Origin of the sequence: Mesorhizobium sp. LNHC209A00 (genome assembly GCF_000502915.1) — a bacterium.
GTDB lineage: Bacteria > Pseudomonadota > Alphaproteobacteria > Rhizobiales > Rhizobiaceae > Mesorhizobium.
Genome location: NZ_AYWT01000006.1, coordinates 113,414 through 228,756, shown reverse-complemented (window position 1 = coordinate 228,756; position 115,343 = coordinate 113,414). Strand labels below are relative to the sequence as shown.

Genomic DNA, 115,343 nt, shown 5'->3' with positions numbered 1-115,343 from the left:
TCCGGAGCCGCCCTGGCGCCTGGCCGATGCGAGCGATGTAGCCCGAAAACAAAAAGGCCGGCACAGAGCCGACCTTTCCTTTCCGCCTCGACAGCTGCGCCAGTACATCCGTGGTCGCAGGCCCAAAGCGAATTGTCCCCAGTAGACAGGCTATTGGTAAACCAAACCTTAACCTGGCTGCCGTCCCCACCGCAAGGCCAGGAATAGATTGCCGTGAAGCCCACGATTGTCGCGATAGAACGGCCTATGCGACGGCCCTGAACTCGGTTTCTGGTATCGTTCCAAGCCCGGCACACTGCGCGCATATCATGGTCTTTCCCGGGCAACCGCTTTGATGTGTCCAGTGCGGGCAGCAATACCCTTTTGAAGCACGCCATCTCGAGCAATCGAAAACCTTTCCACCGCCGGTATGCGGAGCCCATGCGGAAAGGGTCCGAAACTGCAGGATTGTCTGGAGGTCAACGACAGGACCGTTGCTTGGTACGCCCAAGGGGAATCGAACCCCTGTTCCCGCCGTGAGAGGGCGACATCTGACACATGTTGAGACAACCTGAGAGTTTATTAGATACTTGATTTGCAATGCGTTTCTGGCATATAGTCTCATACCGCCTCTGGCCGTTTCGGGCACTGGCTTGCAACGAAATTGGCAACGAAATCGGAATTCGCATGGCGCGGCGCCGCAGCATACTATCTAGCCGGACGAGCCGGGCGGCCCTGCCCTACTCGGATGCTCCCGAATGGGAAATCATCAATCCCGGTCTGCGCTTAGGCTATCGACGAGGCCGTGGAAGCTATGGCCGCGGCGGCTCATGGCTGGCGGCGTCACGCTCGAGCGACGGTGCACGCGTCCAGATCAAGCTGGGGAGGGCTGACGATCTCATTACGGCCGACGGAACAAGCATCCTGTCGCACGAGCAGGCGAAAGACGCGGCTCGCGCATGGCTGAAGTCGCTGAAGGCGGGCAACGATGCTCCCGCCGCTCTATCGGTCAACGACGCTCTCGACCGGTATTTCGAAGCCCGCGCTGCAGAAGGGATGAAGTCGATCAGCGATGCTAAGACACGGGCCGCATTCCACATTAGGTCAAAGCTGGGATCTGCGAAGGTCGCCGATCTGACGATCGAAAAAGTTCGGGCTTGGCGCGACGGCATGGTGACAGCCCAAAAACGGCTGCGCACGGGCAAGTTCGCCGAGAAGGCCAACATCGTCGCGGTCGATCTAACGGACCCTGAAGTGATCCGCCGTCGTCGCGACACCGCCAACAGGACGTTGACGACATTGAAGGCCGCGCTGAATTGGGCGTTCAACAATCGGCTCGTCACCGATGACACCGCCTGGCGTCTGGTGCAGCCGTACCGCGGGACGACGGCCGCTCGGGTTCGGTTCCTCTCGCCGGCCGAACAGAAGGCGCTGATCGCGGCCAGCAACGGCGCCATTCGCGATCTTGTATCGGCCGCTTTGGTCACGGGGGCTCGCTTCGGCGAGCTCGCACGGCTTCGCGTGTCGGATTATGACGCTGCTAACAAGTCGGTTTTCGTGGCAGAGAGCAAGAGCGGCAAGCCGCGTCACATCCCGCTTCCTACTGGCGGCGCCGAGCTTTTTGAGAGAATGGCGCGCGACCGGCCCGGTAACGAAGCGCTCCTCCGGCAGGAAAATGGCGCGGCGTGGGCGCCGTCCACCTACAACAGGCCGTGGAAAGCGTTGCTCACTCAGGCGAAGCTGTCAGATGTGACGCTGCACGAGATCCGGCACACCTACGCCAGTACGATGGTCCGCAACGGCGCGCCACTGATCGTTGTTGCCGAAGCGCTGGGGCACAGTGACACTAGGATGGCCGAAAAGCATTATGCTCACCTTGCACCGTCGTACGTCGCCGACACGATCAGGCGGCTTGCACCGGACATCTGATTGCCTTCCAAAAGACAGAGGTCACGAGTTCGAATCCTGTCGGGTGTGGCAGTAAAAAGCTTTTGTCAAAAACCGAACCTGATCGAAAATCTCTTTTAGGCGCTGCAATGCGCTTGACTTTGGCTCGTTGGAATAGAGGTTCCGCCAGTTTCGATCAGCCACCCGGGATCATCCCAAAAACAGTCACATTATGCAGTCGTCTTGTAGCGGTTTCTGATTGCGAATGCAGACATGGTCGAGCTATCGGAGGGCTTGGGCTGAGGTGGATCGGTGGAAAACGGATTGGAAGTCGGAATAGCAAAGTGCCGGCGCGGCGACATTGGCGACATCGTTGAAGACAGGGTCGAATTTGTCCTGCTTGCCGAGGCGGGCATTCTCGAAGCGCAAGCCGTTTTGCTGTGCGAGAGCATACGGTGTTTCGCCGGCGCCTATTCGCGATGCCCGATAACGGTCGTGTCGCCAAGAAGCAGCCGTCGCCCATCCTTATCTACACGCCACCAACTTAAGCGACTGGACGTAGAATATCTACCGATCGAGATAGAAAGCTGCTGTCCGCAGTATGGCCCGTCCTATCGTGTTCATGCGCTCGCCCACGTCGAACGTCGGCCTGGGCCGCCAATAATTATCCAGCTCGATAGCGATACAGTATTCATCGCTGAGCCGGATTTTTCATTGGGCACAAAATCGGCCGCCGCACGCCCGGTAGATGTTAAAGGGATGTGCACGACGGGTCCTGGTGACCCATTCGATAGTTACTGGAGGAAGGCATGCGCACTTGTCGGCGTCGACTATGACCATCTCCCCATCGTGCAAACAACTGTCCATGGTCAGGCAGTGCGAGCGAGCTATAATGCTGGGCTTTTTGTAGCAAAACGGTCACACGGGCTATTTCAGCGTGCTGAAGACATTTTCGAACGATTAGTGGCTGAGGATTTGAAGCCATGGCCCGAGGGCCCAATTATCAACACAGGGACCGGGGTCCTGGACGGAGAGGCCACCGCGTTTTGGGGCACAAGCCAAGCCGCTCTTTCACTGGCTGCAGTCGCCGCAAACCACCCCGTGCGGACGTTGCCAGCCACGCACAACTTTCCTCTCAACATGTTGGCCGCTCTAGCGGCGCCTGACACAGCGCGGCTGGTCCACCTCCACTATCACGGCCTGTTCAGCGCCGGGTCGGGGGGTGCAAATCCGGTGTTGGACGGAACGCTGGAGCTTCCGGCAGGAATTTCGGAATGGCTTTCGGCACGGCTGCCGCTGCCGGAACGCCCGCAACAGACGGTCCCGACACGCGACCTCCGAAGGTCTCCCCGGAGAAAGGCAATCCTCATCCTTGGCATGCACCGCAGCGGCACCTCAGCGCTCGGCGGCGTGATTAACGCACTGGGAGCGGCCAGTCCGAAGAAACTGCTGCCCGCTGACTCCTACAACCCCACGGGTTATTGGGAGAGCTCCCGGCTGCTTCTCGCCAATGACGACTTACTCGCATCGGCAAACTCCTCTTGGCATGACTGGCGAGCGCTCGACCCGCAATGGATGCAATCGCGAGCCGCGGAGCGGCATCGACATAAGATCAGAGCAGTCCTGGACAATGAATTCGGCGACGAGCAGCTGTTTTTTGTCAAGGATCCGCGGATTTGCCGATTTGCTCTGTTTATATCGTCGATCCTGGCCGAGATGGAGGTCGATACGGTCGCATTTCTGCCGATCCGCAATCCTCTTGAGGTAGCGCTGTCTTTGAAGCGGCGAGACGGCTTTCCGGTGGCGAAGTCACTTCTGCTTTGGCTGAGGCATGTGCTTGAAGCGGAGCACCAGTCACGAGACATGCCACGTTGTTTGTGGCGTCACGAAGATTTCCGCACTGACTGGCGGCGGCTTTTTAGCGATGCGACAGACGAAATCGGGATCATCTGGCCGGCTCCTGCCAGCCAGTCGGATATTGAGATTGAGAAGTTCCTGACAGAGGAGCTGCATCACGAAAGAGTCTCGATCGAAGATCTGCGAAACCATCCGGACGTCACACCTCTGATCCGGACCGCGTATGAGATTTTGCATTCCATGGCGGTCGACGGCGAAAGCCGTGAACTGCGCGCTCAGCTGGATCTGGTGCGAACGAAATTCAACGACAGCTGTGATCTTCTGGCGATAGCGATGGAGGAGGCGGAACACCTCCATAGGGAGCTTCGAGCGCGGATTTTGGAGCGCGAGGCGGTCGTGCGCGAGCGTGACGCGGTGGTCCGCAATCGGGACGCTTTCCTCGCAGAACGCAACGCGCTTCTGGCGTCGCGTAGCTGGCGCTGGACCGCACCGTTGCGATGGGTACACGGTTGTGCCGCAAAACGCATCGGTAGACCGTAACACTGATCTCAAACTCCCGTTTAACAAAGCGCTTCGCACGAGATCCCGTCGCCGTCCCGATCGAGCTTCCGGCCCCACGAGCAGTTGGGGCCTCCTCGCACGACCCGATCTGCGTGCAGTACCGCTGCGGCTCGCATGAAAAGCTGCCGCCTCCCGCAACTAGCTTGCGGTTGACGATCCCGAGGGGCGGGCTCGACGTCGCGGCGCCGTCGGAGTGCGCCGCGCGCCAATCCCAAGGCGGCTGGAACGTTCCGCTTCCGCCTTTGCCTGCTGCGCAGCGTAGGCGCCGTGGCTGTAGCGGGGCCAGTCCAGCGCTTGCCCTTGCTCCACCATCCACGAAGCCACGCTGGCGCCGTCGGCGCGCCGGCAGTCGCCGACGAAGCGATGATAGCGATCCCAAGTCACAAAGATGCATGACAACCCCGCCAGACAATGGATCGCGGCGTGCGCGGGTCCGATTTCGACGGCAGCTTTGCGCCTCCAACCGGTCGTTGGGGAAAGGCCCGAGAGCCCCTGAAAGGAGACATTCGGAACGTTTGAATAGGTGGCACTTCACGCGATGAGGCTTGCTTGGCGGGCCGCCGATCAGCCAATTGTGCCTCTGCCTCAACTACGGCGCTCTTCGGACCACTTAATGATGGCTGCAAGCCGATCAACAACATCCGGGCCTTCAAGTTTTCGGGGTGGTATCTGGTCGGGGAAGACCAAAAGCGGTGTGATCCCGTCGAGCGTCAGGGCGGAAAGACCGGCGGACTGTAGTTCGGTGAAGAACGCATAGGCCGGGCTGTCCGGCGTGGCTCCGTGCATCTTCACGCAAAGACCAGCCAGAATATCGCAGAACTGAACCGAGGCGTTGTCCAGGGAACCCACGGCGGATGTTGACACCACACGCAGCGGAAAGCGCGCATCGGTGCCGTCGCCCATGATATGGGATGCCTCCGCGACCTCCGGGTTGGTGATGTTCTCCCACATGCGCCGGTTGCGCAGAAACACCGAGGACGCATCGTGAACGACCGCGAAGTCGTGATCGCTCCGCTGGCGCCACCGAGAGACCAGTGCGATCATGGTACCGGTGTGAAGCTCATTGCTGGACCGGAAATTATCCATGTCGTTGAAGTGATCGAAGGCCTCGGCACCGCCGGCCATCTGCTCAAGTAAGACGCGCGTCTTCTCACCCGCGCTGTTTGCCATCAGTCGCAGCCGCTTCTGCAATAGTTGCAGCGATTGCTGGTTTGGGTCGCGGCTGAATTCCATGTAGATCGCCAGAAGGCGGTCCAGCAGCTCTGGCGGCTCGAACTGTGTGAAGCCAAAATACATGTAATTGCTGTATTTCCAGCAAAAACCGTCGGCATAAAAGTCGTACCCGGCGTGGGTGATGATTGGCTCGATCAGGAAGTCGGCCATCTTGGTCAGCACAGCCATCCGTTTATGGATAATGTAGACGATGGTGCGGTCACCAAGGCCCGCAATATGCCCCGCGAACCGCACAAGGCCCTGCCGGGCATTGGTGCGCCAGATATTGGAAAGCTTGTATTCAGCGCCGCGATAGCCGGGAAAGCTATCGGCCAGGATCGCGCTCGCGGCTTCAGGGGCGATATCCGTGCTGGCGATAGCGAACACGGGCTGGACCGGGTCCAGCAGGTTGTAACCGGTGAAACCCGCCTCGTCGAAGTACAGGGTTTGCGGCTCGGCCTCCATTGGGACCTCCTATTCGAGGTTGTGGCGTTGCAGCAGAGTGGAGAAGTGCTCGCGCAGGATCGAAACCTGTTCGCGCACGCGGCGCATTGAAGCGCCGCCATCCATGTAGAGGCGCATGGTTTGCAGCAGGTGCATCTGACGAGCGACGGCACGGAGCTGCCCGGCAAAATCGGCATCGATAAAATCGAGGTTGTAGTAGCTGATCCTGAGCAGGCTTTCGCCGATGCTGCTGACTTCGGCCTGCAGGTCTTCGATGCGACCAGATTCGATCATGTCATCCGCCCGCCGCTCGAGGTCGACGAATTGACGCAGGTTCCGGGTCAGCAGCGTGATGATTTCCGTGTGGGACGCATCGGACAGCGGCACGCTGTCAACATGGTCGTGCATTACGCGCGCCGCGAGGTTGGCAGCGTCGCTGACATGCTCGGTCAAGGTGCGCCAGGACTCGCGACCCAGCACAAGGCGATGATTGGCGGCCCTGTCTAGATGGTCGGCCAGTTTAAGAATATCGGCCTCCACACCAGCGCGACGGGCTGGCTCGTCCGCGGCCAGTGCTCGCAACCGCTGCGCTGTGAACGCGAACTGTCTACGGCTCATGTCGAGCCATGGATTGACGTTCCTTTCATCAAATTCGTCGGCATGGATCAGTACTTCGATCAGTAGTGTCGCCAGATCCGAGAGGAAGGCTGACTGCCCGTCATTTGCTGCTTGCGGTCTCGATTGCAGCCAGGCTTCGATCCTCTCGATGACCTCATGTGGCTCGGCCGGTCGCGACTGGGTCAGGTGGCGAATGTAGGGCTTCTGGGAGCTGTAATAGATCGGCTGGGCGCCCCGCGGCACCTCGATAGCCATGACGACATTGCCGTCCTCAATGCCAAAACGCAGGATGGGCGTGATCGCTGGCCGGACATTGTTGGTGCAGATGCCTTCCAGACGCTTTGAAAGCGTGTCGCGTTCCGCGGAAGTGCTGGCGTCCGGCAGACCAAGAAGCGAGCCATCATCGGCCACGCCGATAAGGATGGTGCCCGCGTTCGATGAGGCAAAGGCGGCGATTTCCTTGGCGAGCTCGTGGCCGTTCTGGGGATATGACCGCATGAACTCAAGGCGCTGACTCTCGCCTTCGTCGCGTAGCAGGGGCAGTTGTGCGCTTAGCGCCGGATCCGCCCAGTCGGGGAGCTGGTCACCATTGTCCATTCATCCTCCCCGCAACCCGCTCATGGCTCGTCCATGCCTTTGATCGGTCCACACTTGAGGGTTATATTGATTTTTCGGTTTGTGGACTTATTGACAGTGACGCCAAAAACTCTATCGCAAGAAAAATTCTACAGCAAGCATGACCAGATTCGCCTTTCTGTAAAACATTCTTTTCTTGAAGTTGCGTCCTCACAGACCTGACGCTCCACTCCCAACAGACAGCTACGCGCCTCATCTCTGCCAAAGAGCCAATTTTGCGGCGGCCTGAAAGCAGACATTTCTGACCTCTACGACATAGCGCAAGGCTCCGAGGGCTCGTCCCACTGAAGGCCGAACAGTCGTTGCACGATGTGAATGCAGCCGGGGCCATCATTCTACGTCAAAGAAATCGCGCCTTGAATTGTTCAAGCCAAGCACCAGCCATTGACGAATAAGCTTCACGATCGTCTGCCGCAGCCTTTAGTTCGGCCAGCGTCCTGTCTCGCAGCAACCTCAGCTTCGACGTGACGCCTTCAGCCGGAGTCCCTGCAATGGCGGCGACAACTTGAGGCGCCTCCAAATCCTCAATCGAGGCTGCGAGTTCAAGTACGAAATCGCCAAGGAACTCAAGCCGTCTCAAAAGGCGGGTCCGATCTTGAACCAACTTCAGTCGATTAAGGCCGTAAATCTGAATCGATGTTGCTCCGCGCACTTTCTGGCCGGGATCACCTTTTGGTACGATTAGCCCTGCAGGGTGCGCCGGATCGAAGCTGTACATGAGGCTGGCCTTGGGATCGTCGCGGCAGGGGTCGATCAACAGAGCGCGCTCGCCAGTAAAGTCGGTTGCCTGGTAGACAGCGCGCACACCAGTCACTGCCAGCGGAAAACTGTCTTTCTTTCCGGCTTGGCCAGCAACCGGTTTGGCATTTGCGGCGGACGCAGCGAGACTTTCCGACACGACAAATAGCTTCTGTCCCCTTCGTCTATTGCAATCGATACAGCTTGGAAGAAGGTTCTCCCAGTCCATTGCTATCCACCAATAGCCCCCATGCGCTTCGTCTTCGGCAACGGCGCCTTTGGGTCGGTAATGCTCGACATCGACAGGCGCGGATGCAGCGTATGAAGTTTCGCAATACGCACATTTGCCGTGGAACAGCACCTCGAGCGCCGCCTGGATATCGGCTCTCTTGTAGACGCGATATTTGAAAGCCTTCTTTTTGGGATCGGGATTATTCCGATGCGCTCTGGCGGCCTCCAATTCCTCCTCTCCCGCAGCACCTGGCAGCAGCGATTTCGGGGTGTCGACCGCTGATCTGTTGACACGCCGCACGGTCAGAGTGCCTCGAGCGCCGCAAGGATTTCGGCCTTGGCTTTGTCGCGCAATCGTTTGAGCGTCACACTGCTGGCAATGCGTCGACGCTGGAGGTATTCCGCGACCGCCTCCTGCACAATCCGGTGAACTTCGCTTGAGCCAACCGGGAGCGCTTTAGCTATGTCGGTCTCGAACTGCCGAAGGATCTGTTGGTCGCTATCCGTAAGCCGTTCACCTTCTGCTTTCGCCCTGATGAGATCCCCGATTTGCGCGAGCCGACGGTCAGATGCGGCATCGTCGCTGGACAGAAGTTGGAAGAAATCGGACGTCAGCAGCTGCTCGATCCTTAGATCTGCGACGGCCGGCAGTCCCTCCACTCTTTCCACAACGATTGGCATCTGGGTTTCGCGAGTGCTGTCAGTGGCAGCCACGCGTTGCAGCACGACCACCTCTCCTTCGCCCATGCCTCGCAGGCAGAGTGGGTCGTGGGTCGTGACTATGAACGACATCCCGGGGAGTGCAGTACGCAGGCTGGTCATCACCTGAACCTTCCAACGCGGATGAAGATGTGCCTCGATTTCGTCGATCAGCACAACGCCCTGAGCTGTCTGGAAACTCTCAAAGCCCTCGTATACTTGTGGGTCAAGCAAGCCGCGCATGATGTCGCATAGCATCGCCAGCATCGACCGATAGCCTGACGAAACGGACTGCAGCGGCGCGCGGCTATAGCGAAACTGGCCGTTCGGTTCAGCGATTGAAGTGACCATGCGCAGTTGGCGCGTGCCGCGCTCGCGCTGGATGACGTCGAAATCGCCCTCGATCGACAAAAGATCGCGCAGCGTTCGAATGACCATATTGAAGCGATCTTCAGGCAGCGATTTCAGCCATGGCTCGGGGTTGGACAGCGTGCTGCCATCGAACAGATTGCGGATATGTTTGTGTGGGGCCGGACGCCTGGTGGCGGTCAGGAACCGTCGAAACGCGCCATAGGCGAACACCGGCACCTGCTGGTTGCCGAGCTCGCTCTGCACGACCGCTGCTCCCTGTTCAATGGCTAGGCTAACGGATTGCCCGGTCGCTAGCGCGACCTGGACTTTGGCGCGCCTTTGGCCGCCGCGAGTGCGCTCCTGACCAAGTTGTGAGGGATCGAGCACAAGACGAGACCATAGTACGTCGAGGGCTGTGCGAGCAGCCGGTGTGGTGACCGCAAGCGCGATCGCCTCGAGGATCGAGCTTTTGCCGGTCGCATTCTCGCCGAGGATGATAAGCGATGGGGCCCGTCGATAGGACAAACCCTCAAGTGGCTCGAACGGCTTTGCGAAGGTCAGTTCGAGCTGCTCTATCGCCTTGAAATTGGTGATCTGGACCGAAGCGATCGGCGCCCGAACCGAGTAAACTGATCCGACCACCCAGCGACCGGCACGTAGGCCATTGTCTTCCCGCGCGATCGCTTCGAGCGCGGATCCGAGACGCTGCTTGGCATCGGGCTCGCTGGCCATTCTGAGAAAGAACACGCGGATTTGCGTTCGCGAGCTGCGCACACGAACGCCGCTTGAACCTCCGATCCAGCGCGCGAGCCGGCGCAGCAAAAGGAACCAGGTGCCGCCGAATTCCATCGCTGGGAAGTCGAACAGCTGCTGCCAGTCCGGGTGCTCGCTTTGCACGCCGGGCGAAGCAATAAGCCGGGTCAACCTTTCGATCAGCATCTGATACGCGTGGTAACGCTGGTTGCGGCGATCAGAACGGTTCAGATTGAAGACAAGGACCGTGGTCTCGCCCTTTTTCGATTCCCCGATCAATTCGCCGTCGAGCTTGGGCAAAAGATGCTTTTCGAACTCGCGATCGCGACACGGATCGAGCAGCAGTATGTTTTCCCTGGGTGGAAAGGATGGCCACAATCCGTTGGCATTCTTGACATATACATCGATCTGCCGAAGCACTGGCAGGGGCGCACGCGAGGCAACAACCGGAAATTGCGGTTCCAGCGGGACGCAGCCTCGGCAGATCGGATAGAGATTCTGCCAGGCGTCGACGAGCCAGAGATAGTAGAGATGTGCGTTGCTTGACGACGGCAGCGGCAGCGCATTTCCCGCAGGGCGGAAGCGATGGACGAGTAGGTTGTCGCTTGCTTCGCAAAAGGCGCAGCGTCCACCTGTCAACACGCTCACCGCCTCGACGAGCTGTTCGTCATTCGCCTGTATGCTCGGCGCCGGCACGCTCGTCTGCGCGCGGCGCTGTCGTTCGAGGGCCCAAAACTCGCGCATCCGTCGACGCGCGTCGTCAGCTACTCGGGAGCGTAGAACCAGAGGAGCTTGTTCGGGACGGTCAATTCTTTGCATCTGCCAGCCCACCAATTGACCGGTCAGAAGAACGCATTGCGTCGAACTGTCGGAACCGATCGACCACTTGCGAGAGCGTCCAGGAATGCAGATCGCCATCAGAGACTGCGTGTTGAAAGGCGCGAGCCCGTATGTAGTCACGATAGCGCGGCTCGGGATGAAGCTCCGCGATCTCGAGAATCGCTCGGTAAGTCAGCCCGCCGGGAATTTCTGTCAGCATCGCGAATAGACGCTCGCGCGCACCTTGCGCGTCGTCACGAAGTGTCGGCGAATAGACCCCCTTGCCTGCTCGATCGATGTCATCTGCGACCGGAACGACGCGGTGCATAACCAGATAGAGGTCCTTTAGGTAGGTCGGCGCGCGAAATTTCCCGAAGATAGGGCTATTTTCGCGGTGGCCTCCGAGCAGCCCGACGATGAATTCAAGCGCGAAGTGCGTCTGGTCTACAAGAGCGCCAGATGCCAAAAGCCGGGCGAACGCAGCAATCGCCGGCGCCGGTTCGCAGTCCGCCCACACCGCGTACCAGATTGGTTGCTGATTCTCCGGAACCGTGACGTCGCCAATCTTTCGCCGAGCGAGTGCCGCCAACTCGGGGGGCGTCACCCCACCTCCGACGATGATGGTACGGCAGTAGCGAAGGCAGTCCTGGTTTGGCGGATGATGGTTCTCGAGCCAGCTATACAGCAGCGGCCCGATTTCGGTGTGGAGCCATGAGCCATAGTACACCAAGTCGCTCAGGACATAATGAAGAGGCTCGTCGGCGGGGCTGTTCGCAAGCTCCCATTCGACCTCCTTCCAAATGAGAGCGCGGCCGATCTTGGGCCACGCCCGGTAGAGTCCTTCGAACCAGCGTGGGAAACCGTTGAGCTCCCACATGGCATAGCGAAATGCACGGCTAGCGTCGCGCGGCTCAAGTCTCGGCTTCGAATCGTCGCCAAGTTCGATGTCGAGGCCAGCCATGGCAAATATGAGAGCATAGGGGATCGAATTGGTGTAGGTGCCTTCTGATCGCAGGCCGGGCTTATGTGCCCGCCACTGGGCAACAGCTGCATCGCGATAAGCCTCGGCAACCTCGGGGCCAAGTTCTGGGATCAGAGACTGCCAATCTGCTCCGCGGGCCCGGCTTCCGCGCATACCGTCGCCCTCGACCATCCGCAGCAGATTATATTGACCATTGCTCAGTTTCCCGGGCCTGACGCCGGGCGGAGCACGAATGATGTCGGGATTGGCGATAACCTCGGCCACGAAACGAGCCCTGTTCCTCGCTAGCGTCCGGTCGCGGTTCTCGCGCTCGATGCGATATTTACGCTCTTCCTTCTGGTGGCTGCGTGATCTTTCCGAAATCGGCGGGTTGAGCCTTGCCTCGAGTGCCGCCTCAAGCACTGCTTCGCCGGCCACCGCGTTTCGAAGTTGATCTAGCCAGACAGGGGGGCGACCATTCTGTTCATAGGTCCGGAATGTGCGTGACAGTGCCACAAGACGGTCATCGGCGAGATCGCGTTGCCTGATCCACGCAAGTGTTCGCGCAAAACTTGAGGCATCGAAACTCCAGAAATGTCCTACCCAGCTGATCGGCCAGTCATCGTTCAGCACCCCGCCGGTAGCCCTTTCGGCGGCGCGATACTCCGCGGCGGTCCACCAAAAGAGGCGATCATTCAGTACCGCCCATGCCGGAATGAGCTCACCAACCGAGGACTTTCGATCCTGATAGTCGTCAGCGTGCCAGAACCGTAGCGCAGGCGCCGCGGCGAGTATGGAAAGCGATGTTTGCGCTAGCGCGACCGGCGACCTTGCAACAGCGAGTCGCTCGATGCCGTGCAAGGCCGGGCTCATCAGCCACTGATATTCCTTGGACACCCGGCATTCGCCTCGTTCTATATGCGGTTCGCGCGAGAGGAACAGCTGAAGGCCGGCGACGAGTGACCCAAGTGGCCCCTCGTCCGGATCGCGAGGATCGAGAGGAAGGCGGCCAACGAAGCTATTGAGCCCGTGGGTAAGCCCGGTCACCTCGAATTCTGTCCGAGCTTCGAGCCGTTCGATTGACGCGAGCAGAAGTCGAACCGTGACGGCATCCGCCGGCGCGTGAATAGCGAATTCCGCAAGCAGCCGGCGCGGCCACGTCTGCTCATTTGCGTTGACCTCCCGCCACAACCGATGCAGTTGCTCGGGTGTGCCGACCCTTGCCACTGCGCGGATCGAAACGAGGCGGGAATAGATACCACGGGCCGGATCAGACGCGATGTTGGCCAGGGCGTCGACGCATCCAGCCATCTCTCCCTGCCATGCAAGACGGCCCAGTACGAAGAGCGCATCATCATTGGTTCTGTGTCGAGCGATCAGAGCGAGCACCTGATCTTCGAGGTCGGGTTGGGCAATTCGCGCTATTGCGCTGTTGTCCAATCCGCGCAGGCTAGATGTTGGAGCGATCACATGGTCGATCAAGGTAACAAGCAGCTTTTGGCGGACTCCAAGCGGCAGCAGGGAGGCGTCACCTCCCTCGACTGCGATTTCGGGGTTCGTCGTCAAGACGCGGTCGCGTGTCTCGTTGTCGAACAGGATGAGCCAAGGAAGCAGCGGCCGCAGTTTCGGCGCCAGGATCTCCTCGCCATATTGGCTGCGGTAAAGAAGCAAATCAAACTGCCCCCGGCCGCCCACGCGGCCAAAGAGGCCGGCAGCCCATTCTGCCGCTAACAACTCACGGACCTCACGATGCCGGAAACGGACTTCGCCGTAGATGGGGTCGCCGAATACGTCGGTCGTCAGCAGCGCTTCGATTTCAGGCTTCTCCCAGGTTGGCAGCAGGGCTTCGGCGTCGAGCGCTCCTGTTGCGCAGGACCCCGGCAGCCGAATACTGGGAACGCCGGTCAGGATCACGGTGATCGCGATAAGGCGAATGGCGTTGGAGGCTCGCTCGAAGTTGAGTGCTGACGCACCGGCTGTACTCCAGTCACGCGAGATATGCCGACGGACACCGCCTTGCAGGACGGCCAGCCGACTGGCGAGGGCGCCGGTCTCAAGCCATGTCGCGATGAGATCCTGAAGGTCGAAAGGCAAGCGGGCCAAAGGCAGCAGACCACCGCGTTCGAGCGCGTCGAGGAAGGCGTCGACATTGCTGACCTGCCGAAACGCAGCGAACTTGCGAATGTCGGCTTCGTCGAGCGCCGCGAGCATGTAGAGATGAAAGGCTGGCGGAATTTGTGCGTCGCCGGACTTGCCTTGGGTCTCGACTTCCCGGGCTTCATCGTCGGTTTGATTGTCCTCGCCGACAACCTCTTTGCGCTGCGCCTCGAACGGCAGAACTTCATCGATGATCGCGCGATCAACGACGGCTCGCCAGGCATAGGGTCGGCTTGAGATGTAAACGTGGGCTCGATGGCGCGCATTTCGGACCCGCGCCGCGAATGCACGTATGGCGACCTCGAATGCGCGTTGCTCCGAGAGTCGAATCTCGTCGACCGAATCGAGGAAAAACCAGGCCTCGCCGGATCCATCAAGCCATGCGTTGAACGCCTCCTCGGTTCCGACTTCGAAGGCTGTTCCGAAAGTGTCGTCAATATCTTCGATACGAATGAAAAACGCGGGCTTGCCGTCGGCCGCAAGGCGCTCGGCCGACGCCCTCAATTCGTGGGTTTTGCCGGCGCCGGCGTCGGCGAGGATAACAACTCGGTATTGCCCGACAAGACTATCCCAGCCGCTACGTTCACCTTGCCCAAGGCTTGGCAAGACCTCGTCAAGTGGGACGTCCTCGCGTTGATAAGGCTCAGGGATGGTCGTGAATTTGCGCGTTAATGGGACGGACCGCATTATCGGGGGATCTCCGCATCTATTTTGGGTTTCTCGTGGTCAACGTAGATGCGCGCTTTGGACAAAGCAGGAGACAACTCGAATCGCATTCAACCCACAGATCAAGCTATTTATGGCGACTTCTGGTGGCAGGTCGACAAAAACGTGATGTTTGTAACCCGGTTACAAGAGAAACTATTCAACTAAAGTCAATATTTTTGTTTTCGCAACTCAGTCTGGCTGCATCGCCCCGGATTCGCTGACGAACGGTAGACACAATCGCTTAGAGGGTGCCATTGCGCGGGACTTCGCAACATCGGTCGATCGGCGGAGAAATCACTTCTCGGTGTAGATCGGCTTTTCACACCGAGTTTCATGCTCACGGGCATGGCGGCTTTCCGCACACCCGTTTCCGAAGCTGACTGTCCGCAAATGATGCGGTGGACGGCTCTCCTCCCGCCCTGCGGTATGATCGTGGGGCCAGAAGCTGGAGGAGATCTATGATGGGCAACGTTACGACGATTGGTCTGGATATTGCGAGGTCGGTGTTTCAAATCCACGGGGTGGATGCGGCGAGTGAGGTTGTCGTTCGCAGGAAGCTGACGCGTGGGCGCGTGNGGGCCAGAAGCTGGAGGAGATCTATGATGGGCAACGTTACGACGATTGGTCTGGATATTGCGAAGTCAGTGTTTCAAATCCACGGGGTGGATGCGGCGAGTGAGGTTGTCGTTCGCAGGAAGCTGACGCGTGGGCGCGTGATGGCATTCTTCGAGAGCCTGCCACGTTGCCTGGTCGGTATCGAAGCCTGCAGCTCGTCGCATTATTGGGCTCGCGAGCTAATCGCACGTGGTCACGATGTGAGGTTACTGCCGGCACAATATGTGAAGCCTTAGCGGCAGAAGAATGATGCCGCAGATGCAGAGGCGATCTGCGAGGCGGTCACTCGGCCGACCATGCGCTTCGTGCCTGTGAAATCACCCGAGCAGCAAAGTGTGATGATGCTGCACNAAGCCTGCAGCTCGTCGCATTATTGGGCGAGAGAACTGACTGCACGTGGCCATGATGTCCGGCTGCTGCCGGCACAGTATGTGAAGCCTTATCTGAAGCGGCAGAAGAATGATGCCGCAGATGCAGAGGCGATCTGGGAGGCGGTCACTCGGCCGACCATGCGCTTCGTGCCTGTGAAATCACCCGAGCAGCAAAGTGTGATGATGCTGCACCGGGTCCGGTTGATGCTCAACCGCCAGCGCACGCAGATATCGAACGCGTTGCGGGCACACCTATCCGAGTTCGGGATCGTAGCGCCGATCGGGCGGAATGGGATTGAGCAACTGCTCGTGGTCGTCAACGACGAGAACGAGACCAGGATACCAGCTGACGCGCGGCTATGCCTTCGCATGCGTGAGGCGCAGCTCAGGGTCGTGAAGAAACAGATCCTCGAAAACGATCGTAGGGTTCGGGCGAATGCGCGTGAGACNAGTTCGGGATCGTAGCGCCGATCGGGCGGAATGGGATTGAGCAACTGCTCGTGGTCGTCAACGACGAGAACGAGATCAGGATACCAGCTGACGCGCGGCTATGCCTTCGCATGCTTGAGGCGCAGCTCAGGGTCGTGAAGAAACAGATCCTCGAAAACGATCGTAGGGTTCGGGCGAATGCGCGTGAGACCGAGCTTGGTCGCAGGTTGATGGAAATCCCAGGCGTCGGCCCGCTGCTGGCAAGTGCATTCGTGGCTACGGTCGCCGATGCGCATGCGTTCAAGTCGGGGCGCTGTCTATCGGCATGGATCGGACTCGTGCCGAAGCAGCACTCGAGCGGGGGGAAGGAGAGGCTCGGCAGTATCTCCAAGGCCGGCAATCGNCAGTTGATGGCGCGGCGAACAGCCAAGGTTGCGGCGGTTGCGTTGGCCAACAAGACCGCCCGGATGGTCTGGGCACTGATGACGAACGGTGAGCGCTACAGGGAGCCGGTCATAGCATAGAACAAGATAAGGCGAGCGATCGCTGACGAGGTTGGGGACGTTGAGTCCGCCGGGTCTGAGATTAAGCGCATTGGTATGCGACGAGTCCTGATGTACCAAGAAATAACATATTGCTCGGCCTGGCCTTTGGCGTTTCCTTGGCGCTTGTGCTTAGTCTAGCGTCCTTGAGTGCATTCCTAAAGTAAGTTCAGCATCGCTATGTCCGCAGACGAGACCAAAAAAGCCAAACTCGAACGCCTGATATCATCCGTACCGAAGCACGAATTCGAGTTTCTGATGAAGTTCGGAAAGCTCAGCAGGCAAGAAGTAGCAGGCGCTCGTCGAGAAGCACAATGGCTTTCGCGCCCGGATTTATGCTGACTTGGCGGCCAAAGGAACATTCAGATGGTAGGGACCACATTGCCTGCGAGTGACTCTACGTCGAGCACGGCGTGACCCTGGGACGGCAATCTTCCGTCATGCAGTTCCCATCCCCCATCCTCTCTACTCCAGCGGCGCTATATGGCTTATGACGACACCATCTAACGCGAAAGGGCTAGGGCCGCCGACGAGCCTTGCCGACTTCCCGCTCCGGCCGGCTCCAGCTCGGCTGCAGTGAGGGGAGGGATCGTGCTGTATCGCGTCCCGCAGTCGGCATTCCCGGCGCTCTAGCATGCCGTCCTTCAGCCTCTGCGTTCCGCTCTCAAAATAGGTCTGAACAGCAAGTCCGCAATCCTCGGTTTGCACGCGATCCCTTCCGGCCCCGGCGATGGTGGTGGTCGTCCGATAGGCTTAATTGCGGTGTCGCTAATATAAGATATACCACGCCTTGCGGGAGGCCCCCCGACCGCGATGGCCGGTGCGGCCCGCATCCCAACACCCCAGACCGCGCCGGCCATTCCAGCTCGTGTCCAATAAGGGGATGTAGCTCGCGCTGGCAAAGCTGCTTGCATGTGGATTTGACAGCGCCGCGATGAGCGAGCCGCGCACCGGAGGCATCGGCGCTGCGCCATAGGTTTGGTGCGGACACCAACATTTGCCTCAAAGGGCTACGATGAGGGCTTTGCTGGCTAGCAGCTAAAGGGAGATGGAAATCACCCAGGCGTCAGCGCCGCGGAAGCATGGGCGGTCGAACACGCAAGGTGCCGGGAGCCGGCCCGGCGGAATCCCTGGGAAGGGTCATCCGGCGCCAATGGCCGTGCAGAGCCAACCCTTTTGCCGGCCTTGCTGCGGGACGGCAATGCGCTCCTCGCTCAGGAGGCATCTGGATGCCAAGTTGCTCCTACACATGTCAACTGTCGATATAGCTGCATTCGAAACCCGCATATTCCGTCATGCCTCGTAGATCGAGCACGCGAACACGGCCTTGCCGGAATTCGAGAAATTTACGCTCGCGCAGTTCGCGCAGCATCCTGTTGACATGAATTGGAGTGAGACCGAGGGCGTCCGCGAGATCGTACTGGGTCAAAGGGCATTCATAGCTATCGCGGGTGACGGAGCCTATGTGTTCCAGGCGCGTCCTCAATTCGAGGAACAGATGTGCGGTACGCGCCAAGGCACTGCGTCGTCCAACATTGGTGAGATGTTCAGCGATGACCGCAGCCTTGTGCCCAAGAGCCTCGACGACAAGGGAGAAAAGATGGGGGGATTTCATGGCTGCGAGCGTAAATGTCTTGGTCGAGGCTACCAAGACGTTCAGTTCGGTTTGAGCAACAAACGTTTCAAGCGCGCCACCCCCGCTCGACCGAGACAGGACGAGATTCCCTTTCAAGGCAAAATCAAGGATCTGTCGTTGCCCCCCTGCAAGTTCGTGCGACAGGCAACCCCAGCCCGACTCGACTATGAATACGCGATCATTGTCCTCACCCTGGCTGAAAATGACCGTCTCGGGTGGATAACGCTTCGGTGTGAACCCCAGCGTCTTCATGAGCGCCGAATCTTCGTCGGCAAGCCTGATATACGATGAGCGCTTTTCATTCCCGCCCAAAAACTGTGAAGCGTACAACATCTATAATCCCGCCCGATGTCTTCCTTTCTATCCCCAACGGATCGAATGTACATTAAATTTGGCGTGATGGGTACCTGTGCGACGTCGCAGCTACCAGCATGCGAAAGCAAGCGTTGTGCGTCGCAACCCCGCAGCTAGCTTTTATTTCTTGTGAACGTTTCTTGCATGGAATCGACTATTTCGGCGGCGATGAAGCTGCTGCGATTGTCCACTTGGCCGGCGGCATTCCGCAAGGTCTTTGATGCGTCCTTGAGCAACCCTCTTATCTGTCTCGCCGACAACAATTCCGATGCCTCAAGTTCAAGCAGCACCGATTCACTTACGTGCAACGCGGCAAGGGCAACAGCTCGAGGCTTGGTGGCCAGCAATTTCAAGAGATCACTGCTGGGCCTAGTACGCGATTTCTTTTTTGCCATGGTATGCTTCTCAACTGTCCGGACAAGAAGGGTATTTGGACTCACATCACCTCGCCTTGAGCGATTTAATCGCGATCCACGGCGGCAACCAGATTGGAAAAGCTCAATCTGTGCGTCCGTTTAGACATATTGTAAGCATGCTATCCCGGTTTGGAGCGACGACACAGAGGCAGGCATACCGAATTAGCCGTAGCTTGCCCTTCCACCTTGGGACACCACGATACCGCCGTCGCCGCTGAGACGTCCCATCGGAGAACGGCGACAAGTTTTTTATCAGAGAAACCATGGTCACTTACCCAGCTAACGGGGTCGCCGCTTGCCGTCCGCGACGGGTCTCGCCACCTTTGATCGTACGGGCGCGTGCATCGCTGGCCTGCCACGCTGTCGAATTCTTCCGTACCCAGCCGGATGAATAGTGTTGGGCAGACCGTGAGGCCTAGCCCAGAGCCCGCGCGGCGACGCCCTTGCCCAGGCCCAAAGCCGGCATCGGGAAAGATTCGATTTGCCCTTCGGTCTTGTCCAAATACTGCATCAAGGCTGTCACCAAGTGGTAGAAAATGCTGGCGGGAACCTCCGTTGCCTGTGATCTTCCTCGCTCGTCAATTCTGTCGATCCACAAGCCAAGGGGGGCGGGATCGATATGCCATCGAAAGAGGCGGGCGACACGGGCCTCTATCTCTGGTTTCAAATCAGGCCCGCCTATGCCGTCCAAGGCTATGGCTGCCTTGATGGCCTCGCATTGCGGCCAACTGCGCGAGAGCCGGTCGATGGGTATTCCCTGCCGCGACACAGCCGCGTAAGCCAGACCCGTAGCCCGATTCAATCCGCTGGCGATCGCGGACGAATAGAGCTTCCGTGCGTAGCTGGCCAAGTCCTTTTGTCCGCTTTTTTGAGCGAAATCGATGAGAAGCGAGGCCCATTCGAAATGGTGGCCTGGTTCGGTCGACAAGCCTTTTTCTCCAGGCAAAGGTAGCCAGTCGACGTCGAAATTTTCCCCTACCGTCCAGCTCTCCTGGTCGAAGAAATGGCATCTGAAGAGATCGACCACGCGAGCCGCCCGGCGCAGATAGGTGCGGTCGCCAGTAACGCCATGCCACGCAAGGAAAGCCTCCAGCATGTGCATGTGGGGGTTCGAAAACCGCATCCCGTTGGAGCCGGAGGTTTCCAGGAAGCCGTTCAGACGGTCGTCTTCGAGATGCGCGTCGATGAAATGAAATGTCTCTTGTGCCAGTCGCAAGGCCTCGCGATGGCCGCATCGATGAGCATGGCAAAGTGCCAGGAGTACGCAGGAATGATCGTATGCGTCCTCCGCAGGGTCAGCCACGCTGCCATTGACATTAAGGGTGCGCACCCAGCCGCCACGGGTGGTACGGCCATATTTGGCAATGAAGTCGATGCCGTGGTCGATCAGCTCGTCGGCTGGTCCGGCCCAGCCGCGTTCCTTGGCCACCGCGAAGGCGTAGATCTGGCGAGCCATGGTGCGCATGCGCTTGGGCCTCCCCAGCGGCCTTGTGTCGAAACCGAGCGCCTCGTGAAAGCCGCCGTTCACATCATCGACCCCTACGGTGGACCAAAGCGGCAGGGTTTCGTTGAAGAGCCAATGTTCGACGCGCTTGCGCCAGGAACCGTTGATGATGACCCGGTCTCCGGAGGGTGTGTACTTCGTCTCAAGCCGTCCACTCTTTTCCAACTGCTCGACGACCTTCTTCACGTTCTGGCTGTGGCTGACAGGGGCGACGAACACCGCGTCCGGTGTCGCTACTACCGCCACCCCCGTCATGCCGATGACGGTCAGCAGCCTGCCTTGGCTCCTAAGGTAGGAGCTGTCGCAGTCCATGGCGACGATGTCGCCCATAACGACATTGCCATTGCGGTCTGTCGGGCTCGCTTCGAGCAGCGATTGCCACGACCCAAGGTCGTTCCAGCGGAAGGAAGCCGTAACCATGGCAATATCGCGTGCATGCTCCATGACGGCATAGTCGATCGAGGTGGAGGGTACGGCCGAGTAGAAGCCCTGGGGGAGACAGATACCCGAGAGGTCCGTGCGTGCAGTCTTGTGGGCCCGTTCTGCAGTTTCCCAGATGTCCGGCTGGAACTCGAGAAATGCCCGGCGCATGGTGTCGGCACGAAACAGGAAAATGCCTGCGTTCCAGTAGAATCGTCCTGACGATACGTAGTTGCGCGCTGTCTCTGCGTTGGGCTTTTCGACGAAGCGCGAAACTGCAGCCACGCGGTCGTCGGTTCCTGCAACTTCTATGTAGCCGTATCCAGTTTCCGCATGCGTTGGCTTGATGCCGAACACGATGATGCTTCCTGACTCGGCGGCAGGAACGCCCGACTCGACGGTCTCCCAGAATTGCGCGTCGGTCGATATTTCATGATCGGAGGGAACCACGAGCACAAGTGCATCGCTACCATGTTCCGAGATCGTCTGCAGGGTGGCTATGGCGACGGCCGCGGCGGTATTGCGACCGACAGGCTCGAAGATCGGTTTACCGCCGTTCAGGCCGAGCGAAGCAATGTCAGAGATAACGCGATCGGCATGTCGTTCGGAAGCGATCAGGTAGATTGGAGTCTGATTGTCGGGCCGCGCCTTGAGCCGCCGGACAGTCTTTGCCAGCATTGAACCGTCGCCCGAAAGGTCGTGGAATTGCTTGGGATTGTCTTCGCGCGAAAGCGGCCACAGGCGTGAACCCACGCCCCCGCTCATGACAAAACAAACCAGCTCGGATGCCATACTGGAGTCCCTTCTTAAGAAATCTCTGGTTACTCGCTCCGACCTATGGATCTTGGCGCAACTGCAGGTCGAAAGCATCGACCATGTCGCGGCGCCCTTTGGACGGAGCAGCGCACCAGAGCCGGATTATAGGCTTCTCCGACGAGGCTGTCACAGTGGCCCCGGCGAGGAGCTGGCAGCAGCGGCGTGAGGCAGGCAGACTGCGAAAAGCCATGCCGACGTCCTGGATCCCAAGGCCGCCAAGGAACAGCCGGGCTATTGGGCGCCATGTTGGCGCGATCAAATGGCTGCCCAAGTCACGTCCACTACCATCCAGCGCGGCGGCCGGCCGGACACCGCCTCGTGGTGTAATTGAGTTTGTAGAGGACACCTTCCGCTCCGAAATCGCTCCGACCCGAGGCAGGGTCTTAGCATGCTGTGGGGCGCCGGCCTCGTCAGGAATTCGGGCAGTCCAGATACCCAGATACGTTCCCCTCATCCAATAGGAGATGCCAGGCGACCGCCGAAAGGATGCCTCGTAGAGGCGAGCGCGTTTTGTATTCTGGCACATGCGTTCCATTCGGGCGCTCAGGTAAGGATTGGGCCGCAAAATGCCGTTTCCCGCATTGAGGTCTCCATCGCGCAAAGATGTCGATGAAAGGCGCCTCGGCCGGCTGGTCCGCCTGCTTCAGGCCACGCAAGTCGAAATCGAGAAGGAGGCGACGCAACTTTATCCGTCGGAAAACGCGATGACGGACTGCGCCGCGTTTTCTGTGCAGGCGCTTGAGAACGGCGAAACCCTCGAAGTTGTCTCCGTGAGGATCGATACGCTCACACAAAAGATGATGTTGAATCACACACGGCAGGGCTCGCTGCAGCGGCAGCTGTCATTTGTGCGCAGGACTCAAGCAGAATTGCAGCGCCTTCTTCCCTCCCATAGGACGTAGCCGCATACGCCAATTGGCGGCGTTTACCTTCCGCACCGCCGGGATAGTCTTTTGCGGCAATCTGGGATCGCGGGGCCTCGGCTTTCAATGAAAACAGTGGCCGAATGCCAAGGACCACCTGCATGGGGACGGCGTGCGCGCAGGTTTCCGCGCACGCCTGCCGGAGGCGTTGAATGAACCGCATGTTTCCCAATCAATGGCCCTCGACAACGGACCAGCAGGCTTCCGTCGAACAGGAGTTCATTGGCCTCTCCGACATAACCAGATTTCTGCGGTGCTATGTTGGCACCATCATCGCCTGCCTTGCCGCGGCGCTCTTGGTGGCCGGCTTCTACAATTTGACCACCGACCCAACCTTCACCGCCAGCGCGCAGATCCTGATCGAGCCGAAATTGCCGCAACACCTGCAGGAGGGTGGTGAAGTAAATCTGTCATTGGATACCGCCCAAGTGGAAAGCCAGATCGCAGTCATGCAGTCGGAAAAGATCGCTGCGATGGTCATCGACCAGCTGAAGCTCATCGATGACCCCGAGTTCAACCGTCCGCAGGCTCCGACTTTTCGGGAGAGATTCAGGAGGATAGGAGCCATCCTGCTTGACGCTTTCGGGCCCCGGAAAAGCGCCTGGTTCACCTCGCTTTGGGAGCATTTCGGCCTAGGCGTGCCTGAAACGCCTGCGACGCTGACCGATTATCAAAAGTCTCGGCGCAGCATGTTTATTTTCCGCAACGGCATCGACATCCGCAGGGTCGGCGTTTCCTATGCGATAGACATATCCTTCACCTCTTTTGATCCCGAGGGCGCAGCCAGGATTGCGAACGCCACGGCCGATGCCTTCGTGCGCGAACAGATCGAAACCAAGACCGACGCCGCGAAGGAAGGCGGCGCGTGGCTCGAGCAGCGCCTTGGCCAGTTGCGCGCCCAGATGAACGAGGCCATGGCGAAAGCGCAGGAGTTCCGGTCGCGGCACGACTATAGCGTCGGCCACGAAGCCAGCGGCGGCACGAGCGCTGTGCCGACGCTCGAAGAGCTTGAGGTGACTGCTGAAACCTACCAGAAGATGTACGAAAGCTTCCTCCAGGCCTACACCAACTCGGTAAGCCAGCAGTCGTATCCGGTCGCCGACGCAAGGGTGATCACGGCTGCGACGGCGCCGCTCTATCCGAGCGCTCCCAGGCCGAAACTGTTTCTGGCCTTGGCGGCAGTTACCGGGCTCATTCTCGGTATCGGAATTTCGTTTGCCAGGCATACGTTCGACTGGACCATAAGGTCGCCGCGGCACATCCGCGACAATCTGGGTGTCGAATGCGTCGGAGAGGTGCCGCCCACCAGCTGGAGATTGGATTCCGGCCGCCTCGACGAAGTGGTGAAATACCCGTATTCCCCCTTCAGCCACGGCCTCAGGAAGGCACGAACGGAAATCAGCCTTGCGGAAACCAGTCATCCGATAAGATTCCTTGGGTTGACCGCTGTCTCCAACGACAGTTCGAAAAGTTCCGTCGCCAGCAATCTTGCCACGCTTTACGCGATGTCCGGCCTGAAGACGCTGGTGATCGACGCCGACATCCGGGCGAGCATGACCACACGTCTGCTCGGCCCGTCACGGGCCTTCGACAGACCGTGCCAGGATCCCGTTCGCCTCAACATCGTCCGCGCCCCGGGACGGCCGTTCGACATGCTGCCAAGTTCGGTGGTGGACGAAAAGCATCTGCTGGCGCCAGACAAGATGAAGGCGCTCCTTGCGGAACTTACCGCCAGCGACCTGGCCGCATACGAGTTTGCCGCCTACGACATCGTGATCGTCAACCTGCCGACGCTCGCCTCGGGCGCCGACGAGCTGATTGTGGGATCGGTCCTGGACTGCGTCGTGATCGTCGCCGAGTGGGGCAGGACACAAGTCGAAACACTGCGGGAACTTGTCAGGACGCTGCAGGCCAGCAGGACGCCGATACTTGGCGTGCTCCTGACGAAGGCCCGCGCGATGACGTCCAAGCGCCGCAAGGCATGAGGCCGGTATCGAGAATCCTCCTTCGGAAGTCGTCAAAGCGTGTAGGGGGATCATTCCTTGGGATAAGGGGATAGCCCCGGAGCGCCGCGCTACCTCCTTTGCCTTTCTTGCTCACAAGCCTCGGCCTTGGAAGAGTGTCGAGGACAATTTCGAACCGGCAACCGTCCAATGACAACAGACGCCTTCGAGAAACAGCCGCACAAGGGAGCGACGATCTGGATTCATCCGTTTCTCCCCGAGCCTGACGACGGCCGGACGACAGTCCTGCATGTCGTTGCCTCGCCCAAGCCCAACAATGCCGGGGCAGTGCTGGCAGACCTGTCGCCCTCGCTTAGGGCAGGAACGACGAACCCTCGCCTGGGAGGCATCTCGAAGCGGTTCATGGATCTGGTCGTGGCAATCTCGGCCCTTGTCATGGCCGCGCCGGTCATGATCGTCGTTGCCCTGCTGATCAGGATAACGACGGGAGGTCCGGCGATGTTCTCACACAGCCGGGTCGGCTTCGGCGGAAAGCCGTTCAATTGCTACAAATTCCGCACCATGGTCGCGAATTCGGACGAAGTTCTCAAAGCATATCTCGAAGCCAATCCCCAGGTCACCGCGGAGTGGGAGGAGACTCACAAGATCAGGGACGATCCCCGCGTCACGTCCCTCGGGTGGATCCTGCGCAAGTCGAGCCTCGACGAACTTCCCCAGCTCTTCAACGTCATCCGTGGCGACATGAGCTGCGTGGGGCCGCGGCCCATCGTGAAGGACGAACTCAAGCGCTATGGCGACCATCTGGAGGAATACCTTCGGACGAGACCAGGCGTTACCGGCCTCTGGCAGGTAAGCGGCAGAAGCAGCATGGACTACCCCAGCCGTGTGGCGCTGGATAGCCAATATGTGCGGAACTGGTCAATCTGGCTCGATCTCGCCATCTTGTTCAGGACCGTGTTTGCGGTGATGCGCTTCGACAGGGCTTCCTAGAACGGGGGATCGTCTGTGTCGGATGGTCCATCCTATCCCGTCTCATTGTTTTTAGCCGGACCCCTGCGACGCCACGAGACTGGCTAAATGCCCCCGGGTGGGCATGGGCGTGGCAAGATCGCATTTTTTCGGGTGAACCCCATGGGACAGGCGGTCACCAAAGTATAGGGTAAAAGAAGTTAGCGTTTTGGGGCGTTAAAGATCTAGAAAGTGGAAAAATAGAAATATTTTAGAGGAGCGGGAGGCTCAATTGGTCGCTAACTTACAGGCGTTGCGAGGCATCGCCGCGATAACGATTTTGCTTTATCATCTTGGACCCATGTTAAACCGCCGTTTTGGCACCGATTTCCACAGCGATATAGGCGCGGAGGGCGTCGACATATTCTTCGTCATTTCCGGCTTCGTGATGGTTTTTGCGTACGCGCAAAAAGAACGTTCCGCCTGGGCGTTCTACGGTGAACGGGTGATCAGAATTGCCCCTCTCTACTGGATGGCAACCCTGGCGCTCATTGTCCTGTTCGGGCTCGGATTCCGGCCGAACGGGCTGCAGGACTATAGCCTGGCCGACATAGTCACGTCGTTTGTGTTTTACCCTAAAGTTCGGCTGGACGGGGAGAAGGCGCCCATTCTGTCGCTCGGGTGGACCTTGATCTACGAAATGTTCTTTTACCTGGTATTTGGCGCGTTCCTCTGGGTTCGCAGCACACGCGACAGAGTGGCGGTTGTTTCGGCGGTCCTCCTCGTTGTCGTGGCGGCTGGGTCGCTGTTCGGACCGGATAGCCCTTTCGCGCTGCGTGTCTATACGAATTCCATTGTGCTGGAGTTCGTCGCCGGATGCTGGCTCGGCTACTGGTATTTGTCCCAGCCAAGGCAGCTCGGGCTGCCCGTCGGCGTTGCGTTCGTTGCAGCAGGCCTGGCCGTGCTTTCCATCGAGTATTACTTACAGGTCTCTTCAAGCGAGTACAGAATCGTAACTTACGGGTTTCCGGCTGTCCTGGTGGTAACGGGCGCCCTGGTTGCTGAGCGCAGTGGGGCGACGACGTGCAACTCGATCGTGCTGCTGGTTGGCGCCGCCAGCTATTCGATGTATCTGTTTCACCCCATGCTGTTGCAGCCGTTCGTAAACTTGGCGGCCAAGATTATGGCCCCAGAGCCAAGAATGGCCATTGTGGTAATGCCACTCGCGGCAGTCACTGCCGTCGTCGTCACAGTAGGAATTCATTTGGGATTGGAGGTCCCTCTGACGCGCTGGCTACGCAACCTCTGGGATCGGGAACGAACGGCCAGGATCCCGGAAGGTTCCGTGATCAGTTGAATATGCGGATTGCAAATGAAATCTTTCCTTTGCAATCCCTTCATCGATCCTAATCTAAGGGAATTCGACTGGTTTCTGTCCCGCACTGAAGAAAACAGTCATAACAATTCTACGAATGTGAACTGCTCAAAAAGCCGAGGCGGCCTACGCTTGGGTCCGTTTCCTATGCACGGAAATCGACAGGCCGACGATGTAGGCGCAAGCCATTGCGAACGCCAGGATGAGGAACCTGGTGATCGTCACGTAGCCCGGCAAGCCAAGGCCATTCCAGACAAGGCTGCCGATCAAGAGCACGGCTGTCCCGGCGATCAGGGCGGGAGCCTTGAACCGCAGTCCCATCAGAACGCCTGCCGCCGATACAGCGACTACACTCATGAGCACCGACATCTCCAGCTGCGACATCACGGGACCGATCGGCTCGCTGCGGCATGGAAAGACCCGCTAGTCGCGTTGGCCACTCCTGTGCAGTTGGTGCGGAAGCCGGTCGAATGATCACTGATATGCGGCCTCAAAAAGCATAGCAAGGGCCAGGATCACTGCATGCACAGTTCACTCAGGCATGACGCGGATCGGCCTGTGCCCCGAGCCCTTCATGGCAGCATCCCTCCTGGCAGAGATAAGCGGCGGCTCGCCGTCCCGAGTGGCCAACAACCGCTTGCGATCTGGCGAGTACGTATCCTCTGACGCATGTCGCGCAACACTGTGCGGCGGTTCTGCGTTTCCATGAAACAGCGAGAGCTGCTCGCAGGCAATCGATCGACGCTCGGGCGGCAGGCTGCCGCCCGAGCCCAAGCTGTGCGGGCTTGATCAGTTGGTGTTCTGGATCGGAAGCGCTTGCCCCTGAATCTCGCCATCCGCAGGGAGGGCGGACAAGGCGGATGTCGGCGCGGGTATCTCGATCTTCACGGTATCGCCCGGCTCGATCGATGTCGTTTCCTCGGCCGCCAGTTCTTGCGAACCATTGGCCGTCATCCTGACGATCTTGAAGATCGGCTTGGCCCTTTCGGCGTGTTCCCTGAGCGCAAGCAGGGCAGGAGCCGTGACCGCGGTTTCGTGCAGCAACTGCGATGCGGTCTCGGCTTTGCTGACAACTTCATTGAGCTGCGACTGCGTCTCCCGCAAGGCCGCGGCGATCTCGTTGGCGTGTTGGTTGTTGAGATTGAGAATCTCGATGTCGGTCTTGCTTATCTCCTGCCTGACCCGCAAGAGCGAGGTTTCGGCGGCCAATCTGTCGCCCTGCATCTGGGCAACCGTCCCTTCCAGATTGAGCTCCCGCGGTGCAACCGCAAGCCCCTTCTGGACAAGGCTCGAAACGCCCGCCAATTCCTTCTGGATAAGCTCGATCTGCTTGTCGCGGAAAGTCAGCTGCTGCTGGAGCGAGTCCAGTTCCTTCTCCAGGAAATCCTTGAGTTCGCTAAGCGAACGCAGTTGCGTTGTCATCGCTTCCTTGCGGACGGCGAAGATCCTGCGTTCCTGCTCCATCGCCACCGCGACCGTTGCGTTCGAAGCCCTGTCCTTCAGCTCCGCAGGAAACGCGATGTCGTCGCTGCCGGCCTGCTCGGCTTCCAGCCGCGCTTTGCGCGCGAGCAGGGTGACGCTGCTCAGCGCCAACAGGCCCACGTCGCCCTGGCCGGCGATGACCTCACGCTCGAGCCTCGGGATGTCATCCTCGCGCGTCCGCAGGCCGCCGGCGATTCCCAGCGCCTGCAGCACCGTCAGTCCGGGTCTGTAGGGGAATTCACCGGGCTGCGTGACGTAGCCGACGATGTAGAACGGTCTGTACTGGGCGATCTCGACAGCGACATCCGGATGGCGGCCGAGGCCCATCTGCTGCATCAGGCGGTCGCCTATTGCGCGGGCGAGGTCGCCCGGCGAGGTGCCCTGCGCGCGTATCTGGCCGACAAATGGCAGGAAGAGCGTGCCGTCGGCGCCGACAACGAAATCGTCGTTGAGAGCGGTCCATTCAAAGATCACATCGCGCGACGCACGCCACTCGTAGACCTTGAGCCTGACCTTGTCCTGAGGACCGAGCAGATACTCGGCAGCCATCGCCGGCAAGGCGAAGGCGGTCGCCGCCGCCAAGGAAGCCGACACCGTTACAAGCCATTTCCGCATTGTCTTTTCCGCCTCAGATTTTCAGGATGTATTCGGGTTCGATTCGCCCCATGGCGACATGCAGGATCGCAAGCATGTTGCCCTTGAGCCTGCCCCTCCGGTCGACATACGGCTCCGGCCGCAGGCTCCTCGCCAGGTTGGCCGCGATGTTCCTGAACATCAGGGGCAGCGCGAAAGAGGCCGGAACGGAGCCTTTCCTGACCAGGTAGATCGCGTTCGCGACCTGGGAGTAGCCGAACCGCTCTCCGCTCACCCGCCCCGTCTTGATGCCGAGATGGACGCCCGAGATCGAGGTCACGCAGACCACGCGCCCCTTGGATCTCATCTGGCTGGTGAAGTCGATGTCTTCCTGCCAGCCGTAGAGGACTAGGCGCTCGTCGAAACGCAGATCTCCCACAAGCGAGGAGCGGAGCGACATGTTGCATCCGTATGCGCCGACATGGTCGACCACCAGCGGTCCCTCATGTTTCTTGCCCTCGGCTTCCCGCAAGGCGGCTTCGGCGGCTTCCCAGGTGAGGCCGGCATTGGTGGCTCCGTCCCTGACCACCATGCCCATCACCACCGCCCATCCGTCATTTTCCGCGAAAGCTTTCTCGATCTGCTCCAGATATTCGGCGGATGGAACGAAATCGTCGTCGAAGAATGTGATGATGTCGGAGCGCCCCAGGGCAGGTACGAGAGCCGTGTTGCGCTGGGCGGCCAGCCCTTTCGGCCCGAAAACGAGTGACACGGGGAAGGGACAGCTTTCCGGCAGTTCGACATGCGTGGCGTCGGGCGCCGACAACACGACCTCGTCTGGAAGTCTCGTCTGGCCGCTCAGATAGCTGAGCAGGCGCGCGACCTGTTCGTTGCGGCCGAGGGTCGGGATGATCACGATGAGTTTCATGGCCGGTCCATCTTCGGTTCCAGCTGACCCTAGACCGGTGACGGGGTCGAAACAGCCTGCATAAAAGGAGACGGAGGGAGCCTGGCTTACCCCCTGGCACCGGCTTTCGGAGTATCCCGGCGAACGGCCGCAGCCATAAGTATTAGTCGAACATGCGCCCGGAGCAGCCTGTAGCCGATCGGAGAACTTGCCGGGGTCGTTGCGAGGGATGGAGACTGCTGGCCTGCCGAGGCAAGGGGGAACCATGCTCCACGAACGCGCTTCCGATCTGGCCCTTGCGGCCAGGGTCGATATGCCCATCGAGGAGGTGCCGGCTGCGCCGAGGCTCGACGTCGACAGATATGCGAGGATAGCCGTCGTTCATGACTGGTGCCCGAATTTCCGGGGTGGTGAACGGGTGCTGGCGCAGATCTGCAAGCAGCTCCCCAATGCCGAAGTCTTCACGCTTTTCGATTTCCTGCCGGCCGACGTGAAGGAGCAATATTTCCACGACGTGGAATTCCATACGTCCGCGGCCAACCGGATCCCGATGGTGCAGAAATTCTATCGGTCGCTTTTCTTCTTTTGTCCCTTCCTGATCGAACAGTTCGACGTGACGGGCTACGACGCGGTGATCTCGTCTTCGGCGGCATTTTCGCGCGGCGTGATCACCAGGCCGGACCAGCCGCATCTTTGTTATGTGCACAGCCCGGTCCGTTACGCCTGGGACGAGCAGTTTTCCTATCTTCAGCAGGGTCGGCTTGGCTTCGGCCCCAAGGGAATGCTCTATCGCTACATGCTCCATCGCCTGAGGACGTGGGATACCAGAACCGCGCATGGCCCGGACCTCATGCTGGCCAACTCCAACTATGTCCGCTCGCGGATCCAGCACATCTACGGACGCGAGGCGCGCGTCGTTTTCCCTCCGGTCTCGCTGAAGGAACTGCCCTGCGTGGAGGACAAGGACGACTACTATGTCTCGGCGTCCTTCCTCGCCCCCTACAAGCGCACCGACCTCGTCATCCGGGCCTTCAACGAGATGCCGTCGCGGCGCCTGGTCATCGTCGGCGAAGGCCAGCAATCGGCCAGCCTGCGGGCACTTGCCGGCCCGAACGTCACTTTTTCCGGATACCTGCCCCGGCAGGATTATGTGGACACCCTGGCGCGGGCAAAGGCGATGGTCTTCGCCGGCTGCGAGGACTTCGGCATCGCCCTGGCCGAGGCACAGGCCTGCGGAACGCCGCTGATCGCTTTCGGCCGCGGCGGAGCGGTCGACATCGTGCAGCGCCTTGGGTCGTCTCCCGAGCCCACCGGCGTGCTGTTCAAGGCCCAGACGGTGGATCACCTCAAGGAGGCGGTCGAACGGTTCGAAGAGAACAGCCACGCCATGACGCCCCGCGCCTGCGCCAGGAATGCGGGACGCTTTTCCGAAGAGAACTTCGATCGCGCCATCCTGGAATCGCTCGGGGCCGTCCAGGCGCTTCACGCGATCATGTGAGTTCGCGTATTCGGACGACCTTCGTTTGCGTGTCGACGCCGTCGGCTGCAGCCATCGCCTCGAGATAGCGCAAGGCCGTCGCTTGCCAACCAAATGCTGAGGCTCTCGCTCGTCCCCGGCGTATCATCTGCGTCCGCTTGTCCTCGCAATCGCGCAGCTGCATGAAACGGTCGAACCATGCTTCCGGGTCGTCGGGCGGCGCAAAAAGCGCCGCGTCCGCGCAGACCTGGGGCAGGCTGGCGCGGTCCGACACCACCACGGGGCAGCCGACCGCCATCGCCTCGAGGGCGGGAAGGCCGAAGCCCTCGGTGAGCGAGGGGAAAGCCAGGCAGAGCGAATCCCCAAGGAGAGCCGCCAGCTCCCCGTCGGAAATACGGCCGAGCCAGTGGATGTTTTGCGCTTTGGCCTTGGCGGATCCCGACCTGAAGACGCGCGCGTCCGACATGCCGACGATTGCGATGCTGAGGCCGGCCGCGGCAAGGCGCTCGGCCATGTTCAGGATGAGTTCCACATTCTTGTGGGGGGCGGCGCTGCCGATCATGACAATGGTTTCCGGCGAGGCCGCCAGCCGGGTTGCCGGGGAATGTTCAGGCATCCATCGCAGGACATGCTCATGGCCGTTCGGGGCTACGAAGGCCCGGTGGGCGGGGACGACGCCGCGGCGGACCAACTCGCCCAGCGAATAGTCGGAAACGGTCGAAATGCCCCACGCGGTTCTGCCGAGACTGGGCAGCAAGGTTCGGTACAAGCTCCTGAAGGCAAGGGAATAGCTCTGCGGAGCATTCCAGACGTTCGCGTCATGGATGCAGACGATATGCTTGCGGGAAAGCAGCGGTCCCGTGTTGCAGAGGCTGAGCAGTCCGCCGCCGCCGAGGGATGAGGGGAGTTGCGTCTGCTCCCAGACGTGGCCGCTCGTGCGGCCGATTTCGACGCGTTCGATGAAAGCGAGCGGGATCTCCTGCGACCCGGGCGGGCAGTGCAGGCGAACGTCGAGACCGCGGGCGAGGGGCCCATGTTCTGCGAGCAAAGCGTCGAGCGAACGGACGACCTCGCCCGCATAACGCTGGACGCCTGTTGTCGGCTGGGAAAGAAAACGCCCATTGATTGTCCAACGCCGCGCCATGCCGTCCCCCTTTGAACTTCCAGTGTGGGGCCTCCAAGGCGGCGGGTCACCATGGCCATCGGGTCATCCGGGTAACCCGGAAATCATCCGGATAGGCGAGGTTTGGAAGTCTGCCTACCTCAAACGTTCGAGGACCTTCGCGCCTCGCGCGATGCTAGTCTGGTCCAGGGCGCCGAGAGGGCCCGGGGAGGCGGAGATGGGTAAAATCGAGTTCGACACGACAGAATCGCCACCGGCACGATCGGCCAGGCGCTTGAATGGACACCGCTCCAGGACACCGCTGGCGACCTCGCTTGCCGGGGACGCCGGATCGCTGATCGGGCATTCGGCATGGACGTGGTCGGACCGGGAAGCGCCGAGGCGGCGCTGGACGATAAACGGGGACTTCACGACACTTCGGCCGACCGGAGTGGCCCGCTACGCCAGCGAAGTGACCATGGCCCTCGACGCTCTCATTTCGGAAGGGCATCCGCTTGGCCGCGACCTGGAGATCGATCTCGTGGTGCCGCGTCCGCTTCCCGAAACCTTCCGCCTCGACGCCATCCCTGTCCGGGTCGTGCCTGAATTCAGCAAGCCGCGTCTCCCCCAATTCTGGGTGCAGGCGCAGTTGCCCTGGCATGTACCGGGAGGATTGCTGAGCTTCTGCAACCTCGCTCCCGTCGCATTGAGGCGCCAGATCGCGTGTATCCACGATATGCATACCAGGCTCATGCCGTCGAGCTACGGGCGGGGTTTCCGATGGGCGCACCGCCTTATCCTGCCGGCGCTCGGCAGGCGGGCCGCCCGCATCACCACCGTCTCGCAGCTCTCGCGCAGCCACCTGTTGGCGTTCGGCATCGCGCCGGACGAAAACATCGTGGTCACCTACAATGGCAGCGACCATGCGAAGAGATGGGATGCGGCGAGATCGTCCCTGACCGTCGACCGCGGCAGACCCTATGTTCTCTGTCTCGGAAGGCGGGACCAAGAGTACAAGAACATGGCGCTTCTCGCCAGGCTTGCCCCGCTCCTCGACGCCATGGGTCTCGATCTCTGGATGCCAGGCGATGTCGACGAGGAAACGATCCTGCGATACCTCCCGGAAATGCCCGGGAACATGGTCTTCCTCGGGCGGATAGGGGACGACGACTTCAAGAAGGCGCTCGAAGGCGCCCTGTGCTTTCTGTTCCCGTCGCGCATCGAGGGGTTTGGGCTGCCCGCCGTCGAGGCGATGGCCTCGGGCTGCCCGGTCGTGGCCTCGACCTCGCCCTGTCTGCCCGAAATCTGTGGGGATTCGGCTCTCTATGCCGATCCCGACGACATCCAATCCTGGGCCGAAACCGTCCGCCTGCTGATGCTCACCCCGGATTTGCGGGAGCGGCTGGTCGCCAAGGGATACGCCAGGGCAAGCAGTTACTCCTGGCGATGGATCGCATGGAAATACCTCGAGCTCATGGTTCAAGTCGACGCCGACTTCGGGGAGTTCAGCGGGTAACCGGCCCGGCAGGGACCGACCTTGCCGGGATAGTCGAAGCGGCGAGAGCGGACGGTTGGTTATGCATGCGCGGGAGCGCAACTATAGCTGGAGCGGCATAGCTCCCTGTCAGATCGCAGTGTGAAGAGGGGCACGATGAACAAACGGATCGATCCGCGCGGATTACGCGCCCCAGGCGGACTGGCGTCCGCCGGCACGCTTCTCTTCGACAGCTCGCTGTCGATCCTGAACAGGACCGGGGCCTATCACATCGCCAAGGACCTGACCCGGGAATTCGTCCCCGGCAGGGCAGGGATCCGGCACTGGCGGCTGGGTTTCTTCGCTCCCGAGGGCCTGGTACGCAAGATTGTCGCCCGGCTGATGATGCTGGAGATCAACTGGCTCCAGGACAGCGAAATCTTCCTGATCCGTGACAAGGTCGACGAACGCGGCACCCGGCTGTTCCTGGACCCGCTCTACGTCCTGAGGTCACGCCTGAGCGAGAACGACATTGTCCTTTGCCACGATGTTGGCCCGCTGACGCATCGCGAACTCTACGACGAACGGACCTGCGCCAACTATCGTCTTGCCTACGAGAAGATCCGGCGCGTTGGGCCAGGCGTCGTTTTCGTCAGCAATTTCTCGGCGCACCACTTCGAGATCCTTTTCGGGTCCGGCTTCCGGTTCCTGAAGACAATCCCGCTTTATCTGCGCACCGAACTGTTCGATGGTCCGGCGGAGGCGGTCCCCGGTGTAAACGGTCCGTTCTTTCTCACCGTCGGCGCGTTCGAAACCCGCAAGAACCAGGTCGCCGCCCTGAAGGCGTATCGAGACGGCGGCTTCCATCGCCAAGGGGTCGGATACGTGTTGTGCGGAACGCGCGGCGACGGCTATGCGGAGATAGCGGAACTCGCGGGCGCCGTCCCGGGGGTGAGGCTCATGGGATATGTTCCCGACGCGCAGTTGCGCTGGCTCTACGCAAATGCCGAGGCATTCGTGCTGCCAAGCCTTCTCGAAGGTTTCGGCATGCCGGCGCTGGAGGCCGCCTATATGGGGCTGCTGCCGATCGTGTCCGCCGGCAGTGCCCTCGTGGAGGCCGTCGGGGGCGTTTGCTCGCAGGTGCAGCCGGATAATCCCGCCGCGATCGCGGAAGTGATGGGGAGAGCGCTTTCGCGAAGCGCCGCGGAGAAAACACAAACAAGCCGCGCGCTGCGCGACACCGCGTCAGCTGCAACCAAGGATCGGTTCCTGCAGCAATGGAGGGACGTGCTGGCTGCGGGGGCAATTCCAGGAAAGGCGTGAAACGGCCTTCCGCTGCAATGGCGCCGACAATTATGTCGGAGCAACTGCATTGCGGAAAATTCGACCGGCATTGACTATTTCGTCGAACAAGGGGTGGCCGGTCACGAACACTCCGACCAGCCAGCCGGCCGCGGCAAGACACCCGGCGAATATCGCCTGTCCTAACGACAGGTCGAAGCTGAAGCCGCCGGCAACGACCATGGCCAGCGGGCCGAGTGTGGTCAACGCGGCGACGACGCCGCTCTTTCGGACGGCGACAGCTATCTCGTCCCACCGCAGCGAAAGCCTGCGACGCACGAAACTCAAGGACACAAAGGCCTGGAACGGCACAATGAACATCAGGCTCAGCGCCGCGCCCATAAGTCCGGCAAGCAGGACCGCGGTCGTCATGACGACCGCCGAGACGGGGACGACGATCAGCGACCTTACGAACATGTCCCTGATCGAGCCCATCGCCATCATCACGGGATGGTTCAGCTCGAAGCTGAAGGTGAAAAGAGACGCCAGCGCGATGACTTGCACCAGCGGTGCAACCGCCTGCCATTGGTGGCCGAGCGCGATGTCCACGACGGGATAGGACAGCGCGGCGACGGCCAGCAATGCCGGCCAGTGAAGCCCGGTGATGATTTCAATGGCATGTAGGTAGGATCGTTTAAGGTCCCCGCCCTGCCTGGCCGAGGCGGAAAAAGCCGGAAGCACAACCGCCATGGCTCCGCCAAGGATCAGTTTGTCGGGTATCTGGCACACCGTCAGCCCGCGGCTGAAGAGCGCCGCCGCATGTGGCGACAGGACACGGCCGAGCAACAGGAGGGGCAAGGCCTCATAGGCCCTGTATAGGAACACGATGGCGCCATTGTACCCGCCGAACGCGGCTATCCTGCGCCATTGCTTGAACGTCGGCTTGAACATCCAGAAATCCGGGCGCAGCGCCAGGGCCAACACGCCGGTGACCGTGCTGCTCGCCAGCCAGGCCCAGGCAAAGCTCATATAGCTGAACCCGGTCAGCGCCAGCGCGACGGTAGCAGCTCCGCCTGTCGCCGCCCCGGCAACGTTGATCATGGCGACCTTTCCGAAAGCCATTTCACGGCGCATCAGCGTGACGACCTGGATGGGCACCAATTCGACGAACAGGCACACCGACACCAGCCGAAGATAAGGCACCAGTTTTTCTTCGTGGAAGGAGGACGCGAGCGCCGGAGCGGCCACAACCAGAAAGGCTGCGATTGCCGCCGTGAGGGCGAGCATCAGGCTGAAGGTCCCGCGGATGTCCTCCCTGCTCAGGACCGGACGCTGGATCATGAAACTCGAGCTGGCGAATTCCCGCGCCGACAGCGCGATGCCGAGGATTGCCAGGCTGATCACCGAGATGCCGATCTCCTCGGGGGTCAGGACGCGGGAAACGGCGGCGACGGTGACAAAGTTCAAGCCGATCACGATGTAACGATCGCCCGTGCTCAGCAGAAGTGCGCGTTTGACGCTCATGAGGATCCTGGATGCCGGCTGCGAGTGAACAAGCCCCGGACGATGACGTCTGGTCTGCCCGCCTCCCAAGGCAGGAGAACATAGGCCGGCGGTCCGAAGTAGAAGCCAAAAGGAAGTAGGTTCGTCCCACATTCGGTTGAGATCGAAGGGCGCGCGCCTGAGGCCGCTTCTGCGGCAGCAAGGCCCTGCATCGCGAGAAGGTCCCGAAGCGGTCGCCCGTACTGGGGTGCCGCCGTCGCCCATAGCGGCCGAAAGGCTATGAGCCGCATTCTAAAGACGTAAGGCGGATGAAGCCGGTCTCCCAATAGTCAGATTGTTGCGACCCGCGACGAGGATAGTGTTGCAGCCTCGTGAGAACCGGGACACTGAATATGTTGAAATGTGCGTTGATCGGGGCGGCTTGCCTGCTCGCCATGGCCTCGTCGGCCTCCGGCGACATTCTCTGGGGGGCTAACGGCCACCCGATTACGGCCTATCCAGGCATCTCGGTCGAGCGTCAGTTCGACTACCTCGAAGACCTGGGGATGAAGTCCTACCGCGTGAACATTTCCGACCTTTCCTCGGCGGACAGGCTGGCGGAAATCGTGGCGGAGGGCAAGAAGCACGGCATCNCGTGAACATTTCCGACCTTTCCTCGGCGGACAGGCTGGCGGAAATCGTGGCGGAGGGCAAGAAGCACGGCATCGAGGTGCTGCCCGTCATCACCCCCGGCAATGTCGACCTTGATAAAGACAACACCGACGAGCTCTACGCCAAGACGCGCGCTCTGGCGGTCGCATTGGGATCCCGGTTTAAGGATGACATCCGCGCCTGGGAACTGGGCAACGAGATGGAGAACTACGCCATCATCAAAGCTTGCGAGAAGCGCGATGACGGCACCACATATCCCTGCGAATGGGGTCCGGCCGGCGGCACCGGAGTGCTGGACTATTTCGGCCCGCGCTGGGCCAAGGTCAGCGCCGTCCTGAAGGGATTGTCCGACGGCATGAGCGAAGTCGACCCGGGCATTCGCAAGGCGATGGGCACTGCGGGGTGGGGCCACACCGGGGCATTCGAACGAATGAAGCAGGACGGCATCAAATGGGACATCTCGGTCTGGCATATGTATGGCCAGGATCCCGAGCCCGCCTTCAAGGTGCTCGCCAGCTACGGGAAGCCGATCTGGGTCACCGAATTCAACAATCCTTACGGAAGCCGGCAAAGCGAAAGACAGCAGGCCGAAGGACTGATGCAGTCCATGCTTCGGCTGCGCCAGCTGCAGGCCAAGTACAACGTGGAAGCCGCTCACATCTATGAGCTTCTGGATGAAGCCTATTGGGCGCCCGACTTCGAAGCATCGATGGGGTTGGTCAGGCTTGTCGGCTCGGCGGAGCGCGGCTGGAGCCCGGCAGGGCCTAAGGCCGCATACATTGCGGTGAGGGACTTGATACTCGGCCCGAGGCCGCTGCCGAGGCCGGAGCGCGGCTGCGATTTCGCGGACAGCGGCAAGATCGTGACCGCCACCATGCGCCAGGCGAGTTTTAGTCATTGCCTGATACTGGGGCGCAAGGCCAGCGATGAAGATATCGAACGGTGGTCCGCTGCCCTGGACGACGGCTCGGCCGATGTCCCCAAAATGATGATCGACCTGATGCATTCGCGGGAATTCTTGAGGAAGTATTCCATCATCGGCCTGAGCGACCGTGCCTATGTCGGCTTCCTCTACCGGCTGCTCATGGACAGGGACGGCGACGGGTACGGGCTGGACGTCTATTCCAAACAGCTGCGGGACGGCTCGATGTCGAGGGATTCCATAGCCCGCGGCATGATCACCTCCAGCGAATTCACCGACAAGTATGCCGTCCACCTCGCCGCGACCGCGAAAACGGCCCCCGCCGCCGAAATGGCAAACTAGCCTGCGGCTGAAGAGGTCTGGACCGTCATGGATCTGCGCTTCTGTGGTCTCGCATTTTGCATGCTGGCTGCGACGACCCTGGTCGGCCATGCCTGCGAAGCGCCCATGGCGGCCCAGCAGCCGTTCCCTCTGCGCGTGGAACCCGGCAAGCGATATCTGGAAGACGCTGCCGGCTGTGCCTTTCTGATCAATGGCGACGCCGCGTGGTCGCTGATCGCCGATTTGACCCGCGAGGATGCGGATGTCTACCTTCGTGACCGGCGGGCACGCGGGTTCAACACGGTGCTGATCAACCTCATCGAGCATCGCTTTGCCCGCAACGCTCCCGCCAATGCCTATGGCGACCGCCCTTTCCTTCGCGATGGCGACTTCAGCGCCCCCAACGAAGCCTATTTCAGGCATGCCGACTGGGTCTTGCGCAGGGCGCGCGATCTCGGTTTCGTGGTGCTGCTCGTTCCTTCCTATCTCGGCTATGGCGGAGGGGACCAGGGCTGGTACCAGGAGATGGCCGCCGGCGGCGAGAAAAGCCTGCGAGCCTACGGCCGATTCGTCGGACAGCGCTATGGCGGCCTCGCAAACATCATCTGGGTGGAGGGCGGCGACTACAATCCGCCGGACAAGAGCCTGGTCAGGGCGGTCGCGGAAGGGATCCGGGAAATCGACCCGAATGCCTTGCAAACCGTGCACAACGCGCCCGAAACGGCGGCTCTGGATTACTGGCGGGGCGAACCGTGGCTTTCCGTGGACAATGTCTACACCTACGAGCCCGTCCACGCGGCGGCGCTTGTCCAGCACGCCTCGGGCGAGATGCCGTATTTCCTGATGGAGAGCGCCTACGAAAACGAGTTCGGCGCGGACGCGCACCGCGTGCGGGTGCAGGCCTACCAGGCGGTTCTTTCCGGCGCTTCGGGACAAATATTCGGCAACAACCCGATCTGGCACTTCGGCGGTCCGGGCCTCTGGCCGGCGGACACGACCTGGCAGCAGGCGCTCGACAGTCCGGGGGCCAGGAGCATGCAGGTTCTCCATCAATATTTTTCGTCGATCAGATGGTGGGAACTCGAACCTGATACGGGAAACGACTTCCTCATCGCGGGACAGGGCAGCTACCAGGCCCGGACGATGTCGGCGCGGAGCAAGGATGGGTCGTTCGCACTCGTCTACCTTCCCAACGGGAGGGGCATTACCCTCGACCTTGAAAAGCTCGCCGGGCCGCAAGTCTCGGCTCGCTGGATCGATCCTTCCACGGGAGGGAGCGAGGCGGCTCCCGGGTCACCGTTTTCCATGAATGTCCGGTATTTCGTGCCGCCAAAAGGCGATCACACCGATTGGATGCTGGAACTCCGTACGCAACCGGTACAAAGCCAATGACCGCCAGGAACGACGCCGCAGACAGCTTTGACAGCCTGGCGAGCACCGGTGCGATCGGAGCGGCGTCCCGTCAGCCAAGCGGCCACCGCACGGAGGTGCTCCGGGCGCCGCGAAGAATAACATTGTTCGGGCTCTTCGGCTCCGGCAATTTCGGCAATGAAGGTTCGCTCGAAGCAATGGTCGGGTTTCTGAGGAGAGAGAGGCCCGAGGCGGACCTTTCATGCGTCTGCGGCGAACCCGAGGTGGTCAAACGGACTTTTGGGATCGAGACCTCGCCGATCCGGCGGAACGGGCCTGCGGCGGGCCTGTCCGGACGCATCAACCGGCTGCTCCTGAAAATCCCCGGAAAACTTGCCGATTTCGCGCAGACGGTTAGCCGCATCCGCAAGTCCGACGTGATGATCTTCCCAGGCACCGGAATCCTGGACGATTTCGGGGAGAGGCCGGCGGGCATGCCTTACGACATCCTCAAATGGTGTCTCGCCGCTCGCCTCGTCGGCACGCGCATCGCCTTTGTCAGCATCGGGGCCGGCCCGATCAGGAACCGGCTGAGCCGCTTGCTGATGACGTCGGCGGCCCGCCTGGCTCATTACCGGTCCTACCGCGACCTGCAATCCAGGGAATTCATGGAAAGCGTCGGCTTCGACACCCGTGGAGACGCGATCTATCCAGACCTCGCCTTCGGCCTGCCCGCGCCAATTCGATCTCCTCGGACTCGGCCGGGGGCGCTGAAGGTGGGCGTCGGCATCATGGCCTATCGCGGCTGGTACGGCTTTGCCGAAGGCGGTCAGTCGATCCTTACCGGCTATATCGGCAAACTGGCGCGTTTCGTCGTCCACCTCCTCGACAGCGGCCACGATGTCCGGCTTCTCATAGGCGACGAAGAAGACAGCATCGCCGTCGACGCGCTCCGGGCGGCCGTGGGTGATCTGCGGCCCGGCTCGAGGCTGGCGCACGAACAGGTCCATTCGCTGGGCGACGTCATGGGGCAGATGGCGCTGACCGACATCGTCGTCGCCACGCGGTTCCACAACATCGTCTGCGCATTGATGATGCGCAGGCCGACCATCTCGCTGAGCTACGCGAGGAAGAACGATGTGCTGATGGAAGAAATGGGCCTGGGCGAGTACTGCCAGCATGTCGAGACCTTCAATGTCGAAACGTTGATCGCGCAGTTTTCGCAGCTGGCGGCTGCCAGGGAAAAGCACGAACAGGCAATTGGCGAGCGTCTCGTCGAGTTCAGGGAGCAGGTCGACAGGCAGGACGCCTGCCTCCTCTCCGGCGTGATCGGTTGAAGCGCATGGTGTTGATCGCCCGCATTGCCCCTCCAGGCAATGCGCAACCGGCGTTCATCCGAAAGTTGCGGACCAGGAGTAGGGGCTACATCCATCGTCTGAAGGTCAACAATGACGTCGAAATGCTAGTCTGTTGCGGTCTCACTCGTGCGAGCAACATCATCGATGGAAACAATGCTGAAGAAGCCTATAAGGACGCCAGCGAGCCTGGCAATCCTCATCCTCATCGGAGGTTCTGATTGATGGCCAGCGTCGACATTGTCATCCCTTGCTACAATTATGCGCACTTCCTGCCGCAATGCGTTCAAAGCGTTCTTGTCCAGGGAGTCGAGGATGTCAGGATCGTCATCATCGACAACGCCTCCACCGACGACAGCGTCGAGGTGGCGCATCGGCTGGCGGCGACGGATGACAGGATCGAGGCCATCTGGCATCCGGTGAATGTCGGTTCCCATGCTTCGTTCAACGAAGGCGTGGATTTGGCCCGCGCCGATTATTTCATGATCCTCTGCGCCGATGACTTGCTCATGCCGGGAGCCCTTCGCCTTGGGATGGCGCTCCTCGACCGCTTCAAGGAGGTATCGTTCGTGCTGGGCAAGCACATGGCGCCATGGGTCGGGAACGACCTTCCCACCCTGTCTGCGCAGGCCGACGGCTGGACCCTGACGGATGGCAACCGGCTGATCGAGACCTGCTGCCGGAAGATGAAATTCAACCTGACCGCCCATGCCATGCTCGTGCGGACATCGGTGCAGAAGGCAGTCGGCCACTATCGGCCGTCCGTCCCTCTGCTCGACGACCTGGAGATGGCTCTGCGCCTGGCCCGCTTCGGATCCGTTGCGGAGCTGTCCGTGCCGCTGGCGATAACGCGCGAACACACGACCAATATCTCTCAAGTCATGTGGCAGGACGGGCTCCGCAGACTGCAGGAGTATGAAACCGTGCTGGAGAGCTTCTTTGCTCACGAAGGCAGCACCATGCCCAACGCGCCGGCGCTTCATCGCATGGTCCGGCGCCATCTGGCGGCGGCCGCTTACTGGTCGGCGCTATCGCATCTGATAAGGGGCAAGCGCGCGGCTGGCGCCAAACTTTTCAAATTCGGCCGGAGGCTTGACCCGGCCTCCATGTTTCTGCCGCCCATCGGTCATCTGTTCACGGCGGACGGCTCCCTCAAACGTGCGAGACGGGTCATCTTGGAGGTTCTTGGAGCGACGCGCCCTTAGCCGTGTTTCTCGGAATTTTGCAAAGCGCTCAACATCGATTGGGCAATAGATGTCGGATCTGATCGTGACCTTGCCATTTGCCCAACAAAACCAACGCGAAAAAACCTCCGGCAAGGTGGCGGTGGTTCTGGTCACGGACCAGAACTACTTTCTTCCGACGTTCGCAACGGCATTGTCCGCCGATGCCCATACTGGCGGCGACATCTCCATTTATCTGTTCGTCGTCAATGCGAAACAGGCGTGGTTACAGCAATTCGGCGCGGCTGTTTCCGGGACGAAGATATCAATCAAGGCGGCGAGCTTCCCGCAGCTGGCTGAACTCTCCCGATTTCACCGTGACGTCGTTCCCCCGATAGCGCTGGCACGGTTGTGGATCGGCTCGTTGTTGGAAGAGGATATCGGGCGCCTTCTGTACATCGACGGCGACACCATGGTGGACGACGAGCTCGACAGCCTGTTAGCAATTTCGCCGCCCGAGCACGGTCTGATGGCGGTACCGGACTTCATGAGAATTTACATTGATGAATTGAGCCTGTCTAAAAGGAAAGACATAGCCCATCTGACAGATTTGGGCTGCAGTCCGACGGCATATTTCAATTCAGGCGTAATATATGCATCGAAAAATGCGTGGAATTCCATAGCATCGTCGGCCATCAAGTTTCTGCGTGAGCATCCGGACCGCTGCATCGCGTCCGATCAAAGCGCGCTCAATCACGCGGCGCAGGGAAACGTCGACTTTCTGCCTCTTCGCTACAATTATCAGAGCGAATACATGATGGCGTTGGATCCGCGCGAGCTGGGATTCAAGCCAACGATCTGGCACTTCGTCGGCGCGCCCAAGCCGTGGGACGCACCCGGCTGGCCCTGGGATGAGTATTTCAACAAATTCTATCGCCAGGCGGAGTCGGTGCTGCGAAACTGCAGCGTCACGCTTCCGGTCCCTCCAAAGGCGCAGATAGTTGCGGGTCTTTCCCATCGGGAGCGCAACAGATTTCGCATGAAGTGGGTGTATCCTTGGCGCAGATACACACGCAGGCGAAAGATACTGTCCTTGCTTTCGCAGTGACGCGGCGGCCGCGAACCCGGAGCCGGACGGCGCCATGTCGTCGAAGTAGGTCCATACGATCCGAAAGAGCCGATGGATAGGCTTATGGAGGTATGGCAATACGGCAAAAGGATAGTGCGCTCAACGTCGTCGCCGTCTCCTACTCCCATTGCCACGCTTGCCGGCCAGGCGTCGTTTCCCGAAAAGTCAGGCATCGGCGCCGCGCCCGGAACCGGGACATTATCGCGGGTCGCCAGCCCAGGAAACTATGACATGCATGCCGATGCGCGGGGAGCCAGCCATATGAAGGAAACGCAGGGCCGCGGCCGGCTCGGGCGGGCTTGACGACAGATGCAGATCTCGCCTGCCGGTCTCGTTGTCTGCGCGGCGGTGCTGCTGCTGGCCTACTACTACCGGGCGCCTCTGATCGTAGGGCTTATCGCATCGCTGGCTTTCGGCTCAACGGCCCTGATGACGCTCAGTTCGCTGGGCGGATCGTCGCCGCTTATCTACACCTTCTTCGGCGCTCTTCTGCTGATGGGGGTCGCCGCCAGGAGGCGGATCTGGCAGGACCTCGGCGATGTGTTCGGCAAGATCCGGCCCGTATGGGTTCTCATTGGTCTTATGTTTTATGCGGCGGCCGGAGCGTGGCTTTTCCCACGCCTGTTCGCGGGACAGACCAGCGCGTTCGTCCAATCCACCACGCGCCACGGCGTCGTAGTAGAGGCCTCGCTCGGGCCGGTCTCGTCCAACATCTCGCAAACCGGATATTTCATTCTTGGCGGCCTCACGGCCATCGCCCTTTGCGTTCTGCTCCTCAACAAGGACAGGACAGACGAGATCCGGCGCGGTTTTTTCGTCTGGTGCGTCCTCCATGTGACCATGGGACTGCTCGATTTGGCGAGCAAGTTCGCGGGAGCCGGGGACCTTCTGCTGGTGATCCGGACCGCCAGCTACGCGATGCTCACGGACCAGATCCAGTCGGGTTTCTTCCGCCTTGCCGGAGCGTATTCCGAAGCATCGGCCTTCGGCGGCGCGTCCCTGGCGTGCCTGTCGTTTTGCTACGTCTACTGGCGCAAGACAGGCTCTCGGCTGGCCAGCTGGCTGTCGGCGGCCATGCTGCTGCTGCTGCTGCTTTCCACGTCGTCGACGGCATATGTCGGCTTGGCCGCGCTGAGCCTTCCCGTTGCCTTTTCCCTCGCACGTTCGTTTCTGGCCGGTCGTGTCACTGCCGATGAAATCCTGATCGTCGCGCTCCTGACGATCGGGGTCTGCGCGGTGATGGCGATCATCGTCTACGATGAACGGATCCTCGATCCGGTCATCGACCTCATCGACTCGACCATCATCAGCAAGGGCAGCACGGACTCCGGTCACGAACGGACTTACTGGAACGTCAAGAGCCTCCAGTCCTTCGCCGACACCAGCGGCCTGGGCGTCGGGTTCGGCAGCTCGCGCGCTTCCAGCTGGCCGATTGCCGTCGTCTCGCAGCTCGGCTTCGTCGGCAGCCTGATGATGGCGACGCTCCTGGGCGTGCTGATCCGTGGACTGGGAGGACTGAGGCCCTACGTCGATCGCGAAACGGATGCGGTGGTATCGTCCGTCCGGGCATGCGCCCTGGCAGGAATCGTCGCCGCCTCCATTTCGGGCGGGAGCGCGGATCCCGGCATCGTTTTCTTCATCGCACTCGCCGTCGTCGCCTCAGCCAGGGCGCTCGCCCGCAGGAACAGGCATGCCCGCGAACGGTCGTTGCAGGGATACCAATCCCCGGAACTGATCGATGATCCGGCTGTCGCCAGACATGCGGCGATATCCGGGCAGTGGCCGCCCGCGTCCGGCTGGGAGAATCCCATCGACCGCGAATTCATCGGCCTTTCTGACATTACCGGCTTCCTGAAGCTGTACGCGCGCTCCATCACGGGTTGCCTGGCGGCAGGCATCCTCGCGGCGGGGTTCTACGTCGTGACCACGGACCCGACCTACACGGCGAGCACCCAGATCCTCATCGAGCCGAACCTCCCCAAGCTGCTCCAGCAGCAGCCGCGCGAAGCCAACGTGTCCCTGGATACAGCGCAGATCGAAAGTCGGATCGCCCTCATGAGGTCGGAAAGGACCGCGATGATGGTCATCGACTCACTCAACCTGCGGGACGACGCGACGTTCAATCGGCCGCAAAGTCTTACCTTGGCCGAACGATTTGACCAATTCGGCGCGCTTGTGCTGAAAACGCTGGGCTTGCGGACAAGAGCGGCTGCCGGTGGGTCTGAATCCGCCGGCGATGGACAACCGCTTTCGGGCAGCGCCGACGGCACGGCGTCCGAGATCGCGGAATTCAGGCGCACCCGCCATACGATGCAGGCCTTTCAGAACGGACTCGACATCCGTCAGCTGGGTGGCTCCTACGCGATCGAAATCTCCTTCAGTTCCCACGACCCCGAATTGTCGGCCAGGGTAGCCAACGCCATCGCGAACGCCCTCGTGCTCGAACAGCTAGGGACCAAGGGAGCGGTGGCCCATGAGGATGGCGCGTGGCTCGATAAACGTCTCGAGGAATTGCGGAGCCAAATGAACAACGCCACGCAGATCGCCCAGGAGTTCCGCGCCCGGCACGACTACAGCGTCGGCAGACCGTCGGGCGACGCGGCGGTCCAGGACAAGGCGATGGAGAATGCGGGCGGCGAGATGCATGAGTCTACGCTCGAAGAACTCGATCTTACCGCGGACATCTACCGCAAGATGTACCGCGACTTCTTGCAGGCGCACACCAGTTCGCTCAACCAGGAAACATATCCGATTGCCGACCTGCGGGTAATCACGCCTGCTTCGCCATCGCCGTCAGCCAGCCATCCGCGACGTTCGCTGATGCTGGCTTTCGGCGCTCTCTTCGGAATCATGGTCGGAGTGGCCCAAGCCTTCATCCGGAACATGTTCGACAAGACCATTCGTTCGCCGCGGCAAGTCCGTGAGGGGCTTGGGCTGGAATGCATGGGCGAGTTGCCGCCGTTCGGACGGAGAGGACGTGGCGGCCGAACGGACGAGGTGACGAATTCTCCATATTCGCCCCTCAGCCACAGCCTCAGACGGGTCAAGACCGCGATCAGCCTCGCCGGCGGCGCCCGTCCCATGAAATGGCTGGGCATCACATCGACGGCGGAGGACGAGGACAAATGCTTGACGGCGATCAACCTCGCTTCGCTCTACTCGATGTCCGGCAAGCGCGTGCTGCTCCTCGATGCGAACTCCTCTCGTCCGGATCTGACCAGGATGCTGCTGACGGCTTTGCCTGCCGCTGGCGAGCGGGCGGCAGGCCCCATCACGTCGAGCATAGTGTCTGTGCCGAACCGGAAGTTCGATCTGCTTCCATGCTTGTCTTCGAGCGCCGGTGAACTGCTTGTCCCGCAGGCGATGCACGGCGCCCTCGCCGAATTGCAATCGTACGATATTGTCATCGTGGTCCTCCCCTCGTTCGCTTCGGGATCTTCCAAATTGGCGGTCAACCCGGTTCTCGATGGCATCATCCTGGTCGCCGGATGGGGCAGAACCTCCATGGACGTGCTGAAGGACCTCGTGCGGTCGATGCGTGCGGGCAGGGCACCGATAGCCGGCGTGTTGATCACCGGGGCTCCCGCAGGGTCTCGAAAGCATCTCGCCGCCTAGGGATTGCCCTCGGCAAGCCGGCTTTTCCTGCGCGAACTACCACTCTTGTTGCGTGGATCGGCAATGCGGCTAGGAGCCCATTCGTAGGGCTTAGGGATTTCGTCTTCGTGCGGCTACTCCTTTTGCATTTCTTGCGGGCGGGCCCCGCTTGCTGGGAAAGTCCCTTGACATGCACCATCCGTCGACCAACCATATCGGGACGATAAGGGTGTCTGTCCTTGACTCCTGTCGGTGGCTGACAGGAAAGGGGTCTCGATGTGACCGCTTCGCTCGCGTGATAACAAGCACGACAGTAAATGCGCGGCAGACAGGAAAAATGCCAAGATAGATGGCACATTCCGCCAAGAGAAGATGGAAGTTACGATTTCTGTACGCTGCGATGATTTCTGTTTTCATCGCAGTGGTGGGTGGATTTGTATTATACAATAATATGCATAAGCCCGAAGATGAGGCGAAAAGTACAAAGATATGGCATTCACTAACCTGGAGAGTCCAGCTCTATACGCGTAAGGTGTTTGGGGGAGTTCCGGACTTGTCCTGGTCGGAGCTTCTTCAGATGACGAACCCTTCGAGCGGGTTCGTTTTGACCACGACGGTGACGGAAGGGCGCTCCCTGGATGCCGCCGTCAGCAATCCTTTTGTCAGTGCGGAGGATCGCGCCAGCGGCGCCGATATATTTCGCAGGAACTGCGCGGCCTGCCACGATGGATCGGGGACACACGCTCCGCTTCTCGACCGGCCACTCAGACACGGCGACAGCGACCTGGCCATCTACAAGGTCGTGCGCGACGGTATTCCCGCAACCTCCATGGCGTCCCACGCCGATCTGCCGTTCGACGACCGTTGGAAGGTCGTAAGCTATATCAGATCGCTCCAGGCCAGGACTTCGGCCACGAGCGACGACAACGCGCCCCATCTTGATATCCGCGTGAAGGGCGACGATCTGATTGCTCCGAATTCGGGCCAATGGTTGACCTATTCGGGTTCGCTGGACGGTCGGCGCTATTCGCCGCTCTCCGAAATCACAAAGGACAATGTGCCCCGGCTTCGTGTCCGCTGGATCAGCCAGCTCGACACCGATGACCGTGTTCTAGAGGCGACGCCGCTTGTCATCGGCGGAGCGCTCTTCACCAGCGTGCCTCCTGCCGGCATCGTTGCCTTCGACACCATATCGGGCAAGGTGATCTGGAAGTACGACAGGCCTTTGCCCGATAATCTGCCGATGTGCTGCGGCAGGGTAAACAGAGGCGTTGCCGTTCTCGGCAGCACGCTCTTCCTGGGCACTTTGGACGGCGTCCTCGTCGCGGTGGATGCCAACACGGGCAAGGAGGTGTGGGAAACCCAGGTAGCCAAGCCCTCCGAAGGTCTCACGATGACCGGGGCGCCTCTGGCCACAAGCAATGCCGTCGTGGTCGGCGTTGCCGGCGGCGAGTTCGGCATTCGCGGATTTCTGGCGGCCTACGATCCCGCGAGCGGCAAGCAGCTGTGGAAATTCAACACCATCCCCGGTCCTGGCGAACCGGGGCACGAGACGTGGAAGAACGACGCCTGGCAAACCGGCGGCGGCCCGACATGGGTGACGGGTAGCTACGATCCATCGCTCGATCTCGTGTACTGGGGCGTGGGCAACCCGGGCCCGGACTATAATGGCGACGTACGCCCCGGCGACAACCTGTACACCAATAGCGCGGTCGCGCTGCATGCGGACACCGGCAAGCTCGCATGGCACTTCCAGTTCACGCCCCATGACGAACACGACTGGGACTCCAACCAGACGCCTATCCTTACCGATCTCACCATCAACGGCGTCAAACGCAAGGTGATTTGCTGGGCAAACAGGAACGGATTCTACTATGTGCTCGACAGGGTCACCGGGGAATTCCTGACCGGCGTAAACTTCGTGGAGCAGAATTGGGCCGATGGCCTGGATCACGCGGGGCGGCCGGTCCTGTCGGCGGGCGCTTCGACCCAGGGGCGCCTCATACGGCCGGGCGGCGGAGGAACGAACTGGCAAAATCCGGCCTTCGACCAAGGCCGAGGGCTGGTCTTCGTGCCGACGACCGAAGGGGCATCGATTTTTACGAAAACCGATCCGGACAATGTCCAACGAGGGGAGGGGGGGCTGTTTGTCGCAAGCGGGGCCGCGTGGGTTTCTCCGCCGGTGCGGGCCGTGCGTGCGCTCGATGCTGCGACTGGCGAGAGGAAATGGGAATTCCGCTCCCCCACGGCAAAGGACTCAGGTTACGGCGGCCTGCTGGCGACCGCCGGCGGGCTGGTGTTCGGCGCCTCCGGAGGGGTGCTGTTCGCGCTCGACTCCGCCTCCGGCCAGGAGCTTTGGCGCGTGCCGCTTGGCGGAGAGACGAGAGCCGCTCCGATCTCGTTCACCGTGGACGGCCGGCAGGCCATCGCGATCGAGGCCGGCCGCGCGCTGTTCGTCTTCGGACCGTAGGACTCGAGCTCCAAAAACACGGTTTCGGCGGTCCCTGAGACAACATCCGAAAGGATTAGGCGCGCACCAACCGAATGACCTATTCGGCGGCAGGGCCTCGTCCAACAGGGCATTCCGACCGCCTATTGGCGTTCTCGCCCAGCTCTTTGAGCCTCGGTAGGCTCTGCACCATCACTATCTGCTTGAGGAAGATGCGCGATGAAAGTCATGGTAACCGGCCATCAAGGCTATATCGGATCCGTGATGGTGCCGATGCTGCTTCGTGCCGGGCATTCGGTGATGGGCTATGACAGCGATCTCTACCGGCGCTGCACCTTTGCCGCTGGGGGCGAGCGGGCTTCAATTCCATCCATCCAAAAGGATGTCAGGGACGTGCATGCGCGCGACCTCGAAGGGTTCGATGCCGTCATCCACCTTGCGGCCCTTTCCAATGACCCGCTGTCCGACCTTGATCCGGACATCACCTACGAAATCAACCATAAGGGCAGCGTCCGCTTTGCGAAGGCGGCCAAGGACGCCGGCGTGTCGCGCTTCCTGTTCGCCTCGTCGTGCAGCAATTACGGACAGGCAGGCGACGGGATGGTCGATGAAACTGGCGAACTGAATCCGGTCACGCCCTATGGTTGGTCGAAGGTCCTTTCAGAACGGGATATTTCCGAACTGGCCAGCAGCAGCTTTTCTCCCACCTATTTCCGCCCCGCCACGGCCTATGGGCTCTCGCCGCGGCTCCGTTTCGACATCGTATTGAACAATCTGGTCGCGTGGGCGGTCACCAAAGGCGTCATCCTCCTGAAGTCCGATGGAACACCGTGGCGACCGATTGTCCATATCGAGGACATTTCCAGGGCATTCATTGCCGGGCTGGAGGCGCCCCGCGAGGCCATTCACAATCAAGCCTTTAACGTGGGACGAACCGACCACAATTACAGGATCCGGGACATCGCCGAGATCGTCGCCGAGATCGTGCCCGATTGCCGGCTTGAACTCGCGCCCGACGCCGGGCCCGACAAACGCTCCTATCGGGTCAACTTCGACAAGATCGCGCTTGCCCTGCCTGCCTTCAGGCCACAATGGGATGCGCGCAAGGGTGCCGAGCAACTCTACCAGGCATACCGGAAGTCGAATGTCACGCTGGAGGAATTCGAGGGGCCGCGCTTCCAGCGCATCGGTCACATCAGGCATCTGTTGACCAGCGGACTTCTGGACGAGCGGATGCGGGTTGCTGGAGTATCCAAGCCATTGGAGGAGGCGCTCGGATAAGCTGGATGGAACACCTGAACCCCGCCGGGATCGGCCCGCCGGCAACCGGAGTCGGTCACGAAATTTATGCCCTGGCCGAACGTCTGTTTCCTATCTGCCGGAGCATCACCGGAAACGGCGTGCGAGCAACGCTGGATGTCCTTTCGCAGCATATCGAGCTGCAACGGCACGAAGTGCCCACCGGGACGCAGCTGTTCGACTGGACCGTTCCAAAGGAATGGAACATACGCTCTGCAACCATCACAGGCCCGGACGGACAGACGGTCCTCGATTTTGCGGATTCCAACCTGCACGTCGTCAACTACAGCTTGCCGTTCAAGGGCATCCTGCCGCTCGCCGAGCTGAGGCCGCACATTCATACTCTGCCCGAACAGCCGCAGCTGATCCCCTACCGCACCAGCTATTACGCCCCGACCTGGGGCTTCTGCGCAGCCCATGTGCGTGTGGCCGACCTGCCCGACGGTTTCTACCGTGTGGAGATCGACGCCGAGCTCGAGGACGGCACTCTCACATACGGCGAATACTTGCACCGCGGTCAGACCGAGCGGGAATTCCTCCTCTCGGCGCACATTTGCCATCCCTCACTTGCCAACGACAACTGTTCGGGCTTGGCGCTGCTGGCAATGCTGGCGAGAAGTCTTAAGGCAAGGAAGACACGATACAGCTACCGCTTCCTATTCGCTCCCGGCACGATCGGCGCGCTCGCGTGGTTGTCGCGCAACGAGGACCGTACATGTCTCATCGACCACGGTCTCGTGCTGTCATGCGTTGGTGATTCAGGAGACCCGGCATACAAGCGCAGCCGCCGTGGGGACGCCTTTATTGACCGAGCCATGTCCCACGTGCTGGGGCGTCGAGCCGGGGCAAAGCTGATGGATTTCTCCCCCTACGGTTATGACGAACGGCAATATTGTTCGCCGGGCTTCAATCTTCCGGTCGGCATGTTCCAGCGAAGCGTCCACGGCACATTTCCCGAATACCACACCTCGGCCGACAATCTTGACTTCATCAGGCCAGAGCATCTCGAGGATTCCTTCCGCATCTTGATGGAGGTGATCGACATTGTCGAAGAGGACTGGACGCCGTTGAACCGCTTGCCCAAGGGCGAGCCGCAGCTCGGCAAACGCGGCCTTTATGCAGCCGTGGGAGGGCAGAAGTCGTCGGGCGCGACGTCGATGTCCCTGCTTTGGGTGCTGAACCTCGCCGACGGGCAGCATTCGCTTCTGGCCATGGCGGAGCGCTCGAACCTGCCCTTCAAGGAACTGGCCGCCGCTGCCAAACTGCTGTTAGAACATGAGCTCCTGGTAGCCTTATGAGGCCGTTGCGGTTCGCCGTCTGATAAGGGGCCAGCTTTTGTCCCTTTCCGACATGGCCGTCGGCATCAAGGGCCATCCGATGGACAAGGTGGGGTCATTGTAATGAACGCCGGTCGAAGCGTTGGGCGTATAGAACTGTGATATGAGATACGAGACCTCGGTGCCGTCGGTTAGGGTCTGGAGGCCGTGGGCGAACCCGGCAGGGATATAGAGCTGCTTCATGTTTTCGGAAGTCAGCTCGAAACCGAGCCATTTGTAGCGCGTCGACGAATTCGGGCGCAGGTCCACGACGACATCAAAAATCGCGCCGCGGACACAGGAGACCAGCTTGACCTCTGCGTAAGGCTCCTCCTGGTAGTGCAGCCCCCTAAGAGTTCCCTTTTTGATCGAATGAGCCCGGCTGTGCTGGACAAAGCGCGTCGCCAGACCACAATCGGCCATCTCCTTCTCACAGAAAAGGCGGGTGAAAGAACCACGGTCGTCAAGCATGGGAGTAGGCTCGATTACCCAGACCCCTTGAAGCTCGGTTTCGGTAAACTGCATGGGTTGACTCCCCGGCGCCGAGTGAGACTGCCGCCTCAATTGTCAGCGTCGCCAGCCCACGCTGTAAGGGCTACCTAAGCCTTAGCTGGCCTCTCCGATAGCGGTACGTGCGGACGACAGCTGACTACCCGTTCGGCGAGCCTGGTATCGGCATCGCCGCCGCCGGCTCGCTATAAGGATTAATGCACCCGACGGATTGGCAAATCGAACCGGAGAGGGCCGGATCCTAACCTGTCATCTGTCTACGGAGGCGCGGCAGACATGGGTTCTGCGTAGCGCCTGCGTCTCCGTTAGACGGCGGATAGGAGCGGGGAAATGAACATTCAGCCCATCGAAACCGTTCGCGGTCACAATGCGGCAAGCCGGAATGTCGGTTGCAGGCTCTGCGGGTCGCGCCTGCGCCACACATTGGTCGATCTAGGCATGTCTCCACCTTGCGAAAGCTTCCTGCAGGCCGAGCAGCTTGACCAAATGGAAGCTTACTATCCTCTCAACGTGCTTGTCTGCGACACCTGCTACCTGGTGCAGCTCAAGGAGTATCTGAGCCCCGAGACCATTTTCAGCGAATATGCCTACTTCTCTTCGTTCTCCTCCAGCTGGGTGGCTCATTCGAAAGTGTATTGCGAGGCCATCACCAGACGGCTTGGACTTGGCCGTGACAGTCTTGCGGTCGAGCTCGCTAGCAACGATGGTTACCTGCTGCAGCACTTTCTGCCGCTGGGCGTTCCTGTACTGGGCGTCGAACCGGCAGCCAATGTTGCGCGCGCCGCGATCGAGAAAGGTGTACCCACCCGGGTCGACTTCTTCGGGGTTCGGTTGGCAAGTCAGATGATGAGCGAAGGACATTGCGCCGACCTCATCATTGGCAACAACGTCCTGGCGCAGGTGCCGGACCTCAATGACTTCGTCGCCGGGATGAAAATCCTGCTCAAACCTCAGGGGGTGGTCACGCTCGAGTTTCCACATATCGAGCGGCTGATGGCGGAGAATCAGTTCGACACCATTTATCATGAGCACTTTTCATATTTCTCGCTGCTGACGATCGAACTGATGGCGGCGCGCCACGGATTGCGGCTGATCGACGTCGAGGAGTTGCCCACCCACGGCGGCTCGCTGCGTGTCTATCTCGCCCATGAGGGCAGTCGCTGGGGCGTGGATGACAGCGTGGGCAAACTTCTCGCCCGAGAAAAACGCCACGGGCTGACGGAGATGATTACCTATGCCTCCTTCGGTCACAAAGCGCAGCGTGCCAAGCGCGACCTCTTGGCGTTCCTTATCTCGGCCAAGAACGAAGGGAAGAAGATTTGTGGCTACGGCGCTCCAGGTAAGGGCAACACGCTGCTCAATTACTGCGCCATCGGCACCGACTTCCTCGACTTCACGGTCGACCGTAATCCTTACAAGCATGGTCGCTTCACACCGGGGATGCATATCCCGATCAAATCCGTCGAGGCCATCGACGAAGCCCGGCCAGATTACATCCTCATCCTTCCGTGGAACCTGAAGGACGAGATCATCGAACAGATGCGCCATGTCGCCTCCTGGGGTGCAAGGTTTGTGGTCCCAATTCCTTTTGTGGCGGTGATCGATCCATCGGAGTTAGGCAGATGAAAGTTGTCCTCTTCTGCGGCGGTCGCGGAACCCGGATCCGCGACTATTCCGACAGTATACCCAAGCCGATGATCCCGCTTGGCCACCAGCCGATCCTGCGCCACGTGATGCAGTGGTACAGCGACTATGGACATGATGAATTCGTCTTGTGCCTGGGCTACAAAGCCAATGTCATCAAGGATTTCTTCCTCAACACACGGCCGCAGACCTTTTCCGATTGCGTGGTCACGCAGGGAGGTCAAGACGTGAAACTGCTCGGCGACCAGGTCAAGGACTGGAGCATTACCCTGCTTGATACCGGGGTCTGGCGCAATATCGGCGAACGCCTCTGGGCGGCAAGGGACCAGGTAAAGAACGAGAAGATGTTCCTGGCCAACTACTCCGATGGTCTGACCAACGTCGATCTCGACGACGTGGTGGCGAAATTCGAAGCCAGCGGCAAGATCGGTTGTTTTCTCGCGGTGCGCGCACCACTGACATACCATTTGGCCGATATCGCGGAAGACGGTCGCGTGCGTGAGTTCCGCACAACCGATACCTCGGAGATCTGGATCAACGGCGGCTACTTCCTGTTCCGCCCGCAAATCTTCGACTATATGCGCGATGGCGAGGAGCTCGTTCTGGAACCTTTCAGGCGACTGATCGACGACAACATGCTCATGGCGTACAAACATGATGGCTTCTGGCGATCGATGGATACGCTGCGCGATTGGCAATCGCTCGAAGACATGGTCGAACGGGGCGACATGCCCTGGAATAGAAAGGTTACCGCCGAAAAAACCAGACGCGGTCTGGTAATGGCCGCTTCGTGAGAGGGCTTGGCCTCGCACGTGGCGGGGAGGAACTCTCGATCCTCTGCCTTGGCGCCCATTCGGATGACATCGAGATCGGCGCCGGCGGCACTATCCTTGGTCTGATCGCGTCGGGGGTGAAACTGGACGTCCACTGGTGTGTGCTGAGCGCCGGCGGCCAGCGGTCGGTCGAGGCCCGCGCTTCGGCCGAGGCGTTCCTGAAAGGATCGAAGTCGTCCGTAATCGACATCGCGGATTTCGAAGACAGCTATTTCCCGGCCCATAGCCGGGCGATAAAGCAGCGGTTGATAGATGTAAGATCTCGCGTCCATCCCGACCTGGTGCTGACCCATGCTAGGTTCGATGCCCATCAAGACCACAGGGAGGTCAATCAACTGACCTGGAATGTCTTTCGCGATCATCTTGTGATCGAATACGAGATTCCCAAATGGGATGGCGATCTTTGCCAGCCAAATGCCTACGTGCCGCTCTCTGCCGCAGTGCTGGAACGCAAGATCGAGCTACTGCAACAGCACTTCGGCACGCAGCGCTCCAAGGACTGGTTCGACCGCGACACATTCGCGGGGCTGGCGAGATTGCGCGGGATGGAGTGCAGGGCGCCGGACCATTTCGCCGAAGCGTTTACACTCAGAAAAGCCAGACTTCTTTAGCGGATTTCCGTCCCGATTTGCTTGAGGGCTTGTCTGAGCCAAGGGGGCACATGGATCCTGGGGAAGACTTCGGGTCGGGCTTTTCCTTCAGGAGCCATCCTCGACGTGGTTGGCGATCTTCGCACGACACTTTCGGGACACCACGCTGTGCCAGATCGGGGTTACCGGCTCATGAAGTGGATACGAGCCCGCGGGTTTCTGATTGCCGTTTGGTCTTACTGCTCGCTGGCCGAGGGTTCTGTGAGACCGCCGGTATCGGGGCCTGTGCATCGCCATTGTTGAAGCGACGAAACACGATCTGCGAGGGGCGGCCAACCAAAAATTGGCTTGCTCCCGAATCCAGGGCCTTCGCGTACACGCCCAGAGCACCATCGACGGCGTCTATGGTTTTCATGACCGCCGCGTCGTCGTGCGTGTAGCTGACAACGAGAGATGGCATCAGCACACCACGCTTGATCGTCTCCTGCAGGAACAGGGAACGGTATGTCTGTGAGGGCTTGCCGTCCTGGTCGAGCGTGGCGTAGGCGAGACAACTGGGACGGCCGACAACTTTGAAGTGCCGATCCAGTCCATGGCGTCTGGAAACCTCCGTGATACCTTCCTTCAATTTCGTTCCCTGATGGTGCAGGTGTTCGATAACGGGCTGGTCCCGATAGACCCCTACGGTCGCGATCGCCGCGGCAAGCGCGTGGGTTTCCGCGCCATGCGTAGTCGACAGCAGAAACACACGGGGGCGATCCGTATGCTCGAGCCCACCCAGCCGCATATATTCGCGTTTGCCTGCCAGGGCAGAAATCGAAAAACCATTGCCAAGAGCCTTGCCGAACGTCGACAAGTCCGGTTCGATGCCATAGAGCCTTTGTGCTCCCGCTGCATGCCATCTGAACCCGGTGATCATTTCATCGAGAATGAACAGCGCGCCATTTTCCCGGCAAAGACGCTGGACATTATGCAGGAAGCCGTCGGCCGGATCGTCGCCACGGGAAGGTTCCAGGATCAGAGCGGCCACCTTACTCGGGTGCTTGTCGAACAATGCCTTGACACTAGCGATGTCGTTGTACCGGAAGGTGAGGGTCAGGTTTTGAACCGCTTCTGGAATTCCCGCATTCATCGGTGTGGTACCGATGAACCAGTCGTCTGTCGAAAAGAAAGGGTGGTCGGCGCAGCACGCGACGAGATCGCGACCCGTGTAGGCGCGGGCAAGGCGGACGGCGCCTGACGTCGCGTCCGATCCGTCCTTGCAGAATTTTACCATCTGCGCGCCGACGAGTTCAAGGAAGGTTTCGGCGCAGTCAATTTCGATCCTTGCGGGGCGCGTGAAGTTGGCTCCGCCGGCAAGCGCCGCCTCCACCGCCCTGAGCACCGTTGGGTATGCATGCCCCAGCCCGACGGAACGGTTGCCCATGCCGTATTCGATGTATTGGTTTCCGTCGACATCCCAGACGTGGCACCCCAGACCACGTTCGATAAAGCCCGGCGCGAGAATGGGATACTGATCCTCGCCTTTCGCGTAGGTGTGGCTGCCGCCTGGGATCAGCTCACGGCCACGTTCTTGAAGGCGTCCCGATTTGCGAAAACAGAGGCTTTGCTCAGGCATGCGGACTGCTCCAGTTCGACAGAAAGTCTAGATGTCTGAGCCTGGATTTTCGCGTTCTCCATAAGGTCACCGGTTTAGCACTTATGGTGGATAGAAGGCGCGATTGTGCGGTCTTGTGCGGCAAACGCGCCAACTGACAAGCAGCATCAAGGCGCAAGCGAATGAGTTGGCGCAGCGTTTCCCCATGCCGGGAGCAGCTAATCCAGCGTAGGTTGCTTGAACTAGGCTCAACGCTGGAAGCTGGGGGAACAATTTGGCGTGCGCGAAAACGCGCTGAGGAGCATTGCGCCGCGGCTGTTGCTAAGTACGATCCCTCACCCGGACATCCCGGAAATTCCAGGCGATCCTGCCAAATAGCGGTCCCTCACGTGATCACGCCATTCCCGGGAAGGAACCTTATGGTAAACAGCTAGCAGCGGTCGATTCCCCCGGGATGTAGCCGCTCAGAATGAAGCCCGCCCGGGTCGCTACCGTGGCGGGCTTTTCGTTGACCGCGACCCGCTTGGTGCGTTCGCTACATAAGACCGCGATCGTACATTGAGGGAAGGCGGCGGATTGCGATCACCGTTCAGCCGCAGTTCCTTCCGCGAAGAGATCATTGACCTTGTATGCGACTTCCGTGCGGTTGGTCGCCTTGAGCTTTTTCATGATGTTGCGGATGTGCACCTTCACCGTGCTTTCGCGCAGGTTCAGTTCAAAGGCGATGATCTTGTTGGCCTTGCCGCGTCGGAGCGCCTGCGCGACCTCAGCCTGCCTGAGCGTGAACATGCCGGTCAAAGGCGCATCACGGCTGCCTGAATCTATCAGGTGCCGCATAGACAGAACGCTACTTGCCGGAACGAAGATGCCTCCCGCTGCCGCAAGATTGATTGCCTCGACACAGACATCGATCCCTACAGAGGTTGGAATGTAGCCACGCGCGCCACATTCGAGAGCCGTCAATATCTGTGCGAGGTCTTCGGTGTCCGCCAAAATCACTACGGGGACCGACTTGAACTCGCACGAAATTCGCCTGATCTGGTCCGCGATACCCTGGTCGGTGACTTTCCGGCCGCCCAGATTGAAGAGAATGGCTGCAAGGGTCATTCCCTCTTTGGCGCGCCATTCGGCAATCGATCCCATGGCCTCGACGGCCATGCCGAGATCGTGGTCTTCCAGAGCCGATGCGAGACATTCGCGGTCGAGCGCCCTTCCGTCCAGGATGAGCAGACATTCCCTGCCTGCTCGTTGCACCATTCCCGCTCCGCCCGCCGGGATTTCTGCCTGATCTGCCGAAGTATGTTTATGCAGTTCTACTGTGGAGCCCATACTCTTACCCACCCTTTTTCCACGCGATCCGCCCTGCGGCGGCCCAATTAGCCCCTCACTCTTCAGTTCTTCAGAAATTGAAAAATAGCGCCCACCGTTTTGGGAGCTTCAGCTGGAATTTGCCCAGCCTTGCACCCACTGCTGTTCCCTGTTCCCAATCCCAACCAGAACAACCTGAGCTTATGGGCTATTTATCAGCCAGCGCTAACTTAGATTAACATTTGGTTAAATTTTTGAATCAGCGAAAAACACTAACGGCTAGCGCCGCCGCAGGCGCTACCGTTTTGGGTAAACATGCGAGCTGGCCAGTCGATGTTGTGGAGCGTCTGAGTATCGCAGGACATCGCAACGCTCTGAAGGTGAACCATCCGAAGACGGCTGGCCTGGGCGGTCCTCACCCATAGGCGTAGCCGAGGACTGCTTGCCCCGCCGGCAGTCAAAAGCCATGTATCTCCAAAGCATCGGGGGAGTGCATAGGCGCCGGCACTGTCATCTAAGCGCCTGCTTCGCGCAAAGGACCGCGTAGGGCATCTCCCTGGCGCTCCTTGGACGCTGTGGCAAATGCCAGCTCGTTTGGTTGGGAAGGGCAAGGCAAATCCGCCAGCATCCCTTGCGGACATGAGGGTCCGAAGCAGCACACGGTGCCGCCGCACTTACACCGACAGAGCTACGCTATGTACAGCTCGGGCTCAGGCGGTCCCCTGGGGATCATTCTCGGTCAGCCAAGATGCGTCCAGAACAGGTCCGGCATTCTGGACATCGGCTTCGAAGGCGTCGATCAACCTCTTGGCGGCTTTGCTGGCGATATGACTCTCAGGGTAGGTGGCCTTCACGGCCCGTGCACACTCGTAAACCTCCTTGAGTTTCCTAACCTGCTTGAGCCCTAACGCGCGATATACTCCCTGGCTGGTCATATCGCCTCTCCTCCCTATCGTGGAATTCTCCGCTGCCCGGCCTACTATGCGTCAGCCTGACAGTGGGTTTCCTGGCTGAAATCAAAAACTGCCGTGCGACTGTAGTAAGATCGTCGGCTTCCCGGGTCGAGGCGTTCTTTAGGGGGCCCGCCGGAACCTAGGCTTAGCCATTCGCGGGAGGGTATGACCCGTTTCCCGCTCCTTTCGCACACCTGTTTTGTTCTCGCTTGATGATCAGGTGCGTGTTTGGTCGTAAGCTCATAAACGCTACAGACTTGTCGCAGCTTGTCGACGGTCGGCTCACGCGGTCATGGTTGCTCGATGGACCATGCCCACTTGGCTTTCCTTCGTGATGAGGTGACCGCCGTCGATCTGAAGGCACTTTTCCACCAATCTTACGGGTTCACGACCAAGTGCAACTTTGATGGGACACTCGATCATTCCGCCCGCAGCTCTGTTGAGCGCACCATCACCTTGATCATCAAGGCCACGGAAGCGACATGGGGACGAGCATTCGCGCGCTCCTCCCTTCGCCGGTGGAAGGCTACCCCCTTTGACTCTCTTGCCTGGGACATCCAGCTGTCGAAAGATCAGCGATCGGACAGCTCGCTGTATCCGCGTCACAGGGTCAAACCAAGCGGGAACTTGTCGGCATGCAGGTGTCTCTGCCGGGATTGCTAATATGCGCGGCTATTTTGGTCACGTCCTACTATTCAAGGGGCATGCTGATCATCGGCTTGATCGTTTCCCAGGCTTTCGGCGCGACCGCGGTCATGACACTGACCTTTCTGGGTGGGTCATCTCCGTTGATCTATACTATGTTCGCGGCCTTGCTTGTCACGGCCGTCGCCGCAAGACGCCGTATCTGGCTTGATCTTGGACTCGTGTTCGGAAGCATCCGGCCGGTCTGGATTCTGACAAGCCTCATGGTTTACGCAATCATCGGATCATGGCTGTTTCCGAGGTTCTTTGCGGGACAGACCGCCGTATTCGTGCAGTCCAAGACCCGCGGCATAGTCATAGAAGATTCTTTGGCGCCGGTTTCCGGCAACATTTCTCAGACCGGCTATTTCGTTCTTGGTGGACTCGCCGCTATAGCGCTTTGCTCCCTGCTGCTGCACTCCGACCGGATCGAGCAGGTCCGGCGTGGTTTCTTCTTGTGGTGCGGCCTCCACGCGGGGATGGGAGTCTTCGATTTCATCAGCAAGAACGTGGGCGCGGGAGACCTGCTGGCCCCGATCAGAACCGCCAACTACGCGATCATATCGAACGCGACGGAGGCAGGATTCGTGCGGATCACCGGGCCTTTTTCGGAGGCCTCTTCATTCGCCAGCGTTTCGCTCGCCTGCCTGGCATTCTGCTACAGCTACTGGAGAAGACGAAATCACCGCTGGCCAAATGGCTGTCTGCCATCCTGCTCTTCCTGTCCATTCTGTCGACTTCATCGACCGCTTACGTAGGGCTGATACTGCTATGCATCCCGGTTGCTTTGTCGATGCTGGTCTCGGTCCTGAGGGGAAAAGTCGAGGGCGAAGAGATACTGATAATGGCTCTCATGGTGTTGGGCGGGACTGCCATATTGGGCATAAGTCTTTACAGGACCGAGGCGTTTGACCCGTTCGTCAGGCTGATCAACAGCACTATCATCAACAAAGCGGATTCCGGCTCAGGCCATGAACGCACCTATTGGAATGTAAAGAGCCTGCAGTCTTTTCTCGATACCAGCGGACTGGGTGTGGGGTTCGGCAGCTCAAGAGCATCGAGTTGGCCGATCGCTGTCCTTTCCCAACTGGGCTTGTTCGGGTCGCTGATGATGGGGGGCCTGCTGTGTGTCCTGGCTAGGGGGCTGGGGGCGGTTCGGCAATGGGTGGATCCAGAAACAGACGCCGTCGTGGCCAGCGTCAGGAATGCTGCCCTTGCAAGCATAATTGCCATGTCGGTGTCGGGCGGCAGCGCTGATCCAGGTATCCTCTTTTTCATTGCGCTTGCAGTCGTTTGCGCCACGAGAGTCAGTGCTCGGCGCGGCATTGCCGCATTCGAGCGATCTAGCCCGGCGTCGGCCGACGGCGCGGCCAACGTCGTGTACTCCGGTTCCGCCGAGTTGGCTTTGCGACGGCACAGGTTGCTGGCAATGTGTCAGGGCCCGGTCATGTTCAAAATGGACGGCGATGTTGATTAACCGGCGACCTTGGGCTCGAACGCCCTTGGCTGGGGCGCCGGTCGTCTGGCAAGGAGAGGAGGGTTGCCGCCAAAGCCGGTCGCAGCCTGCGGGCTCTGCCGAATTAAGTGCAACACGATGGCGCCACAAGCCTGCCTGACCTGACCTGCGCATCCGACGGCTATATCGTTGCGGGGCAGCTCATCCGTGCGAAGCTGATGCCGGTTTTGCGGATTTTCAGAAGACTTTTATATTGCAATCAATATTTGCTTCCATCACGGGCCTACGGCTTTCGTCGGATACGACCACCGAAAGCTTGCTTTGCAACTCGCCCTGAACTTCGTCCTGTGCCATGGCGACCAGCATTCTGACTGCGTCTACCCGGGCCTCGCGCGCACCGACGTAATGGGTGCCCTCCGTGTCGGGAAAATGGGACTTGCCGTCCCGGACATCGAAAAAAAACAGTGGCATTTTGCATCCGCGCTTAAGAACAAACCGCTCGTCAAAGCGGGGTTTGCATCTTGCTCACGGCTGCTTAGGGCATTCTCCCGCAACATTCTAGCAACCTCAGATGGTCCACCGGAGACGGTTGTGGAGAACCCAAATCGGGTTGATCACAAAATATTAAAAGCATTGATCGGCCGGCAGAACCGCTTGCCGAGACTCCCCCTCCTGCATTATCGGGAACGCGCTTCATCGCCATTCCAAAAGCAGTGTCGGCCCGCTCAGGGGCCCACACCCACGCTCGTCGACTGTCGCGACAGGCTCAGCCAAACTGATAGATAGGCCTGAGGAACGGTTCCAGTAAGCTACCGCCTTGACAAGCGAATGTGTGTCGTTTGCGTCCTGCGGAGTTTCCTCTCGTGCCTCTGAATTTAGTTTCCGAAGCCCGGCCCAACACGTTCGCGTTTGAAACCTCTGCGCTGATCAAGGCATGCGGATTTAGGGAATATGACGCGCGCTGGTGGTTTGGCCAGGTCGCGCCGGAACTCAATCTGATCGGCGTCCAGGCGCTTGGCATGGGGCTCGGCACGATGATCCGGCGTCTCGGCGTCGGGCCCGACATCGTCACCGGGCATGATTTCCGTTCCTATTCGCTTGGCATCAAGCTGGCGTTGGTTTCGGGGCTGATGGCGGCCGGCGCGCGGGTGAAGGATATCGGTCTGGCGCTGTCGCCGATGGCCTATTTCGCGCAGTTCGCGCTCGATACGCGGTCGGTGGCCATGGTCACGGCCTCGCACAACGAAAATGGCTGGACCGGCGTCAAGATGGGAGCGGCGCGGCCGCTGACCTTCGGCCCCGAGGAGATGAGCGCGCTGAAGGCGATCGTGCTGGCCGGCGATTTCGACCTTGTTGGCGGCGGTTCCTATGATTTCGTTTCCGACTTTCGAGAGACGTATCTCGACGATCTGACCCGAGACAAGCGCATCACACGAAAGCTCAAAGTGGNTCCGGCGTCTCGGCGTCGGGCCCGACATCGTCACCGGGCATGATTTCCGTTCCTATTCGCTTGGCATCAAGTTGGCGTTGGTTTCGGGGCTGATGGCGGCCGGCGCGCGGGTGAAGGATGTCGGTCTGGCGCTGTCGCCGATGGCCTATTTCGCGCAGTTCGCGCTCGATACGCCGTCGGTGGCCATGGTCACGGCCTCGCACAACGAAAATGGCTGGACCGGCGTCAAGATGGGAGCGGCGCGGCCGCTGACCTTCGGCCCCGAGGAGATGAGCGCGCTGAAGGCGATCGTACTGGCCGGCGATTTCGACCTTGTTGGCGGCGGTTCCTATGATCTCGTTTCCGACTTTCGAGAGACGTATCTCGACGATCTGACCCGAGACAAGCGCATCACACGAAAGCTCAAAGTGNCTCGTTTCCGACTTTCGAGAGACGTATCTCGACGATCTGACCCGAGACAAGCGCATCACACGAAAGCTCAAAGTGGTTGCCGCCTGCGGCAATGGCACTGCTGGCGCCTTTGCCCCTGAAGCGCTGGAACGGATCGGCTGCGAAGTGATCCCGCTCGATGTCGAGCTTGATCATACATTTCCAAACTACAATCCCAATCCGGAAGACATGCAGATGCTGCATGCCATCCGAGACAAGGTGCTGGAGACCGGCGCCGATGTCGGGTTGGGATTCGATGGCGACGGCGACCGCTGCGGTGTCGTCGACAATGAAGGCAACGAGATCTTTGCCGACAAGGTCGGCGTCATGCTGGCGCGGGATATCTCGCGGCTCCATCCGGGTTCGACCTTCGTCGTCGACGTCAAGTCGACCGGACTGTTCAACACCGACGCGGTGCTGCGCGCCAATGGCGCTGTCACCGACTATTGGAAGACCGGCCATTCCTACATCAAGCGCCGGGTTGCCGAACTCGGCGCGGTCGCCGGCTTCGAAAAATCAGGCCACTTCTTCTTCAACCCTCCGATCGGGCGCGGCTATGACGACGGACTGGTCACGGCAATCGCCATCTGTCAGATGCTGGAGCGTAACCCGGCCAGGTCGATGGCCGATCTCTACCGGGCACTGCCGCTGACCTTCGGCACGCCCACCATGTCCCCCCACTGCGCGGACGATGTGAAGTACGGCGTCGTCGAACGGNTTCGTCGTCGACGTCAAGTCGACCGGACTGTTCAACACCGACGCGGTGCTGCGCGCCAATGGCGCTGTAACCGACTATTGGAAGACCGGCCATTCCTACATCAAGCGCCGGGTTGCCGAACTCGGCGCGGCCGCCGGCTTCGAAAAATCAGGCCACTTCTTCTTCAACCCCCCGATCGGGCGCGGCTATGACGACGGACTGGTCACGGCAATCGCCATCTGTCAGATGCTGGAGCGTAACCCGGNCCCGATCGGGCGCGGCTATGACGACGGACTGGTCACGGCAATCGCCATCTGTCAGATGCTGGAGCGTAACCCGGCCAGCTCGATGGCCGATCTCTACCGGGGCCTGCCGCTGACCTTCGGCACGCCCACCATGTCCCCCCACTGCGCGGACGATGTGAAGTACGGCGTCGTCGAACGGGTGGTCTCCGATTTTCAGGCTCTGAAGCGTGATGGCTCCAGTTTTGCCGGCCAGAAGATCGGCGACCTCGTCACCGTCAATGGCGTGCGCGTCGTTGCCGAGGACGGAACCTGGGGGCTGGTGCGGGCTTCGTCGAACAAGCCGGAACTGGTCGTGGTCGTCGAAAGTCCGGTCTCGTCCGAGCGTCGCCGACAGATGTTCGATGCCGTCGACGCCGTGCTGCGCCGCAGTCCNTGGTGCGGGCTTCGTCGAACAAGCCGGAACTGGTCGTGGTCGTCGAAAGTCCGGTCTCGTCCGAGCGTCGCCGACAGATGTTCGATGCCGTCGACGCCGTGTTGCGCCGCAGTCCGGAAGTCGGCGCTTACAACCAGACTTTTTGACAGGGCATCCATGGGCCAGCGCATCGTCAGTTTTGTCATGAGCGGCGGCGTCGGCTCTCGGCTATGGCCGCTGTCACGCGAGGACAATCCCAAGCAGTTCCACGATCTGTCGGGCGACGGTTCCATGCTCGTCAAGACCTTGCGCCGCCTGACGGCGAGACCGGCTGGCGAAACGCCGATCTTCCTGATCGCTTCGGAGCGTCATGCCGATCGTGTCCATGCCGACTTGGCCGGTCTCGATCTTGCCGGCGGCGGCCCCCTGTTCGAGCCCGCGGGACGCAACACGGCCGCCGCCGTCGCACTGGCGACCCTGCGCACGCTGTCGGAATTCGGCGACAGTCTGGTTCTGGTGGTGCCCTCGGATCATGAAATAGCGACAGCAGGGCAATTCTGGCAAAGTATCGAGGCGGGATCGCAGGCGGCGCGCGCCGGCCGTCTGGTGGTGTTCGGCGTCAAACCGACCCAGCCGGAAACCGGTTACGGCTATATCGAGGTATCGGCCGAGAGGGGCGGGGTGTTCGACGTTTCGCGTTTCGTCGAGAAGCCCGACCTTGCGAAGGCCAACGACTATCTCAAGGCGGGAAATTTCTACTGGAATACCGGCATCTTCCTGTTTCGGGCCGGTGCCATGCGCGACACCTTCAAGACATTCCAGCCCGACATCTGGCACGCTACCGAAGCGGCTTACGAGGCGGCCACAACGGACCTGTCCGGCCTCTATATGCCGCTGGAACTCTACGCGGCGATCCCGTCGAACTCGATCGACTATGCCATCATGGAGCGGGCAAAAGACATAGCCATGGTGCCGGCCGGCTTCCGCTGGAACGATCTCGGCTCCTGGCAATCGCTCCTCGATGTCGGTCCCGCCGACGACCGGGGCAACGTCGTTGTCGGCGATGTCGTCGCCATCGATTGCGAGAATTCCTATATCCGCAGCGATGGCCGCCTGCTGTCGGCGATCGGCATGAAGGACGTTGCCATCGTCTCGACGGCGGATGCCACTTTCGTTGCCCCGGTGAGCCACAGCCAGCACGTCAAGAAGATCGTCGAACAACTCGAAAAATCAGGACGGCTGGAAACCAGATTCACGCCGGCGCATGACCGCGTCATCGAAAGTGGCGCCTGGCGGCGGCGCGTGCATCACTGGCTCTTCCAGGAGACCTTGCCGTTGTGGTCGACATCAGGCGTCGACGAGCGGCACGGTGGCTTTCACGAGGCGCTGGGTTTCGACACCAAGCCGCTTGTCAAGCCCAAGCGCATGCGCACCCAGGCCAGGCAGGTCTATGCCTTCGCGGTTGCCAAGGAGCGCGGTTGGACCGGGCCGGCCGACCGGCTGATCGCGCATGGCATCGACTTCATGGCGGGGCAGGGCCGCACCGAACGAGGCGGTTGGGTGCGCACGCTGAATGTCGATGGCTCCGTCGCCGATCCGGTCGAGGACGCCTACGATCATTCCTGCATTCTGCTGGCGTTGGCGCATGCGCATATGTCGGGCAATGCCGACGCCTTGCGGCTCGGCGAAGAGACCTTCGCCTTCCTTGACGCGCATCTGGAGGACAGCCGCATGACCGGCTTCCTCGACACCTCGGACGGAGCGGGCGAGCGACGCTCCAACCCGCACATGCATCTGCTCGAAGCTTTCCTGGCCTGGCACCAGGCAACCGGTGAGCGTGCGCATCTGCGTCGCGCGGCGCGCATCATCGAGCTCTTCCGCAGCCATTTCTTCGACGCTGAGAGCTGGACACTCGGCGAGTATTTCGATGCAGAATGGAAACCGGTACCGGGAGAGAAGGGGACCTGGACCGAACCTGGCCATCACTTCGAATGGGCATCGCTGCTGGTCGATTTCGCCGGCCGCAGCGGCCAGGCCGAACTGAGCGTCTTTGCCCGAAAACTCTACGCCTCGGCAGTCGCCAATGGCCTCAACCGGGCCACTGGCCTTGCTTATGGCGCAGTCTCGCGGCAAGGACTGCCGCTCGACCTGATCTCGCGCAGCTGGCCGCAGGCCGAGGCGCTCAAGGCGGCGATCGCGCTGGATGGCTCGGGCGGTCCCGATCTGAAGCCGGAGATCGAGGCGAGGGTCGGCCGGCTGTTCCGCTGGCACGTCGACCCGGCGCCGCTCGGCCTGTGGATCGATCGCATCGACGAACGCGGCCGCTCGCTGGCAACTGACGTGCCGGCGAGCATCTTCTACCATTTGGTCTGTGCGCTGACGCAGTATCTGGATGGAACGGCGGAGAAGTAGGCGGGATCAGTACGGACTGGCGACGTCCCCGGTTTCCACATAGATCGACTTCAGCTGCGAATAGAGCGCCAGCGCCGCCAGCGAATTCTCGCGCCCGATGCCGGATTGCTTGACGCCGCCGAAGGGGATTTCCACCGGCGTCAGATTGTAGGCGTTGATCCAGCAGGTTCCGGCCTGCAACTCGGCGATGACGCGATGGGCGCGCGGCAGGTCGCGTGTGAAAACGCCGGCGGCAAGACCGAACTCGGTGTCGTTGGCGCGGTCGATCACCTCATCCTCGCTGTCGAATTTCAGCACGCTCATGACCGGGCCGAAAATCTCCTCGCGGGCGATCCGCATCGTGTCGGTGACGCCGGTGAACACGGTCGGCTCGACGAAGAAGCCGCCCTGGAAGCCCTGCAGCGACGGCACATTGCCGCCGCAGGCCAGCGTCGCCCCATCCAGCTTGCCGGCCTCGATATGGCCGACGACCTTGTCTTGCTGTGCCTTGGAGACCAGCGGGCCCATCTGCGTTTCCGGGTCGAGCGGATCGCCGATGCGGATTTTCTTGGTCCGCTCGACCAGCCGCTCGACAAAGCGGTCGTGAATACCGCTCTGGACGAAGACGCGCGTGCCGTTGGAACAGATCTGGCCGGTCGAATAGAAGTTGCCGAGCATGGCGCCGCCAATGGAATTTTCTAGATCGGCATCGTCGAAGACGATCAACGGCGACTTGCCGCCGAGTTCCATCGTCGCGTGCTTCATCCTGGAGCCCGCCAGCGACAGCACCTTGCGCCCGGTCGGCACCGAGCCGGTCACTGAGACCTTGGCGACGACATCATGGCCAACAAGGCCGGCGCCGACGTCGCCATAGCCTTGCACGACGTTGAACAGCCCGTCGGGCAGGCCGGCTTCCGAGTAGATCTCGGCCAGCGCCAGCGCCGAAAGCGGCGTGTTTTCCGATGGCTTGAACACCATGGCGTTGCCCATGGCGAGTGCGGGTGCGGATTTCCAGCCGGCGATCTGGATCGGATAGTTCCAGGCGCCGATCCCGACGCAGACGCCGAGCGCCTCGCGGCGCGTATAGGCGAATGGCCCGCCGAGGTCGACCGCTTCGCCGTTGAAGACAGCGACCGCGCCGGCGAAATATTCAAGGCAGTCCGCGGCGGAAGGTGCATCCGCCACCAGCGTCTCCTGGATCGCCTTCCCGGTGTCGAGCGTCTCGATGCGGGCAAGATCGGCGTTGCGGGCGCGCAAAATGTCGGCGGCTCGGCGCAGGATGCGGCCGCGCTCGACCGGCTTGAGGCGCGCCCAGGCCGGCTGTGCGGCGCGGGCGGCCTCGACCGCCAGTTCCAGCACGTTCGGCGTCGCCGAACGCAGCATGGCGATGGTCTCACCCGTAGCCGGATAGATCACCGGCAGCGGCGCGCCGCCTTCGTCCTCGATATAGCGTCCGTTGACATAGTGCGAAGCCGTGGGCTGGGCGCGCATGGGAAGTCTCCAAATCGTTTTGGCCCAAGCGACGGCTATTGGGCGGGCGCCTGTCGGGCGGCTCACTCTATCGGCGGATCATGGCCTATCTGTCGGACGCCTGCCAGCGCGGATTGATCCATGGTTCCTGGTTGGACGGCGCGAGCGGTGTGCGGCCAAGGATGTGATCGGACGCTTTTTCGCCGGTCATGATCGATGGCGCGTTGAGGTTGCCGTTGGTGACCCGCGGGAAGATCGAGGAGTCGGCGACCCGCAATCCGTCGACGCCGATAACCCGGCATTCCGGATCGACCACGCTCGATTGATCATCGACGTGGCCCATTCGGCAGGTGCCGCAGGGGTGGTAGGCGCTTTCGGCATGATCGCGAATGAACACGTCGAGATCGTCGTCCGACTGGACATGGCTGCCCGGAGAGAGTTCCTGTCCGCGATAGGCATCGAAGGCCGACTGGCCGAAGATTTCGCGGGTCAGGCGGATGCAGTGGCGGAACTCCGCCCAGTCGTCTGGATGCGACATGTAGTTGAAGCGGATGACCGGCTTCGCTTTCGGATCCGGCGAGCGTAGCGTCACCGAGCCGCGCGACTTCGAGCGCATCGGTCCGACATGCGCCTGGAAGCCGTGCGACTTCGCCGCCGCCTTGCCGTCATAACGCACCGCCGCCGGGATGAAGTGGTACTGGATGTCGGGATAGTCGACGCCTGCCTGCGAGCGCACGAAGGCGGCCGCCTCGAAATGATTGGTGGCGCCAAGGCCCGATTTGAAGAACAGCCACCGCGCCCCGATCATCGCCTTGGAGAACGGGTTCAGCACTGAATTCAGCGTGATCGGTTTGGTCGATTCCTGCTGTATGTAGAGCTCCAGATGGTCCTGCAGGTTGCCGCCGACTCCAGGCCGGTCGGCCACGACGGCAATGCCGTTTTCGCGCAAATGCCCGGCCGGGCCGATACCGGACAGCATCAGGATCTTTGGCGAGTTGATCGACGACGCCGCGACGATCACTTCACGTCGCGCCTTAACGACCTGAATCTGTTTGTGAGCTTCGATCTCGACGCCGATGGCGCGTTGATTCTCGATGATCACCCGGCGCGCGAAGCCTTTGACCAGTCTGACGTTTTTGCGCCGGAGGGCCGGCTTCATATAGGCTGATGCCGCCGACCAGCGGCGGCCGCCCAGAATGGTCTGCTCCATCGGGCCGAAGCCTTCCTGCTTGGCGCCATTGTAGTCGTCGGTCAGTTCAAACCCTGCCTGGCGGCCCGCTTCGACGAAGGCGCCATAGAGCGGATTGCGCCGCGAGCCGCGCTGCACATGCAGCGGGCCGCCGTGCCCGCGCCAGCCGTCCTCGCCGCCGTCGGAATCCTCCATGCGCTTGAAGTAGGGCAGCACGTCGGCGAAGCCCCAGCCGGTCGCGCCCTGTTCGGCCCAATGGTCGAAGTCGCGGGCGTGGCCGCGCACATAGACCATGCCGTTGATCGAGGACGAGCCGCCGATCACCTTGCCGCGCGGCGTCGCCAGCACGCGGCCACCCAGATGCGGTTCCGGTTCACTGGCGAAGCCCCAGTCGTAGAGGCTCATGTTGAGCGGTATCGACAGCGCCGAAGGCATCTGGATCAACGGCCCGATATCGGTGCCGCCGAATTCGATGACGATGACCGAATGCTTGCCGTCTTCCGACAGGCGGTAGGCCATGGCCGAACCGGCGGACCCGGAGCCGATGATGACGAAATCCGCTTCAAGCATGGTTCATATGCGCCATAAAATCGGCGAGCGAAACGTTGCCGCCGGTAACCACCACCAGGACGGTCTTTTCCGCCACATCCACCTTGCCACCGAGCAATGCCGCCAGCGACGCCGCACCTGACGGTTCGAGCACCAGCTTCATACGCTCGAAAGCGATCCGCATCGCGCGCCGCACCGACTGATCGTCGACCGTGATGCCGCGCACGCCAGCGGTCTTGACCGCGGCGAACGGCGCGTCGCCGGGCCGGCGCGACATCAGTCCGTCGCAGATCGATTTAGGACCGATCGGCATGGTCTCGATGCTGCCATGCGCCAGCGACGAGCCCATGCCGTCGAACCCTTCGGGCTCGACGCCGACGATCTCGGTCGCCGGCGACAGATAGTGGAAGGCGAGCGAAACGCCGCCGATCAGCCCACCGCCACCGACCGAGCAGAACAGGAGATCGGCACTGGCATCCCTAGCCGACAGCTGGTCGAGCGCCTCGAGGCCGGCACCTGCCTGACCCGCGACGATCTCGGGATCGTCGAATGGATGCAGGAGCGCTAGCCCTTCTGTTTCAGCGATTTCGCGCGCCTTGGCCGCCGCGACCTCTTCACGCGCGCGATCGCCATGGTCTGTCAGCACAACGCGCGCGCCATAGCCTGCGGTAGCATCGCGCTTGGCGGCCGGCGCGTCGATCGGCATGACGATGGTCACCGGAATGCCAAGCGCCTGGCCGGCCGCAGCCAGCCCTTGCGCGAAATTGCCGGAGGAATAGGCGACGACGCCCTTCTTCGCCTCGTCGGGCGAAAGCCGCTTCAGCCGCCAATAAGCGCCGCGGACCTTGAAGGATCCGGCCCATTGCAGCGATTCCGGCTTGATGAAGACGCGAGACGCGCCGGTCTCCCTGGCGAGCGCCGCCGATTCCAGCAGCGGCGTGACCTGTGTCGCCCGTGACGTTACCGCATAGGCCTGCCTGAGATGGTCGAGAGTGGGAACGAGAAGGTCTGCCATCATTCGCCTCGCGGATACCTTTTGCTCTCTTCGAGATTGTCCAGGTTCATGTGATTGCGCATGTACCGCTCTGACGCCTTCTGCAAGGGCTGGAAATCCCAGGGGTAGTAGGCGCCGTTGCGCAGCGCCGGATAGACGACCCAGCGGCGTGCCTGGTTTTCGCGCACGGCGGCATCGAAGCCGGCCATGTCCCAACGCGCCCGGACCTTTTCCAGGAATGCCGCCACAAGACCCGCATTGGCGGGGTCGTCGGCCAGGTTGTCCCGCTCGAGCGGATCGGCTTCGAGATCGAACAATTGCGGCGGATCGAGTTCGCAATGGACGAATTTGTATCTGCCTTCGCGGATTGCCACCAAGGGCGCATAGGACCCCTCCGCCGCGTACTCGATCAGCACCGGTGCCGTGCGCTGCCCGCCCTTGGTGAGCGGCAGCAGCGACTGGCCGTCGGTCCACGGCGCGATCGCCCCGATGTCGATGCCGGCAAGGTCGCAAAGTGTTGGTGCCACGTCGAGATTGGAGACCGGCGCCTCGATCAGCCCGGCACGAATGCCCTTGCCGGCGATCATCAACGGCACCCGCGCCGAGCCTTCGAAGAAGCTCATTTTGAACCACAGGCCTCGCTCGCCGAGCATGTCGCCGTGATCCGAACAGAACAGGATGATCGTGTCGTCGGACATACGCGTCCGCGTGAGAACGTCGAGGAGCTCGCCGACCTTGTCGTCGACATAGGAGATGTTGGCGAAATAGCCGCGGCGCGAACGACGCACCTCTTCGGGCGTGATCTCGAAAGAGGGATAGTCGCTGGCATGGTACAGTCGCCGAGAATGCGGATCCTGCTCGTCTTCAGCGATGTACCCGGTTTCCGGATCCAGCACCTGGCAATGCTCATAGAGATCCCAGTACTGCTTGCGCGCGACATAGGGATCGTGTGGGTGCGAGAGCGAGACGGTCAGGCACCAGGGCCGATGGCTCGCATCGTCCTGTTCGCGCGAAAGCTGATAGAGCTTCTGAGACGCGAGGAACACGACCTCGTCGTCATACTCCATCTGGTTGGTTGTTTCCGCAACGCCGGCGCCGGTCACCGAACCCAGATTATGATACCACCACTCAATGCGCTCGCCGGGTTTGCGGTAGTCCGGCGTCCAGCCGAAATCCGCCGGATAGATGTCGGTGGTCAGCCGTTCCTCGAAGCCGTGCAGCTGATCCGGTCCGACGAAATGCATCTTGCCCGACAGGCAGGTGTAGTAGCCGGCCGCACGCAAATGATGGGCGAAGGTGGGGATCGACGAGGCGAACTCGGCGGCATTGTCATAGACACCGGTGCGCGACGGCAACTGGCCGCTCATGAAGGAGGCGCGGCCCGGCGCGCAGAGTGGCGAGGCGGTGTAGTTGTTGGCAAAGCGCGCCGAACGCGCGGCCAGCCCCTTCAGATGCGGCGTGTGCAGAAATTCCGCCGGCCCATCCGGGAACAAGGTCCCATTGAGCTGGTCGACCATGACGATCAGGAAATTGGGTCGCTTCGCTGTCACTGCTTGTGCCGTCCGCCAAGTTTGGTTTCGAGATAATCCTCGACCAGCGCGATCGCTGTCGCGGCGTCAGGCACGCCATCCTTCAGCGCGCGCCTGATGTAGAGCCCGTCGATCATCGCCGCCGTCGCTTCCGCGGCGCGATCGGCTTCTGTCCTCGGCAGGATGCCGGTCAATCCACTCATCAGGTTGGAATGCAGCCGCCGGGCATAGATTCTGAGCAGCCGGCGCAGCGAAGACGATTGCTGCGCCTCGACATAAAAAGCGAGCCATGCGGCGATGGTTTCGGCCCGGAACTGGACATCGGAGAAGTTGACGGCGACCACGACCGAGACGCGCTCGCGCGCGGTGCCGGCGCACTGCAGGGCGCGGCGCATATCGATGGTCAGTTCGGCCAGAATGTGCCGCATCGTCGCGAACAGCAGCTCGTCCTTGGCGCCGAAATAGTGGTGGGCAAGCGCAGAAGACACACCGGCGCGTCCGGCGATCTCCGACATGGTCACGTCAAGCGAGCCACGCTCGCCGATCGCCGAGATCGTCGCGTCGATGAGCGCCCTGCGGCGCAATGGCTCCATTCCGACTTTTGGCATGCCGTTCCCGATTTTTGCGGGAGATTATTTTTTATTGACGCGTCAATCAATAAAAAATCGACCTCGACGCGACCTGTACCAAGCGATTTTCGCGTTGCGGCCCTTCACGGCTCCGGTGAGAATGTTTATATTTGAACAATAAAGGCGAAGTGCGTCACGAGCCGTGGGCGGTGGCGCCAAGATGGAGACCGCCATGACCGCATGCATCGTTGGCTGGGCGCATTCGCGCTTTGGCAAGCTTGAGGGCGAGACGCTCGAAAACCTGATCGTCAAGGTCGCGACGGACGCGCTCGACCATGCCGGCATCGGCCCGGACGAGGTCGACGAGATCGTGCTTGGCCATTTCAATGCCGGCTTTTCGGCGCAGGATTTCACGGCAAGTCTGGTTCTCCAGGCGGACGACCGGTTGCGCTTCAAGCCGGCGACACGCGTCGAGAATGCTTGCGCCACCGGTTCGGCCGCCGTCAGGCAAGGTGTCCGCGCCATTGATGCGAACGCCGCCCGAATCGTGCTGGTGGTTGGCGCCGAGCAGATGACGACGACGCCCGGGCCCGAAATCGGCAAGAATTTGCTTAAGGCTTCCTATCTGCCCGAGGACGGCGAGACGCCAGCCGGCTTCGCCGGCGTCTTCGGCAAGATCGCGCAGGCCTATTTCCAGCGCTATGGCGACCAGTCGGATGCGCTAGCCATGATCGCTGCCAAGAACCACAAGAATGGCGTCGACAATCCCTATGCGCAGATGCGCAAGGATTTCGGCTATGACTTCTGCCGGCAGGAAAGCGAGAAAAACCCGTTCGTCGCCGGTCCTCTCAAACGCACCGACTGCTCGCTAGTCTCCGACGGCGCCGCTGCCCTTGTCCTTGCCGACACGGCAACGGCGCTGAAGATGCGCCGCGCGGTCGCCTTCCGCGCTAACGAGCATGTGCAGGATTTCCTGCCGATGTCGAAGCGCGACATCCTGACCTTCGAGGGCTGCGAGCAGGCCTGGACCCGCGCTTTGAAGAATGCCGGCGTAACGCTCGACGATCTCTCCTTCGTCGAGACGCATGACTGCTTCACCATCGCCGAGTTGATCGAGTATGAAGCGATGGGACTGGCCAAGCCCGGTGAGGGCGCAAAACTGGCGCTGGATGGCACGACGGCAAAAAACGGCCGCCTGCCGGTCAATCCCTCCGGCGGGCTGAAGGCCAAGGGCCATCCAATCGGCGCCACCGGCGTCTCCATGCATGTTTTGACCGCCATGCAGCTTGTCGGCGAAGCCGGCGGCATCCAGGTGCCGGGCGCGAAACTCGGCGGCATCTTCAATATGGGCGGTGCGGCGGTCGCCAACTACGTTTCCATTCTCGACCGGATCAGGTAAACCGCCCCGGCATTCGTGGGAGGTAGCATGGCAAATCCGGTTCTGATCGAAGTTTTGCGCGGCGCCATTGTCGAGAGCGCCCATCGCGGCGCCGTTGCCGTCTTCGATGCCGACGGCAAGCCGGTGCTGGAGATCGGCGATACGTCCAAGCCGGTCTTTCCGCGTTCCGCCGTAAAGGCGATCCAGGCCCTGCCGCTTGTCGAAACGGGTGCCGCGGATGCCTATGACTTCGGCAATCGCGAACTGGCGCTGGCCTGCGCCTCCCACTCCGGCGAACCGGCGCATGCCGAACTGGCGCGGTCCATGCTGGCCAGGGCCGGGCTGAACGGGTCTGCGCTCGAATGCGGGGTCCACTGGCCCTCGAACCATGACGCCGAGATTGCGCTCGCGCGTGCCGGTGGTTTACCGAATGCGTTGCACAACAACTGTTCCGGCAAGCACTCCGGTTTCCTCTGTACCTGCGTCCATTCGGGCATCGCGCATCGCGGCTATGTCAGACCGGATCACGCCATGCAGGAAATGGTGCGCGACGCCATGGAGGCAGTCACCGGCGCTGTGCACGGCCCCGAGGAACGCGCGACCGACGGTTGCTCGATCCCGACCTATGCGGTGCCGCTCAGGAGTTTCGCGCTCGGCTTTGCCCGCATGGCCGCGGCCCACGGCTTTGGCCCGGAGCGGGCGAAGGCCGCGAAGCGGCTGCTTTCGGCCTGCATGGCGGAGCCGTTCTTCGTCGCCGGCACCGGCCGCGCCGATCTGTTGCTGATGCAAGCCGCTCCCGGACGAATTTTCGCCAAAGGCGGGGCCGAGGGCGTCCACTGTGCCGCAATTCCCGAACTCGGCCTCGGCATCGCCGTGAAATGCGATGACGGTGCCGCGCGCGCCGGCGATGCAATCGCCGCCGCCGTGCTTGCCAGGTTGTTGCATGCGGACGAGGGCCTGTCCGCGAGACTGCTCCAATTGGCGAATCCGCCCATCGAAAGCCGGATTGGCGCCAAGGTCGGGGCGCTGACGCCGACGCCGGCCTTGAACTGAAAGCAACAATCAGCTGACGCGGTTGCGCTCGACGGTCAGGTGCGCATAGCCGCTGCTGCCGGTCTGGGTGAGGTCTGATGTCACCGGCTCGGCCCAGCGCTGGCCGACAACCGCTCCGTTCGACGCGCCGTCGATGACGTTGTCGGAGATGACGGCCGTGCCGGCACCTTCGACTACGCTGACGACGATGCCGGTGCCTGCCTTGCGAATGATGTTGCCGGTGGCCACGACGTTGCGCAGATACGGCCCCCAGCCGATCGACATGCCGTAGAGCGGCGCGTTCTCGATGACGTTGTTGGAAGCGACGGTGTCGGCCTCGACGGCGATCCCAACGCCGAAACCGGGTGGATTCGCGGTATAGGGGCCTGATGTCGACAGATTGCGCACCATGTTGCCGGAGCAGACACCCATGCGGCCGCCTTCGTTGAAGTTGACGATCGAGATGCCGTTGGCGGCACCGTCGACGATGTTGTTGGAGATGACGGCACCCTCGAACGAGAACTCGGAATAGACCGCGGTCTCGCCCGAGCGCGAGCAGGTATTGCCCGATATCTGCAAATTGCTGGAACTGTTGGCCCGGATCGCCGAGAAGGCACAGTCCGAAACCACATTGCCCGAGATGACGACATTGCCGGCGCGGAAGGCATTGATGCCGTTGCCGTTCTGGCCTGTACCGCCGCTGCGCGCGCCAATGCGTTCGACGCGGTTGCCGGTGACCATGGTGTCGTCTTCCGCCGCTTGCCAACGGTGCACCAGAATGCCGCCATTGGCGCAATCGGAGACGGTATTGCCGGTGATTGCCAGCCCTGCGGCCTCCACCGAATAGATGCCGGCGTCCGCCGCCCCGGATATGTCCGAACGCTCGATCCGGCCCGCGGCATGTTCCAGCGCCAGCCCGTTCTTGCCGCTGCCCGTGATCTGGCAGTTGTCCACCACGAGGTGCGCCACCCGGCGCAGATCGAGCAGCCCCTGCGCATAGTTGCCCATAGAGCGGTTCGCGCCGTCGAAAACCAGTCCGCTGAGTTCGATATGGTCGGCCTGTTCGGCCATAAACAAATGGCCGTCGCCACCATAGACGATCCGCGTCGCGCCCGGCACGCCGGAAAGACGCACGCGCTCAGGCAGCGAGAGATTGGACACCACATAGGTGCCGGGCGGCAGGAAGACCGGCATGTCACGGCCATTCGCGTCGCGCAGCAGCTTGGCGAAAGCCTTGCTCTGGTCGTCAAACGTGCCGGGCTGGACGCCAAGTTCGGTGGCGTTGATCGAGCCGCGCATCGAGGCTTTCTCGATACCGGTCAGGCTGGCGGCCGCCGCCTTGCCGAGCGCGAGGCCCATGACCGCAAAGCCGGCGGTCTGCTTCAGCAGCGTTCGTCTGTTCAACATCGGCACAGAATCCCAGTGTTCAGCCCCGGCGCCGCAGGAATCATGCCAGACGTTCAACACGCCTCTTCTCGGCGGCAATGACTTGTCGGGCAGCCACTCGGCGCCTAAGTTCAGGGGATGAGCCGAGCTTTCACCCGCGAAGAAGACAGCGAAAACGCCATCGCCGGTGTTGGCGAGCGGCCGATCAGCACGCACCGCAACCTAGTGACGGAGCGCGGCATGGCGCAGATCGAGGACAATCTGGCCGATCTGCGCGATATCATGGCGAAAGCGGAGCGGAAAGCCGACCGCGAGCGCATTGCGGTCGTGTCGCGCGACCTGCGCTACTGGACCGCGCGGCGCGAGAGTGCCGAGCTTTCCGTGCCGGAGCCCGGCAGTGATGTCGTCCGCTTCGGCATGGGTGTCACGCTGCAAAGTGACGACGGCAAGAAGGTGCACTGGAAGATCGTCGGCGAGGACGAAGCCGACCCGGCCAAGGGCAGCATTTCGCATGTCTCGCCAATGGCGGTTGCGCTATTCGGCAAGAAGGTTGGCGACGTGGCCAGCGTCAACGGCAAGGAGTGGGAGATCGTCAAGCTCTCGGAGAGCTAGTCTTCAAGCTTGACGACATGGTCGCGGAAAAGCGCGGCCTCACCCGCTTCGTCGATCTCGCCGGCAGCGACGGCCATGACGAATTCGTAGAGCGTGCCGTTGTCGGCCACCAGGACATGGCCGTTCACGATCAAAAATGCGCCGGCGGCGACGATCGATGTCCGTTTGTTGCCGTCGACAAAGGCATGGTTCCTGGCAATGCCGAAGACGTAGGCGGCTGCAAGGTCCTCGACCGAAGGCTCCCCGTAGTTTGCCTTGTTTTCGGCACGGGGAAGCGCCGGTTCAAGAGCATTTTCATCTCTCAGACCTTGTGCTCCGCCGTGCCTGCGCAATTGCTCTGCATGCATCGCTTCGACTGTGCGCCGGGTCAGGAACTCCCAACTCATTCGGCGAGCTTCTGAAGCGCGACCTTGTACTTGTCCATGACCTTGCGAGCAGCTTCCATCTGCCGTTCGAAACTGTCATCCACCGGCTCAAGGGCAGTGCCCTTATCCGTTTCGACGATCTGGAGTTGATCACCGGTCTTCAGTGCGCTGGATGTTGCAACAGATATTATAATAGTTTCGTCAAAACGATAGCAGCCGATCCAGCAGCCGCTCAGCCGCTTCCGGAATGACCGTGCCCGGCGGGAAGATTTCCGCTGCGCCTGCTTGCAGCACCGCATCGTAATCCTGCGGCGGGATGACGCCGCCGGCCACGATCAACATGTCGCCGCGGCCGAGCTTCTTCAGCGTGTCGCGCAATTCGGGGATCAGCGTCAGGTGACCCGCTGCCAGCGATGAGGCGCCGATGATGTGGACGTCGTTCTGGACAGCCAGTTTCGCGATCTCTTCCGGCGTCTGGAACATGGCGCCGACGGTAACGTCGAAGCCGAGATCGGCGAAGGCCGTGGCGATCACCTTCTGCCCGCGGTCGTGGCCGTCCTGTCCCATCTTGGCCACCAGGATGCGCGGCTTGCCGCCGTTTTTCTTTTCGAACGCATCAAGCTTGTCCTGCAGGCGGTCGACCACCGGATTGTCGCCAAGCGCTTTGCCGTAGACACCGGAAATGGTCTGCACCGTGGCCACATGGCGGCCATAGGCTCTTTCCAGGGCGAACGAGATTTCGCCGACAGTGGCATTGGCGCGCGCGGCGCGGATTGCGAACTCCAGGAGGTTGTCCTCGCTGTGTGCGGCACGAGTCAGTGCATCGAGCGCGCTTTCCACTGCGGCGACCTCACGCGTGCCTTTCAGCCGTTGCAGCTTCGAGAGTTGCCGGGCCCTGGCCTCGGCATTGTCGATCTTCAGCACGTCGACCGCGATATCGGTCCCGGGGCGATGCGCATTGACGCCGACCAGCATCTGCTCGCCTGAATCGATGCGCGCCTGCGTGCGGGCCGCGGCTTCCTCGATGCGCAGCTTGGGTATGCCCTTTTCGATGGCCGCCGCCATGCCGCCGAGAGCCTCCACCTCCTCGATATGGGCGAGCGCACGCGCCGCCAGATCGTGTGTCAGCCGCTCGAGATAGGCCGAACCGCCCCAAGGATCGATGATGCGTGTGGTGCCGGATTCCTTCTGCAAGATGAGTTGCGTGTTGCGGGCGATGCGCGCCGAATGGTCGGTCGGCAGCGCCATTGCTTCATCGAAGGAGTTGGTGTGCAGCGACTGGGTATGCCCTTGGGTCGCGGCCATCGCCTCGATCATGGTGCGGATGATGTTGTTGTAGGGATCCTGCGCCGTCAGCGACCAGCCGGAGGTCTGGCAATGGGTGCGCAGGGACAGCGACCGCTCGTCCTTTGGCGCGAAGTTCTTTTTCATCAGCGTTGCCCACAACAGGCGTGCGGCCCTGAGCTTGGCCACTTCCATGAAGAAGTTCATGCCGATCGCCCAGAAGAACGACAGGCGCGGCGCGAAACGGTCGATGTCGAGCCCCGCCGCGACGCCGGCGCGGGCATATTCGATGCCGTCGGCGATCGTATAGGCGAGCTCCAGGTCGGCGGTCGCGCCGGCCTCCTGCATGTGATAGCCGGAGATCGAAATTGAATTGAACTTCGGCATGTTCTTCGAGGTGTAGGAGAAGATGTCCGAGACGATCCGCATCGAGGGCTTCGGCGGATAGATGTAGGTGTTGCGGACCATGAATTCCTTCAGAATATCGTTCTGAATGGTCCCGGCCAAATCCTTCTGCGCGACGCCTTGCTCTTCCGCCGCCACGATGTAGAGCGCCATGATCGGCAGCACCGCGCCGTTCATCGTCATCGACACGGTCATCTCGCCGAGCGGAATGCCGTCGAACAATTGCCGCATGTCGAGGATGGAATCGATGGCCACGCCGGCCATGCCGACATCGCCGGCGACGCGCGGATGGTCTGAGTCATAGCCGCGGTGCGTGGCGAGATCGAAGGCAACCGACAAGCCCTTCTGGCCGGCGGCAAGGTTGCGCCGGTAGAAGGCGTTGGATTCTTCGGCGGTCGAAAAGCCGGCATATTGCCGGATGGTCCAGGGCTGCTGGACATACATGGTCGGGTAGGGGCCGCGCACGAAGGGCGGCAGGCCCGGATAGGTGTCGAGATGCGACAATCCCTTGAGGTCGCCCTGACTGTACAGCTGCTTGACAACAAGGCCTTCCGGCGTTGTTCGCTGTCCCTTGACCTCGACAGGCGCGCGGCGCGGCGGCACCCAGCCGATCTGCCTGAAATCCGGAATCAAGAAGCAGCCCCGATGGATTGATCGATGCGGACCGGAGACAACGCTTCGCACAGGACGACGCCCTCGGTGAAGGCAGGCCGCTTCTCTGCGTCCAGCGTCTCGACCGGCCGCTCGCTTTTCAACGGATAAAGCGTGCAGCCGACAATGGCCCGCTCGCCTGACTTGAAGGCTATGGCGCGATGGGCGGCGGCGTTGCGGACGCGCTGCTGGATATGTCCGTCCCGAAGGCTGGACAGCACGCCACCTTCAGCCTCGATGGCCTGTAATTCGGCCCACGCGGCTTCGCAAAGGTCTGAGGTGAGCGCTTCGACGGCGCCGGAGCCATGGGCGGGATCGGCAACATGATCGACATGGCTTTCATTGGCCATGATCAACTGCGCGTTGCGCGCGACGCGGCGGGCAAACGCCGCCGGCAGGCCGTGCGCCATCGTATGCGGCAGGATTGAGATTGAATCGGCGCCTCCCGCCGCCGCGGCGAAGCAGCCGATCGTCGTGCGCAGGATGTTGGTTTCGGGATCCAATGCCGTCATCATGCGAAAAGATGTCTCGGCATGGATGTTGGCCGTGGAATTAGGGATCGAGCAGGCCTCCTGCACGCGTGCCCACAGCCTGCGCAGGGCTCGCACCTTGGCCATCGACAGGAACTGGTCCTGGTCGACGCTGAGCGCGAAACCGATATGAGGCGCGGCATAGACGAGCGGTTGCCGTGCCTTCTCGAACATTCTCAGATACGAGACCGCCGAGGCCAGCATAATGCCGAGTTCCTGCGATTCCGTGGCGCCGGCATTGTGGAAGACGCGACCGTCCGCCTCCAGAAGCACACCCGGAACGCCCATCGCGAAGAAATGCGCCAGCGATTGCGGCATGGATTCCTGCAGCGCCTCGATCGACATGCGCAGCCGGCCGGTGCCGGCGAGGATAGCAGCCGGATCGATGCCGAAGGACAGGTTGAGCTTTGCCGGATCCGAACGGCGCTTGCTCAGGAACGCCACCAGCCAGTCGGCCATGGGGCGGCTCCAGGGGTGGGTGTCGATACGGATCTGGACCCGGTTGAGTGGCACGCCCTCCAGCACCGTCTCGAGCGCCTGCGCCGTCCTCGGCAGGCCGTAGCCGAACGCGTTCGGGGCACCCTCGAAGACGAGCGACAATCCCGTCGCGCCCTGAGCGATATCTTCCAGGACCTGGCTCTTGGCGCGTTCGACATCGGGGTCGTCGACGCGCTGGCTGACGATCCACGGCAATTGAGGATTGGCGCGCACGATCGGTTCCGTTCCGGTCGCGCGTTCATAGAGCGGCTCGACGCGGATACTGTCGTCGGTATGCGAGACCAGCTTTTCCTCGAAGGTTGCGCCGGCCAATGCTTTTTCCGCCAGGGTCAGCCATCGCTGACGCTCCGCATTCGTTGGCTCAACATCCCTGGTCAAGGCTCCGGCGCCCATTCATCGTCCTCGTTCTATATGGCCGCACCAGCCCGGGCAGCTCAATCTACGGTTCCCGGCAAGTTATCGCAATGCACGCCCAGGGCTTGAATTCGACCCACCTGATATTCGATCCACCTGATATAGGTCGCTTGCCTGGACGGACCATGAACGATTGCCAAACACCATCGAAATCCGCAAGTTCCAAAATCCGATTTTGGCGACTGGTCCGATTTGGACGATAGCCCTGATTGGCTGATTGGCCCCGCCTTGGACAATTGTCATTGTCGCTGTGCGGCGGCCTCACTATACCTTCGGGCAAAGGCTGGCTTTGGACCACATCAGTTTTGCGGAGACCCGACCTATGGCTGACGACATTAGTATTTTCATCGGCGCCAGCCGCAAACCCGACGACAGCTATCAGCGCGCCGAAAACCTGCTGCTGCAATACGGAAATCGCCACGGCCTGGTGACCGGCGCCACCGGTACCGGCAAGACCGTCACCTTGCAGATCCTGGCGGAGGGATTTTCCAACGCCGGCGTGCCGGTCTTCTGCGCCGACATCAAGGGCGACCTTTCCGGCATCGCCATGATGGGCACCGCCCAGGATTTCCTGGTCAAGCGGGCAGAACAGGTCAAGCTCGACCCGTACGACTTCCAGGAATTTCCCGTCATCTTCTGGGACCTGTTCGGCGAGCAGGGCCACCCCATCCGCGCGACCATTTCGGAAATGGGACCGCTGCTTCTGTCGCGGCTGATGAACCTGACCGACGCGCAAGAAGGCATCATGAACATTGCCTTCCGCATTGCCGATGAAGAGGGCCTTCTTCTCCTCGACCTCAAGGACCTGCAGGCGCTGCTCGCCAACATCGCGGAGCGAGCCGAAGAAATCAGCGCCCGTTATGGCAACGTCACCAAGCCGTCGGTGGGGGCGATTCAGCGCACGCTTCTGGTCCTTGAGCAGCAGGGCGCGGCGAACTTTTTCGGCGAGCCGGCTTTGCGCATTGCCGACATCATGCGCACCACCCGGGACGGGCGCGGCGCCATCAGCGTGCTGGCCGCCGACAAGCTGATGATGAATCCGCGCCTCTACGCGACGTTCTTGCTCTGGCTGATGTCGGAGCTGTTCGAGGAACTGCCCGAGGTTGGCGACCCCGACAAGCCGAAGCTGGTGTTCTTCTTCGACGAGGCGCACCTCTTGTTCGACGAGGCGCCGAAGGTGCTGATCGACCGGGTCGAGCAGGTGGTCCGCCTGATCCGCTCGAAAGGCGTCGGCGTCTATTTCGTGACGCAGAACCCCTTGGATATCCCCGAAAAGGTCCTGGCCCAGCTCGGCAACCGCGTGCAGCACGCGTTACGCGCCTACACGCCCCGCGAGCAGCAGGCGGTGAGGACGGCGGCCGAAACTTTCCGGCCCAATCCCGATTTCGACTGCGGCACCGCCATCACCCAACTCGCCACCGGCGAAGCGCTGGTGTCGACCCTGGAGGCCAAGGGCATTCCGTCCATGGTCCAGCGCACGCTGATCCGCCCGCCGTCATCGCGGCTTGGACCCATCACCCCGGCCGAGCGGCAGAAGCTGATCGGGGAAAGCCCGGTCACCGGCCAGTATGACCAGGTTATCGACCGCGAATCGGCTTTCGAAATGCTGCAGAAGAAGGCCAAGCAGGCGCAGGACGCCGAGGCGCAGGCGCAGCAGACCGGCACCGGCGGCTCGCGCTGGACCATTCCAGGCTTCGGCAATGACGATCCGGCGCCGCGGTCCGGTGGCCGGCGCGCGCCGGCGCCGCGCCCCTCCAATCGCCAGACAGTGGCCGAGGCGGCGATCAAGTCGGTGGTTCGCTCGGTCGGCTCGTCGGTCGGACGTGCCATTGTGCGCGGAATATTGGGCAGCCTGTCGCGGGGGCGGTAGATCGGGGCAGCGGCAACGCCGCTGTCCCCTGAAACTCAGAAGATCGCGTTCGTGACCGCTTTGACTGGGCCGAGCAGCACCGATCCATCCGGCACGCCGGCATCGATCGGGATCGCCTTGTGGTTGGCCGTCGCCACCATCGGCTGGCGAGCGTCGCTGGTCACGATGACCGGCGTTTTCGAGGGCACGCGGTCATAAAGGTCGATAATGTCCTGGTTCATCAGGCGCACGCAGCCCGACGACACCGATTTGCCGATCGAGCGCCATTCCGGCGAGCCGTGCAGGCGATAGAGCGTGTCCACATTGCCCTGGAAGAGATAGAGCGCACGTGCGCCGAGCGGGTTCTTCAAGCCGCCAGGCATGCCGCCATTGTCGGCGCTGTACTGCTTCAATTCCGGCTGGCGGGCGATCATCTCATCCGGCGGCGTCCATTTCGGCCATTTCTGCTTCCACTGGACGACGGCGTCGCCCGACCATTCGAAGCCGGCGCGACCAAGGCCGACCCCATAGCGAATGGCCTGGCCGCCCGGGCGAACCAGATAGAGGAAGTGGCCTGTCGTATCGACGACGATGGTCCCCGGCTTCTGCCCGGTCGGGTCGGGGACGATCTGGCGCAGGAACTGCGGATCGATCCTGTCGACGGGGATGGCCGGCAGATCGAAGCCGCCATCGTTGACCGCCGCGTACATCGACGCATAGTCGGCGAGCGGAGGCTCGACATAGGTTGGTGGCGGCGGCTCGGCTGGCCCCGGTCCGGTAGTGGCGCATGCGGAAACCGCGATCGAGGCGGCGCCCAGGGCTGCGGCGTTGAGGAAGCCGCGACGGCTCAGGCGATAGGATTCGATTTCGGTTATGGACATGGCTGCCTTCTTTAAGACTCAAATAGCAACAAAGCGTCAACACGCCGACGTTCGCTGCGGGTGCCTGACAACACCTGAGGCGATAGGCGGTTCCGATTCTGGCCCGAACGTGGACAAACAAAGGCGAAGCTGTGACTGCGCCGCCACTGTGGCGCTGGGGCCACAGGCCAGCTAGGCGCCCGATACGAGGGCCTCCAGCGATGGCAGGATCAGGGCCGGTGGCAAGTCCTGGTATTCCTCCGGCTGGTTGGAGCGGTTGATCCAGACCGTGCGGAAGCCGAATTTGGTGGCGCCCGCAATGTCCCAGCGGTTGGAGGACTGGAAGGAGACCGCGCCGGGGTAGAGGCGCCATCCGGTGGCGACCACGTCGTAGACAACAGGATCGGTCTTGAAGCGACGCACCGCATCGACCGAATAGATGTCGTCCAGGACCTGGTCGAGTGCCGCCGACTTGACCGCTGCCTCCAGCATTTCGGGCGAACCGTTGGAGAGGATCGCCAGCCTGGCGCCCGAAGCCTTGAGCGCTTTCAGGACGGCGGGCACTTCGGGATAACAGTCCAGTCGCCAATAGGCTTCCAGCAGTTTCGCCTTGAGGCTCGGATCGGCCGAAGGAACCTTGCGCAAGGCGAAGTCCAGCGCCTGTTCGGTCAGCTGCCAGAAATCGACATAGGCGCCCATCAGCGTGCGAACCCAGGAATACTCGAGCTGTTTGGCGCGCCAGATTTCGGACAGGAGTTGGCCGTCCGGGCCGATCGCGTCCGCATGGCGGCGCACGGCGGCGTGCACGTCGAACAGCGTGCCATAGGCATCGAACACGTAGGCGGCGTATTGCATGGCAACAGTTTTGAGGCGAGGCGGGACAAGGTGCAAGCCTTGATTGCAGCGCACCCGTCGCTGGCCTCAACAAAACTCCCCAATGCTGGTTGACGGCGGCGGTCAAAGCATCATCCAATGTTGTCACACAAGATTGACCGGAACGGGAAAACGCGATGACACTGGCGGCGGCGGCGCAATCCGCGACATGGACTTTCGTCGATGGCGATTGGAACGAAGGCAATGTCGCCATTCTCGGGCCGCGCAGCCATGCCATGTGGCTCGGCACCAGCGTGTTCGACGGGGCGCGCTGGTTCGAAGGCGTGGCGCCCGATCTCGAACTTCATGCCGCACGCGTCAATGCCTCGGCGATCGCGCTTGGGCTGGCGCCGAACATGACGCCCGAGCAGATCGTCGGGCTGACCTGGGACGGGTTGAAGAGATTCGATGGCAAGACGGCGGTCTACATCAGGCCGATGTACTGGGCCGAGCATGGCGGCTACATGGGCGTGCCGGCCGATCCCGCCTCGACCCGTTTCTGCCTTTGCCTTTATGAATCGCCGATGATCTCGCCGACCGGCTTTTCGGTGACCGTGTCGCCATTCCGGCGCCCGACCATCGAAACCATGCCGACCAACGCCAAGGCCGGCTGCCTCTATCCCAACAACGGTCGCGCCATCCTAGAGGCCAAGGCGCGCGGCTTCGACAACGCGCTTGTGCTCGACATGCTGGGCAATGTCGCGGAGACGGGAAGCTCGAACATCTTCCTGGTCAAGGACGGCCATGTGCTGACGCCGGCGCCGAACGGAACCTTCCTGTCCGGCATTACCCGCGCGCGCACGATGACGCTGCTCGGCGACTATGGGTTCACGACGACTGAAAAGACGCTGTCGGTGCGGGATTTCCTCGAAGCGGACGAAATCTTCTCGACCGGCAACCACTCCAAGGTGGTGCCGGTCACCCGCATGGAGAGCCGCGATCTGCAACCCGGCCCGGTGGCCAAGAAAGCACGTGAACTCTATTGGGAGTGGGCGCATTCGACCTCGGCTGGCTGAGATAGCCGGCCTTTTTGTCGCCGCGCGGCTGGTCGCAGGAAAAGCGTGTGACAGTTCCGGGGAACCCGCTTAGAAAGGGAACCGGCGCTTCACTTCCGGAGTTGCTCCAGCTCAATCCCGACCTATCTTACTCCGGTATCCACACCGGATTTTCCACGAGGGAGTACTACCCATGGCTTTCGAATTGCCCGCTCTGCCCTACGACTACGAGGCCCTGCAGCCCTATATGTCCAAAGAGACGCTGGAGTATCACCACGACAAGCATCACAAGGCCTATGTCGACAACGGCAACAAGCTCGCCGCCGAAGCCGGCCTTGGGGATCTTTCGGTCGAAGAGGTGGTGAAGCAATCGTTCGGCAAGAATGCCGGTCTCTTCAACAACGCCGCCCAGCACTACAATCACATCCATTTCTGGAAATGGATGAAGAAGGGCGGCGGCGGCAACAAGCTCCCTGGCGCGCTGCAGAAGGCTTTCGAGAGCGATCTCGGCGGCTACGACAAGTTCAAGGCTGATTTCATTGCCGCCGGCACCACGCAGTTCGGTTCGGGCTGGGCCTGGGTTTCGGTCAAGGACGGAAAGCTGGCGATCTCGAAGACACCGAACGGCGAGAACCCGCTGGTTCATGGCGCATCGCCGATCCTCGGCGTCGACGTCTGGGAGCACTCCTACTACATCGATTATCGCAACGCCCGGCCGAAATACCTCGAGGCCTTCGTAGATAGCCTTATCAACTGGGATCACGTGCTCGAACTCTACGAAAAGGCGAATGCCTGATCAGTCTTCCGAAAGGCCCGGCACCCCCGGGCCTTTTCTTTTCGTTTCGAACCCCACGGCAAGGGTCGTGCAATTTCATGCGGGAGAATGGGAATATTCCACCTCCGCATCCGTTAACGTCGTGTCCTGAAATGCCTCACCACGGAGCCAAATGAATGAGAAAGCTTGTCATCGCCATCTCCATGCTCGCACTCGCCGCATCGGCGGCCTTTGCCGATCCGATCCTCGACCGGCAGGCTCTGATGAAGGAACGCGGAAAGATCGTCGGCGGCCTGTCGAAAGTGGTCAAGGGCGAGGAGCCCTTTGACGCCGCCGCGGTGCTGACCCAGTTGCAGGCACTGCAGGCAAATGCCGAGAAGTTCGATGTAGAGGCCTTGTTCCCGAAGGGCACCGACAGCGGCGACACCACGGCGTCGCCAAAAATCTGGGAAGACATGGCTGGCTTCAAGGCGGCCGAGGATAAGTATCTCGCCGATGTCAAGGCTGCGGTCGCGGCGGCTCCGGCCGACGTCGATGCACTGAAGACGCAGATCGGCACCATCGGCTCGGACTGTGGTACCTGCCACCAGGGCTACAGGGTCAAAAAGGGCTGATCGCCAGCCATGGCATGGCTGAAGAAACTCGTCGGCGCGGCCCTCGTCCTGGGCGTCGCCGGCGCGTCGGCGGGGTGGCTGCTGTCGGCACCGGTCACGCTTGATGCGGCGACCCTGGCGCAACTCGGCCCAGGCGATGTTGCCCGGGGCAAGCGTATCTTCTATGCCGGCGGCTGCACCTCCTGCCATGCCAAGCCCGGGTCGCAGGGCGACGCACGCCTTCAGCTCGTAGGCGGGCTTGAACTCAAGACGCCATTCGGCACCTTTGTTCCGCCCAATATTTCGCAAGATCCCAAGGACGGCATCGGCGCATGGTCGGTCGGGAATCTCGCTAACGCCCTGCTGAAAGGTGTGTCGCCTTCGGGCGAGCATTTCTATCCGGCATTCCCCTATGCCTCCTATGCTCGCATGAAACCGTCAGATGTCGCCGACCTCTATGCTTTCTTGAAGACGCTTCCCGCCGTCGCCGGCAAGGCGCCAGGCAATTCGCTGGCGTTCCCGTTCAGCATCCGGCGCGGCATTGGTCTGTGGAAGCGGCTGTATCTCAGTGACAAGCCTGTCGTGCCCCTGCCTGATGGCCCGTCAGACCCTGTGATGTCAGGCCGCTACCTGGTCGAAGGGCCGGGTCATTGCGGCGAATGCCATACGCCGCGCGACTTGGCTGGCGGCACCAGGAAAAGCGAATGGCTGGCCGGTGCGGTGGCCGCCGAGGGCTCGGGCGTCGTGCCGAACATCACTTCGGGCGAGGGAGGTATCGGCAGCTGGTCCGCGTCCGACATCGCAAATTACCTCGAAACCGGATTCACGCCGGATTTCGATTCCGTCGGCGGCGCCATGGTGGACGTTCAGCGCAACATGGCCGAGCTGACGGCGGAGGACCGTGCGGCGATTGCTGCCTATCTCAAGGCGGTGCCGCCGCATCCCAACGGCTATCCGGCGCGCAAGAAAAGTACGAACTAATCCTCGGACTGCAGGTGGCGATCGCCGAGGAAATCGAAGCCCGTTTCGAAGAAAAGGTTGTAGTTGCAGGTCATCTCCTCGCCAGGCGCGATGTCGCGCAAGGCGTAGGTCTCCTCGGGCGACGAGACATCGCAATTCGGCTCATCGTCATGGTTCATGTAGCGGGCGTCGTCGGCTTCGAAGACGATATAGGCCGGATCGCGACGGTCGGGGTAGGAATAGCGGTCGAGATAGTTCTTCACCGGCCCGGTTTCGCCCTCATAGGTCTCGACGTCGATGATCCGATCGAACCGGGGGTCGAGCTTCCACACCAGCGTGCCCTTGGCAATATGGTTCTTGGCAAACACACCGATGCCCTGGATCGGCGATTTGTCGAGATAGACGTCGACGAGCAGCATAGTGGACCCTTGTGCAAGTGCGGGCGTCGTGCCCGGGAAAATCGTGCTTTGGGTAGCGCGCGACCGTCGCAATTGCGAGCGGAAATGAGCCGCGCGGAATTCAAAAATGATGATCATGCCGACGTGGGTCGCCTGACCTCAGCGCTGTTGCAAGGCGAGGCGGACACCCAGGGCGCAGTAGATGCCGCCGACAACCTTGCCTTGCCATTTCAGCACTGTCGGATTTCGGCGCAGGAAACCGCCGAGCCGCCCTGCGCTCACGGCAAACACGACCGTGCTGAAAAGCCCCAGCATGACGAAGATGATCCCAAATACGGCCAATTGAACCATCACTGATCCGTTTTCGGGCCGCACGAACTGAGGCAGGAACGCCAGGAAGAAAAGCGCGGTCTTGGGGTTGAGCACCTCGGTCAGGACAGCCTGTCGAAACGCCTTGCCGGCGGAGGTTGCAAGCGCGCCGGCGGTCGGATCGGTTGGCACTTTCTCGATGATGGCCCGAATGCCGAGGTAAACGAGGTAGGCCGCGCCGATATACTCTACGATGCTGAACAGCGTCGCCGATGTGGCGATGATCGCCGAGATCCCGACCATCGCCATGACGGTATGAAACACATCGCCGGCCGCGATCCCACCGCCGGTGGCTATCCCGACCCTCGTCCCCGAACTCGTTGCGCGGGCGATCGTCAACAGCGTGGCCGGGCCCGGAATGAAGACAAAGCCGAACACAACCGCCATGTAGGCTATCGCTGTGGACAGATCGATCATCGCGGCGTTCCTCCGTGAGCTATGCCTTGTCCGTAACCTTCAGCGTGAAGGCATAAGTATAGGCGATCTCCTCCAGGCGTGAAAACCGGCCGGAGGCACCGGCATGGCCGGAATCCATGTTGATCTTGAACAGTACCGGATTGTCGCCGATCTTGCGGTCGCGCAGCCGCACAACCCATTTGGCCGGCTCCCAATAGGTGACGCGCGGATCGGTGAGACCGGCGAGCGCCAGGATCGGGGGATAGTCGAGCGCGGCGACATTGTCGTATGGCGAATAGGCGGCGATCGTAAGGTAATCGTCGGCCGACGCGATTGGATTGCCCCATTCCGGCCATTCCGGCGGGGTCAGCGGCAGGGTTGCGTCGAGCATGGTGGTGAGTACATCGACGAAGGGAACCTCGGCTACGATGCCGCCGAAGCAATCCGGCGCCATGTTGGCGATGGCGCCCATCAGCATACCGCCGGCCGAGCCGCCTTGCGCGACGATCCGGTCATGCACGGTATAGCGCTCGGCAACGAGGTGACGAGCGCAGGCGATGAAATCGGTGAAGGTGTTCATCTTGCGCGCCCGCTTGCCGTCGTCGTACCAGCCATATCCCTTGTCCTTGCCGCCGCGCACGTGGGCAATGGCAAAGACGAACCCGCGGTCCACCAGCGAGAACCAGTTGGTGTTGAAGGCCGCCGGCACGGTGATACCGTAGGAGCCGTAACCGTAGAGCAGGCATGGCGCGGAGCCATCCAGCGGCGTGTCGCGGTGATGCAGAAGCGAGATCGGCACCAGTTCGCCGTCGGCCGCTGGCGCCATCAGCCGCCTCGTGACGTAGAGATGCGGGTCGTGGCCGGACGGCACTTCCTGGGTCTTGAGCAGCACACGCTCACGAGTGCGCATGTTGTAGTCGAACATCTGCGACGGTGTCGTCATCGACGAGTAGGAAAAACGCATCATCTCGGTGTCGTATTCCAGCGACCCTGAAAGGCCGAGCGAGAAGGCTTCCTCATCGAAGGAAATCAGATGCTCTTCGCCGCTGGCCCGATCCCGCACGACGATGCGTGGCAGGCCTTCCTTGCGCTCGAGCCGGACCATGTGGTCCTTGAAGCCGATCACCGACAGGATCAGCCGGCCCGGTTCATGCGGCACCAGTTCCTGCCAGTTGGCGCGGACCGGGTCGCTCGCCGGCGCCGTCATGATCTTGAAGTCCTTGGCACCGTCCGCGTTCGTCAGCACGAAGAAAATGTCGCCGCCTTCCTCAAGTTCATATTGAAGGCCGGTCTCGCGCGCCGAAACCAGCTTCGGCTCGGCAAATGGATCGCTGGCGCTCAACAGGCGGTATTCCGAAGTCTCGTGATCGTTGATGCCGATCATGATCCATTGATTGTTGCGGGTCCCGTCGACGTTCATGAAGAAGCCGGGGTCGGTTTCCTCATAGATCAGCCGGTCGTTTTCAGGGGTCTGCCCCAGTGCGTGGAACAGCACCTTCGACGGCCGGTGGTTGGGGTCGAGACGCGTGTAGAAGAACCCGTCATTGCCCGCGTCCCAGACCCCCGAACCGCCGGTGGCCTTTATCTGGTCCGCCAGTTCCTTGCCGTCGGCAAGGTCGCGCACACGCAGCGTGTAGAATTCCGAACCCTTGTCGTCGAAGGCCCACAGGAGCTTGCTATGATCGGCCGAATGATCGACGCCGCCAAGCCGGAAATAGGCCTTGCCCTCGGCCTCGGCGTCGCCGTCAAGCAGGATCTGCTCGGGTCCGCCGCCGCGCGGCGTTCGGAAATAGCGCGGCTGCTCGCCGCCGAGCTTGAAGGAAGAGCCGTAGGCATAAGGCCCGTCCTTCATGGGAACGGAAGAATCATCTTCCTTGATGCGGCCCTTCATTTCCTTGAAAAGCTGCTTTTGCAGATCTGACGTGTCGGCCATCAGCGTCGACTGATAGGTATTCTCGGCTTCGAGTTCGGCGCGGATCCGAGGATCGAGCAAGGAAGGATCCCTGAACATTTCTTGCCAGTTATCTGCTCGCAGCCAAGCATATTCATCGGTTCGCGTGATGCCGTGATGCGTGTCCGAGACGGGCCTTTTCTCGGGGGCAGGGGCGCTGGCGATTGGAAATCGGGAAGTCCTGGTCATTGCGTCTCGCTCTGGAAATATCTTGAATGACGAATGAACACGCCGATCAGGGCAGGTTCAAGAGCCGTGGCGTAGAGGTGGTGTCGGCCCATGTGACGGCCGGGAGGAGAGAAGATGAGCATTCGGTCTCGTATTGCTGCGGTTTTCGCCGTCGCTTCGCTAGGTCTGGCCTTTGCCGGCCAGTCTCATGCGACCGTATTTTCGGCTTGGCAAGTGGCCAATGTGCCGTTCGGCGACACGCTGAATGTGCGCAAATATCCGTCGGGAACATCCCAGAAGCAGGCCGCCTATCCGAACGGGACCGTCCTGCAGATGACCGGGCGATGCACCGGCGGCGTAAACCTGCTCGATATCGCCAATCAACCGGCATGGAAACAGCAGCAGACGGTTCGCTATCGCTGGTGCGAAATCTGGCATGAGCCGGCCAAGAACGGCACCTTCGTGACCGGCTGGGCCTATGGCAGATACATTATCCCGTATTGAACACCACCGATTTTGGCCCCGACGGGTTCGGCCGGCGGGCATGTCGCCTAGTTGCCCGCCCGACAGAGATGAGCGGCAACCTGTGGTTTTGAGGACAGATGAGAACAACCAAGTTTGCCGAAGCGACGGCAAAGCAAACGAGAGCATTGAAACCTGATTTGTGAGTTATCCCGAATGTAATGGTGGGCTGACGTTACGTCAGGCTTTGTCGGTTTGGCGGGCGAAATATCGAAAAATTACATGATGCACGAAAGATTGAAGCTGATCGCGTAATAGTTGACCAACATTCACAAATATAATGCACACAGCGAATTGACTTACTTGACCTGCGGCCGCATTGATGTCCCCGTGACACGAATCGCAGCAGCTCTATGTGCGCAAATTCGTGCGATGCCCTGCCTGTAAAAAGGGGCACAGACCGACGTAACTCTTGTTGGGGCCTGAAGACCATGGATATTGTCGAAACACCTTCCAGAAACAATGACGCGCTGATCGAGCTCACCGCCGATGTGGTGGCAGCCTATGTCAGCAATAATCCCGTGCCGGTCGGCGAACTGCCGAACCTGATATCCGATGTCCATGCCGCCCTCGGGCGTGTGGGCGGAATCGTCGAACAGGCGCCTGCGGACAAGCAGAAGCCGGCTGTCAACCCGAAGCGTTCGGTTCATGACGATTACATTGTCTGTCTTGAAGACGGCAAGAAGTTCAAGTCGCTCAAGCGTCACCTGATGACCCACTACGATCTGACGCCCGATCAGTATCGTGAAAAGTGGAACCTGGACCCAAGCTATCCGATGGTTGCCCCGAACTACGCGGCGGCCCGCTCGCAGCTTGCCAAGAAGATGGGTCTCGGCCGCAAGCGCAAGGCGGCGCGGTAGTCGCTACTTGCCAGATTGGATTGAAATCAAACGGCGCCTTCGGGCGCCGTTTGATTTCAGGGGGTGGGTGGAAGATCGACCGGTCGGTCAGGCAGTCTGGGCGAGCGCCATCTCGGCATCGCGTTTGATGCGCTTGACCATCGAGCGAAGGCCGTTGGCACGCTGGGGCGACAGGTGCTCGTCGAGGCCGAGTGCCTTCAGCGTCGCTTCCGCATCGGTTTTCTGGATTTCGCTGGCCGTCTTTCCGGAAAACAGCGCCAGCATGATCGCAACCAGTCCGCGCACGATATGGGCGTCCGAATCGCCGGTAAAGGTGATGACGGGGTCGGGGCCCGGACCCCGTTCGGTGGTCAACCAGACCTGGCTGACGCAACCTGGCACCTTGTTAGCGGCGTTGCGCTCCGCATTGGGAAAGGGCGGCAGCGCTTCGCCGAGTTCGATGACGTAACGATAACGATCCTCCCATTCGTCAAGGAACGAGAAGTCGTCGCGGATGGTCTGGATCGTGGTCGTCATGACCCGGATATAGTCACGCGGCGGCGCCACGTCACGGAAAAAACAAGGACACCGCGGGCGTCGAGAGGGCAGACTGCCCGCGGTGCGCCGTCGAGACGGCTTAATTGTCTATCCGCAGGTTGACCGTTTCAGGCAGGACCACTTCCGGTACGCTGCCCGTCATTGTCGAGGTGTCGGGACCGGCGGATTTGTCGTCCAGCATGGCAGCCGCGATCTTGGCGGTTTCCTTGGCGCGTGCGGTGATGGTGTGCATCGCCGACTTACCCGTCTCGCAGACATCGGGCTTGCGTTCGCAGATACCGGCGATGTCGCCGACTGCGTCTCGCGCCGCGAACAGAGCCTGGATCGGCCCGACGCTTTCCTGGCCCGTTTCATCGGACCCGACACCCAGCGGCAGCGCCAGCAACACCAGTGAAAACCAGAAAGCCATTCTTATCAGGAAGAACATGCCTTGCCTCTCGTCGTGACCGGATCATGCATCATATGGCATGACCTCTTTTATGGGCAGGATGTTGGCACAGAGGCACGAAGGACGGCTTGCATGATCGCCGAGAATTTTCCTCAAATTTTAGGCAAATTCGAAACGAAACGTTTTGCTGCGGATTTGTTTCATATCGGGACGATTCTCCTCACCATTCGATAACCATCTATCCCGTTGAATGAATTGTGTCTTTGATGAAACAAAGCGGCTTCGGTGACTTGGCCGGCGGTCCCATGACAGGCCTGCCGGGATAACCCTCCGTTTACTATGGCTGCATTTGACCGGGTTTTCGGCCGCCGCCATCCCGATATTTGCCGCAGGGCGGGCCTTGGTCGGCCCTGCCTTATCCATTCCTTAAACGCTGGATGCGAGTTTCAAAGCCAATCAAGACAATCTGCAAAAGCAGAGCTGTTCACGACGAGTGCGAGTGCGTTGAATTGATGCCGATCGAGGCCAGATACGCTGAATTGCCTGGTGCAATGGCGGCCGGTTGTGAGCGCATGGTTCATCCCAGCGTTCTCGAACGGAGCGACCGCGAGCGCCAGCGCCGTTTCATCGGGGTGATGCTGGCCGCGCCGTTCTTTGCCGCGGGTGCCGCGGTCACGCTGGTTACATCGGGGATGGGCGCCGCGGTTACCATGGCCGCCATTTTCGCGGCCTTCGGCCTGTGCTGGTTCGTCGCCCTGCTGGTAGCCGCGACCGGCAAGATGGCTGCCGCGGGGCCGGTCGCCCTGGCGATGGCGGCGATTGCCCTTGCCGGTCTCATCGGTGCCGCCGGCGGATTGAGTTCACCTGTCGCCATGCTTGCCCTGGCGCTGCCATTCGAAGCCTGGTGGATCGGCGCGTCACGGCGTTCGGCATTATGGGGGGGCGCAACAGCCGTCATCGCCATCGCCCTTCCGTCGTTGTCGGCTGCCTTCCTTCCATTCGCGGACGCGCACATCGCCGCCTGGCACTGGCTGGTGCCATTGGCCTGGGCGCTGGCCCTCATCCCGCGCGCATCGGCCTTTCGCGGCACTTCCGGCGCGGCCGATACGCTCCATTCGGGTGACCGACTGGAAGACATCATCGACGCGGTGGTCTTGCGGGTCGCCCGCCACGGCGAAGTCGTGGCTGCATCCGCCAAGTCGCGTACGCTTCTGAAATTGCCGCCTGAGCTGTTATCTGGAACGGGCCTCTTCGACCGGGTCCACCTGTCGGACCGTGTCTCCTATCTCAGCGCCCTGGCCGACATGCGTGACGGTGCACGGTCGCGCCGCCTCGAATTGCGCATCAGGCTGCCCCAGAGTGGCAACGGCGCCCACAACGGAAACGGCTTTGTGGCCGACAATTACCAGCAATTCGCGCTCGAACTGGTGCGTGGCGAGAAACAAGGCGACGTCTTCACGCTTGTCCTGCGCCAGAATGACGAGATGGCGCGACTGCGCGAAGAACTGGCGCAAGCCAATGAGACGGCGGCCGCCGCCGAAGTGGCCAAGGGCCGGTTCCTGGCAGTCGTGAGCCATGAACTGCGCACGCCGTTGAACGCCATCATCGGCTTCTCCGACATGCTGCTGCACGAGATGTTCGGCGCCTTCAAGGATCCGCGCCAGAAGGAATATGTCGGTCTGGTGCGGGATTCGGGCCAGCATCTGCTGGCAGTCGTGACATCCATACTCGACGTATCGAGGATCGAATCGGGCGTCTACGCCACCGAGCCGGAGCCGTTCCGTTTCGTGGAAGCCGTGGACATGTGCCAGTCGATGATGCGGCTGCAGGCTCAGGCCAAGAATATCGACCTGCAGACGCAGATCGCCCCTGACGCCGGCGATATCAATGCCGATCGCCGTGCCGTACAGCAGATGCTCATCAACCTCGTTTCCAACGCGATCAAGTTCACCCCTGACGGTGGCGATGTCGTCGTCGGCGCCAAGCGGATCGGCTCACGTCTGCATTTCTGGGTGAGGGACACCGGTATCGGCATTGCCGAGGAGGATTTCGCCAATCTCGGCAAACCCTTCACGCAGATCCAGAACGATTATACCCGCCGTTTCGAGGGCACGGGTCTTGGCCTTTCCCTGGTGAAGGGGCTGGTGGCCTTGCATGAAGGGACCATGTCGATCGAAAGCATGCCGGGCGAGGGCACCACGGTGACCATTAGCCTGCCGGTCGGCGGGCCGAAGGGGCGCCCCGCCAACCCGACCGGAGTGCTGACAATGCCGGTGACGAGAGCGAAAGGGGACGGAAATGGCTCGCTCCGCAAAACAGGCTAAGGCGGTCAAACGCCGCGGCAATGCCTTTCAAGACGGCGCCATCGCCGTCGGCGGCATGATTTCGCGCAATCCTGTCCTGGTGGGAGGATCGACCGCATTCCTGGTGACGCTGTTCTACGTCTCGGCGAATGCGCTATGGTATCAGCCTTTCCCGCACGCCGGGGCGTTTTTCGCCACACGCAATTTCCAGGGCTTTCCGCACGCTGGCGCGGACGAGCCCGAGACGACAATCAACATCGTGAGGTCCAATGCCGCGCCCGCCCCGATAAAGGGCGACCCGGTGGTCGAGCAGGTGCAAGGCATATTGAAGGACCTTGATTTCTACTCCGGCACCGTCGACGGCATCTCCGGCCCGAACACGCGCAAGGCCATACAGGCCTATCAACAGAAGGTCGGACTGAACGCATCGGGCGAGATCGACGCGCTGCTCCTGGATCAACTGGGTGCAACGCCGAAGACGGCTGCCGTGCCGAAACCGCAACCCCGTCCTGACATGCCGCCAGCCGCCGTTCCCGTGTCCCTGCAGACCAACGAGGCACAGGCGAATGCCGCTTTGCAGGGGCCTGACCCCCGCATCGTCAAGATCCAGGCCGGGCTGAAGGCCTTCGGCAATGACGACATGCAACTGGATGGCGTCGTCGGCGCACGCACCAAGGCGGCGATCAAGGAGTTCCAGTCGCTGTTCGGCTTGCCGCAGACCGGCGAGCCCGACGAGATCGTCTATGTCAAGATGCGCGAGATCGGCCTCACCAACTGACGGCCGAAAANAGACCGGCGAGCCCGACGAGATCGTCTATGTCAAGATGCGCGAGATCGGCCTCACCAACTGACGGCCGAAAACGACGCCTCGCCCTCCACGGGAAATTTCGGTAGAGAGCCCGCATGTCCTCGGGAGTCCTCCATGCGTGTAACCGCTGATCTGTGGGTCTCGGCCCTGTTGCGCCGGGTTTTCAGCGCAGGCGGATTTGCTGCCGTGGTCAATCGCGGTGCGACGGAGGCCGGGGCCGTGTTCATCCTGGCGCGGGGCAGGCTGGGTGAAACGGCTCTCTACGGGCCGGCACCGCAGACAAGCTACGATTCGGCCAAGCCCGAAGACCGTTTTTTCAGCCTTCTCGCCGCCAGCGAGGATGCCGCCGTACTCGATGCGAGACTGGAACGCGAGAAAAAATTCGATCCCGACATCTGGGTGGTCGAGATCGAGGCCGGGAGCGTTCCCGTCGAGCAGCTTATTTTCGTGAAGACGCCCTGAGGTCGGGAGCGTCGGCTTCGTCGCTGTTGGAGGCCTTGCGGCTGTCGCCGTTTGCCGGTGGTTTGCCGCGAACCGCCTTGGACAGGGTTGCGGCCTTCCACTCCCGCACTTTATCCAGGGCAGCGTCGCGATGCAGCAGGCGGTAGCGGTCGAGATAGGTGCGGATGGCCTGGGGATGCGGGAACAGGCCGGGATAGACGGCGACCGTGACCAGGAATGCCCGGTCCTCGCTGAAGTCGAGCGAGCGCAGCGCCGCAAGCAGCGGCGCATAATTCTGGTGGGCGGTCAGCGATTGCGCGATCGCAAAATCGATGTCGAGAGCGTCCGCTAGCGCGGTGTGGAACAACGCGGCGTTTCCCGTCAGTGCCGTCTCGCGCAGTTTGACAAAGGTGTCCGCACCGGGAAACGCCTCGACCTTCGCCGCCAAGGCCTGGTCGCCAGTGCGCATCATGGAGCGCAGCTTGCGCCGCGCGCTCTCGGCGGCAACGCCGGGCGTTTGCTGGCCGGGCGTTTGCTGGCGGGGCGTTTGCTGGCTTGTCGCGCTGTCCGGTGTCGCTTGCGCCTGCACGACAAGGCTCTGCGCCGGGGCTGCGTCCGGATCCCGCCTCCGCACCAGGGTCGGCCTTTCGAGCGCTCTGATCAGATCGGCGATGGTCGGGTTCAGGTCCTTGCGCCGCGCTATGGCGCGCGCATGCGGCAACCCATGCCGGCCAATCAGCGCGATCAGGTCGATATCGCTGATGGCGCGCGAGCGGATGAGCAGTGGAGCGGCAATGTCGACCGGTTCCTCGCAGAGGCGCCGCACCAGGGCCGCGGGTGCGTATTCGCATTCGGAAAGGGCGGCTGCCACGTAGCGCCGCGATTCGACGGATACATCGTCGAACAGAGGCAGCGTCAGGTCTTCGAGCTGGCCGATCTCCCGGCGCGACGGTCGCGTCAGCGAGCAGAACGCGGAAACGGCGGCGCGGAACAGCCTTTCGGCTTTTCCCGATTGCGTCCTTATCGCGATTTGCCTGAAATCCGAAGATGACACGAAGGATACGCCTGACACCAGATACACACTCGACCTCGCGGCACCGGGACTATGCCGGTTTCGCGATTGCCTCGGTCAGAACTCTCTGACCCCGGGAACAAAGATCAATTTAGCGGCGATCCGTTAGCGCTCCGTTAACCCTCTGCCGGCCTTAATGATATTTGGAGGCGTGGCGTTGTGCTCCGGGGAAACCGAGAGGAATGCGCGAATCATGGGCATGGTACTGTCTTTCGTGCCGCGTGCGGCACCGGCCAATCGAGCCAAGCAAACCACCGAAAGACCGGCGGCTGTGATCATATTTCCCGGCATCCGTTATGAGCGGTCCAGCACCGGCGAAGCCCGGCCTGCAGGGCCAGACAAGCCGGGGTCGCCACGGACGCCAGTCCCCCATCACTGAGCAGTCCCCCACTGAGCTTTGCTGAAGCCATGGTGCGGTCCGTCAGGCCCTCTGCTCCGGATCCGCGATCGAGGATCGCGGCTTAGAAATCCTGCAACTCGCAGGAACTCTGATCGAGAAAGCGCGACACGATCGGCTTCCAGCTCTCGTCGGGTACGAAGCTGCGGATGACGAAGATGCCTTCATCGACGGGCGCCTCGACGAAGATCGCTCCCTGAAGATCCTCGGGCAGGTCCTTGCGCACGTCGATCATCTGCGCCGGCGTCAGCACGACGGCATCCAGCTTGCCGCCCGCCGCCGTGTGGTCGTTGAAGGAATAGATGTTGTGACCGCTGCGGTCATAGACCGACACCGACCAGAACGGGACGTCTCCCGGCGCCTTGATCCGGACCATTCCTTCCTCGAGGTCGAAGCGGCAGGCCGTTGCGTAGAACAGCGGGTCGACCGATTTCACCACCGGTGCGCCGCCCGCTTCGGCATCGAGCCGGTTCATCTTGTAGAGATCCGAAGCCATGGAGAGACGCGACCAGGCGTCGCGTTCCGAAAATTCCGGCACCAGAAGCAGGACGACAATGTGGACGATGCCGGCGCCGACGAGGCCGAGCAGGATGGCGTGCAGAAGCCTGCGCAACGCGGCACGCAATCTACGCATCGCAGCCCGCCTTGACGATCCTGGGCAGCGAAACGTCTGACAGGCCGGTGCTGCTGGCGATCGGCGTGTCGTAGAGGGTCAGGACGAAATACATCCGTCCAGAACCGTCGGTCAGCAGCCAGTTGCCCGGCATGGGTTGATGGCCTACGGAAATAATCACGGAATTGTCCGGTTGGCGCAGCACCTCGTAGGACTGAAGAGCCGCAAGCCGCGATTTGCCGGTCTCGACGACGCCGAGCGATTGATCGGCGGCATAAAGCGTCCAGAACCGCGCTGTCGGAAACCCGCCCTCGATCCTGTAGGCGCATTCCCGCTTGAGCTGGTCGCCGGCGGCATCCTTTTCAGCCACGAAGGACAGCCCCTCGGCGCGACCGAGCGCCAGCACGCCCTCACGGGCCACGCGGGCCTTGGAATAGGGGTCCGCGGCCGGTGTGCCGATGTCGGGGAAGGCAGTCCACTGGCCGATCCTGATCGCGCCGACACCGTCCTGGATCTTCAGCGCATACCAGACGCTGGCGCCGCCCCCGCCAATGGCTATGGCAAGCGAAATCAGCATCAGGAAGGCGTTCTTGAGCATGAAGGGCCAGGTGCGCGCGGAATTGCCGTTCGGGGATATCGCGGTGCGGGGCCTTGTGGCAAGCAGGCGTGATGGATTTCCCTGTCGGTCTTGTCTCAGCGGGCGGATATCACAGCGCCGACAACCTTTCGGGTGGAGCGGGGGCGTCGAGTTTGGGGGCCGCCTGGAACATCTGGCTCATGTCCCGCAACGTCTGTGTGGTCCGACTGGACAGCACCGGCGGCCGCTCGGCGGCGGCATCGGCCGCTGCCTGCTCCTCGCTCTTCTTCTGTGCCTCGGCGGCCTTGGCCGCGACCTCCTCGTCGACGAAGGGCTTGTCGATCCCCGGGATCGGCTTCAGGTCGATGTTCTGGTGCGCGTAGACCATCAACCGCTGCCACACCATCGCCGGCAGCGAGCCGCCGGTCATGTTCTTGGTCGGGGTGAAATCGTCATTGCCCAGCCACACGGCCGCCGTGTAGTTGCCGGTGAAGCCGACGAACCAGGCATCGCGGTAGGATTGCGTGGTGCCGGTCTTGCCGGCAACGACGATGTTGGGAATTTGCGCCCGCCGCGCCGTGCCCATCACCGGCACGGCCGCCAGCATGGTGTTCATCGACTTCAGGGCCTGCTCGGACAGGACGCGATGCGGCGGCGGCGCGTCCTTGGTCCAGTCATACACCACGTCGCCGGTGCGGGTTACGAGCTGGGTGATGCCGTGCCGGGAACCGACGAAGCCGTTCTGAGCGAACACGCTGTAGCCCGTCGCTTGGTCCATCACCGTCATGCCCGAGGTGCCGAGCACCATCGTCTTGTGCCCTTCGAGCGGCGATTCCACCCCAAACGATTCCGCCAATGCCTTGATCGGCGCGATGCCGAGATGGTCCTTGGCCAGCCGCACAGGCACGGTGTTGATCGACTTGGCCATCGCCATGATCAGCGTGATGTTGCCCGCCGACTCGCCGCTGTAATTGTGCGGCGACCAGTTGCCCCAGCTGATCGGCCCGCCAGAAATGATCGAGTTCGGCGTGAAGCCGTGTTCCATCGCCGTGGCGTAGACATAGGGCTTGAACGACGAGCCGGTCTGGCGCAGTGCCTTGGTGGCGCGGTTGAACTGGCTGGCGCCGTAATCGCGGCCGCCGACGATCGCCCGCACCGCGCCATTGGTCTCGATGACCACCACGGCCCCTTCGGTGACGTTGTACTCCTTGCCGAACTGGCGCAGGTGGAACTCGACGGACTCCTCCGCCGCCTTCTGGATGTTGGCGTCGAAGGTGGTGTGGGCAACCAGCGAGTGCTGGCCGGGCTTGGCGATCTTCTTGACCTCGTCGAAGGCCCAATCGAGGTAGTAGTCGGGGCTCTTCTGTTCGCCGCGGTCGACGACGTCGGCCGGGTGCAGTCTGGCCTGCAGCACCTGGCCTTCGGTCATGAAGCCGGAATCGACGAGGTTGGACAGCACTACGTTGGCGCGCGCGCGCGCCGCCGGCAGGTTGATATGCGGCGCGTATTTGGTCGGGGCCTTGAACAGGCCGGCCAGCATCGCCGCCTCGGCAAGGTTCAGGTCCTTGACGCTCTTGCCGAAATAGAAGTCCGCCGCCGCCTCTATGCCGAACGTGCCACCGCCCATATAGGCGCGGTCGAGATAGAGCTGCAGGATTTCCTTCTTCGACAGATTGGCCTCCAGCCACAGCGACAGGAACGCCTCCTTGATCTTGCGCTCGAACGTGCGCTCATTGGTCAGGAACAGGTTCTTGGCCAGCTGCTGGGTGATGCTCGAGCCACCCTGGACGACCGAATTCGCCCGCACGTTCTCGAAGATCGCGCGCGACAGGCCGAGCACGTCGATACCGTAATGGTCGAAAAACCGGCGGTCCTCGGTGGCGAGCACCGCCTTGATGACATGGTCCGGCATCTCGTCGACCGGCACGGAATCGCGCTGGATGATGCCGCGCTGGCCGATCTCGTTGCCATAGCGGTCCAGGAAGGTGACGGCGAAGTCGCCCTGGGCGCGCCAGTCGCCGGTGGTATCCTGGAAAGCGGGTATTGCCAGCGCCAGCATCACCACCATGCCGCCGGCGCCGAGTGTAAAACCTTCGCTCAAAAGTTCGATGAAGCCGCGGCGCCAGCCCTTGAGACGGAAGCGCCGCGAGAAGATCGTCGCGGCCTCCCAGAACAGGCGCGCCTTGAACCCGATTTCATAGAGCGAGGAATCGAGCCACGCGTCCAGCGCCAGCAACCAGGCGGCGATCGGACCTCTTCTTCTGCGTGGTTCAGGGCTGACCATTCAAAAAACCCGGCTCGGTTCTGGCGCGACCTGAAAACCGCAAGCGGGCAATTTCAGGGCGGCACCCTGTCCGACTATTCATCCATTTACGGACACTCACAAGGGCGGCGAGGACACAGGGGCACGGTTTGTTGATGCGAAGGGGCAGGGGAGGCCGCCGCGACTTCCAAAACAATGCGCCTGGCCGGTTTCAGGTCGCCGAGATCACCTTGTCCGGGTGGGGCGCGAGGCGGCTGCGATTGTTGCCTGCAGCAGGACCCGTGCGCCGATGATCGCGTCCGCCGGCTCCACATATTCCGCCTCATTGTGGCTCAGCCCGTCACGGCACGGCACGAAGATCATCGCCGCAGGCGCCACACGGGCGATGAACAACGCGTCGTGGAACGCGCCCGATATCATCCGTTTGTAGGTTAATTCCAGGGACTCGGCGGCATCCTCTATGATTTTGATCATATCGGGACAGAACGCTGCACCCGGCATGTCGAACGACCGCCTGATCGTTGCGGAGCAATGCTGGCCGTCCACCTCCGCGGCGCAGACCGCGCGCACCTCAGCCTCGATAGCATCGAGCCGCTCCAGCTGTGGATGCCGCAGATCCACTGTGAAGGTCACGGACTGCGGTATGGCATTGATCGATCCCGGCTGTGCCGATATCCGGCCGACCGTCAGTCGTGCGCTCGCGTCGAGCGGCATGATCGTCGTCTGCAGCCTGTGTATCGCGGCAATCGCGGCGACCATGGGGTCTCTGCGATAGGAAAGGCCAGTCGTGCCGGCGTGACCGGCACTGCCCTCGATGCAAACTTCCAGCCAGCGCGTGCCCTGAACGGCGGTGACGACACCGATCGGCGTCAGCTCTTTTTCGAGCGACGGCCCCTGTTCGATGTGCAATTCGATATAGCCGGATACAGGCATGCCGGTCGGGCGCAGCCTCGCTTCCGGCAAGGCCGCGATCGTCGCTTCGAGTTCCGTTGCGAGGGACGCTCCGTCGACACCGACGATCGATTTCCATGCAGCCGTATCGGTACCGGTGAAGGCCATGGAGCCCATGACGCCCGGCGCGAAGCGGCTGCCTTCTTCATTGGCCCATGCGACCACCTCGATCGGCCGCCTGGCTTCAATCATCGCGTCCTCCAACGCTTCAAGCACCTCGAAGGCGCAAAGCGTGCCGAGCGCGCCGTCGAAGCGCCCGCCGGTCGGCTGGCTGTCGAGATGGCTGCCGATCATGAGGGGCGGCAGCGCGGCATCCGAACCTTCGCGGCGGATGAAGAGGTTCGCGATGCCGTCCTGAAATATCGTGAAGCCGCGCATCAGTGCCAGTTGCGCAAGCAGGCGCCGGGCGCTGCGATCCTCAATGCTGAACGCCTGCCGGTTGACGCCTCCGGCCGGTGTCGCGCCGATGCGGGCGAAGGCGTCGAGCCGTTCGAGCAGCCGCTCGCCATTGATCTCCGGCACCAAAGTCACCGCTTGAGGCCGCCTATGAAGGCTTTCACCCGTTGCGGATCGACCTCATTCCACCAGACTCCGTCATATTTCAGGGAACTGGCGACGATGACGCCATCGACGATGTCGAGGATGTCGTTGGCATTTTCAGGCGTGACTCCGCTGCCAACCAGCGTCGGCAATCCGGCCGCTTCCTTGATCATCCTGATATAGCCGAGGTCAGCGGCGTGGCCGGTGCGCTGGCCGGTGGCGATCACAGCATCGGCATCGAAGAACACCAGATCCTTGACCTGTTCCTCGACCGGCCGGTCGCCAACGATGGCATGGGCGCCATGCTTGACATGGGCATCGGCGAAGATGCGGATGCCATTGGCCCGAAGCTTGGCGCGAAAGCGCATGGCGCGCGCCGCTTCGCCTTCGATGAACCCCTCATTGGCGACATAGGCGTTGGCCCATTGATTGACGCGCACGAAGGCCGCGCCCGAGGCGCTGGCGATCGACAGCGCTGGAATGGAAGCATTGGCGAGCACGTTGATGCCAATCGGCCGGCCCAATTCCCCGCGAATACGGTCGGACACGACGGACATATAGGCGGAAGTTTCCGGCCCGATGTCATCCGGTTTGGCAAACGGCACGTCGCCGTGGTTTTCAACAATCACGCCATCGCAGCCGCCATCGAGATAAGCTTTGGCGTCGTCCAGGCCGCGCTGGTAGATGGCCTCCACCGCCTCGCCATCGTAGCGCGGCGCGCCCGGCAGGGGGGCGAGGTGAACGACGCCGATCACCACCTTGCTCCTGCCGAAGATCGACCGCAGCGCGTCGTCCGTGACTTGTTTGGATCCGATGGCTTTGGGGGATTTTATCATGCGGTTTCCGCTTCCGTCGTTTCCATGAGCGTTTTCATCTCCCGCCTGTCGGGGCAGGATTGGAGAGTGCCGGCGCGTCCGACCGAGATGGCCGCGGCGCGTACCGCGATCCGCGCCGCTTTGGCGAGGTCGATGCCTGCCGCAAGACAACCGGCGAGGCAGCCGCAAAAGACGTCGCCGGCGCCGCTGGTGTCTATCACGGCCACTTTGGGCGCCGCGATCCGTTGGATTTGTCCGCTACCGTAGGCCACCATGCAGCCCTGCGCGCCAAGGGTCACGATCGCAGCACCAGCCCCTTGTTGGATCAAAACGCGGGCCGCCTCGGCAGGCTCCGCGGCTTCGGTCAAAACTGCTGCCTCGCCGGCGTTGGCGATGACCAGGCCGACGTTACACAAATCCGGTGGATGACCGGCCGCCAGTGGGCTTGGATTGAAGATCGTCATGGCTCCCGCGGCGCGCGTGGTCCGCAGGCAAGCGACCGTTACATCCGGATCCAAATTGCCTTGCATCACCACGATGTCACCGCGTTCGATCGATTGCAGGAGATCGCTATTTGCCAGCGGATCGAAAGCCTTTGCGCAACTGGCGCCGGTAACGATGAGGTTCTCGCCACGCCCATCGACCATGATAGTCGATCTGTCGCTGGGCAGTGGCAGCATCGTCAGATGGCTGATGTCGAGCTCTCGGCTGAGTTGTTCTCTTATCCATGCTCCGGCGGCATCGTTGCCGATCGCCGCATGGAAGCGGACATCGGCACCGGTGCGGGCGGTGGCCACCGCCTGGTTCGCTCCCTTGCCGCCAAGTCCGTCAGCGTGTTCTGCAGCGTTCAACGTTTCCCCAGGATGCGGAAACCGGTCCAGCCGAAACGTCGTGTCGACGCAGACATTGCCGACGATATGGAGGTGCATAGCCTAATCCCTGGATGTCGCCCAGCCGAGCATCTGTTCGAACAGCGTCTTGTAGCCGTTCCAGGCGATGAAGCCCGGCGGCAGCCAGTGCGGGCCGACATCCGACGTCCAGGCCAACGTACGGCCCTTGCCGAATTTGCCCGTCACCAGCAGCGGCAGCGAACGGTAGTCGGAAGAAACGGTGGCCAGAACTTCAGCATCGTCTTTGACCGTGACCTCATTGAAGCCGAGCAGGATCGGCCAATCCTTGCCCAGACCTTGGAGGATCGGATGGCTCTGCGGGCCGACAACGACCGGCGCATAGCCCTCCGGAACCTCGATGCGGTCGTCCACCGGCAGGCAGGTGACCGGCAGAACATCCTCCACAGGCGTCTTGTGATAGCGCGCGCCGCCATTGATACCCTGGAAGCTGTAATAGCCGCCGAACATCAAGAGGCCGCCGCCATTGCCGACATAGTCACGCAGCAGGCGCAGCCGGTTCGGCGTCGGCTTGGAGTGGACCCAGGTGTCGGGATGAAGCAGAAGCGTGTTGGCGCCAATATCGGAAAGCACGACCGCGTCGTAGGCCGAAAGCGTCTCCATGGTCTGGGGAAAATTCCGCTGCGCCTCATGCGCTGGCATGAAGGTGACGTCGAATGGACCGTCCTTCAATGCGGCCAACAATTCGTCGGCGCCTGTGTGATAGGTCACGGTTGGAAACTGGTCGAAGCCCTTGATGTGGGTCGCGGTCGAAACCCAGGACTCGCCTGCGAGAAGAACCTTCTTCCTGAACATGCATACTCCTTTATTGCTTAGGGCCGTGGCTCAGAGGCTCGCGGCGAACACGGTCTTTGGATTGTCGATGAGCATGCGGTCGATCGCCGTCTGCTCGACGCCATGGCGTTTCAGCCTCGGCACAAAATGCTTGAGGATGAAACCGTAGCCGAAGCCGCCGAAGCGGGTCAGCATGATCTTCAGGAAAACGTCCTGTGACAGCAGGATACGGTCGACCAGCCCCATGTCGATCAGCGAGCGGATCGCCTGCGCATTCTGCTCGTCGGACGGCGATTGCGCGTTCTGGTCGGCATAATAGAAATCCATGCCGATCATATCGTATTCCAGGAAGGCACCACGCGCGGCCAGGCTTTTCTGGTAGGCGAGATCGTTGTGGCTCGGGTTCATATGGCAAAGCACCGTATGCCGGAGATTCGCGCCTTCCGCCTCGACGACATCGAGCACGTCATGCGCCAGCCGCTCCCAGCCGGGCAGATGGATCGTCAGCGGCACGCCGGTGATCCTGGCCGCGCGCGCCGAAGCCCGCAGCGACTTGCGCTCCTCGTCGGTAAAATCCTTGCTGACGCCGACCTCGCCGATGATGCCGGCCATGATTTCGGGCTGCGTCTTCGCGCCGCCGACATCGTTGACCAGGAATTCGGTGACGTCATCGACGTCCATCGCCTTCAGCCAATCGGGGTGGGTGTGCTGCAGGTAGAAGCCTGTTCCCATGACAATACGCAAGCCGGAAGAGCGGGCGATGCGCGCCAGCTTCACCGCATCGCGGCCAATGCCGATATTGGTGGCATCAACCACGGTGTGGCCGCCGAGCGCACGGTATTTCGCCAGTTCCGACAGGGCTAGGTCGCTGTCGTCGAGCGAGACGTTGTCGCGGTTCATGTAGGGGTTCATCCGCAGTTCGCCGATGATCTCCATGCTGACCGGCTGCTCGGCGATCTTCTTCTCGTCGGGATGGCAGGGGCATTTCCAGGATGTCGCGCCGTCGAGCAGGATATGCTCATGCATCAGCGTCACGCCCATATCGGCGATCGCGACCGGGCCGGTAACGGTCATCACCGTGCCGGAATGGACCCCGATCGGCGCCCGTTCCCTCGGCTTGTCGTCGAAAAGGTGATCCATGTCAGCGGCTCCGCACCGCGCCCTTGAACAGGCGGAAATTCAGCCAGATGGCAATGAGGATGATCGTACCGGTGACGATCGGGGTGAGGAACGGCGACATATGCGCCAGGATTAGGCCGTTGCCGATGACCGCGACGGTCAGTGCCCCGAGTACGGTGCCGATGATCGTGCCGCGCCCGCCGAACAGGCTGGTGCCGCCAAGCACCACGGCGGCGATGACGTCGAGTTCGAAGCCCTGGCCGGAGTTCGATGAGCCCGAACCGAGCCGGGCCGCGAGAATGATGCCGGCGGACGCCGCCGCCATGCCCGACAGTACATAGACGAACAGCGTGATGAAGCGCGTGTCGACACCGGCGCGGCGCACCGCCTCGGTGTTGGCTCCGATACCGGTCACATAGCGGCCGAACGGCGTCTGGTTGAAGGCGAGGTAGGCGACAATCAGCACGACAAGGGCGAGCAGCGCCGGCACCGGCACTCCGAGGAACCACGCCCGGCCGATGCTGACGAAAAAGCTCGTCGGCTCGACCGGGATCGAATAGCCACCCGTGATCAGCAGCGCCACGCCGCGGATGACGGAAAGACCGGCCAGCGTGACGATGAAGGCCGGAATGCGCTCATAGGCGATGAAGAAGCCCTGCAAGGCGCCGATCGCCGCGCCCAGCGCCAGCATGGCGACGACGACGAGCGGCCACGGCAGGCCAGCCTGCAGCAGGACGGCTGACAGCGTCGCCGCGAGCGCCAGCACGGAGCCGACCGACAGATCGATGCCGCCGGTGGTGATAACAAAGGTCATGGCTGCCGCGACGATCAACAGCGGGGCCGACTGGCGGACGATGTTGAGCAGATTGGGCGTCGTCAGGAAGGTGCCGGTGATCATCGAAAACACCACGCACACTACGATGAAGAACAGCGCGATGGAGACGACACTGCCATTGGCCAGCGCGATATCCTTCCAGCCGTTCTTGCGGGCGCGTTTGGACGACGGGGCCGCAATATCGGCCGACGGGGAGGTGGCGTTCATGGCTGTACCGCCTCATCACGGCTGGCGCGCGCCGAACGCGCGTTGAATTTCCGGCCGACGATCAGGTTGACGACCTCCTCGATGCTGGTGTCGCCGATTTTTCGTTCGGCGACGTTGCGGCCCTCATACATGACCTGGATACGGTCGCAGACCAGGAACAAATCCTGAAGCCGATGGGTAATCAGGATGACACTGACGCCGCGAGCGCTGACCGTGCGGATAAGCTCCAGCACCGCTTCGACTTCCGCCACGGCAAGAGCCGCGGTCGGTTCGTCCATGATCAGCACCGACGGATCGAAGGAGGCGGCGCGGCCGATGGCGATCGACTGGCGCTGCCCACCGGAGAGGTTCTCGACCTTGAGCCTTGTGTCCGCGATGACGATGCCGAGCCGGTCGAGCATGGTGCGCGTTTGGTCATGCATGCGCCTGTTGTCGAGAAACGGGACGCCGAGGACGTGGCGGCGCGGTTCGCGGCCGAGAAAGAGATTGCCCGCCACATCCACGGTGTCGCAGAGCGAAAGGTCCTGGTAGACCATCTCCACCCGTGAGGCGCGGGCATCCGCCGGCGACGAGAAAGAGACAGCTTTGCCGTCGATCTCGATGGACCCGGAATCCGGAATGACGGCGCCGGACAGGACTTTGCTTAGGGTCGATTTGCCCGCGCCATTGTCGCCGACCAGGCCGAGCACCTCGCCGGGCTTCAACTGCAGCGAAACATCGTCCAGCGTCTGGATGGGGCCGTATCGTTTGGAAATACCGGTCATCCTGACGCGGTAGGTCTCGCCATCGCTCATCATGGTTCCAGTTCTTAAAGCGCGACATGTTCAATCGGTCGCCGGGCCGCGCAAGCCACCGTCAGGTCGATGCGCGGCCCGGCGGTCTTGGGGATACTACTTGAACATGCCCTTGAACTGGCTGACATTTTCCTTGGTCACGATGGTGACCGGAACATTGATGATCGGATCGATCTTCTCGCCCTTCTTGAGCTTGCCGAAGGCCTCGATGGCAGCCTTGCCTTCGCCGGCCGGATCCTGCTGGACGACGGCGATGACCCAGCCCTCTTCTAGACCCTGTACCGCCGACTTGGTCAGATCCCAGCCGAATACCTTTACGTCGCCTGTACGGCCCTGGCTGGTGACGGCGGAAACCGCGCCGAGCAAGGCCGGCTCGCCAGTCGCATAAAGGGTCGTCATGTCGGCATTGGCCGTCATTAGGTTCTCGGAGGCTGACAGCGCCACGTCCTGTACGTTCTGGCCATCGACCGTATCTAGGAAGGTGACTTTCTGGCCGCTATCGGTGACGGCCTTCTTGAAGCCGTCGAGGCGCTGGTTCTGGATGAACGAATTGAGCGCGCCGACGACGCCGATCTTGGCGGTGCCGTTCAGCTTGGTCTTGACGTAGTCGGCATAGAATTTTCCGATATCTTCGCCGGCCTTGGTGTTGTCGACGCCGACGAAGGCGACGTTGTCGCCGTTCGGGATCTGCGCGTCGATGGCGATGACCGGAATGCCGGCGGCTTTTGCCGCTGTGATCGCCGGCTTCACGCCGTTGACATCGATGGCGACGAGGATGATGCCGTCGACCTTCTGGGTGATGTAGTTCTCGATCGCGTCGTTCTGCGCGCTCGGCACATTGTTGGCGTTGAAAATGACGAGGTCGACTCCGGCGGCCTTTGCCGCGGCCGTAGCACCGTCATTGATCTGGTTGAAGAACAGGGCCTGCTGGTTGATGGTGACGAGCGCATAGGTCTCGGCCATGGCGGAAGCAGAGCCGAGGGCGAGGGTCATGGCGATGGCTGCGGCGCAGCCTGAAAGAATCTTGGTAAGACGCATTTCGGTTCCCCTTGATGTTGCAAAAAGGCCCTTGATCGGGCTCATTTGGCACTGAGCGCAAACGGATAATTCAAGATACTTGATTTCTTGTCAAGTCACTTGAATTAGCAGCTTGAACGAAAGAAATGGGGATCAGAATGTCGCCGGCGTGTTGACCCAGAAAATGCTGGCGCGTTCATCGCCGACATTGCGATACCAGTGCGGCAGTTCGGAGTTGAAAACGAAGGAATCTCCGGCCGTCAGGCGAAACGTCTTTTCGCCGACCATCAGTTCGATAGCGCCCTCCAGGAGATAGCCGACTTCCTCGCCAGCATGCTGGATGGGGCCGGCACTTTCACCGCCCGCTTCGATGTGATGGATGTTGCACTGCAGGAGATGGCCCGGCGAATAGGGAATGACGCGCTCGAGCGAAATGCCTTCGCCGCGCCGCAGCGGATCGAGAGCGATCAGCGGTCGCGACCCGGCCCGAAAGACGATGCCTTCCTCGCCGTCGGACTCCTCGAACATCCAGCCGATATTGGTGCCGAGCACCTCGACCAGCCGGTGAAGCATGGGCAGTGAGGGCGAGACCTTGCCGTTTTCGACCTTGGAAAGCAGGCTCTCGGAGCAGTTGGCGGCGGCAGCCAGCGCCTTCAGGGTCAGGCCGTGCGTCTGCCGGGAGAGTTTCAAGCGTGTGCCGAGCCGCAAGAGGCTGGTCGCGGTCGAGCGCTCGTCGCCGTGCTTGCTGTTATGGGTATCGATCTTGTTCATTGGGGTGCGCGAACATCTCCGCTGGTAGCGCTGACTCGTAAAACCGATCCCGGTCGTTGTCCATCCTGCGAAAAACGGACAGCGCGTCGTCGGATAAGGTCAAAGACCAATCCAGGGCCGCCGCCGCGCGCCTCTCCAATGCTCGTGAGAGCGGCGGTCCTCTATGCCGCCTCACGTTTCAGCGCCTGTGCCATGCAATGGATACCGCCGCCGGTCTTGGAGATTTCGCTCATGTCGACTGCCGCGACCTCGAAGCCGCGCGCCTTGAGTTTTTCGATCAGCGTCTTGCTGGACGTCGGCGCGATCACCCGGTCCTTGCCCAGCGACATGAAGTTGCAGCCGAGCGCCATCGTGTCCTGGAAGGGAACGTCGATGATCTCGTGACCCTTGCCCTTCAGCCAGTCGACGATGCCGGGCTCGGTGCAGGCGAGGCAGACGGCGGTGAGCTTTTCGGCGATCGGCACCACCATCAGGTCGATATGGACGTAATATTCGTCGATGAAGGCAATGCGTGTCTCCCAGCCTTCCTTCTCGAACCAGGCCTGCACCTGGCGGGCGCCTTCCTCCTGCGTGCGGGCGCCGCCGCAGCCGATCAGCACCACGCCGTCCTCGATGACATTGAAGTCGCCGCCCTCGAAAGTGCCGGCCGTCACCATGTCATAGATCGGGATGCCGAGCTTTTCATAGGTGCGGATGGCGGCGTAGTTCTCGCCGCGCCGCCACCAGTTGGCCATGGCGGTGATGATCGCGCCATAAGGCGTCATGACGCTGGAATCGCGGGAATAGACCTGCATCGGCAATTCCGGCGTCGGCTCGTGCCAGTGGATGTTGACGCCGAAATGCTCGTAGGCCGCGACAAGATCCTTGTGCTGCGCCTGCGCGATCTGGACGTTGCAGGGGGCTTCGCGCAGGTGCTTGCGCGACAGCGAGCTGGTCGACAGGTGGCGCAGGAAATTCGGCGATCCGAGCAGCACGTCGGTCAACACATCGGTTTCGTTGGCGAAGCCCCAGACGGTCAGCGGCTTGGTGCCGCCGGCCGGGTTGCGGCGTTGAAGCGAAAACGGCTCGGCGATGATGCGGTCATGGACGGTCATGCGGGTTCTCCTCGTGGGCTCGTTCTAAAGGGTTGCTCAGGTCATGCGTTGTTTGGGATCCACCAGTCGCGGCCGCGCGCGGTGGTGACATATTCCGGCCAGCGGAAGTTGATGGGCGGGTCGTAGTCGCAGAGTGGCGCGATCCAGTTGGAGCCGCCGACGCCACCGCCGGTACGGGTGGTGAACTCGTCCTTTGCCGCGTCGCGGGCGGTCTGGTCCTCGAGCAGGCGCAGCGCCGTCAGCGCGACCGTCTTGGCGGCGCAGATGACCATCGGGTCGATCGTCGCGGGAATGCCACCCAGCGCATTCATCACCCAAGAGGGATATGCGCTGCCATTCGCGGAGCGGAGCGCTGGGCGGGCGACATAGAAGCGGGCGGTCGGCGCGTGCCAGCTCATGTCGGTGTAGTCGTCGGAGGTCGAGTTCACCTGAGAGGGCGGCAGGTCGCGGCGCAGGACTGCCTCGGCCTCTTGTGGCGAAATCAGCCGCTCAAGCTCCTCGATAAAGGGGTTTTCGGTAGCAGTGCCGCCGGCATTGACCTGGATTTCCCGCGCGATCGTTCTGGCGACTTGGTCCCAGCGTGGCGGCCCGACAGTCGACAGGGCTTCATAGGCAATCCCGGCCATGGCGTGGTTCGCGAGCCCAGGCCGCGACTTCGACACCCAGTGCCGCTCGTAGCGGCAGCCGCTGATCGCGGCCGCGGCCGCGGCATTGCGGTCGAGCACCGCCGTTACCTGCTCGGCCATGCCGATGGTGGGCACGCGGATCATGTACTGGATCTCCGCCAGTCCCGCCGGCAGATTGTCGGCCGTGGCCTGGCCGGCCGTCAGGATCGCCTCGCTGATCGACCAGCCGCCCTGGTGCGGCAGCATGGAATCGCGCAACGCCTTGGAGGCCATGTACATGGTCATCAGTGCGTCGTTGGCGCCCGGTGCCCTGACGGCCGAATGCGCCTGCGGGATCGGTGCGCCGTCGCTTGCGCGAACCCAATTTTCGGGTTCGTCGCAGACGAATCGATAGATCATCGCGTAGGCCGCGCCGCAATGCGTGTCCCAGCGCGCGGTATTGCAGAGCGGCAGCATGTAGAAGGGATGGAAGGAGATCATGCCGGCAAGGCCGTCATAGTAGCCTTTTGCCGCATGGATCGGCTTCGAACCGCGCACTTTCTCAGCCGGCTCGCCGGTAAAGCGCAGCGTGCCTTGAATGTCGTGGCGCTGCATGGCGGCTTTGGTGGCGAGCAGGCCGCCGAGACTTGCTATGCCGAGCCCCGAATGCGGGTCGGTATGGCCGCCGGCCTCGGCGCCAAGGCCAGGTCGCGGCTGCCTCACAGTCACGGCGTCCTGGCAATTGCCGGGCACGGCATCATATTCGGCATACATGCCCACTGTCGGTCCGGCACCGTTCGTCCAATGGGCGCAAAAGGCGGTCGGCATGCCGCCCGAGCCTTCCTCGACCGAAAATCCCTCGCGCTTGAGCCGATCGACATACCAGGCGGCCGACTGGTACTCGCGCCAGGCGGTCTCGCCGAAATCGAAGATGGTGCGTGTCCATGCCGACAGCAGGGGCTGGATGCCGTCGAGGCAGGCAAGCGCGGTCTCTTGCGCCGATGTCGTCACCGGTTTGTCCATGCTCTAGAAGAAAGCAGTGAAGCGGCTCGCCAAAAAGTGATATGTTTTCCTGGTTCATGCAAATTCGGTTCACCTCTTGAGAATTCCATCGACACAGGCGCTACGCGCGCTCGACAGTTTTGCCAGGCATGGCAGCGTCTGGCGCGCCGCCGACGAACTGCACCTGACCCGCAGCGCGGTGAGCCACCAATTGCGGCTGCTCGAGCGCGATCTCGGCTTCGATCTGCTGGAGCGCATCGGCAAGGGGGTGGCGCTCACCCCGCGTGGGCAGCGCTATGCCAGCGACGTGCGCAAGGCGCTGACCGTGCTGGGTGACGCGGTGACGCGCGATGCCGGCACTGGCGTCGGCGGCTCGTTCGCCGTCTCTTGTACACCGGGCTTCGCCTCGCTGTTCCTGTGCACCCATATCGGCGAGTTCCGGCAGATGTACCCCGATGTCGCGCTGCGCATCCTGACGCCCCGGCGGCTCGACGATGTCAGCAATGCCGAGGCAGACGCCTTCATCGCATTTGGCGTGGGCAATTGGCCGAACCGTATGGCCGAGCTGTTGTGCGAAATCTCGTTCACCCCGCTCTGCAGCCCGACGCTGCTCAACA

The 115,343-nt window shown here is 61.4% G+C and carries 88 protein-coding genes and 5 pseudogenes (1 of these 93 cut by a window edge); 43 read left to right on the top strand and 50 right to left on the bottom strand.

Annotated elements, in window-relative coordinates:
- The first annotated feature begins 666 nt into the window (after positions 1-666).
- Entirely contained in the window at positions 667-1,908 is a 1,242-nt protein-coding gene (locus X739_RS0134535; RefSeq protein ID WP_031252098.1) for a site-specific integrase, read from the top strand.
- Positions 1,909-2,178: 270 nt separating this feature from the next.
- The gene (locus X739_RS1000000170580; protein ID WP_245273877.1) at positions 2,179-4,263 is read left to right on the top strand and encodes a hypothetical protein; all 2,085 of its coding nucleotides are present in this window, start codon (positions 2,179-2,181) and stop codon (positions 4,261-4,263) included.
- A 159-nt stretch (positions 4,264-4,422) separates the two neighbouring features.
- Here X739_RS1000000170580 and X739_RS1000000170575 read toward each other — a convergent pair.
- From X739_RS1000000170575 to X739_RS149000, 6 genes and pseudogenes are all read right to left on the bottom strand, one after another.
- Positions 4,423-4,677, bottom strand: a pseudogene (locus X739_RS1000000170575) (hypothetical protein); the annotation flags it as partial.
- A gap of 192 nt (positions 4,678-4,869) precedes the next feature.
- Positions 4,870-5,961, bottom strand: coding sequence for a hypothetical protein (locus X739_RS148980; protein WP_023794957.1), 1,092 nt, complete (start codon positions 5,959-5,961; stop codon positions 4,870-4,872).
- 9 nt (positions 5,962-5,970) lie between these two features.
- Positions 5,971-7,155, bottom strand: a complete 1,185-nt coding sequence (locus X739_RS148985; RefSeq protein ID WP_023794956.1) for an ATP-binding protein — start codon at positions 7,153-7,155, stop codon at positions 5,971-5,973.
- Positions 7,156-7,534: 379 nt separating this feature from the next.
- Positions 7,535-8,464: an endonuclease gene (locus X739_RS148990; protein ID WP_023794955.1), complete on the bottom strand. Its 930-nt coding sequence runs from the start codon at positions 8,462-8,464 to the stop codon at positions 7,535-7,537.
- A 2-nt stretch (positions 8,465-8,466) separates the two neighbouring features.
- Positions 8,467-10,710, bottom strand: a complete 2,244-nt coding sequence (locus X739_RS148995; RefSeq protein ID WP_198026149.1) for an AAA family ATPase — start codon at positions 10,708-10,710, stop codon at positions 8,467-8,469.
- A 61-nt stretch (positions 10,711-10,771) separates the two neighbouring features.
- Positions 10,772-14,590, bottom strand: a complete 3,819-nt coding sequence (locus X739_RS149000; RefSeq protein ID WP_023794953.1) for a hypothetical protein — start codon at positions 14,588-14,590, stop codon at positions 10,772-10,774.
- A 623-nt stretch (positions 14,591-15,213) separates the two neighbouring features.
- Here X739_RS149000 and X739_RS1000000170570 point away from each other — a divergent pair.
- Positions 15,214-15,867, top strand: a pseudogene (locus X739_RS1000000170570) (transposase); the annotation flags it as partial.
- Between the two features lie 290 nt (positions 15,868-16,157).
- Entirely contained in the window at positions 16,158-16,550 is a 393-nt protein-coding gene (locus X739_RS149005; protein ID WP_245273876.1) for a transposase, read from the top strand.
- Positions 16,551-17,820: 1,270 nt separating this feature from the next.
- On the opposite strand, the gene X739_RS149010 is transcribed toward X739_RS149005, so the two are convergent.
- The 3 genes from X739_RS149010 to X739_RS149020 form a co-directional block, all read right to left on the bottom strand.
- Entirely contained in the window at positions 17,821-18,537 is a 717-nt protein-coding gene (locus X739_RS149010; protein WP_023774783.1) for a Crp/Fnr family transcriptional regulator, read from the bottom strand.
- A gap of 134 nt (positions 18,538-18,671) precedes the next feature.
- Positions 18,672-18,953 (bottom strand): hypothetical protein, encoded by a 282-nt coding sequence (locus X739_RS149015; RefSeq protein WP_023774782.1) that lies wholly within the window; start codon positions 18,951-18,953, stop codon positions 18,672-18,674.
- Positions 18,954-19,389: 436 nt separating this feature from the next.
- Positions 19,390-21,690 carry a mannose-1-phosphate guanylyltransferase/mannose-6-phosphate isomerase gene (locus X739_RS149020; protein WP_023794951.1) on the bottom strand — a complete coding sequence of 767 codons (2,301 nt, stop codon included), beginning with the start codon at positions 21,688-21,690 and terminating at the stop codon, positions 19,390-19,392.
- Positions 21,691-22,280: 590 nt separating this feature from the next.
- Here X739_RS149020 and X739_RS149025 point away from each other — a divergent pair.
- From X739_RS149025 to X739_RS149040, 4 genes are all read left to right on the top strand, one after another.
- The gene (locus tag X739_RS149025; RefSeq protein WP_023774779.1) at positions 22,281-22,616 is read left to right on the top strand and encodes a hypothetical protein; all 336 of its coding nucleotides are present in this window, start codon (positions 22,281-22,283) and stop codon (positions 22,614-22,616) included.
- 173 nt (positions 22,617-22,789) lie between these two features.
- Entirely contained in the window at positions 22,790-24,622 is a 1,833-nt protein-coding gene (locus X739_RS149030) for a GNVR domain-containing protein (RefSeq protein WP_023794949.1), read from the top strand.
- Between the two features lie 168 nt (positions 24,623-24,790).
- The gene (locus X739_RS149035) at positions 24,791-25,591 is read left to right on the top strand and encodes a sugar transferase (protein WP_023774777.1); all 801 of its coding nucleotides are present in this window, start codon (positions 24,791-24,793) and stop codon (positions 25,589-25,591) included.
- A gap of 250 nt (positions 25,592-25,841) precedes the next feature.
- A complete protein-coding gene (locus X739_RS149040) occupies positions 25,842-26,906 on the top strand; it encodes an acyltransferase (protein WP_023794947.1) in 1,065 nt (354 codons plus the stop codon).
- Between the two features lie 144 nt (positions 26,907-27,050).
- Here X739_RS149040 and X739_RS149045 read toward each other — a convergent pair whose 3' ends face one another.
- From X739_RS149045 to X739_RS149055, 3 genes are all read right to left on the bottom strand, one after another.
- Positions 27,051-27,281, bottom strand: a complete 231-nt coding sequence (locus X739_RS149045; protein ID WP_140717095.1) for a hypothetical protein — start codon at positions 27,279-27,281, stop codon at positions 27,051-27,053.
- 432 nt (positions 27,282-27,713) lie between these two features.
- Positions 27,714-29,021, bottom strand: a complete 1,308-nt coding sequence (locus X739_RS149050) for a polysaccharide biosynthesis/export family protein (RefSeq protein ID WP_023794946.1) — start codon at positions 29,019-29,021, stop codon at positions 27,714-27,716.
- A gap of 13 nt (positions 29,022-29,034) precedes the next feature.
- On the bottom strand, positions 29,035-29,907 hold the full coding sequence (locus X739_RS149055; RefSeq protein WP_023794945.1) for a glycosyltransferase: 873 nt from the start codon (positions 29,905-29,907) through the stop codon (positions 29,035-29,037).
- Positions 29,908-30,199: 292 nt separating this feature from the next.
- On the opposite strand from X739_RS149055, the gene X739_RS149060 reads away from it, so the two are divergent.
- Complete coding sequence (locus X739_RS149060; RefSeq protein WP_051407744.1) at positions 30,200-31,384, top strand: glycosyltransferase; 1,185 nt, start codon at positions 30,200-30,202, stop codon at positions 31,382-31,384.
- Here X739_RS149060 and X739_RS149065 read toward each other — a convergent pair.
- Entirely contained in the window at positions 31,377-32,507 is a 1,131-nt protein-coding gene (locus X739_RS149065) for a glycosyltransferase family 1 protein (RefSeq protein WP_023794944.1), read from the bottom strand. The two genes, X739_RS149060 and X739_RS149065, sit on opposite strands and share 8 nt — an antisense overlap.
- Positions 32,508-32,703: 196 nt before the next feature.
- Between X739_RS149065 and X739_RS149070 the strand changes: the two genes are divergently transcribed.
- Positions 32,704-33,981 (top strand): glycosyltransferase family 1 protein, encoded by a 1,278-nt coding sequence (locus X739_RS149070; RefSeq protein WP_023794943.1) that lies wholly within the window; start codon positions 32,704-32,706, stop codon positions 33,979-33,981.
- Positions 33,982-34,116: 135 nt separating this feature from the next.
- Positions 34,117-35,262 (top strand): glycosyltransferase, encoded by a 1,146-nt coding sequence (locus X739_RS149075; RefSeq protein ID WP_023794942.1) that lies wholly within the window; start codon positions 34,117-34,119, stop codon positions 35,260-35,262.
- Between the two features lie 30 nt (positions 35,263-35,292).
- Here X739_RS149075 and X739_RS149080 read toward each other — a convergent pair whose 3' ends face one another.
- Positions 35,293-36,744 (bottom strand): oligosaccharide flippase family protein, encoded by a 1,452-nt coding sequence (locus X739_RS149080; RefSeq protein ID WP_023781617.1) that lies wholly within the window; start codon positions 36,742-36,744, stop codon positions 35,293-35,295.
- An 829-nt stretch (positions 36,745-37,573) separates the two neighbouring features.
- Between X739_RS149080 and X739_RS1000000170565 the strand changes: the two genes are divergently transcribed.
- The 9 genes from X739_RS1000000170565 (at position 37,574) to X739_RS149110 (ending at position 52,254) form a co-directional block, all read left to right on the top strand.
- Positions 37,574-38,638, top strand: a complete 1,065-nt coding sequence (locus X739_RS1000000170565) for a DUF4214 domain-containing protein (protein ID WP_348625758.1) — start codon at positions 37,574-37,576, stop codon at positions 38,636-38,638.
- Positions 38,639-38,698: 60 nt separating this feature from the next.
- Complete coding sequence (locus tag X739_RS149085; RefSeq protein WP_031252087.1) at positions 38,699-40,009, top strand: DUF4038 domain-containing protein; 1,311 nt, start codon at positions 38,699-38,701, stop codon at positions 40,007-40,009.
- A gap of 122 nt (positions 40,010-40,131) precedes the next feature.
- On the top strand, positions 40,132-41,304 hold the full coding sequence (locus tag X739_RS149090; protein ID WP_245273875.1) for a polysaccharide pyruvyl transferase family protein: 1,173 nt from the start codon (positions 40,132-40,134) through the stop codon (positions 41,302-41,304).
- Positions 41,305-41,546: 242 nt separating this feature from the next.
- A complete protein-coding gene (locus X739_RS149095) occupies positions 41,547-42,527 on the top strand; it encodes a glycosyltransferase family A protein (protein ID WP_023781621.1) in 981 nt (326 codons plus the stop codon).
- 49 nt (positions 42,528-42,576) lie between these two features.
- Positions 42,577-43,593 (top strand): glycosyltransferase, encoded by a 1,017-nt coding sequence (locus X739_RS149100; protein WP_023794939.1) that lies wholly within the window; start codon positions 42,577-42,579, stop codon positions 43,591-43,593.
- Positions 43,594-43,923: 330 nt separating this feature from the next.
- Positions 43,924-47,229 (top strand): Wzz/FepE/Etk N-terminal domain-containing protein, encoded by a 3,306-nt coding sequence (locus tag X739_RS1000000170560; protein ID WP_084056331.1) that lies wholly within the window; start codon positions 43,924-43,926, stop codon positions 47,227-47,229.
- 328 nt (positions 47,230-47,557) lie between these two features.
- Complete coding sequence (locus X739_RS0134490; RefSeq protein WP_084056329.1) at positions 47,558-49,678, top strand: PQQ-binding-like beta-propeller repeat protein; 2,121 nt, start codon at positions 47,558-47,560, stop codon at positions 49,676-49,678.
- A gap of 198 nt (positions 49,679-49,876) precedes the next feature.
- Complete coding sequence (locus X739_RS149105) at positions 49,877-50,938, top strand: NAD(P)-dependent oxidoreductase (RefSeq protein WP_023781624.1); 1,062 nt, start codon at positions 49,877-49,879, stop codon at positions 50,936-50,938.
- 5 nt (positions 50,939-50,943) lie between these two features.
- Positions 50,944-52,254 carry a DUF4910 domain-containing protein gene (locus X739_RS149110; protein WP_023794937.1) on the top strand — a complete coding sequence of 437 codons (1,311 nt, stop codon included), beginning with the start codon at positions 50,944-50,946 and terminating at the stop codon, positions 52,252-52,254.
- On the opposite strand, the gene rfbC is transcribed toward X739_RS149110, so the two are convergent.
- Complete coding sequence (gene rfbC / locus X739_RS149115; protein ID WP_023774757.1) at positions 52,249-52,797, bottom strand: dTDP-4-dehydrorhamnose 3,5-epimerase; 549 nt, start codon at positions 52,795-52,797, stop codon at positions 52,249-52,251. The genes X739_RS149110 and rfbC overlap by 6 nt on opposite strands.
- A 315-nt stretch (positions 52,798-53,112) precedes the next feature.
- Here rfbC and X739_RS149120 point away from each other — a divergent pair, with 315 nt between their 5' ends.
- From X739_RS149120 to X739_RS149130, 3 genes are read left to right on the top strand one after another with little or no spacing between them, the layout of a single operon-like run.
- Positions 53,113-54,408: a class I SAM-dependent methyltransferase gene (locus tag X739_RS149120; protein WP_023794936.1), complete on the top strand. Its 1,296-nt coding sequence runs from the start codon at positions 53,113-53,115 to the stop codon at positions 54,406-54,408.
- On the top strand, positions 54,405-55,220 hold the full coding sequence (locus tag X739_RS149125) for a sugar phosphate nucleotidyltransferase (protein ID WP_023774755.1): 816 nt from the start codon (positions 54,405-54,407) through the stop codon (positions 55,218-55,220). Before X739_RS149120 ends, X739_RS149125 begins: the two co-directional genes overlap by 4 nt.
- Positions 55,217-55,870, top strand: coding sequence for a PIG-L deacetylase family protein (locus X739_RS149130; protein WP_023794935.1), 654 nt, complete (start codon positions 55,217-55,219; stop codon positions 55,868-55,870). The genes X739_RS149125 and X739_RS149130 overlap by 4 nt, the downstream gene beginning before the upstream one ends.
- A gap of 169 nt (positions 55,871-56,039) precedes the next feature.
- Here X739_RS149130 and X739_RS149135 read toward each other — a convergent pair whose 3' ends face one another.
- The 3 genes from X739_RS149135 to X739_RS149140 all read right to left on the bottom strand — a co-directional run bounded on the left by X739_RS149135 (position 56,040) and on the right by X739_RS149140 (position 59,689).
- The gene (locus X739_RS149135; RefSeq protein ID WP_023794934.1) at positions 56,040-57,467 is read right to left on the bottom strand and encodes a glutamate-1-semialdehyde 2,1-aminomutase; all 1,428 of its coding nucleotides are present in this window, start codon (positions 57,465-57,467) and stop codon (positions 56,040-56,042) included.
- 561 nt (positions 57,468-58,028) lie between these two features.
- A complete protein-coding gene (locus tag X739_RS0134485; protein ID WP_023774752.1) occupies positions 58,029-58,703 on the bottom strand; it encodes a response regulator transcription factor in 675 nt (224 codons plus the stop codon).
- 761 nt (positions 58,704-59,464) lie between these two features.
- A complete protein-coding gene (locus X739_RS149140; RefSeq protein ID WP_023774751.1) occupies positions 59,465-59,689 on the bottom strand; it encodes a hypothetical protein in 225 nt (74 codons plus the stop codon).
- 653 nt (positions 59,690-60,342) lie between these two features.
- Here X739_RS149140 and X739_RS1000000169975 point away from each other — a divergent pair.
- Both X739_RS1000000169975 and X739_RS1000000169970 read left to right on the top strand, forming a co-directional pair.
- Positions 60,343-61,149, top strand: a complete 807-nt coding sequence (locus X739_RS1000000169975) for a hypothetical protein (protein ID WP_198026148.1) — start codon at positions 60,343-60,345, stop codon at positions 61,147-61,149.
- Between the two features lie 35 nt (positions 61,150-61,184).
- Entirely contained in the window at positions 61,185-61,868 is a 684-nt protein-coding gene (locus tag X739_RS1000000169970; RefSeq protein ID WP_051410593.1) for a hypothetical protein, read from the top strand.
- A gap of 216 nt (positions 61,869-62,084) precedes the next feature.
- On the opposite strand, the gene X739_RS149145 is transcribed toward X739_RS1000000169970, so the two are convergent.
- Positions 62,085-62,318, bottom strand: a complete 234-nt coding sequence (locus tag X739_RS149145) for a hypothetical protein (RefSeq protein WP_023774750.1) — start codon at positions 62,316-62,318, stop codon at positions 62,085-62,087.
- Positions 62,319-62,710: 392 nt separating this feature from the next.
- On the opposite strand from X739_RS149145, the pseudogene X739_RS149150 reads away from it, so the two are divergent.
- From X739_RS149150 to X739_RS149155, 4 genes and pseudogenes are all read left to right on the top strand, one after another.
- Positions 62,711-63,295, top strand: a pseudogene (locus tag X739_RS149150) (phosphomannomutase/phosphoglucomutase); the annotation flags it as partial.
- Positions 63,296-63,362: 67 nt separating this feature from the next.
- A pseudogene (locus tag X739_RS01000000166195) lies at positions 63,363-64,389 on the top strand (phosphomannomutase/phosphoglucomutase); the annotation flags it as partial.
- Between the two features lie 55 nt (positions 64,390-64,444).
- Positions 64,445-65,100 (top strand): annotated as a pseudogene (locus tag X739_RS1000000168080) (hypothetical protein); the annotation flags it as partial.
- A gap of 157 nt (positions 65,101-65,257) precedes the next feature.
- Positions 65,258-67,492, top strand: a complete 2,235-nt coding sequence (locus tag X739_RS149155) for a mannose-1-phosphate guanylyltransferase/mannose-6-phosphate isomerase (protein ID WP_023771533.1) — start codon at positions 65,258-65,260, stop codon at positions 67,490-67,492.
- A gap of 6 nt (positions 67,493-67,498) precedes the next feature.
- On the opposite strand, the gene betB is transcribed toward X739_RS149155, so the two are convergent.
- The 5 genes from betB to betI form a co-directional block, all read right to left on the bottom strand.
- Positions 67,499-68,962 (bottom strand): betaine-aldehyde dehydrogenase, encoded by a 1,464-nt coding sequence (gene betB / locus X739_RS149160; protein WP_023771534.1) that lies wholly within the window; start codon positions 68,960-68,962, stop codon positions 67,499-67,501.
- A gap of 85 nt (positions 68,963-69,047) precedes the next feature.
- Entirely contained in the window at positions 69,048-70,700 is a 1,653-nt protein-coding gene (gene betA / locus X739_RS149165; RefSeq protein ID WP_023771535.1) for a choline dehydrogenase, read from the bottom strand.
- On the bottom strand, positions 70,693-71,697 hold the full coding sequence (locus tag X739_RS149170) for a threonine/serine dehydratase (protein ID WP_031252079.1): 1,005 nt from the start codon (positions 71,695-71,697) through the stop codon (positions 70,693-70,695). The genes betA and X739_RS149170 overlap by 8 nt, the downstream gene beginning before the upstream one ends.
- Entirely contained in the window at positions 71,694-73,223 is a 1,530-nt protein-coding gene (gene betC, locus X739_RS149175) for a choline-sulfatase (RefSeq protein ID WP_023771537.1), read from the bottom strand. The genes X739_RS149170 and betC overlap by 4 nt, the downstream gene beginning before the upstream one ends.
- Entirely contained in the window at positions 73,220-73,810 is a 591-nt protein-coding gene (gene betI, locus X739_RS149180) for a transcriptional regulator BetI (RefSeq protein WP_023771538.1), read from the bottom strand. The genes betC and betI overlap by 4 nt, the downstream gene beginning before the upstream one ends.
- Before the next feature lie 193 nt (positions 73,811-74,003).
- Here betI and X739_RS149185 point away from each other — a divergent pair, with 193 nt between their 5' ends.
- Together X739_RS149185 and X739_RS149190 are read left to right on the top strand one after the other, a co-directional pair.
- Positions 74,004-75,170 (top strand): acetyl-CoA acetyltransferase, encoded by a 1,167-nt coding sequence (locus X739_RS149185; RefSeq protein ID WP_023771539.1) that lies wholly within the window; start codon positions 74,004-74,006, stop codon positions 75,168-75,170.
- Positions 75,171-75,197: 27 nt separating this feature from the next.
- Positions 75,198-76,202, top strand: a complete 1,005-nt coding sequence (locus X739_RS149190; RefSeq protein ID WP_023771540.1) for an asparaginase — start codon at positions 75,198-75,200, stop codon at positions 76,200-76,202.
- A gap of 9 nt (positions 76,203-76,211) precedes the next feature.
- Here the strand turns inward: X739_RS149190 and X739_RS149195 are convergent, their stop codons facing one another.
- The gene (locus tag X739_RS149195; RefSeq protein WP_023794931.1) at positions 76,212-77,588 is read right to left on the bottom strand and encodes a TIGR03808 family TAT-translocated repetitive protein; all 1,377 of its coding nucleotides are present in this window, start codon (positions 77,586-77,588) and stop codon (positions 76,212-76,214) included.
- Between the two features lie 117 nt (positions 77,589-77,705).
- On the opposite strand from X739_RS149195, the gene greA reads away from it, so the two are divergent.
- Positions 77,706-78,179: a transcription elongation factor GreA gene (gene greA / locus X739_RS149200; protein WP_023771542.1), complete on the top strand. Its 474-nt coding sequence runs from the start codon at positions 77,706-77,708 to the stop codon at positions 78,177-78,179.
- Here the strand turns inward: greA and X739_RS149205 are convergent.
- The 3 genes from X739_RS149205 to X739_RS149220 all read right to left on the bottom strand — a co-directional run bounded on the left by X739_RS149205 (position 78,176) and on the right by X739_RS149220 (position 82,305).
- Complete coding sequence (locus X739_RS149205; RefSeq protein ID WP_023784290.1) at positions 78,176-78,565, bottom strand: type II toxin-antitoxin system death-on-curing family toxin; 390 nt, start codon at positions 78,563-78,565, stop codon at positions 78,176-78,178. The genes greA and X739_RS149205 overlap by 4 nt on opposite strands.
- A 180-nt stretch (positions 78,566-78,745) precedes the next feature.
- Complete coding sequence (gene scpA, locus X739_RS149215) at positions 78,746-80,866, bottom strand: methylmalonyl-CoA mutase (RefSeq protein WP_023771545.1); 2,121 nt, start codon at positions 80,864-80,866, stop codon at positions 78,746-78,748.
- A complete protein-coding gene (locus X739_RS149220) occupies positions 80,863-82,305 on the bottom strand; it encodes a methylmalonyl-CoA mutase subunit beta (protein WP_023771546.1) in 1,443 nt (480 codons plus the stop codon). Before X739_RS149220 ends, scpA begins: the two co-directional genes overlap by 4 nt.
- A gap of 343 nt (positions 82,306-82,648) precedes the next feature.
- On the opposite strand from X739_RS149220, the gene X739_RS149225 reads away from it, so the two are divergent.
- Entirely contained in the window at positions 82,649-84,196 is a 1,548-nt protein-coding gene (locus X739_RS149225) for a helicase HerA-like C-terminal domain-containing protein (protein WP_023771547.1), read from the top strand.
- A 35-nt stretch (positions 84,197-84,231) separates the two neighbouring features.
- On the opposite strand, the gene X739_RS149230 is transcribed toward X739_RS149225, so the two are convergent.
- Together X739_RS149230 and X739_RS149235 are read right to left on the bottom strand one after the other, a co-directional pair.
- Entirely contained in the window at positions 84,232-85,056 is an 825-nt protein-coding gene (locus tag X739_RS149230) for a L,D-transpeptidase (RefSeq protein WP_023771548.1), read from the bottom strand.
- 171 nt (positions 85,057-85,227) lie between these two features.
- Positions 85,228-85,890, bottom strand: coding sequence for a haloacid dehalogenase type II (locus tag X739_RS149235; protein WP_023771549.1), 663 nt, complete (start codon positions 85,888-85,890; stop codon positions 85,228-85,230).
- A 155-nt stretch (positions 85,891-86,045) separates the two neighbouring features.
- Here X739_RS149235 and X739_RS149240 point away from each other — a divergent pair, with 155 nt between their 5' ends.
- The 4 genes from X739_RS149240 (at position 86,046) to X739_RS149255 (ending at position 89,252) form a co-directional block, all read left to right on the top strand.
- Positions 86,046-86,924: a branched-chain amino acid aminotransferase gene (locus X739_RS149240; RefSeq protein WP_023771550.1), complete on the top strand. Its 879-nt coding sequence runs from the start codon at positions 86,046-86,048 to the stop codon at positions 86,922-86,924.
- Between the two features lie 172 nt (positions 86,925-87,096).
- Complete coding sequence (locus X739_RS149245) at positions 87,097-87,699, top strand: superoxide dismutase (RefSeq protein WP_023771551.1); 603 nt, start codon at positions 87,097-87,099, stop codon at positions 87,697-87,699.
- A gap of 155 nt (positions 87,700-87,854) precedes the next feature.
- Complete coding sequence (locus X739_RS149250) at positions 87,855-88,292, top strand: cytochrome c (protein ID WP_023771552.1); 438 nt, start codon at positions 87,855-87,857, stop codon at positions 88,290-88,292.
- Between the two features lie 9 nt (positions 88,293-88,301).
- Positions 88,302-89,252, top strand: a complete 951-nt coding sequence (locus X739_RS149255; protein WP_023771553.1) for a cytochrome c — start codon at positions 88,302-88,304, stop codon at positions 89,250-89,252.
- Here the strand turns inward: X739_RS149255 and X739_RS149260 are convergent.
- The 3 genes from X739_RS149260 to X739_RS149270 all read right to left on the bottom strand — a co-directional run bounded on the left by X739_RS149260 (position 89,249) and on the right by X739_RS149270 (position 92,534).
- Complete coding sequence (locus X739_RS149260; protein WP_023771554.1) at positions 89,249-89,650, bottom strand: SET domain-containing protein-lysine N-methyltransferase; 402 nt, start codon at positions 89,648-89,650, stop codon at positions 89,249-89,251. The genes X739_RS149255 and X739_RS149260 overlap by 4 nt on opposite strands.
- Positions 89,651-89,788: 138 nt before the next feature.
- The gene (locus tag X739_RS149265; protein WP_023771555.1) at positions 89,789-90,415 is read right to left on the bottom strand and encodes a LysE family translocator; all 627 of its coding nucleotides are present in this window, start codon (positions 90,413-90,415) and stop codon (positions 89,789-89,791) included.
- Positions 90,416-90,434: 19 nt separating this feature from the next.
- Positions 90,435-92,534 (bottom strand): S9 family peptidase, encoded by a 2,100-nt coding sequence (locus X739_RS149270; protein ID WP_023771556.1) that lies wholly within the window; start codon positions 92,532-92,534, stop codon positions 90,435-90,437.
- Positions 92,535-92,648: 114 nt separating this feature from the next.
- Here X739_RS149270 and X739_RS149275 point away from each other — a divergent pair, with 114 nt between their 5' ends.
- Together X739_RS149275 and X739_RS149280 are read left to right on the top strand one after the other, a co-directional pair.
- Positions 92,649-93,017, top strand: coding sequence for a hypothetical protein (locus X739_RS149275; protein ID WP_023771557.1), 369 nt, complete (start codon positions 92,649-92,651; stop codon positions 93,015-93,017).
- A 449-nt stretch (positions 93,018-93,466) separates the two neighbouring features.
- Entirely contained in the window at positions 93,467-93,895 is a 429-nt protein-coding gene (locus X739_RS149280; RefSeq protein WP_023771558.1) for a MucR family transcriptional regulator, read from the top strand.
- Positions 93,896-93,982: 87 nt separating this feature from the next.
- Here the strand turns inward: X739_RS149280 and X739_RS149285 are convergent, their stop codons facing one another.
- Both X739_RS149285 and X739_RS149290 read right to left on the bottom strand, forming a co-directional pair.
- Positions 93,983-94,411, bottom strand: coding sequence for a SufE family protein (locus X739_RS149285; protein WP_023771559.1), 429 nt, complete (start codon positions 94,409-94,411; stop codon positions 93,983-93,985).
- A gap of 100 nt (positions 94,412-94,511) precedes the next feature.
- Positions 94,512-94,859: a DUF5330 domain-containing protein gene (locus X739_RS149290; RefSeq protein WP_023771560.1), complete on the bottom strand. Its 348-nt coding sequence runs from the start codon at positions 94,857-94,859 to the stop codon at positions 94,512-94,514.
- A gap of 533 nt (positions 94,860-95,392) precedes the next feature.
- On the opposite strand from X739_RS149290, the gene X739_RS149295 reads away from it, so the two are divergent.
- The 3 genes from X739_RS149295 (at position 95,393) to X739_RS149305 (ending at position 98,393) form a co-directional block, all read left to right on the top strand.
- On the top strand, positions 95,393-97,144 hold the full coding sequence (locus X739_RS149295) for a HAMP domain-containing sensor histidine kinase (RefSeq protein ID WP_031247806.1): 1,752 nt from the start codon (positions 95,393-95,395) through the stop codon (positions 97,142-97,144).
- Positions 97,119-97,901, top strand: coding sequence for a peptidoglycan-binding protein (locus tag X739_RS149300; protein WP_023794930.1), 783 nt, complete (start codon positions 97,119-97,121; stop codon positions 97,899-97,901). Before X739_RS149295 ends, X739_RS149300 begins: the two co-directional genes overlap by 26 nt.
- Before the next feature lie 144 nt (positions 97,902-98,045).
- Complete coding sequence (locus X739_RS149305; protein ID WP_023794929.1) at positions 98,046-98,393, top strand: DUF1491 family protein; 348 nt, start codon at positions 98,046-98,048, stop codon at positions 98,391-98,393.
- Here X739_RS149305 and X739_RS149310 read toward each other — a convergent pair.
- From X739_RS149310 to X739_RS149380, 15 genes are all read right to left on the bottom strand, one after another.
- Positions 98,371-99,426, bottom strand: coding sequence for a hypothetical protein (locus X739_RS149310; RefSeq protein ID WP_023784300.1), 1,056 nt, complete (start codon positions 99,424-99,426; stop codon positions 98,371-98,373). The two genes, X739_RS149305 and X739_RS149310, sit on opposite strands and share 23 nt — an antisense overlap.
- A 479-nt stretch (positions 99,427-99,905) precedes the next feature.
- On the bottom strand, positions 99,906-100,475 hold the full coding sequence (locus tag X739_RS149315; RefSeq protein WP_023794928.1) for a DUF1254 domain-containing protein: 570 nt from the start codon (positions 100,473-100,475) through the stop codon (positions 99,906-99,908).
- Positions 100,468-101,052 carry a DUF1214 domain-containing protein gene (locus X739_RS149320; protein WP_023794927.1) on the bottom strand — a complete coding sequence of 195 codons (585 nt, stop codon included), beginning with the start codon at positions 101,050-101,052 and terminating at the stop codon, positions 100,468-100,470. The genes X739_RS149315 and X739_RS149320 overlap by 8 nt, the downstream gene beginning before the upstream one ends.
- A gap of 109 nt (positions 101,053-101,161) precedes the next feature.
- On the bottom strand, positions 101,162-103,315 hold the full coding sequence (locus X739_RS149325) for a penicillin-binding protein 1A (RefSeq protein WP_023794926.1): 2,154 nt from the start codon (positions 103,313-103,315) through the stop codon (positions 101,162-101,164).
- Positions 103,316-103,519: 204 nt separating this feature from the next.
- Positions 103,520-104,776 (bottom strand): Zn-dependent hydrolase, encoded by a 1,257-nt coding sequence (locus X739_RS149330; protein ID WP_023784302.1) that lies wholly within the window; start codon positions 104,774-104,776, stop codon positions 103,520-103,522.
- Entirely contained in the window at positions 104,773-105,621 is an 849-nt protein-coding gene (locus tag X739_RS149335) for a BtpA/SgcQ family protein (protein WP_023771570.1), read from the bottom strand. The genes X739_RS149330 and X739_RS149335 overlap by 4 nt, the downstream gene beginning before the upstream one ends.
- Entirely contained in the window at positions 105,618-106,529 is a 912-nt protein-coding gene (locus X739_RS149340; protein WP_023794925.1) for a ribokinase, read from the bottom strand. Before X739_RS149340 ends, X739_RS149335 begins: the two co-directional genes overlap by 4 nt.
- Before the next feature lie 3 nt (positions 106,530-106,532).
- Positions 106,533-107,303, bottom strand: coding sequence for a glutamine amidotransferase (locus X739_RS149345; protein WP_023794924.1), 771 nt, complete (start codon positions 107,301-107,303; stop codon positions 106,533-106,535).
- A 30-nt stretch (positions 107,304-107,333) separates the two neighbouring features.
- Positions 107,334-108,422, bottom strand: coding sequence for a phosphotriesterase (locus X739_RS149350; protein ID WP_023794923.1), 1,089 nt, complete (start codon positions 108,420-108,422; stop codon positions 107,334-107,336).
- Between the two features lies 1 nt (position 108,423).
- On the bottom strand, positions 108,424-109,443 hold the full coding sequence (locus X739_RS149355; RefSeq protein WP_031252078.1) for an ABC transporter permease: 1,020 nt from the start codon (positions 109,441-109,443) through the stop codon (positions 108,424-108,426).
- Entirely contained in the window at positions 109,440-110,237 is a 798-nt protein-coding gene (locus X739_RS149360; protein WP_023771575.1) for an ATP-binding cassette domain-containing protein, read from the bottom strand. The genes X739_RS149355 and X739_RS149360 overlap by 4 nt, the downstream gene beginning before the upstream one ends.
- A 96-nt stretch (positions 110,238-110,333) precedes the next feature.
- The gene (locus tag X739_RS149365) at positions 110,334-111,275 is read right to left on the bottom strand and encodes a substrate-binding domain-containing protein (RefSeq protein ID WP_023771576.1); all 942 of its coding nucleotides are present in this window, start codon (positions 111,273-111,275) and stop codon (positions 110,334-110,336) included.
- 132 nt (positions 111,276-111,407) lie between these two features.
- Positions 111,408-112,025, bottom strand: coding sequence for a cupin domain-containing protein (locus X739_RS149370; protein ID WP_023771577.1), 618 nt, complete (start codon positions 112,023-112,025; stop codon positions 111,408-111,410).
- 161 nt (positions 112,026-112,186) lie between these two features.
- Positions 112,187-113,119 (bottom strand): dimethylarginine dimethylaminohydrolase family protein, encoded by a 933-nt coding sequence (locus X739_RS149375; RefSeq protein WP_015318637.1) that lies wholly within the window; start codon positions 113,117-113,119, stop codon positions 112,187-112,189.
- Positions 113,120-113,160: 41 nt separating this feature from the next.
- On the bottom strand, positions 113,161-114,747 hold the full coding sequence (locus tag X739_RS149380; RefSeq protein WP_031247807.1) for a peptidase M20: 1,587 nt from the start codon (positions 114,745-114,747) through the stop codon (positions 113,161-113,163).
- Positions 114,748-114,823: 76 nt separating this feature from the next.
- Here X739_RS149380 and X739_RS149385 point away from each other — a divergent pair, with 76 nt between their 5' ends.
- On the top strand, positions 114,824-115,343 hold the 5' portion of the coding sequence (locus tag X739_RS149385; RefSeq protein WP_023771579.1) for a LysR substrate-binding domain-containing protein. The gene runs 377 nt beyond the window's last position; only the first 520 of its 897 coding nucleotides appear in the window; the start codon lies at positions 114,824-114,826; the stop codon falls past the right edge of the window.

Coding starts and splice junctions, on each gene's coding strand:
- X739_RS149340 (WP_023794925.1), bottom strand. CDS start 106,529: ATGCACCTCCATATCGTCGGCAATGTCTGCGTCGACACGACGTTTCGG.
- X739_RS149110 (WP_023794937.1), top strand. CDS start 50,944: ATGGAACACCTGAACCCCGCCGGGATCGGCCCGCCGGCAACCGGAGTC.
- betI (WP_023771538.1), bottom strand. CDS start 73,810: ATGCCAAAAGTCGGAATGGAGCCATTGCGCCGCAGGGCGCTCATCGAC.
- X739_RS149375 (WP_015318637.1), bottom strand. CDS start 113,119: ATGACCGTCCATGACCGCATCATCGCCGAGCCGTTTTCGCTTCAACGC.
- X739_RS149045 (WP_140717095.1), bottom strand. CDS start 27,281: ATGAGTGTAGTCGCTGTATCGGCGGCAGGCGTTCTGATGGGACTGCGG.
- X739_RS0134535 (WP_031252098.1), top strand. CDS start 667: ATGGCGCGGCGCCGCAGCATACTATCTAGCCGGACGAGCCGGGCGGCC.
- X739_RS149000 (WP_023794953.1), bottom strand. CDS start 14,590: ATGCGGTCCGTCCCATTAACGCGCAAATTCACGACCATCCCTGAGCCT.
- X739_RS149015 (WP_023774782.1), bottom strand. CDS start 18,953: ATGGCAAAAAAGAAATCGCGTACTAGGCCCAGCAGTGATCTCTTGAAA.
- X739_RS149325 (WP_023794926.1), bottom strand. CDS start 103,315: ATGGTCAGCCCTGAACCACGCAGAAGAAGAGGTCCGATCGCCGCCTGG.
- X739_RS149265 (WP_023771555.1), bottom strand. CDS start 90,415: ATGATCGATCTGTCCACAGCGATAGCCTACATGGCGGTTGTGTTCGGC.
- X739_RS148985 (WP_023794956.1), bottom strand. CDS start 7,155: ATGGACAATGGTGACCAGCTCCCCGACTGGGCGGATCCGGCGCTAAGC.
- X739_RS149370 (WP_023771577.1), bottom strand. CDS start 112,025: ATGAACAAGATCGATACCCATAACAGCAAGCACGGCGACGAGCGCTCG.
- X739_RS149260 (WP_023771554.1), bottom strand. CDS start 89,650: ATGCTGCTCGTCGACGTCTATCTCGACAAATCGCCGATCCAGGGCATC.
- X739_RS149285 (WP_023771559.1), bottom strand. CDS start 94,411: ATGACGACCACGATCCAGACCATCCGCGACGACTTCTCGTTCCTTGAC.
- X739_RS149170 (WP_031252079.1), bottom strand. CDS start 71,697: ATGATGGCAGACCTTCTCGTTCCCACTCTCGACCATCTCAGGCAGGCC.
- X739_RS149235 (WP_023771549.1), bottom strand. CDS start 85,890: ATGCAATACGCCGCCTACGTGTTCGATGCCTATGGCACGCTGTTCGAC.
- rfbC (WP_023774757.1), bottom strand. CDS start 52,797: ATGCAGTTTACCGAAACCGAGCTTCAAGGGGTCTGGGTAATCGAGCCT.
- X739_RS149080 (WP_023781617.1), bottom strand. CDS start 36,744: ATGAGCGTCAAACGCGCACTTCTGCTGAGCACGGGCGATCGTTACATC.
- X739_RS148980 (WP_023794957.1), bottom strand. CDS start 5,961: ATGGAGGCCGAGCCGCAAACCCTGTACTTCGACGAGGCGGGTTTCACC.
- X739_RS149240 (WP_023771550.1), top strand. CDS start 86,046: ATGACACTGGCGGCGGCGGCGCAATCCGCGACATGGACTTTCGTCGAT.
- X739_RS149095 (WP_023781621.1), top strand. CDS start 41,547: ATGGCCAGCGTCGACATTGTCATCCCTTGCTACAATTATGCGCACTTC.
- X739_RS149135 (WP_023794934.1), bottom strand. CDS start 57,467: ATGCCTGAGCAAAGCCTCTGTTTTCGCAAATCGGGACGCCTTCAAGAA.
- X739_RS149055 (WP_023794945.1), bottom strand. CDS start 29,907: ATGAAACTCATCGTGATCATCCCGACCCTCGGCCGCAACGAACAGGTC.
- greA (WP_023771542.1), top strand. CDS start 77,706: ATGAGCCGAGCTTTCACCCGCGAAGAAGACAGCGAAAACGCCATCGCC.
- X739_RS149140 (WP_023774751.1), bottom strand. CDS start 59,689: ATGACCAGCCAGGGAGTATATCGCGCGTTAGGGCTCAAGCAGGTTAGG.
- X739_RS149185 (WP_023771539.1), top strand. CDS start 74,004: ATGACCGCATGCATCGTTGGCTGGGCGCATTCGCGCTTTGGCAAGCTT.
- X739_RS149075 (WP_023794942.1), top strand. CDS start 34,117: ATGAACAAACGGATCGATCCGCGCGGATTACGCGCCCCAGGCGGACTG.
- X739_RS149120 (WP_023794936.1), top strand. CDS start 53,113: ATGAACATTCAGCCCATCGAAACCGTTCGCGGTCACAATGCGGCAAGC.
- X739_RS149345 (WP_023794924.1), bottom strand. CDS start 107,303: ATGTTCAGGAAGAAGGTTCTTCTCGCAGGCGAGTCCTGGGTTTCGACC.
- X739_RS1000000170565 (WP_348625758.1), top strand. CDS start 37,574: ATGGAGAACTACGCCATCATCAAAGCTTGCGAGAAGCGCGATGACGGC.
- X739_RS149290 (WP_023771560.1), bottom strand. CDS start 94,859: ATGTTCTTCCTGATAAGAATGGCTTTCTGGTTTTCACTGGTGTTGCTG.
- X739_RS149335 (WP_023771570.1), bottom strand. CDS start 105,621: ATGATAAAATCCCCCAAAGCCATCGGATCCAAACAAGTCACGGACGAC.
- X739_RS149365 (WP_023771576.1), bottom strand. CDS start 111,275: ATGCGTCTTACCAAGATTCTTTCAGGCTGCGCCGCAGCCATCGCCATG.
- X739_RS149315 (WP_023794928.1), bottom strand. CDS start 100,475: ATGCGTAGATTGCGTGCCGCGTTGCGCAGGCTTCTGCACGCCATCCTG.
- X739_RS149350 (WP_023794923.1), bottom strand. CDS start 108,422: ATGGATCACCTTTTCGACGACAAGCCGAGGGAACGGGCGCCGATCGGG.
- X739_RS149275 (WP_023771557.1), top strand. CDS start 92,649: ATGAGCATTCGGTCTCGTATTGCTGCGGTTTTCGCCGTCGCTTCGCTA.
- X739_RS1000000169970 (WP_051410593.1), top strand. CDS start 61,185: ATGCTGGTCTCGGTCCTGAGGGGAAAAGTCGAGGGCGAAGAGATACTG.
- X739_RS149060 (WP_051407744.1), top strand. CDS start 30,200: ATGCCCATCGAGGAGGTGCCGGCTGCGCCGAGGCTCGACGTCGACAGA.
- X739_RS148995 (WP_198026149.1), bottom strand. CDS start 10,710: ATGCGCGAGTTTTGGGCCCTCGAACGACAGCGCCGCGCGCAGACGAGC.
- X739_RS149050 (WP_023794946.1), bottom strand. CDS start 29,021: ATGCGGAAATGGCTTGTAACGGTGTCGGCTTCCTTGGCGGCGGCGACC.
- X739_RS149145 (WP_023774750.1), bottom strand. CDS start 62,318: ATGCCACTGTTTTTTTTCGATGTCCGGGACGGCAAGTCCCATTTTCCC.
- X739_RS149245 (WP_023771551.1), top strand. CDS start 87,097: ATGGCTTTCGAATTGCCCGCTCTGCCCTACGACTACGAGGCCCTGCAG.
- X739_RS149085 (WP_031252087.1), top strand. CDS start 38,699: ATGCTGGCTGCGACGACCCTGGTCGGCCATGCCTGCGAAGCGCCCATG.
- X739_RS149300 (WP_023794930.1), top strand. CDS start 97,119: ATGGCTCGCTCCGCAAAACAGGCTAAGGCGGTCAAACGCCGCGGCAAT.
- X739_RS149025 (WP_023774779.1), top strand. CDS start 22,281: ATGCCGTTTCCCGCATTGAGGTCTCCATCGCGCAAAGATGTCGATGAA.
- betB (WP_023771534.1), bottom strand. CDS start 68,962: ATGCGCGCCCAGCCCACGGCTTCGCACTATGTCAACGGACGCTATATC.
- X739_RS149280 (WP_023771558.1), top strand. CDS start 93,467: ATGGATATTGTCGAAACACCTTCCAGAAACAATGACGCGCTGATCGAG.
- X739_RS149270 (WP_023771556.1), bottom strand. CDS start 92,534: ATGACCAGGACTTCCCGATTTCCAATCGCCAGCGCCCCTGCCCCCGAG.
- X739_RS149360 (WP_023771575.1), bottom strand. CDS start 110,237: ATGAGCGATGGCGAGACCTACCGCGTCAGGATGACCGGTATTTCCAAA.
- X739_RS0134490 (WP_084056329.1), top strand. CDS start 47,558: ATGGCACATTCCGCCAAGAGAAGATGGAAGTTACGATTTCTGTACGCT.
- X739_RS149305 (WP_023794929.1), top strand. CDS start 98,046: ATGCGTGTAACCGCTGATCTGTGGGTCTCGGCCCTGTTGCGCCGGGTT.
- X739_RS149195 (WP_023794931.1), bottom strand. CDS start 77,588: ATGTTGAACAGACGAACGCTGCTGAAGCAGACCGCCGGCTTTGCGGTC.
- X739_RS149355 (WP_031252078.1), bottom strand. CDS start 109,443: ATGAACGCCACCTCCCCGTCGGCCGATATTGCGGCCCCGTCGTCCAAA.
- X739_RS1000000169975 (WP_198026148.1), top strand. CDS start 60,343: ATGCAGGTGTCTCTGCCGGGATTGCTAATATGCGCGGCTATTTTGGTC.
- X739_RS149250 (WP_023771552.1), top strand. CDS start 87,855: ATGAGAAAGCTTGTCATCGCCATCTCCATGCTCGCACTCGCCGCATCG.
- X739_RS149155 (WP_023771533.1), top strand. CDS start 65,258: ATGGGCCAGCGCATCGTCAGTTTTGTCATGAGCGGCGGCGTCGGCTCT.
- X739_RS149320 (WP_023794927.1), bottom strand. CDS start 101,052: ATGCTCAAGAACGCCTTCCTGATGCTGATTTCGCTTGCCATAGCCATT.
- X739_RS149020 (WP_023794951.1), bottom strand. CDS start 21,690: ATGGCATCCGAGCTGGTTTGTTTTGTCATGAGCGGGGGCGTGGGTTCA.
- X739_RS149220 (WP_023771546.1), bottom strand. CDS start 82,305: ATGGGCGCCGGAGCCTTGACCAGGGATGTTGAGCCAACGAATGCGGAG.
- X739_RS149295 (WP_031247806.1), top strand. CDS start 95,393: ATGGTTCATCCCAGCGTTCTCGAACGGAGCGACCGCGAGCGCCAGCGC.
- X739_RS149190 (WP_023771540.1), top strand. CDS start 75,198: ATGGCAAATCCGGTTCTGATCGAAGTTTTGCGCGGCGCCATTGTCGAG.
- X739_RS149125 (WP_023774755.1), top strand. CDS start 54,405: ATGAAAGTTGTCCTCTTCTGCGGCGGTCGCGGAACCCGGATCCGCGAC.
- X739_RS149035 (WP_023774777.1), top strand. CDS start 24,791: ATGACAACAGACGCCTTCGAGAAACAGCCGCACAAGGGAGCGACGATC.
- X739_RS149070 (WP_023794943.1), top strand. CDS start 32,704: ATGGGTAAAATCGAGTTCGACACGACAGAATCGCCACCGGCACGATCG.
- X739_RS149230 (WP_023771548.1), bottom strand. CDS start 85,056: ATGTCCATAACCGAAATCGAATCCTATCGCCTGAGCCGTCGCGGCTTC.
- X739_RS149380 (WP_031247807.1), bottom strand. CDS start 114,747: ATGGACAAACCGGTGACGACATCGGCGCAAGAGACCGCGCTTGCCTGC.
- X739_RS0134485 (WP_023774752.1), bottom strand. CDS start 58,703: ATGGTGCAACGAGCAGGCAGGGAATGTCTGCTCATCCTGGACGGAAGG.
- X739_RS149225 (WP_023771547.1), top strand. CDS start 82,649: ATGGCTGACGACATTAGTATTTTCATCGGCGCCAGCCGCAAACCCGAC.
- X739_RS149255 (WP_023771553.1), top strand. CDS start 88,302: ATGGCATGGCTGAAGAAACTCGTCGGCGCGGCCCTCGTCCTGGGCGTC.
- X739_RS149205 (WP_023784290.1), bottom strand. CDS start 78,565: ATGAGTTGGGAGTTCCTGACCCGGCGCACAGTCGAAGCGATGCATGCA.
- X739_RS149100 (WP_023794939.1), top strand. CDS start 42,577: ATGTCGGATCTGATCGTGACCTTGCCATTTGCCCAACAAAACCAACGC.
- X739_RS149105 (WP_023781624.1), top strand. CDS start 49,877: ATGAAAGTCATGGTAACCGGCCATCAAGGCTATATCGGATCCGTGATG.
- betA (WP_023771535.1), bottom strand. CDS start 70,700: ATGCTTGAAGCGGATTTCGTCATCATCGGCTCCGGGTCCGCCGGTTCG.
- X739_RS1000000170560 (WP_084056331.1), top strand. CDS start 43,924: ATGCAGATCTCGCCTGCCGGTCTCGTTGTCTGCGCGGCGGTGCTGCTG.
- X739_RS149030 (WP_023794949.1), top strand. CDS start 22,790: ATGAACCGCATGTTTCCCAATCAATGGCCCTCGACAACGGACCAGCAG.
- X739_RS149065 (WP_023794944.1), bottom strand. CDS start 32,507: ATGGCGCGGCGTTGGACAATCAATGGGCGTTTTCTTTCCCAGCCGACA.
- X739_RS149010 (WP_023774783.1), bottom strand. CDS start 18,537: ATGTTGTACGCTTCACAGTTTTTGGGCGGGAATGAAAAGCGCTCATCG.